We start from the raw sequence: 113172 nt of genomic DNA on the forward strand, positions 1-113172 counted from the left end.
GTCGACCGACCATCGTGCCGTCGACGGTGCGCTGGGAGCCGAACTGCTCGGCGCCTTCAAGCGCATCATCGAGAACCCGATGACCATGCTGGTCTAGAATTCCTTCTGGCGGCGGTGCCGTCTCCCTTAGGGGAGGCGGCGAAAGATGCCCATGGCGGACCTTTGGGGAATCGCGTTAGCTGGCTGAAGGCTTCTCGATATGCCGGGCATGCCGTGACCAATCCACCCGAAATCTCGCTCGTTCCCCCGCAGATCGTGGCCGACAATGCTGCGAAGGGTCTGCGTCTGCGCGAAAGGTTCGGACGCGGCGGGACAGAGATCGGGATTGGTCGTGCCCGTGAGCTGGTCGAACGCCGGGCGCTTCAGCCTTCAACCATTCGGCGCATGGTGAGCTTCTTCGCCCGCCACGAAGTGGACAAGCGCGCCAGGAACTTCGGCAATGAGGACAATCCCTCCGCCGGCTATGTTGCATGGCTGCTTTGGGGTGGCGACGAAGGCCGCGCCTGGGCCATCGAATTGAAGACGATTGTCGGCAACGCGCCGGATATCTAGCCGGTCGCTGCAAACTCTGCTGTGCCGGTTATCAGAGCCGGAAGCCGAGCCCGTTCAGCCTGCCGGAGATCTCTGCCCAGGTCGCGCAGGCAGCGTGCGCGCCTTGCGCTTTCAGCCGTTCGCCATGGCCGGCATAGGTATGGCTGCCACCGGTGTAGCCGATCGCCGTCATGCCGGCTGCAACCGCGCCCTCGACGCCGAAAGGCGAGTCCTCGATCACAACGCAGTTCGCCGGGTCGGCGCCCATCTTCTCGGCCGCATAGAGGAAGATATCCGGCGCCGGCTTGCCGCGCTTTACCATGGAAGAGGAGAAGATCGCTTCGCCGAAATGCGGCGCCAGGCCGGTGACGGCGAGGCTGTGGTGGATGCGCTCCAGCGACGAGGAGGAGGCCACGCAGCGGCCTGCCTTCAGCGTGCCGAGGAAAGGTGCGATACCTGTGGTCGGATTGAGCTTTTCGCTGAACAGGTCGCGGGTAACGGTCCACAGGTCGCCTTCCTGATCGGGCTGCAGGTGATGGCCAGTCAGCTCCTTGATCCGGATGATGATGTCGGCCTGCTTCATGCCGACGCATTGGGCGATGACGTCAGCGCCGACGCCGTTCATGCCATGCTTCTCGTAGACGCGCTCATAGGCCTCGGCGGCCAGTGGCTCGCTGTCCACCAGAACGCCGTCGCAATCGAAGATGATCAACTGTTGTGCCGTCACGCCGCGCCTCGAAGTATCCGATAATTTCGGCACATCGCTATCGGCAAAGAGACGAATGTTCAAGCGAGCGTTCAGGCTCGATGCCCAATTTTCCGCTTGTCGGTCGTTTCAAGCGCAGCTTGCATCGCCTGCCTGGATTGCGCGCTGTCGGGCACGATCCAGTTCGGCTCTGCCCCGAGGAAGCGGTCGAGGAACGCCACCGCATAGGCCGGCATCTCGGTCACGTTTTCGCGATAGGACCACCAGGTGCGCAGGTCGTCCGCGCACTGGTCGATGGTCGGCGCATGTCCGAATTCCTGTTCGTGCACGGCGGCGATCGCCGACACACAGTAGTTGGTATAGAGGAAACCTTCCGGCCAGAACTGGACGATCTCGGTCATGCCTGCATCGTCGGTGGGCGGCAGGTCCGGGCGAGGTCCGGTGCCGACCGCCTTGGCCGGGTTCTGCCGGATCAGTTCGCGCAGCACCAGGCCGGCGGCGAAGATGATGAAATCGGCGCGGTTCACCTCGGCAAAACGCTTCTGCGCGTCCATGATCTCGATCCAGTCGAGGAAGGCCCTGGTCAGCCGCGTTTCATCGATCTCGAAACGCAGGCCATAGGTCGCCTCGACGGAACGTACACTCGCGCGGAACGTCGCCCTGAACCAGCGCAGGCGCCTCAGCTGATGGCCAAGATCCGGCATCAGGGCCAGTTCGTCTTTGAATCGCAAATCCATTGCACGTCCTTTGACGGTGACTCTAGAGCGTTTCCGTTCTTACGGAAACGCGGAAACGCTCTAGTTTTTGTTTCACGCAATTCCGGACGGAAAACCGCTGCGCACTTTTCCTGGAATTGCTAGCACACGCGTCGTCCCCGCCAAATGCGGTGGATCAATCGCTTTCGGGCTTCGTGGGAAAAATCATACATATTGACATTCAAGAAAACAAATGTTCTCTAACTTTCGTCTTGGTACTGTCATGAAGCAATGGCCGACCCAAGGGCTTGGGAGGAGATAAGCTGATGGCAATCTGGCAGTGGGCACTGCTCGCGCTTGCGCTCGTCTGGGGACTGCAGTCCCTCGGCGTCTGGCTGCAGATGCGGCACTATTCCGACGTCTTCAAAGGCATCACCAACAAATATGCCGACGGCTTCGTCGGCGCCGGCAATTATCGCGGCCGCTTCGCCAAGGGCATCATCGTCCTGGTGGTCGTGACCCCTGACCTCGTCGTGCGCCGCCTGCTCGTCATGAGCGGCCGTTCGGTGTTCGCCAAGTTCAGGCGGCGTGAAGAATTCGAGGGCGTCGCCCTCGATCGTATCCGGTCCAATCCTGCGATCATGGGGGAGGGGGAACCCGGTGTGGCCGAGGCCGTGAAGCGGGCGATCGAGCAGATCGACCGGGCACGGGCGGAGCCGGGAAAGAAGCCGGGTCTCACCGGCTTGAAGACAGTCAGCGCATAAAACGAATGTCGCTGCCGTTGGGGACAGACGGCGGACGGCCCAAGGAGGAGATATGTCTGTAATTTCATTGTTGGCGCAGCACGCTGACATGGCCGTACAGCACCTGCACGCGGCAGGCGCGGTCGTCCAGGATGCTGCCCAGAACGCTGCATTGCACGGCAAGCTTGCCGTCACTCACGCCAGCGACAATCTTGTCGTTCTGGCACAGGCCGACAGCGGCCCGATCACCGTCGAACAGTTCAAGGAGAAGCTGAACGAAGTCGCCAAGGAAGAGCAGCTGGGCTGGCTGACCGCCATCGGCAAATACTTCATCGGCATCTTCCAGAAGGGTGGCGAGGTCTTCGCCGGTTTCGTCACCGGTATCATCCCGACTCTGGTGGTGCTGATGACGGCGTTCTACGCCATCACCGAACTGGTCGGTGAAGAGCGTGTGCACGGCCTTGCCCGTGGCGCCGGCCGCATCGCGCTCACCCGCTACACGGTGCTGCCGCTGCTCGCCGTCTTCTTCCTCACCAACCCGATGGCCTATACCTTCGGCTCCTTCCTGGAAGAGAAGCACAAGCCGGCCTTCTACGACGCGGCCGTGTCCTACGTGCATCCGCCGCTCGGCCTCTTCCCGCACATCAATCCGGGCGAATATTTCGTCTGGGGCGGCGTGCTGGTCGCGTTGCTCGAGCTGGAGAAGAAGGGGGCGGTGGTTGCCGGCTACCACATCAAGGTGGCTATCTGGTACGCCATCGTCGGTCTCGTCGTGATCCTGTTCAAGGGTATCCTGACCGAGCGCATCACCGCCATCATGGCACGCCGTCAGGGCGTCGAGCTGTAAGGGGCGGGAGCATCATGGCAAAGACCTACAAGGCCGTAAAAATCTCCAAGGGCTCCGGAGGCTGGGGCGGTCCGCTCGTCATCGAGCCGACCGCACAGCGCAACAAGGTCGTCTCCGTCACCGGCGGCGGTATCCATCCGATCGCCGCCCAGATCGCCGAGATGACCGGGGCTGAGGCCGTCGACGGCTTCAAGTCGCCGCCCATCGAAGGTGAGATGGCTGTCGTCGTCGTCGACTGCGGCGGTACCGCACGCTGCGGCGTCTATCCGCGCAAGCGCATCCCGACCGTCAATGTCACGCCGGTCGGCCAGTCCGGGCCTCTCGCCCAGTTCATCCTGGAAGACATCTATGTCTCGGGCGTCAAGCCGGCCAACATCGTGATGGCCGACGGCTCCGAGGCGGTAACCACTGCGGGGGATGTAGCGGCAATGAGTTCAAGCAACAGCAATTCGCCGTCGGCGGCAGCCCAGCCGCTGCCGAGCGAAGGCGGCATGATCGGGCTGATCTCTTCGATCGGCCGCGTCATGGGACGCGTCGTCGGCATCTTCTTCAATGCCGGCCGCCGCACCATCGACCAGGTGATCCGCAACGTGCTGCCCTTCATGGCCTTCGTGACCATGCTGATCGGCCTGATCCTCTACACCGGGATCGGTGACGTGCTGGCGCAGCCTATGGGTCCGCTCGCCAACAACATCGTCGGCCTGCTGATCATCTCGGCGATCTGCGGCCTGCCGTTCCTCTCGCCCATCCTCGGGCCAGGCGCGGTCATTGCCCAGGTCATCGGCGTCGCCATCATCGGCCCGCAGATCGCCAACGGCACGATTGCGCCGGCCATGGCGCTGCCGGCGCTGTTTGCCTACAACACCCAGGTCGGCTGCGACTTCGTCCCGGTCGGTCTGGCGCTTGGCGAAGCCAAGCCCAAGACGATCGAGATCGGTGTGCCGGCGGTGCTCATCAGCCGCCAGATCATGGGTCCCGTGTCCGTGCTGTTCGCATGGGTAGTCAGTCTGCTGGTCCTGTAACGACAAGAAGGAGATTCGCCGCATCATGACGGTTCTGTTGGAAACGCGGGTAACCGCAGTTGGACCCGAAGTGGCGGATCTCGCCGAGGGCGGTGTGGTCATCCTGTTCGCGGACGGCTCACCGCCGGAGCTCGCCGAGGTTTCGGTGATGCACAAGGCCGTACAGGGACCCAGCGACGGCGCGCCGCAGGTCGGCGCGTCGATCGCCATCGGCGCGGTGTCGGCGACGATCACCGCAATCGGCTCCACCGCATGGAGCAAGGTGCGCGAGATCGGTCATGTCGTCATATCGTTCAACGGTGCGACGGAAGCGGAACGCCCGGGTGAGATCTGCGCCAGCGAAGTCGACGCCGGTCAACTCGTCCAGGCTCTCAAGCAGGACGCTCTGATCACTATCGCTGCCTGAAATCCCTCGCGCCGCGATCCCGCGCGGGTCACGGCGCTTTTTCTTTTCGATCGCGCCCTTCCGGGATGGGCCGGAATATCTGATAGGATTGTCCGTATGGAACGCTCGACCATCGTCAGAGTGCATGAAGGTTTGCACGCCCGTCCCGCGACCCGCTTTGTGCGGCTTGCCAAAAGCTTCGAGTCCGAAGTCGAGATCGTGAAGGCAGGCAAGGCGGTGAGCGCCAAGAGCTCGGTCAAGCTGATGCTTCTGGGCGTGAAGGAAAACCAGGAAGTCACCGTGCGCGCCAACGGCGCCGATGCGGTCGAGGCAGTCGAGGCGCTGATCGGTTATCTGGAAAACCCGCGCGCCGGGATCGAGGAGGAGGATGCCGACGGCGAGCAGAAGGGGATCAACGGCGAGGCGGTCAAGCCTGTCACCGCAAGCCCCACGCTGCAGGAGACGCCTTCAGGCGGCCTGCGGGGCGTTGCCGCCAGCGAGGGTGTCGCCGTCGGTCCGGCCTTCGCGCATTTCCCGCCGGAAATCCGCCCTCAAGCGCGCACGCTTACGCCCGAGGAGGCTGAAGCCGAGATCGTGCGTTTCGGCCATGCCGTATCTGCCGTACAGGCGCGCATGGACAAGGTGTTGGCCAGCGAGGGCTTGGCAGCTGGCGATCGCGGCATAGTTGCTGCCCTGCGCGACCTCGCCGCGGACGACACGCTGATCGGCGACGCCGAGACGATGATCCGTGCCGGAACGGATGCCGTTGCCGCCGTCATCGCCACCGCTGCCAGGCTTGCCGCCGAATTCGGTTCGGTCGAAGACCCCTATCTCAACGCCCGTGCCGACGACGTTCAAGCGGTCGGCCGCCAGATCTGTCTTGCTTTGCTTGGGCAGGACGATGTCAGCCTGGAGGATATCCCGCAAGGCGCCATCTTGATCGCCGAGGATATCGGCGCCTGGGATCTGTCGCGCGCGCCGCTGAAGCGCATCGGCGGCATCGTCTGCGGCCATGGCGGCGCGACCTCCCACATCGCCATCATTGCCCGCTCACACGGCATACCGGCGGTGCTTGGTCTCGGTGCCCGCGTTTCGGATTTGCGCGATGCGAGAGAAATCGCCCTTGATGGCAACAGTGGCCTGGTCGTCGCTGACCCGGCTGCGGATGTGAAGGCCGGCTATCTCCAGCGCATCGAGGAAGCGGTCAAGGAGCGTCATGCGCTCGATGTGTTCAAGGACGTGACGCCGAAGCGCACCGATGGCACCGTCATCGAAGTGGCCGCCAACATCGGCTCGCTGGAGGAGATCGAGGCCGCGCAGGCAGCCGGCGCCATGGGCGTGGGCCTCTTCCGTACCGAGCTTCTTTTCATGCGCCATATGCATCTGCCGTCTGAGGATATGCAGGCCGAGACCTATGCGGCGCTGGCGCGGGCCTTCGCACCCCACCCGGTTATCGTGCGTACACTCGACATCGGTGGCGACAAGCCAGTGGCCGGCATCGAGTTCCCGGAAGAGGAAAACCCATTCCTAGGCTGGCGCGGCATCCGCATGTGTCTCGACCGACCGGATATCTTCAAGCCTCAGCTCAAGGCGCTGCTGCGTGCCGCCGTGCACGGCAACGTCAAGGTGATGTTGCCGATGGTGTCGGACCTGACCGAGGTGCGTCGGGCCAAGACACTGATCGACGAATGCGCAGGCGAACTGACGCGCGACGGCGTGTACTTCGCGCACTTCCATCTCGGCGTGATGATCGAGACGCCGGCAGCCGTGCTGATCGCGCCGGCGCTGGCGAAGGAAGTGTCCTTCTTCTCGATAGGCACCAACGACCTCACCCAATATGTCATGGCCGCCGATCGCCTGAATCCGACGGTCGGTGCATTGAACGACGTCGCCAATCCGGCGGTGATGGCGGCGATCGAGATGACGGCGAAGGCCGGCGTCGAAGCCGGTATCATGGTTGGCATGTGCGGCGAGGCCGCTGCTCGTCCGGATCTCATTCCGGAGTTCCTGCGCATGGGGCTGACCGAATTGTCGATGAGCCCGGCTTCGATCTCACGCGCCAAGAAGCGGATCGTCGAGTTGAGCAAAGAGTAGGCACTTCGTCGCGCTGCGTTGAAGCTGCCCCTCATCCGACCCTTCGGGCCACCTTCTCTCCGTAAACGAGGAGAAGGGAAAGGGCGCGAGCTTACCGCCGAAGCTTCCGTGTGCGAGTGGGAGGTATTTACGGCAGATGCGCGAGCAGCGTGGCAAACACCGTCGTCAGCTCGTCCAGCGGGTCGTTGCCGTTGCAGGCCGCCAGGATGCGGTCGAGCCTGGCGTCGGTGGCAAGCAACGCGATCTCCAGCAGGTCGGGTTCGGGTTTGGCACTGATGTCGACGCTGGCAAGTCCGACCGCCAGCGCGAGGGGCGCCAGGCAGGATATCGCGAAGCTGCGGCCCGGGCCGACGGCGGCGGTCGGTGCCTCGCCTTGCCGCAGCGGGTCGTGATTGAGGAATTCCACCAGAAGCGCCGCACTCAGCGCCGCCACCAGCGCCACGCGCCCGGCCCATTCGCCTTCTCGGACCAGCCGGGTGAGAAGTTCGACATGCTGCCGCGCGATCGCCGCGTGCACGGCGGTGAAATTTGCTTCGCGCACCCGGGTGCCGTCGGCCTTCTTTTCTGCAAGCACGGCTTTGGCCAGTGCATACATGTCGCGCCGGAAGGCGCGTTCGCCGGCAAGCGCTGCATCGCCGCTCGCAAAATAGATGCCGAACGGTTTCGGCATGAGGCCATTCATGCGGCCGCTGCGTTCGCGCGGCACCAACGTTTCGGCAATTGACATCATGTCGTCGAAGGCGCTTGCCGCATGGCCGAGCAGCCCCTCGATCTCGCGGATCGGAAAGGATGGACGAGCCGTCTCTTCGCCTTGCCGCGCCTGCTGGGCAGGATTGTCGTGCCGGTGCCTGCGGATGACGTGGCGCACGTCACGCAGCCGGTCCTTCAGGTTGACGCGGACCTCTTCGGAGATTTCACGCAGCATCGTCTGTTCTCAGCTTCATATCAGCCGGTATAGGCGGCATGGCAGTGTCAGCCAATTGTTTATATCGTGCAGGACCGGTCAAAAGGCGATAGTGGCCATATGACGAATCGGGGAACGGTTTGGTCTCAGTGCTTACGGGGAGGGATGCAGTGGCAAGAAGGCCGCAGCGGCAGGCGGGGACAGCGGAAGTCGGGGCAAGTGAGAATGGAACGGTCGCGGTCGAAAGCAAGGCCGATCGCCTGCGCATCCGCGCCGCCTGGATGTATTTCATCGAGCAGATGACCCAGAACGAGATCGCCGACGTGCTTGGCGTCGGACGTGTCACTGTCGTGCGTATGCTGGCAGAGGCGCGCGCTCGCAACGAAGTCAAGATCGCCATCGAAAGCGAATTATCCGAGATCGTGCGGCTGGAGCGCACGCTGGAAAAGACCTTTGGCCTTGAACAGGCGCTCGTCGCGCCGCTCTCCGGTGCGGATTCGGACCCGATCCCGGCCATTGCCGCCAAGACAGGCGCCTATCTTTCGGAAGCCATGCGCTCGGGCATGCGCGTCGGCGTCGGCTGGGGTCGCACGCTGCTTTCGACCCTGCCTTTCATCGGGGCCAAGTCGCTGAGCGATTTCAAGGTCATCTCTTTGCTCGGCGGCGTCGGCGTGGCGCGCCGCTACAATCCGGCCGAGTTCGCCTGGCGTTTCGCGCAGGTCTTCCAGGGCGACGGCTATCTCATCCCGGCACCCGCGGTGGTCGATAGCGTCGAGACCAAGGTCGCGCTGGTGGAACGTTGCGGGCTCGAAGAGATCTTTGAGATGGCCGATGCGCTGGATGCGGTGCTGCTGTCGATCGGCGGCATCGCTTCCGCCACCACCTTCTATCGCGGCGGCTTCCTGAAAGAGGCAGAGCGGGAGGCGCTGCTCGCGCGCGGTGCCGTCGGCGATCTTCTGTTTCATTTCTTCAATCGCAACGGCGATCTCGTCGATCATCCGGTGAACGATCGCGTGATGTCGGTGGAAGTCGACCGGCTGCGCCGAGCGCCACTACGCATCCTCACTTCGGGTGGAGAGGAAAAGATCGAGGCGTTGCTCGGCGCCATGCATCTCATCAAGCCGACTGTGCTGATCACCGACGAGGAGAGCGCACGGCGTATGCTTGAGGCGCACGCCTAGAGCGTTTCCGTTTTTCACGGAAACGCTGAAACGCTCTACCTCTTTGTTCTTACGGACGGAAAACCGCTGCGCACTTTTCTACCCTAGGCTGCTATCGCAGATGGGGCGGGCTGCCTCTCGGTCCCCTGCCGCCGTCGTCGGCTCAGATATTCGGCACCTCGATAAAGTCCTCGCCGCGGAAATGGCTCGGCGGTGCGCCGATCACCCGTTTGAAAGCGCGGCTGAAGGCGGCTTCCGATTCATAGCCCAGTCTGTTGGCGACGACCGCGATCTTCAGCCGGTCATGGGTCAGCCATTGCCTGGCCTGATGCATGCGCACCTGGGTGACGTATTTGGCGGGCGTTTCGCCGACGGTCGAGGCGAAGCGTTCGGCAAAGCCCGATCGCGAGGCACCCATGGTGCGCGCGAGGGTCTCGACGCTCCAGTCGCGGTTCGGTTCGAGATGGATCGCCGCCAGCACCTTGCCGAGCTCACGGTCGCGCACCGCCGCGATCCAGCCCTTGGAATCGCCACAGCCGCGCTCGACCCATGAGCGGATGATCGAGGCGGCCAGGACATCCGCCAGCCGCGCCACGATGCCGCCGGAGCCGACGCGCTCCATCTTCACCTCGCGCGCCATCGCTTCCAGCAGATGCGGGATGCTTGGCTCGTATTCTTCCAGGCCATGCGTGCGCATCACATCCGGCATCATGCCGAGCAGCGGGTGCAGGCTGTCGAGGTTGAAATACATGGTGCCGCAGAACAGAAGTGTGCCCGGTACGCAACCTTCCGTCTCCGTTTTCATGCAGTAGACATTCTTGCAGATTTCGGTGACTTCGTAGCCCTTGAACTGCGTGGTCGGCACGTCGGGCGAACTGGCCAGCGCGTGCGGTGCGCCGCGCGGCACCAGTACGGCGTCGCCCGCCTTCATCTCAAACCAGTCGCCATTGGGCATCCGCATCCAGCACCCCTTCTGGCCGACGAAATAGAAGCGGGCGGCGTCCTGTGCCGGGAATTCAAGCCCCCACGGCTCCTTCATTTGACAGCGGCCGTACTGCACGCCGTCGAGGCGCAGGCCACGCAGGATGTCGGTCAGCGGGTCGCCGGTCGGGGACACCGAAGGCGATGAATTTTTGGACGAACGATCAAGCATAATGGTGTTTCTAACATGGAAACTCCAGACGGTCACCTCCATTTGTTGCACTGCAACCAATTCGGAGACTGACTATGACCGACCCCGCGACAGCGGCGCTGGATGCGCCCGTTTTGTCATCCGTCGAGGAGCGTGCCGACCCGGCCTGGGGAGCCGTCGTCTCGCTGGCGCTCGGCGTCTTCGGTCTCGTGACCGCGGAATTCCTCCCGGCCAGCCTGCTCACCCCGATGGCACAAGACCTCGGTGTCAGTGAGGGCGCTGCCGGCCAGGCCGTGACTGCCACAGCGATTGTTGGCGCCATCGCGGCACCCACAATGGCGATCATCACCCGCCGTCTCGACCGCAAGATCCTGATGTGGATCCTCACCTTCCTGCTTATCATTTCCAGTCTGACCGCAGCCTTTGCTTCCTCATTGGGCATGCTGTTGGCCGCACGCGTCGTGCTCGGTGTCGCGCTTGGCGGCTTCTGGGCGATGTCGGGTGCCATGACCATGCGCCTGGTGCCTGCGCGGCTGTTGCCGCGTGCCATGTCGATCATCCTGGGTGGCGTGTCGGTGGCTACGGTCTGTGCCGCGCCCGTCGGCGCCTATGTCGGTGACATCTGGGGCTGGCGCACCGCGTTCCTGATCGCGGCCATCGTTGGCGCCGTCACGCTGCTGGCGCAGGTGGCCACGCTTCCGAGCCTGCCGCCGTCAGGCATCGCCAGCCTGCGCACGCTGGTGGACGTCGCTAAGCGTCCGGCGATCGGTGTAGGCCTGCTCTTTATCCTTTTCATCGCTTCGGGGCATTTCGCAGGCTTCACCTATGTCCGCGCTTTCTTAGAGCAAGTTCCAGTCCTGGATGTCGAGAACATCTCTCTGGTGCTGCTTGCCTTCGGTATCGGCGGGTTCATCGGCAATCTCGTCGGCGGTTTCGTGGTGGAGCGCAGCCTGAAGCTTGCCGCGGGCATGTCGCCGCTGCTGATCGCGATCTCGACGCTGGCCCTGCTTGTCTTCGGCGCCTCGCCGCTGACATCGGCCATCGCCGTCACAGCCTGGGGTTTCGCCTTCGGCGCGATCCCGGTTTCGGTGCAGACCTGGATGCTGCGTGCCGCCCCCGATCAGGCTGAAAGCGCCGGTGGCCTCATGGTCACGGCTTTCCAGGTGGCGATTGCAGCGGGTGCGGTCATTGGCGGCCTGCTGGTCGACAATGCCGGTGTGGCAAGCGCTTTCGCTTATGCCGGCATCGCCACGTTGCTGGCAGCGGTGACGGCTTTCGTGCTTGGACCGAAGACCGAAAAGGCTTGAGAGCCGGACCGCGACGTCACGGCAGATGGCATCCACAATGAAGCGGCGCGGGCTAAGTCCGCGCCGCTTCTATTTGGTGATGCTCAGCGGGTGGAGCCGACCGGAACAGTGAGGAACATCGCCGTGACGGTTGATGGGGGCGCGGGAATTGGGGATGCCCGTCGCACCATCGACACAGCTGCATCATCGAGGCTCTTGTCGCCCGAGGACCGCGCAAGCGCGACCGACAGGATCGATCCACCCGAATTGAACGTGAACCGCACCAGGGCATCGCCGCCGCCACGGCGACCGGCATTTATCGAACGCCTGTAGCGCATAAGGTGCGCGCCGACACGCGATTTCCACTGCGAAGGCGACATCGAACTCCCAGCGCTGCCGCTGCTTCCGCCGGCCATTTGGGTGGCGGCGCCGGCCCTGGCCGCTTTCCGCTGGGCAACCGAATTGGCGACCGCTTTCTTTTCGACCTTTTCCGGCTTTTCGGCCTTCGCCTCTTTGACAGGCTCGGGCTTCTTCTTCTCGACCGGTTTCTTCTCACGCACCGGCTTGACGACCGGCTTCGGCTTTTCGATTTCGGGTCGCGGTTCTGGAATGGCCATTGCCACTTCCGGTAAGGGCGCCTCGGTAAGGTCCGGCACCACTTCCTCGACGGCTTCAGGTTTTGTCGCCTCGAGCGGCTCCGGTTCCGTCACCTCTTCGACAGGCTCGGCTACCTCTTGCTCGACAGGCTTGATCTCCTCCTTGACCTCTTGCGGGGTCTCGGCGGCTTCGCTGTCGACAGGATCTGCGGTGTCGAGCGGCACGGTGTCGGCGTTTATGACCATCGGCGGCAGGTCGAGCATGACGGCCGGTGGTGCAGCCGGCGGCAGCACGGTCTCGGGCGCTTCTCGATGAAGATACCAGCCGCCGCCAGCATGGATCGACGCAACGATGAGCGCAGCGCCCGACCATAGCGCCAGCTCGCGGCGGCTCATGCCACCGAACAGGCCGCCATGCGCAGCGGCCGCTGTCACTGTGCCGCTCCCGGGGGTGACGTCGTCGTTGGGATTGTTTCCAGCCCGACGAGAGCCACTTTCAGGTAGCCCGCGCCGCGCATCAGGTTCATCACCTCCATCAACTCGCCATAGGCGACGCCCCGGTCGGCGCGCAGGAAGATGCGCTTCTGCTTGTCGCCCTGGGCGATCGTGTCCAGCTGCTGCTGGAAAACAGGGCGATCCACGGTCTGTTGGCCAATCGCCAGGCTGAGGTCGTCTTTCAGCGTGACGTAAAGCGGCTCTTCCGGTCGTGGAGCGGGCGTTGCAGTGGAAGCCGGCAGGTCGACATTGATGTCGACCGTCGCCAGCGGTGCCGCGACCATGAAGATGATGAGCAGGACCAGCATGACGTCGATGAATGGCGTCACGTTGATCTCGTGGTTCTCCTGGAGATCGTCATCGTCGAACGATTGCTTGATGCCGCCGGCCATCGCGCTTCTCCTAAACGGCTACAGCGGGTGCCTGATGGCCATTTGCGGGCCTGGCAGTTGCGGTGGCATGCGAACGCGCTGTCGCGTGGATCGGAGAGACACGATCGAGGTCGCGGCTGACCAGCCGCTGCACGCCAGCGGCGGCGTCCGCCAGGCCCTGGCGGTAGCCGGTGATGGAGCGGGCGAAGACGTTGTAGATGACCACGGCCGGGATCGCGGCGATCAGGCCGACGGCGGTTGCCAGCAGTGCTTCGGCGATACCGGGGGCAACGACGGCGAGGTTGGTGGTCTGTGCTTCCGAAATGCCGATGAAGGAATTCATGATCCCCCACACCGTGCCGAACAGACCGACGAAGGGAGCGGTCGAGCCGATTGTGGCGAGTACGCCGGTGCCGCGGCTGAGCCGCCGGCCCGCTTGCGCCTGGATGCGCATCAGGCGCGATTCCACGCGCTCCTTGACACCGGCGGGATCGTAGCTGCCGTCGTCCTGTCGCGACATTTCCAGTTCTTCGCTGGCCGCCCGCACTAGCACGCCGCCGATGCCTGCGCCCTTGCCGAGCGCCTGTGCCGCATCGTCCAGCCGGCGCGCGCCCGTGATGCCGCGCAAGGCCTTGGAAAGGCGTGCCTTGGAACCTGCGATCTCAAGCGATTTGGCCAGCCACACGGTCCAGGTCACCAGCGAGGCGAAGGCAAGGCCGATCATGACGCCCTTCACGACCCAGTCCGCGCTCATGAACATGCCCCAGGGGGACAGGTTGTGCGGCAATGTCGCCTTGGCGATGGCCGGTGCCTCGGAAGCGCCGGGAGCAGCCGGTGTCGCGGCCGGCGCCGACATCGAAGGTGCGGGCTGCGATGCAGGGGCGGGAGCAGATGTTGTGCCTTGCGCGGAATTCGTGTTTTGCGTCGGTGCCGCGTCTCCGGCACTTGGGGCCATGGCCGGAGCCGTGTTTTCAACGGGTGCTGCTTGCTGCGCCAGAGCCGGTGCGACGTTCACCGCAATGAGGGCTGCGAGCGCGGCGGTGCGGGTTACCCGACCGAATGAAGTCTTCCGGCCTGTCGGGTTCGCGACGTTGAGGCGCATATCGTCTTGCAAGGTCTCGTCTCCACTTTACGGAGCCGAGACGATCCGGCGGTTTGATATTGATCCACTCAGGTCTCGGCTCATACGAGCGAGAGCGACCTAACATTGTTGAGTACGATTATCAAGAAATTGCGACTTCACTTTGCGTATCTTTTGCCCAGCCAATTTCATGCAGCGCGGGCAGTGGCCTGGATCTATGCCTTGCCGGGCTGCTTCAATGGCACGGTGAGCCCGACCTTGACGCGGTCCATGGCGACAAAGGTGCGGAATTTCTTGACATTGTTGTTGGAGAAGAACAGCCGGCGTGTCAGCGCTTCATAGTCAGCCATGGTGGACACGATAATGATCAGGATGAAGTCCGCTTCGCCGGTCACATAGTAGCATTGCTGCACTTCGGGTGCGGCGGAGAATTCCCGCTTGGCGACGTCGAGGAGTTCGGCGGTTTCGCTGACCACCTCGACTTCCACGAAGATGGTGATGGCTTGCCCGACCCTGGCGGGATCGACGATGGCGACATTGGCCTCGATCACGCCGGCCTCTTCAAGGCGCCTGATACGCCGCTGCACGGCGGGAGCGGAGAGATTGACCGCCTCGCCGACCAGCCGTTGCGGCGTGGCGTTGTCCTTCTGCAGGATGGCGAGGATCGCCAGATCGAAACTGTCAAGTTCGATTGCCGGTTTCGTCACCATGCTGCCTCATGAAACAAACTTGCGCGGGTCGTGGCGGAATACAGCGCAATTTGCGCCCGCGATGCAATACATCTTCGCCGACCCTGCGAGAGAGAGAGGCGGATGTTTCTGCTCAACACCCATTTCGACCATAACGCCCGGTTGCTCCCGGTCGATGCCGCGTCCTTAAGCGCACATGGCGTGCGTGAAGTGGAGCGCTTCCTGGAGTTTCGCGAGGATGCCGCCGCTTCCCCGCTTATGGCCTTGCCGGCACTGGCGGATGCGCTGGGTGTCGGTGCGATCCATATGAAGGACGAGGGGCAGCGCCTCGGTCTCGGCAGCTTCAAGGCGCTCGGCGGTTCCTATGCGGTGGTCCGGCTTGTGCTTGAGGAGGCGTCACGTCACTTCGATTGCGATGTCGGTTTCGCCGATCTTGGCCGTCCGAGCGTGCGGGCGTTGGCTGCCGGGAAGACGTTCGCCTGCGCCACTGACGGCAATCACGGCCGCTCGGTTGCGCAAGGTGCGCAGCTTGTCGGCGCGAGATCCGTCATCTTCGTGCATGGCGGTGTCAGCGATGAAAGGGTCGCTGCGATTGCCAGCTTCGGTGCCGAAATGATCCGTATCGACGGGACCTACGACGAGACCGTGGCCGAGGCCGCACGTGTTGCCGAGCGCGAAGGCTGGTCGATTGTTTCGGACACTTCATGGCCAGGCTACGAACGCATTCCCGGTCTGGTCATGCAGGGTTATACGGCGATCGCACACGAGGCTTTGAGCCAGATCGACAGGCCGCCGACCCATGTCTTCGTGCAGGCCGGCGTTGGCGGCATCGCTGCGGCGATGGCAGGGCATTTTGCCGAAACGCTTGGAAAGGCCCGTCCGAGCTTCGTGGTGGTCGAACCGGCCCGCGCGGCCTGCATCCTGGCAACCGCCCATGCAGGCCGTGTAACCAGGATCGACCATGGCGAGCCAACCGTAATGGCGATGCTGGAATGCTACGAGCCCTCGCTGGTCGCTTGGCGCGTGCTGTCGCGTGCTGCCGACGCGTTCATGGCGGTCGGGGAAGAACACGCTGTTGCGGCCATGAACCGGCTGGCATGGCCGGCAGGTCATGACCCGGCGATCGTCTCCGGCGAAAGCGGTTGTGTCGGCCTTGCCGGCCTGACACGCGCGCTGGCCGAACCGGATTTGAAGGCGGCGCTGCGCCTCGACGCCACATCCCGTATCCTTCTGGTCAACACCGAAGGCGCCACCGATCCGGGTCTCTACGAACAATTGGTGGGCTCAAGCCCGGCTGCGGTGGCCGGCCGCAACAAGGAGGTGACGCCCGCATGACCGACATGGTTCTGCTCGAACGCGAAATGACGGCGTGGCGTCGCGACCTGCATGCGCATCCCGAGTTCGGCTTCGAGGAAAAGCGCACCGCCGCCTTCGTTGCCGGGAAGCTGCGTGAATTCGGTCTCGATGTCACCGAAGGCGTGGGCGGCACCGGGGTCGTCGGCACGCTGAAGCGCGGCTCGAGCAATCGCGCGATTGCGCTGCGCGCCGACATGGATGCGTTGCGCATCACCGAGCAGGGGACGGCCGACCACCGTTCGCAGAACCGGGGCGTCATGCACGCCTGTGGCCATGACGGCCACACCTCCATGCTGCTCGGCGCGGCGCGGCAGCTGGCGGAAGAGGGCGGTTTCGACGGAACGGTTCGCTTCATCTTCCAGCCGGCGGAAGAGTGGGGCAGAGGTGCGCTCGCCATGCTCGACGACGGTCTTATGGCGCGCTTTCCGTTCGAGGAAATCTACGGCCTGCACAATATGCCTGGTCTGCCGGTCGGCCGTTTTGAAACACGCGCCGGCTCGTTCATGTCGGCCGAGGACAATTTCGAGATTGCGCTGAAGGGCGTCGGCGGCCATGCCGCGCGGCCACATTGGGGCAATGAGGTGCTGGTCGCGGCCTGCGCGCTCGTCACCAACCTGCAGACCATCGTGTCGCGGCGCCTCAGCCCGACAGACATCGGCGTCGTTTCGGTGACGGAGCTCATCACCGACGGCACGCGCAACGCGTTGCCGGGCTTGGCCCGGATCCTGGGCGATGCCCGCAGCTTCCGGCCGGAGGTCAGCGCCGAGATCGAGCGGCAGATGCGCGTCATCGCAGAGGGAACGGCGCTGGCTCACAACGTCAGCACCGAGGTCACGTATACGCGTGAGTTCGTGCCGCTGTTGAATGATGCGGCGCTGGTCGAGGAGGCCTTTGCCGCTGCAGCAACGGTCTTCAGGCCGGAGGCGATCGCAATTGCAAAGGAGCCGATGACCGGTTCGGAGGACTTCGCCCGGTTCCTCGATCATGTCCCGGGCTGTTTCGTCTTTGTCGGCAATGGCGAGGATTCCGCGCCGCTACACAACCCGACTTTCGATTTCAACGATGCGGGCCTGCTCCACGGCACGGGTTTCCACGTCGCCATCACCCGGCGCCGTTTGCCGGAGCGGCAATAGTCCAGAAAAGAAGGGCCGGCGGAGCCGGCCCTTCACTGTTAGATCATTCGCCCCGCATGGTGGCCTGGAAGGTCGGCAGATGTTTTTTCTGCGCTTCCAGCATGCGCTCGCGATAGACACCGTAGATCACGTCGGTGTCGTGCAGCGTGACGCCCGCGATTGTCGGCGAGGCGAAAACCGGCAGCTCGACTCCACGCTTCGACAGCTGGTCGGCCGTGCGTGCGATCAGTTCGTGCGCCATGATCATGGCCAGCACTGTCGACGAGCCGGAGACCGGACGGCTCCAGCCTTCCACCGGTACGATTGCGTCCTCGATCGGCGAGCAGGTGTCGATCACCAGGTCCGCCGCATCGGCCAGCCGCATCCCGGACGAATGCGTGGCCGGCTTGTCGAGATTGTTCTTCGAGGTGATCGCCACCACGAAGATGCCGCGCTTCTTGGCGTAGATTGCCGTGTCGATGCCCGATGCGTTGCGGCCGCTATGGCCGAAGATGATGATCGAGTCCCCCTTGTTGAGCGGCTGGTGATCGAGGAATTTCTCGGCGTATTTTTCCGTACGCTCCAGCCACAGCAGTTCGCGCACGCCGCCGGCGCCGAGCACGTTGTTCCACATCACGCGCGGGTCGGTCAGCGGGTTGAAGCCGACATAGGAGCCGTAGCGCGGGAACACTTCCTGGCAGGGCAGCACGGAGTGGCCGGAACCGTAGAGATGGACGAGTCCTCCATTTTGCAGCGAATCCGCAAATTTGCTTGCCGCCTGCTCGAAGGCTTCGGCATTTTCCTTCGACGCCTTCTCGATGAGGGCGGCGAGGCGGGGAATGTAGAAATCGGACACTTGGATACTCCTGCTTGGTGTCAGCTTCGGGTGTTGGGAGGAACGCGGCCGGCGCGCAGCGTCGAACGGATTTCGTAGCGGTCGCCGCGCATGACCGAGATGGTGAATTCGAAGGGGCCGCGCTCGTCGATGCTCACGCGTTCGACGATGAAGGCGGGGGTGCCGACGGCCAGCCCGAGCAGATCGGCATCGGCGACGGGAACCGTGCCGACGCGGTAGCTCTCGCGCGCTTCCATCGCGACAATGCCGTAGCGACGCTCCAGTGCTTCGTAGAGCGAGCCTTGCAGCAGGCCGGAATCGAGGAAGCCTGGCACGCGCGCACCGGCAAGCTGCGCCGTCTGGATGCCGATCGGCTCGTTGTTGCCAAGCCTGAGCCGCCGGATGCGCACCACCGGATCGCCCTCGTCGATCTCGAGCGCTGCCGCTGCCGCGGCATCCGCCGTGGTCAGGCTGCAATCCAGCAGCCGTGAGCCGGCGACGACGCCCATATTGCCCATCTCCTGAGTGAAGGAGGTCAGTTCGCGCGTACCGGCCACCAGCGTGGTGGAGCGCACGAACGTGCCGCGCCCGTGTTCGCGGCGCAGCAGCCCGGTTTCCTCCAGGTTGCGCAGTGCGTGGCGCAGCGTGATGCGGCTCACTCCGAACAGCGCGCATAGCCGGTCTTCGGCCGGAATCTGGTCGCCGGTCGCCCATTCGCCGCTCTTGATGATGGCGCGGATCGCTTCCTCCACCTGGAACCATAGCGGTTCGGGGCGGCGGCGGTCGGGTTGCGGAAAGCTGGCTTCGGTCATCCTAAATGTCTCCATCCGGCTCCAGCGGCGCCCGCAAGGGCTGCGCCGGCAAGGCCGGCGCGCGACCCGAAGGCGCCAGGCCTGATGTCTATGTTGCGAAGGTGCGGCGGCAGCTGACGCCGAAGCGCCGCGAGCAAGGGCGGTCTCATCACATCGAGCGCATCTGCGATGCCACCGGAAATCAGGACTGCCTGCGGGTTGAGCAGAGCGACCGCGCCGGCCAATGCCGTGCCGAGGCTTCTCATCGGTGTTTCGAGTGCCGCCATCGCATCGCCATTGCCCGAACGCGCCTCAGCGATCAGGGCGGCACCATTTGCCAATCCCAGTCCTCGCGCGGCGGTATCCAGCGCACGACCCGAAGCTGAACGTTCCAGCCAGCCGCTGCGGTCGTCGCCGGCATCGTCGATATCTGCGCAGGCCCAGCCGAACGAACAGGCGCCGCCTTGTGCTCCCGCGACGATGCGCCCTCCAGCCAGAACGGCCGAACCGATGCCCGTGCCAATGGCGAGCAGCAGCGCATCGGTCAGCGATCGGGCGCCCCCCTCGACGGCCTCCGCCAGCATGGCGATCTGTGCGTCATTGCCGACAGCGACCGCCAAGCTGGGGAACAGTTTCTGCAAATCCTGCCCGTCGAGATAGGGCAGGTTGGGTATCCAGCGGCAGGTCGAACCTTCGACAAGGCCCGGCACCGCAAGGCCGATCGCCGTGATGTCGCCGGCCTCATCGGCGAGCGCGCCGAGACGGGTTCGAAAATCCTCAAGCGTGGCGGGTGCTGCCTCATGCGTCAGTACCTGCAGCGCCAAGACGTCGCCGCTGTAGACAGCCGCGCGCAGATTGGTGCCGCCGAGGTCGATGGCCAATACGCGCATCATGGCTTGCGATCCTTGGCGGCAGGCGGGGCGAACAGGCCGGCGCCTGCATTCCAGGAGTGCGAGGCGGCAGCGAAGCCTTGTGCGTAGCGCGTGCCGCGCAGGCAGCCGCGCAGCCGGTAGAGCGCGCTGTAATAATCGACATAGGGAAAGCTGCTCAGTCCCCGCGCCAGCTCGTATTCATGCACCGCCGCACTCCAGGCCTCGAAGCCGTCTGTGACGTCGATGAGGTGCTCGGGCCTGAAGCCGTCGTCGTCTTCCCAGTTTTCGCCGAACAGCAGCAGTTGCGGTGTGTGAGCCTCATGGCTGCGCATCAGTGTCGGCAGGGCGGCGTAGAAGAAACCGGTGCGCGTCAGCTCGGCCGCGGCACGATGGTCCTTGTGCCAACTGCCATGCCAATGCGTGATGACGACCTCCGGCTTCAGCTCCCGGATGACGTCGCAGACCTTGAGTGCCGTTTCGTCGTCATTGGGCAGGAAGGCATCCTTGAGCCCAAGGTTGCGCACGTCGGTGCCCAGCCGTTTGGCGGCCTTCGCGGCTTCCTCTTCCTTCTGCGCGCAATAATGGTCCGGGATCAGGCAGGGATGTCCCTGTTCGCCCATGGTCAGGTGCAGGAAGGTGACTGCGGCACCCCGGCTGGCCGCCACTGCTGCCAGCGGTCCGGCGATCACTTCAGCGTCGAAGGCATGTGCCCCGACGACCAGGATCGAGCGCGCGGCATAGACCTTGTCTTCGATCATTTCATGCCTCCGCCGGCGCCGACGCCCTCGCGAATCTGGCGCGCCAGCAAACAATACATGATGAGGATGGGCGCCATGGAGATGGCAAGCGAAGCAAACACCAGACCCCAGTCGGTGCGGAACTGGCCGACGAACACGCTGATTGCCAGCGGCACGGTCTTGTAGCGATCGTCGAAGATGAAGATCAGCGGGAAGAAGAAATCGTTCCACACCGCAATGGCGGTGAAGATGGCGACGATCGACACCGCCGGTTTCACCATCGGCAGGATGATCTGGAACAGGATGCGTGTCTCGCCCGCCCCATCCATGCGTGCCGCCTCGTCGAGTTCGGACGGCAGCACGCGCATGAAATTGGCGAAGATGAAGACCGCGAACGGAATGCGGATCGCCGAATAGACCAGGATCAGGCCGGTCAGGGAATCGAGCAGGTCGAGATTGCGCATCAGCGTGAACAGTTCGACCGACGCCAGCCTGATCGGCAGCATGATACCGGACAGGAAGAGACCCAGCATGATGCCGTTCCAGCCGAGCTTGTAGCGGCTGAGCGGATAGGCGGCGAGCGCGGAGACCACGATGGTGAGCACCACCGCGCCGCCGGTGACGATCAGACTGTTGATGAAGTTCTGGCCGAGATCCGCGCGTGTCCATGCATTGGCGAAATTGTCAAAGGACCAGCTCTGCGGCAGACCGAGCCGGTTCTCGTAGATCTCAGCCGTCGTCTTGAAGCACGAGACGACGAGGATGTAGAGCGGCAGCAGCACGGCCGCGGACCACAGCCCCAGCACGGTCCAGCCGGGCAGTCTGGCAAGCCGCGTCTGGATGGCAAGCGTGCTCATAGCTGCACCGTGCGGCGGTCGAAGAAACGCAGCATGAGCAGCGTGCCGATGCTGAGGATCAGGAACAGCATGGTGCCGAGTGCCAGCGCCAGGCCGATGTCGGTGATGCCGACCGCGCCTTCGGCACCGAACGCCAGGCGATAGAAATAGGTCACCAGCGTGTCGGTCGAATAGCTCGGATTGCCCTGAACGCCCTGCATCACATAGACGATGTCGAACTGGTTGAAGGTGTTGATGAAGGAAAGCGTCGTCAGCGTGCCGATGGCAGGCATCAGGAGTGGCAGCGCCACCGAAACCAGCATGCGCCCGCTGCCGGCACCGTCCAGCTTTGCAGCTTCGAAGATCTGGCCGGAGATCTGTCTCAGCCCTGCCGTGTAGATCAGCACCGGAAGGCCCATCCAGTTCCAGGCATCCACCGCGATCAGCATCACAAGCGCCGTCTGGCTGTTTCCGAGCACGGTCAGGCTGCCTTCATGCAGGCCCAGGCCGTTCAGCGCCCATTCAACGACACCGCCCGGCACCAGCAGCAGGCGCCACAGCGCACCGACGATCACCGGCGAGAGCACCGCCGGGAAAAAGAACAGCGACTGGAAGAAGGCGGCTCCGCTTCTGCCTTTGCCCTGGTCGCGCAGGAACAGCAGCCAGGCGAACAACAGGCCGACGCCGTTCTGGAACACCATGATGCCGAAGAACCAGATCACGTTGTGCCACAGTGCCCCGGTCAGCCGCGCGCTGCTCGGAAACACGAACAGGCGCGCGAAATTCGAGAGGCCGGCAAAGTCCAGCATGCGCAGCCCCTTCCAGGTGAAGAAGCTGCCCCACAGCGACATGGCCAATGGGTAGAGCACGAACAGCCCGTAGATGGCCAGCGCCGGCAACACGAACAGCACAGCCATGCGCTGCTGCGTCCGCTTCATGCTGCTCTTGTTCCGGTGCTGCGTCACGGTCAGGCCGCCTACTGCTTGGGCTGGAACCAGGTCGCGACCGCGGCCTGCATGTCAGCCGCGAGCTTCTCCGGCGCGATCTTGCCTTCGACCGTATCGATGATCTCCGCCTGCAGGATCGAGGAGGCCGTCGGCGACTGCCAGCGGAAACCGACGAGGGTGAGATAAGGCGTCGAGTTCTTGGCCATCTCCATCATCTGCGACAGCACCGGATCCTTCACAGACACGTCGGTACGCGCCGGCGGCCAGCCAAGCTCGTCGGCGAACAGCTGCGCGAATTTCTGCGACGCCATGAAGTTCAGTACCTTGGTCGCCGCTTCCTTGTTCTTGCTTTCCGAGACCAGCCCGTAGGAGCCATCGGAGAAGGCCGAGGTGTAGAGCGTGGCGCCGGCATCGTCAGCGGGGAAGGAGAAGATCGAGAACTGCAGTTTCGGGTTCTGTGCCTTGAACGAACCGTTCTCGAACGAGCCGCCCAGGAACATCGCTGCCTTGCCGTTGATGAACTGCTGCGTCGATGTGGTGTAGTCGACGCCTGCAAACCCATCTGAGAAATAAGGTTTCAGCTCGGCGTAGCGCTTCAGGGCCGCGACATAGCGCGGATCCTCGAAGGTCGCCTTGCCGCTCATCATCTCGTCATAGAAACCTGGGCCATAGACTGTCGGTCCGACCACGCCGACGCCGATCTCCAGCGCCCAGGCTGAGCCATTGGCGCCGCCCGCCGCGATCGGCGTGATGCCGGCAGCCTTCAGTTTCTCGCAGGCGGCGATGAAATCCTTGTAGGTTTTGGGGATTTCAATGCCTTGCGCTGCGAAGATCTCCTTGTTGTAGAACACGCCCATCATCGGCACGGAATATGGCACGCCATAGGTCTTGCCGTCGGTGCGTCCGCGTGCGGCGCCGAGCGCGGTATCGGGCATGTTCTTCAATTCCGCCACGTTCTCGTCCAGCGCATCGAGGTAACCCGCTTCGATGAACGGCTGCACTTCGCCATAAGCCTTCAATTGCGCGATATCGGGCCCGCGTCCGCCACGCAGGGCTGTGCTCAGCCGGTTCTGGTAGTCGGCATCGGGTGTGAACTGGATGTTGACCTTGATTCCGGGCGTCTCCTTTTCGAAGACATCGAATATCCGGCGCATCGCCGCTTCATCTTCGGTGCGCCAGCTCCAAAGCGTCACCGTCTCCTCGGCGAAGGCAGCGGCGGGCGCGGCGAAGCCCGCGCCGATTGCGGCCAGGCTGCCGATCAAGCCGAGCAGAGTGCGTCGGCGAATTGAAAGCATGTTCATTGCAAGTTCTCCCATTCTGCCGTGTTCGGCTTGCCGCTTTTCCTCCTGCGGTCAAAACTCATTATAACGACATAATCGAAATCGCAAGACAACTCGCATTACGTCTTCTTGCAGATGTGAGGTTTGTTTCGGTTCGATTCGAGATTATGTATTGATTTTATTGTTTAAAAACCGTCATTCTGGAAAGGTGATGGGTTGAAATGGCTGTTGGTAGGGTTGCCCGTAGCAAGTTATCGCTTGCGTCACGACGCATCATTGTCATAACGTCATGCCGCCTTGGCAGACAATGGGAGGGAGTGAATGTCTTTGGCCTGGACTTCGAAAATGGCATTGGCGGCGGGGCTGGCGCTTCTGCCCGGCTCGGCATGGGCCGAGGCCGTGAACATCTCCTATCTGACCCATTGGTCGCCCGAGACCGTCGCCTTGCTGGAGAATGCGGCGAAGGAATATTCCAAGAGCCATCCCGACGTGACCGTTACCGTGCGCGCGGTGCCGTTCGGCGACCTGTTGACGACGCTGCGTTCGCAGAGCGGCGGCTCGGATGGCGCGACCATCGGCGGCATCTACGATCTGTGGCTACCGGAACTGGTGCGCGACAAGCTGGTTGCGCCGGCACCGGAAGCCGTGGCCGCCGAGATCAAGGGCGCCTGGCCGGCCGGCGTCGTCAGCGCCGCGTCGGTTGGCGGTGCGCTCTATGGCATTCCGAACGAGATCGATGTCTACGCGCTGAACTACAACAAAGACCTCTTCAAGCAGGCCGGCATAGCATCGGCTCCCAAGACCTGGGACGAATTTCGCGAGACAGCGAAGAAGCTGACCAAGAAGGATGCCGGCCAGCAAGGTTTCGGCATGATCAATTCCTGGGCGGCAGGCGTGGTGCACCCCTTCGCCTCGCTGCTCGTCTCCAATGGCGGCGAACTGGTCACGGACGGCAAGCCGACGCTCGACAGCAAGCAGGCCGGCGAGGCGTTCGAACTCTACGAGGGCCTGATCAAGGACGGCTCGAGCGATCCATCCATGGCCACCGCCGACGCTAATACCACCGGCCCCTTCCTCGACAATTTCGTTTCCGGCAAGACCGGCATGATCATCATGGCCAACTGGTGGGAAAGCGCGCTGAAGACCGGCATGGGCGACAAATTCGCCAACATCGCCACCGCGCCGATTCCGGTCGGCCCGAGCGGCGACAAGCCACATTCGATTTCGTATTCCTGGATGACGGTGGTCAACGCCAAGGCCGGCGAGACCGAGCAGAAGGCGGCCTGGGATTTCCTGGCCTGGCTGAACGGTGCGAAATCGGGCCAGAACGGTGCCTCGGCCATGTCCGACATCCTGATGTCGATGGGCATCCTGCCGTCGCGCAGTTCCGACATCGAGGCGCACAAGGACAAGCTCGGCACCGAATTCCTCGCTGGCTATGTCAGTGTCCTATCCGACGCCAAGCCGTTCCCGGTCATCCCCGGCGGGCAGGAGTTTTCGGAGTCGCTGCAGCAGACGCTGGAAGCGCTGCAATATGGTCAGATTTCCGCAAAGGAGGCACAGGCGAAGGCGCAGGCCGACGCAATTTCCATTCTGGAACGCGCCGCCAAGTAGTGGCAGCCTGTTCTAGAGCGGTTCCGTTTTTCACGGAAACGCGGAAACGCTCTAACTTTTTGTTTTTACGCAATTCCGGACGCAAAACCGCTACGCACTTTTGCTGGAATTGCTCTGACGCATATCGGGTTTCGGAAGGCAATCGATGATCAATGGCTATCGCGCTTCGGCGGGCATCATGCTTGCGCCCGCCGTGACGCTGATCGGTATTTTCATCCTGCTGCCGATGCTGTTGACGGTCTGGCTGTCGTTCAACGACTGGTCGACACAGACACCGTTCGCGGAAGCCCGTTTCGTCGGACTGGCTAACTTTCAGGACATCTTCGGGTCGACATCGGTCGGCCGCGATTTCAAGGGCGCTTTGGTCAATACGGCGATCTACACCGCCCTGTCGGTCGCCATCATCCTGCCTCTGTCGGTCCTGTTCGGCCTGCTCGTCCACCAGCGCGATGTTGGTGGCGGCACGCTGCTCAGGACCGTTCTCTTTTCAACCTACATGGTGCCGATGATCGCGGTGGCGCTGGTCTGGTCGAAGCTCTATTCACCGAGCGAAGGCCCGTTCAACCAGATGCTCGGTCTTGTCGGCGTCGGCCCGCAGCCCTGGCTGTCGTCGCCGCGCTCGGCGCTGATCTCGATCGTGCTGTTGAACGTGTGGCAGCAGGTCGGCTATTTCACCGTGCTGGCCATTGCCGGCCTGACCCAGATCCCCGGCAGCCTCTACGAGGCCGCGACGCTCGATGGCGCCAACCGTACCGAGCAGTTCCGCTTCATCACGCTGCCGCTGCTGCGCCGCACGCTGCTGTTCAGCGCTGTCATCGCCATCATCAATGCGGTGCAGGTGTTCGAGCCGGTGGCCCTGATCACGCAGGGCGGTCCGGTCGGCTCCACCAATGTACTGACCTATCATATCCGCCGCGTCGGTATCGAGCGCGCCCAGGGCGGATTGGGTTCGGCGATGGCGGTGATGCTGATGCTTTCCCTCATCGTCGTGGTCTGCGCGCTGTTTGCCTTCATGAACCGGAAGGACAGCGAATGAGAGCTCCGACCGGATCGTCGAGCACCTTGCCGCGCCAACGTCCCACCGGCCGCAAGGCGCTGCTTGCCACGCTGATGCTGCTGGTGGCGGTTGCTTCCGCATTCCCACTGCTGTGGATGGTGCTGTCCAGCCTGAAGACGACGGCCGAAAGCATGCAGGTGCCGCCAGTGTGGATCCCGCGCACCCCGACCTTTGATGCCTATGAGAAGGTGGCGGGCGTGGTCAATGTCGGCCGCTCGATGTGGAACTCCCTTGTCATTGCCACCATCACCACTGCCGGCATCCTGGTGACTTCCATGATGGCCGGCTATGCCTTTGCAAAATACAGCTTCCCCGGCCGCACGCTGCTGTTCTCGGCGCTGCTCGCCACCATGTTCCTGCCGCCGATCGTCACGCTCATTCCGCTCTATCGCATGGTGGGGTCGATCGGCCTCAATGCCAGCCTTGCCGGCATCATCGTGCCCAATCTCGCCAACGCGTTCGGCATCTTCCTGATGCGCCAGTTCATCGCTGGCGTGCCGGACGATTTGATCGACGCCGCGCGCATGGACGGCGCCTCGGAACTGCTCATCCTGTTCAAGATCGTGGCGCCCACCGTCGCTCCGGCCATTGCAGCGCTGGCACTGTTCGCCTTCGTCTATCACTGGAACAGCTATCTGTGGCCGCTCACCGTGCTGCAAGGCAATGCCGACAGCTATCCGATCGTCATCAGCCTCAGCCGGCTGCTGAGCTACAATCGCGGCGCGATGAACACAGGGTTGGTCATGGCCGGCGCCACGCTCGCCGTACTGCCGCCGCTGATCCTGTTTGTCTTCCTGCAGCGCTTCTTCGTCGACTCGATCGTGAGTTCGGCGGTCAAGGGCTGACGGCCAGCCAACCGTCTGCTTGCCCGGTTTTTCGAGCATTCACGATCTTGTGTTCGCTTTTCGGCTTCGGCTGAAATCCTCGGTCACAATGCCGACACACGCCTGAAAATAGGAGTTGCGCGAAAGCTGCGTCGATGAGACGGAGCCTTCGTTCACAATCATCCATTTCCCCTTCCTGTCGGGGGTGCGTCATGCCGGTCCAGAAATACGTTCCGCTGGCCATCCGGCGCTCGGTGCTGCCGAGTGCATGGGATATCATGGCGCTTCTCCTGGTGGTTGGTGCCATCGTGCTGATTGCCTATGGCGCGGAAGTCACCACCGAGCCGCTGTCGTCGCTCGATGCGACCCCGCTTTCGCTCGATCCCGCCAACCTGCCCGTCTACGCGCTGCGCACCACGCTGCGCATGCTGCTGGCGATCGTTCTGTCCACGGTCTTCACCTTCGTCTACGCGGCTGCAGCCGCGAAAAGCCGGCGCGCCGAAATGGTGCTGGTGCCGATGCTGGACATTCTGCAATCGGTGCCGATCCTCGGCTTCCTTACCTTCACCGTCACCTTCTTCCTCAACCTGTTTCCCGGCTCTGTTCTGGGTGCCGAGCTGGCCTCGGTGTTTGCCATCTTCACCAGCCAGGCATGGAACATGACTTTTTCCATGTACCAGTCGATGCGCAATGTACCGGCTGATCTCGAGGAGGCGACCCGCAGCTTCCACCTGACCGGTTGGCAGCGCTTCTGGCGCCTCGATGTGCCCTTCGCCATGCCGGGCCTGGTCTGGAACGCCATGATGTCGATGTCGGGCGGCTGGTTCTTCGTGGTCGCCTCCGAGGCCATCACCGTCGGCAACACCACCGTGACCTTGCCGGGCGTCGGCTCCTATGTGGCGCTGGCCATCCAGCAGCAGAACATCGCCGCTATCGTCTATGCCGTCATCACCATGCTGGTGGTCATCGTCCTCTACGACCAGCTGCTGTTTCGCCCGCTGGTGGCTTGGGCCGACAAGTTCCGTTTCGAGACCACGGCCTCAGTGGAGGCGCCGCAGTCCTGGATGCTGGACTTGCTGCGCCGCGCCCGGCTGGTGCGTGTCCTCGTCACGCCGCTTGCCTGGCTGGCGCGTGCGGTATGGACCCTGCGCCTGCCCGCAATGCCGACCTTTGGGATGGCCAAGGGCGGAAACGGCGCGGTGCGCTCGCGCCTGCTCGACGGGCTGTGGGTCGGGCTGATTGCGCTGGGTGCTGCCTATGGCGCCTATGTCAGCATTGCCTATCTCAAGACCAACGTCGGTTGGCCGGATGTCGCTACCGTGCTCACCGATGCCTTGATCACCCTGGCGCGCGTCATCGTGCTGATGGCGCTGGCGACGCTGCTGTGGGTGCCGGTCGGCGTCTGGGTCGGCCTGCGTCCGAAGCTTGCCGAGAAGGTGCAGCCGCTGGTGCAGTTCCTGGCCGCCTTTCCGGCCAACATCGCCTTTCCGGTGTTCGTGGTGCTGATCGTTCATTACGACCTCAACCCGAACATCTGGCTGAGCCCACTGATGATCCTGGGCACGCAATGGTACATCCTGTTTAACGTCATCGCCGGCGCCTCGGCCTTTCCGAGCGACCTCAAGGAGGCGGCGCGCAGCTTCCACATTGCCGGCTGGCGCTGGTGGTTCAAGGTGATCTTGCCCGGCATTTTCCCGTATTACGTCACCGGCGCCATCACGGCATCGGGCGGTTCGTGGAACGCCTCGATCGTCGCCGAGGTGGCAAGCTGGGGCAATGAGCAGCTCACCGCGCGCGGCCTCGGCGCCTACATCTCCAAGGCGACGTCCGCCGGCGATTTCCCGCGTGTCGTGCTGGGCATCGTCGTCATGTGCCTGTTCGTCACCCTCTTCAACCGGCTGGTCTGGCGCCCGCTCTATGCTTTCGGCGAACGCCGGCTGCGCCTTGCCTGAGCCAACGGAGATGATTGCCATGCTGGATCAAGTCGCCAAGAAGCCGCTCATCGACATCCGTCAGGTCTCCCGCTCCTTTCCGAAGGGCAGCGGCAAGGATGTGACGGTGCTGGAAAATGTCGACCTGACCATTCGCGAGGGCGAACTGGTCGGCCTGCTCGGCCGCTCGGGTTCGGGCAAGTCGACGCTGCTGCGCATCATCGCGGGCCTTGTCGCGCCGTCGTCGGGCGTGGCCGAGTGCAGGGGCTTGGAAATCCAGGGCCCGCCTTCGGGCGTCGCCATGGTCTTCCAGTCCTTCGCGCTGTTTCCCTGGCTCACGGTTCTCCAGAACGTCGAGCTTGGCCTCGAGGCTCAGGGCATCGATCGTGTCGAGCGCCGCTCGCGGGCACTTGCCGCCATCGACCTCATCGGCCTCGACGGTTTCGAGAATGCTTTTCCAAAAGAGCTTTCGGGTGGCATGCGCCAGCGTGTCGGCTTCGCGCGTGCGCTGGTGGTGCATCCCGACCTGCTTTTGATGGACGAGCCGTTCTCGGCGCTCGATGTGCTCACTGCCGAGACGTTGCGCACCGACATGATCGATCTGTGGATGGAGGGCCGCCTGCCGATCAAATCGGTGCTGATCGTCACCCACAACATCGAGGAGGCAGTGCTGATGTGCGACCGCATCCTCGTCTTCTCTTCCAACCCCGGCCGCGTCGCGCGCGAGTTGAAGGTCGACCTGCCGCACCCGCGCAATCGCCTCGATCCGGTCTTCCGGCAACTGGTCGATTCGATCTACGCGATCATGACGCAGCGCGCCGAACCGCGGACCCTCTCCAAGGAAGGCATTCCCGGCACCGGCATCGGCTTGGTGCTGACCCATGTCTCGACCAACGTGCTGGCCGGCCTGATCGAGGCGCTGGCCGCCGCTCCCTATGAGGGGCGCGCCGACCTTCCGGTGCTGGCGGGTGCCCTGCAGATGGAGGCCGACGAGATCTTCCATCTCGGTGAAACCCTGCAACTGTTGCGCCTGGCCCAGCTCAGCGAAGGCGACATCGAACTGACGGATGCCGGAAAGCGTTTTGCCCATATGGAAACGGACGAACGCAAGCGGCTGTTTGCCGAGCACATCTCGGCCTATGTGCCGCTGATCGGCCTGATCCGCCGGGTGTTGGACGAACGCCCCTCGCATGTCGCGCCGATGGCGCGCTTCCGCAACGAGCTGGAAGATTACATGACCGAAGACTATGCCGATGAAACGCTGAAGACGGTGATCTCCTGGGCACGCTACGCTGAGTTGTTCGCCTATGACGAGCACAGCGAACTATTCAGCCTGGAGAACCCGCAATAGGCGGCGCGATCCGTCTTACGACTCAAATCCAGTCTTGCAACCATTTGAGGCCGAAAGCCCCGGGCGCGAGTATGCTGGCGGCCCACAGCATGGCTGATGTCACATTGGCAAGCTGGAAGGCGACGGGCGACATCTCGCAGATGCCCGCAACCAGTGGCATGGAGGCGCGCAGCGGCCCGGAGAAGCGACCGACGAACACGCCGAGTGTGCCCCAGCGTTCGAAGAAACGATGGCCCCGCTCGAGCAGGCCCGGATTGCGCGACAACGGCCAGTAGCGCACCGCGTCATGCTTCAGTCTCTGGCCGATCCAGAACGAGAGCCAGTCGCCGAAGAAGGCACCGATTGCCGCTGCAGCCCACAGTGGCCAGAACGAAATCCCGCTCTCTCCGACCAGGAAGCCGATGCCGAGCAGGATGACCGTCGCCGGCACCAGCAGTGAGATGAAAGCCAGGGATTCGCCAAAGGCCAGCGCCATGACGACCAGGAAGCCCCAGCCCTGATTGGCCCGGACAAAGTCGACTGCGGTTTGGGTCAGTGCGTGAAAATCCATGTCCTGCCCATAGAGCGTTTCCGTCTTTCACGGAAACGCTCTAAAGGCAGGATAGGTTGTCACACCGCCGCGGAGTGGCGTGCGGCACCAGTCGCAAGATAGCTGTCGAAATGCGCCGCGATCGAGCGCACGAAAGGCTTCGCCTGCTCGGCGACGCTGAAGTCGCCGCCATAGGCCGCGAATCCGCTCGCGGGATCGCCGGCAAGGATGTGTGCGTCGCGCAGGACAGGTTTCGCGTCCTCGCCGAACAGCGCCAGAAGCTCGGCGCGCGAGAAGGCATGGTCGCACATCAGCCGTTCGATCACCCAGCCGCGAGCCCGGTCCTGTGGTGTGAGTGCTGTGCCGCGTACCGTCGCCAATTCGCCCTTCTCTACCAGTTTCTGGTACTCGCCGGTCGCCGGCATGTTCTGGACATAGCCTTGCGGCAGCCGGCCGATCGAGGAAGCACCCAGTCCGATCAGCGCGTCGGCACCATCCACGGTATAGCCCTGGAAATTGCGCTTGAGCGATCCGTCCGCCAGAGCCCGCGCCATGCCGTCGCCCGGCCATGCGAAATGGTCCAGCCCGATCGCCACATAGCCGGCGCCCGCGATCAGATCCGCTGCCAGTTGCGATTGGGCGAGGCGCTCGGCGGCATCGGGCAGGGCGGTCTCATCGATCATCTTCTGGTGTTTCTTGAACCACGGCACATGCGCGTAGCCGAACAGGGCGATGCGGTCAGGGCGCAATGAGAGCACCTGTTCGATGGTGCTGGCGACGGTCGTGACCGTCTGGTACGGCAGGCCGTAGAGCACGTCGAGATTGACTGAAGAGACTTCCCGCGCCCTGACGCTTTCGACCACCCAGCGGGTCTGTTCGAAACTCTGCTCACGGTTGATCGCCTGCTGCACTCTTTCGTCGAAATCCTGTACCCCAAGGCTGGCCCTGGTCATGCCTATCGCCGCCAACGCGTCGAAACGCCCATCGTCCATGTCGTTGGGGTCGATCTCGACGCTGATTTCCGAATCCGGATCGAACTGGAACGCCGTGCGCAATGCCGTATCCACCAGGATCATGTCTTGCGGGCTGAGCAGCGTCGGCGATCCGCCGCCAAGATGTAGCGCGCTGACTTTGCACTGACCATCGAGCAGCGCACCAACCGTCCTGATTTCCCGTCGCAAGGCATCGACGTAGCGCCGGACCGGCCCGTAGGAGAGCGTGTGTTTCGTGTGGCAGGCGCAGAACCAGCACAGCCGGTCGCAATAGGGAACATGGGCGTAAAGAGACAGCGTGCTGCCGGCTGGCAGTGCCGTCAGCCAATCACGATAGGTTTGCGCCGTGACGCCCTGGTGGAAATGCGGTGCCGTCGGATAGCTGGTGTAGCGTGGTACCGGAGCCGAATACCGGTTGAGAAGAATGTCCTGCATGGCAGCCTTCGAAATCATCGATTTCTCTTGTTGGCCATCATGACCTGCGCGCCGGATCTGGTTCTTGATCCAGGTCAAATCGCGCCGGAGACAAACTGACGCGGGATTTCCTGGACGGGACGGGGTAAAAGGAACGGGTTAAGCAACGCGGGGGCGCGAGCGGCATGAACCTGCGACAGGATGTTCATACGGCGGGGATTCCGGTTCTCTGCCAGGCATGCGAGGCACGCCATCGCGGTGTCTGCGGCGCACTCGACTCCGATCAACTGGTGGCGCTCGCCAAGGCTTCTTCCAAGCAGACCATCGAACCGGGTGCCGAGCTTGTCGGCGACATGGAGACGGTGGATCACTATTCCAACGTGCTCGCCGGAGTGGTGAAACTCACCAAGACCTTGTCCGATGGCCGCCAGCAGATCGTCGGCCTGCAATTCGCTCCCGATTTCCTCGGTCGTCCGTTCAAGACAGAAAGCGCCGTCAATGCCGAGGCTGCGACCAATGTTTCGCTGTGCAGCTTTCCGAAGGCCGCCATCGAGCGGATGATGAAGCAGAGTCCCGAGTTGGAAAACCGCCTGCTGCGCCAGACGCTGAAGGAGCTCGACGAGGCGCGCGACTGGATGCTGACGCTTGGCCGCAAGACGGCTTCGGAGAAGGTCGCGAGTTTCCTGCTGCTGATCGCCAACCACATCGACCCGACATTGGACGAAGGCGAGGAGAAGGTGACGTTCGACCTGCCGCTGACGCGCGCCGACATCGCCGACTTCCTCGGGCTCACCATCGAGACGGTTTCGCGGCAGTTCACCAAGCTGCGCGCCGATGGCGTCATCAGCATCGAGAACAACCGCCATGTCACGGTGGCGCGGCGCGAAAGGCTGGAAGCGCGCGCCGGGCACTGAGGCGGTGTGAAAAGCCTCCGCTTCTAGCCGAGGATAGCCGGCAGTACATGCTCGCGCTCAAAAGCGATGTGGCGCCGCAGGGTTTCGAAAAGTCCCCGCAGCATGAAGCCCATGGTTTCGGCATTCGCGATCGGTTCGCCATGGCCGATGGCCAGCAGGATCTCGGTCACTTCGTCGGCAAAGCTCTCGTCCTCGACATGCTCGACACGCAGGCGATTGATGGTCAGGGCGGCGTCTGGCGCGGCCGCCGCATAGGCCGGGAAGATCACGTCATCCTCATAGGCATGCGCCTGGCGTAGCAACGGCACCAGCAGGCTGGCTATGCGCAGGCATTCGGCCCGGCACACGCCATCGGGCAGGGCGTCGGCTACAGCCTCGAGCGCTGCGCAGAGTGCGAGCTTGTTGTCATGGACACGCTGCATGACCAGCGCCGGGCGTCTGGTCTCTTCCGGTGTCGCTCCTTCCGTGCGCGGCGGCTCGCCGGCCACCATGGCTCTCAACTGTCGTTCACCGCGCACAGACCGTCCTCCGCACCCTTGTCCAGCCGTCAAGACTGACAAGGAGCGCTTCGCCCGGCTTTGACCTGGATCAAGGCGGGCACTCTCGCTTTGTCGGAAACGGAGACAGGAAAGACCGCATGGGGATGCGGTTTCGATGATGCCGAGGGATCGCTCGATGAGATATGGAGCCGAAATTGCCTGGATGAGCCTGGCGACGTTCCTGGCGCTGCTCGGCGCGGGCTTCGCCGCCGATGCTCCGTTTCGCGCGCATATGTGGGTGCTGTTCGCCGTGCTGGCCATCGGCACCATCGTGCTCTTGCGCAATGTCAGCTTCGAGCCGGAACAGCCGGTGGATCAGTCCGCCTATATGGATGGCCCCATTCGCTACGGTGCCATTGCGACCGTGTTCTGGGCGGTGGTCGGGCTGCTGGTCGGTGTCGTCATCGCGCTGCAGCTGGCCTTTCCGGACCTCAACCTGGAGCCCTGGTTCAATTTCGGCCGCATGCGGCCACTGCATACTTCGGCGGTCATCTTCGCCTTCGGCGGCAACGCGCTGATCGCGACCTCCTTCTATGTCGTGCAGCGCACCTGCCGTGCGCGCCTCTTCGGTGGCAATCTCGCCTGGTACGTCTTCTGGGGCTATCAGCTCTTCATCGTCATGGCCGCCACCGGCTATCTGCTCGGCATCACCCAGAGCCGCGAATACGCAGAGCCGGAATGGTACATCGACCTGTTCCTCACCGTCGTCTGGGTCGCCTACCTGGCAGTCTTCCTCGGCACGATCCTGAAGCGCAAGGAACCGCATATCTACGTCGCCAACTGGTTCTATCTGTCCTTCATCGTGACCATCGCGATGCTGCACGTGGTCAACAATCTGGCGGTGCCGGCCTCATTCGTCGGATCGAAAAGCTATTCGCTGTTCTCCGGCGTGCAGGATGCGCTGACGCAATGGTGGTACGGCCACAACGCCGTCGGTTTCTTCCTCACCGCCGGCTTCCTCGGCATGATGTATTATTTCATCCCCAAGCAGGTGAACCGGCCGGTCTATTCCTACCGGCTGTCGATCATCCACTTCTGGTCCCTGATCTTCATGTACATCTGGGCCGGGCCGCATCACCTGCACTACACCGCGCTGCCCGACTGGGCGCAGACCTTGGGCATGGTGTTCTCGATCATGCTGTGGATGCCGTCCTGGGGCGGCATGATCAACGGCCTGATGACGCTGTCCGGCGCCTGGGACAAGCTGCGCACCGATCCGATCGTCCGCATGATGGTGACGGCGGTGGCCTTCTACGGCATGGCCACTTTCGAGGGGCCGATGATGTCGATCAAGGCCGTCAACTCGCTGTCCCATTATACCGACTGGACCATCGGCCATGTGCATTCCGGCGCGCTCGGCTGGAACGGGCTGATCTCCTTCGGGGCGGTCTATTTCATGGTGCCGCGCCTGTGGAACCGCGAACGCCTCTATTCGGTGCGCATGGTCAACTGGCACTTCTGGCTGGCGACGCTCGGCATCGTCATCTACGCCGCGTCCATGTGGGTATCGGGCATCATGCAGGGCCTGATGTGGCGCGAATACGATGAGCAGGGCTTCCTGGTCTATTCCTTCGCCGAGTCCGTCGCCGCCATGCACCCCTACTACGTGATGCGCGCCTTCGGCGGGGCACTCTACCTCTCCGGCGTGGTGATCATGGCCTGGAACATCTTCATGACCATCCGCGGTGAACAGCGCAAGGAGGTGCCGACCACCGGCACCGCGCCCGCCCTGCAGCCGGCCGAATAGGAGTTCTCACATGGCTTTGATGGACAAACACGCGCTGATCGAGCGCAACGCGACGCTGCTGCTCGTCGGCTCGTTCCTGGTCGTCACCATCGGCGGCATCGTCGAGATCGCGCCGCTGTTCTATCTCGAGAACACCATCGAGAAGGTCGAAGGCATGCGGCCCTATTCGCCGCTGGAGCTGGCTGGCCGCAACATCTACATCCGCGAGGGCTGCTACCTCTGCCACAGCCAGATGATCCGGCCTTTCCGCGATGAGGTCGAGCGCTACGGCCACTACAGCCTGGCGGCGGAGTCCATGTACGACCATCCCTTCCAATGGGGCTCGAAGCGTACCGGGCCGGACCTTGCCCGCGTCGGCGACCGCTATTCCAACGAATGGCATGTCCAGCATCTCACCGACCCGCGCTCGGTGGTGCCGGAATCGATCATGCCGCGCTACGCCTTCCTGAAGAACGTGCCGCTGTCGCCGAAGGGCTTCTCCACGCAACTCGTCGCCAATGTCGATGTCGGCGTCCCCTATACGCAGGAGATGATCGACAACGCGGAAGTCGATCTTGTCGCCCAGGCCAACCCCAATGCCGACACCTCGGCTCTGACCAAGCGCTATCCGAAGGCCAAGATCGGCGACTTCGATGGCAATCCGCAGCAGGTGACCGAGATGGATGCGCTGGTCGCCTATCTGCAGATGCTCGGCACGCTGGTCGATTTCTCGACCTATGACGAAGCCGCTGGCTACCGCTGACGGGGGCGCGAGATGGAAACCTACACCGCCATGCGCCACTTCGCCGATAGCTGGGGTCTGCTCGGCATGACCGTCTTCTTTGTTGGCGTGGTGCTCTTCACCCTTCGCCCCGGCAGCAAGACGCACGCCGACGCCGCAGCCAGGATCCCGTTCGAGGACGACAAGCCATGACCGAAAAACACATCGATGAGGTTTCCGGCGTTTCGACCACCGGCCACGAATGGGACGGCATCCGCGAACTCGACAACCCGATGCCGCGCTGGTGGTTGTGGACGTTCTACGCAACGGTGATCTGGGCGATCGGCTACACCGTCGCCTATCCCGCCTGGCCGCTTCTGACATCGGCAACCAGGGGCGTGCTCGATTATTCGAGCCGGGGCGAGGTCAAGCAGGAGCTGGCCGCGGCCAGCGCCGCCCAGGAAAAATACGTTGCCGCGATCAAGGCAAAATCGGTGGTTGAGATCGAGGCCGACGCCAGCCTGCGCGATTTTGCCACCGCTGCCGGAGCGGCGACCTTCCGCGTCAACTGCGTGCAGTGCCATGGTTCAGGGGCGCAAGGCTCGCCCGGTTTCCCCAACCTCAATGACGACGAATGGCTGTGGGGCGGTTCGGCCGATCAGATCCACAAGACGATCGTTCACGGCATCCGCTTCGTCGACGATCCGGACACTCGCACTTCGGAGATGCCGGCCTTCGCCGAAATGCTCAACCCCGGCCAGATCGGCGATGTCAGCGCCTATGTGGCGAGCCTGTCGGGGCCGGTCAGTGATCCGGCAAAGGTGGAGCCCGGCGCCAAGGTCTTCGCCGACAACTGCGCCGCCTGTCATGGCGCCAACGCCAAGGGCAATCGCGACCTCGGCGCTCCGGACCTGACCGACGCGATCTGGCTCTACGGCTCCGGCGAACGGGCTATCGCCCAGCAGGTGCGAGCGCCGAAAAACGGCGTGATGCCTGCTTGGGGCGTACGCCTGGGCGACGTCAAGGTCAAGGAACTGGCTGTCTATGTGCATTCGCTGGGGGGAGGGGAATAGGGTCCGCCTAAAATCTGTTCCCCTTGGGGCCCAGCGACGGGACCCGCCGAAAGGCGGGTCCCGACAGCACATCGACCACTTGATCTCGGTCAAGGCAAATCCGCCCTGGCAAGCGCATGCAGGGTGAGAAGCGTGGGAATGCGTGATGCTTGATGTTGGAGAGGTCGAACGGCTGGAAGCGGAGGCGGTCAATTCCGCCAGGGTCCGCCAACCTCTCTATGCGGCGCGCAGGAAGATCTTTCCCAAGCGTGCTTCCGGCCAGTTCCGCCGCTTCAAGTGGATCGTCATGGCGATCACGCTGGGCATCTACTATTTGACGCCATGGCTGCGCTGGGATCGCGGCCCCTATGCCCCCGACCAGGCCGTGCTGGTCGATCTCGCCAACCGCCGCTTCTATTTCTTCTTCATCGAGATCTGGCCGCAGGAGTTCTTCTTCGTTGCCGGCCTGCTGGTGATGGCGGGCATCGGCCTGTTCCTGATCACCTCGACGGTGGGCCGCGCCTGGTGCGGCTATACCTGCCCGCAGACGGTCTGGGTGGATCTCTTCCTGGTGGTCGAGCGGGCCATCGAGGGCGATCGCAATGCCCGCATCAAGCTGGACGGCGCTCCCTGGTCGGTTAGCAAGATGGTCAAGCGCGCGGCAAAGCACACAGTCTGGCTGCTCATCGCAATCGCGACTGGTGGCGCCTGGATCTTCTATTTCGCCGATGCGCCGACGCTGCTCGGCGAAGTGCTGACCGGACAGGCGGCTGCCATTGCCTACTTGACCATAGCCGTGCTGACCGCCACGACCTACGTCTTCGGCGGGCTGATGCGTGAGCAGGTCTGCACCTATATGTGCCCGTGGCCGCGCATCCAGGCCGCGATGCTCGACGAGAATTCGCTCACGGTCACTTACAATGACTGGCGCGGCGAACCGCGCTCGCGTCATGCCAAGAAAGCGGCGGCGGCCGGCGAGAGCGTCGGCGATTGCGTCGACTGCAACGCCTGTGTCGCCGTCTGCCCGATGGGCATCGATATCCGCGATGGCCAGCAGCTCGAATGCATCACCTGTGCGCTCTGCATCGACGCCTGCGACAGCGTCATGGACAAGATCGGCAAGGAGCGCGGCCTGATCGCCTACGCGACGCTGAATGACTACAATGCCAACATGGCGCTCGCCACCGGCAATGGCGCGCATGCCATCGAACCGGCCCTGGTCAGGCAGCCGGGCGGTCGCCTTTCGGACAAGGTCGCCCAGTTCCATCTCGGCAAGATCTTCAGGCCGCGCACCTTCGTCTACACCGCTGTGTGGGCGCTGGTCGGCCTTGCCATGCTCTATGCCTTGCTGACGCGCGAACGGCTGCAGCTCAACGTCCTGCATGACCGCAACCCGCAATTCGTGGTGCTTGCGGATGGTGCCATTCGTAACGGCTATACCGTCAAGCTGCTCAACATGATCCCCGAACCGCGCACCATCCGGATCACGCTGGAAGGTTTGCAAGGGGGCGCCATGAATGCAGTCGGCACCGAGCCGATGGAAGGCGAAACGCTCGCCGTCGAGGTCGAGCCGGACCGGCTGAAGTCGCTCAAGATCTTTGTGCGGCAACCGCGAGACCTGATGCGGCCGGGAAGCACGCCCTTCCGTTTCGTCGCCAGGGACGCCGCGGGCATAGAGACCGCCAACTACGACGCCAACTTCATCGCTCCGGAGGCATCGAGATGATCATGCGCCGTCGCTCCACCGGCGAGTTCACTGGCCGGCATATGCTGGTGATCATACTCACCTTCTTCGGCGTCATCATCGCCGTCAACATGACGATGGCCACGCTGGCGCGGTTGAGCTGGACAGGGCTTGTCGTGCAGAACAGCTATGTCGCCAGCCAGCAGTTCAACAGGAAGGCGGAAGAGGGACGCGCACAGGCGGCGCTGCATTGGCAAGGCACGCTGACGGTCACGGACGGCGCGATCCGCTACGTACTGGTCGATGCCGTCGGCAAACCGGTTCTGCCTGTCAGCGTGAAGGTGGCCTTCCGCCATCCCGCTTACGATGCCGAGGACCGCACGATCGAACTCAAGCCGGAACGGGGCGGAGCCTTCAGCACGCGGCTAGCCGTGCGCGATGGCGCATGGATCGTCGAGGTGGATGCCGACGTCGGCCGCGCCTTGCCTTATCGACAGGTGCAGCGTGTGTTCGTTCGCAATGGGGCAGTCCAATGAGCTGCTGCGCACCGGGCGTCGAATCTTCGCTTGAGCTGGACCGCTCGGGCGCTCCATCAGCCGATGAGATCAGGCTGGCAAGCCGTTCGCTCGGTGGCGGCCTTGCACAGGTCGACTTCGCCGTCCCCGGCGTCCACTGCGGCGCCTGCATCCGTACCATCGAGACCGCCCTGCAGAAACTGCCGGGCGTGGCCGGCGCGCGCGTGAACCTCTCGACCAAGCGGGTTTCGGTGCGGCTGCGCGAAGGGGAGTTTCCACCGCTGGTCGCTACGCTGTCCGGAGTTGGCTATGAGGCGCATCTGTTCGACCGCGAAAACGACAACGGCAAGGACCCTGTACTGGCAGAGTTGATCCGGGCTGTCGCCATCGCCGGTTTTGCCGCAACCAACATCATGCTGTTGTCGGTCTCTGTCTGGTCCGGCGCGACGGATGCGACGCGCGACCTGTTCCACTGGGTCTCGGCGCTGATCGCCATCCCCGCGCTCGTCTTCGCCGGCCGCATCTACTTCCGCTCGGCTTGGAGCGCGCTGAGCCACGGCCGCATGAACATGGATGTACCGATCGCTATCGGCATCACGCTGGCCTATGGTCTCAGCCTCTATGAGACGATCAACCATGGTCCGCATGCTTATTTCGACGCGTCGGTCTCATTGCTGTTCTTCCTGCTGATCGGCCGCACGCTCGACCACGTCATGCGCGAGAAGGCACGCACCGCTGTGAGTGGCCTGAGGCGCCTGGCCGCCCGCGGCGCCACCGTTGTTGCCGGCGACGGTACGCTGAGCTACGTGCCAGTCGAGGAGATCGCCAAGGGCGACGTGATCCTCGTCGCCGCCGGGGAGCGCGTACCGGTCGACGCGTTGGTCATGAAGGGGGCTTCCGAAGTCGATCGTTCGCTGGTTAGTGGCGAAAGCGAGCCGGAAGCGGTCGACAGGGGCGCGATGCTGCAGGCCGGTACCTTGAACCTCACCGGCGCGCTGACGGTGGAAGCAACTGCCGCGGCAAAAGATTCCTTCCTCGCCGAAATGGTACGCCTGATGGAAGCCGCGGAAGGCGGGCGGGCACTCTACCGTCGCATCGCCGACAGGGCATCAGCGCTTTATGCTCCCGTCGTGCATCTGACGGCGCTACTCACCTTCTTAGGCTGGCTGCTCGTTTCGGGCGACTGGCACCGGGCGATGATCATCGCCATTGCCGTGCTCATCATCACCTGCCCCTGCGCGCTCGGCCTGGCCGTGCCGATCGTGCAGGTGGTGGCCGCCCGCCGCCTGTTCGAACAGGGCATCATGGTCAAGGACGGCTCTGCCATGGAGCGGCTCGCCGGCATCGACACGGTTGTTTTCGACAAGACCGGCACCTTGACGCTCGGCGCGCTCAGGTTGGCGAACGGCGAACGGATAAGACCCGCCGATATGGTGATTGCCGCACAGCTGGCCGCGCATTCCAGGCATCCCGTCGCGCGTGCCATCACGGAAGCCAATCCCGGCGCGTCGATGCAGCCTCACCTTCTGGATGCGGTTAGCGAAGTGCCCGGTTTCGGACTGGAGGCGTCAATGAATGGTTCCGTCTGGCGGCTCGGCCGCGCGCAATGGGCACTGAAGGATGGCGCCGAGGCGGTGGATACGGTCCTGTCGCGCGACGGCGTTCTACGCGCCAGTTTTGTCTGCGAGGATCGATTGCGTGCGGGTGCCGCCGAGACAGTGGCCGGTCTGGCGGGGCAGGGGCTGGTGGTGGAGATGCTGACCGGCGACCACAGCGCCAACGCAAAAGTAATCGCCGCACAGGCCGGCATCGATGCCTATCGTTCCGGGATGTTGCCGGGTGAAAAGGTGGCGCGTATAGCGGCGTTTGCCGGCAAGGGCCGCAAGGTTCTGATGGTTGGCGATGGATTGAACGATGCGCCTGCCCTGGCTGCCGCCCATGTCTCGATGGCGCCGGCGACTGCCGCCGACATCGGCCGCAACGCTGCCGACTTCGTCTTCCTGCGTGAAAGCCTCACGGTGATCCCCTTCGCGCTGGACATTTCCCGCAAGGCAGGCAGGCTGATCCGGCAGAACCTTGCCTTCGCCATCGCCTATAATTTCGTCGCAGTCCCGATCGCTATCTTCGGCTATGTCACCCCGCTGATTGCAGCGATTGCCATGTCGCTGTCGTCGATCATCGTCATCGCCAACGCCATGCGGCTGGCCAGCGGCCGTTCGGTTGCCGAGGAGGGATCACGTGTTGCCGTTCCGGCCAGGCTGATCGAAAGGCCGGTGCAATGAGCAATCTCGTCATCCTCATCCCGGTGGCGCTTTTGCTGGGCGGAGCCGGCCTCGTCGCCTTCCTGTGGGCATTGCGCAGTGGCCAGTATGAGGACCTCGACGGCAGTGCCGAGCGCATCCTCATCGATGATGAGCGCGCCGATCAGGCGTGATGCCGTTGGTGTTTCGGGCGTCATGCGGGTTCTGCCTCTTTAGTCTACGAATTTTGTAGGGTTAGCAAAAAATCGCGCCGATCGCGGGGCTCGGCACGCGGGATTTTTCGCGTTCCGGTGTCAAAGGGATGGTCGTTCCTTTGATTTTGCCCATGCCATTGCCACGCTTAGGGACCTGCCAAGAGGGCCTGAAAGTGAGCAAGACGACCGCCATCCAATCCATTCCGGTTCTGGATTTCTCGCTGTTTGAAACCGATCCGACCGCGTTCCTCAGCCAGTTGAAGCGCGCTTCCCGCGATGTCGGCTTCTTCTACCTCTCCGGCCACGGCATCCCGCAAAGCCTGATCGATGACGTGCTGGCGTCCTCGCGCCGCTTCTTCGCGCTGCCGGAAGCCGATAAGCTGGAGATCGAAATGGTCAACTCGCCGCATTTCCGCGGCTACAACCGCGTCGGCCAGGAGCTCACCCAGGGCCAGCGCGACTGGCGCGAACAGATAGACATCGGCTCCGAAGCGCCGGCGCTGGCGTTCGGCAAGGACCAGCCGGCATGGACCCGGCTGCAGGGGCCGAACCTGTGGCCGGGTGCGCTGCCGGAATTGAAGCCGATCCTGCTCGAATGGCAGTCCGAGCTGACCAGGCTGGCGACGCGCCTGCTCAAGGCTTTCGCTGTGGCGCTGGAGCAGGACCGCGACGTGTTCGAGGCCATCTATGCCGGCCAGCCCAATCATCTGATCAAGATCATCCGTTATCCCGGCCGCGATGCCACCGGAAGCGAACAGGGTGTCGGCGCGCACAAAGACAGCGGCTTCCTCACTTTGCTGCTCCAGGAAAGGCAGAAAGGCCTGGAGGTTGAAACGGAGGATGGCCGCTGGATCGAAGCCGAGCCGCGCCAGGGCACCTTCGTCGTCAACATAGGCGAGCTGCTGGAACTGGTCACCGACGGCTATCTGAAGGCGACCGTGCATCGCGTCGTCACGCCGCCCGCCGGCACGGATAGGCTGTCGGTCGCCTTTTTCCTCGGTGCGCCGTTCGACGCCGAAGTGCCGCTGCTCGATCTGCCTTCTCACCTCAAGGCGCAGGCCGGCGGCATCACGCGCGATCCGCACAACCCGCTGTTTCGCAACTCGGGCCAGAACACGCTGAAAAGCCGGCTGCGCTCGCATCCGGATGTCGCCGCGCGCCATCATGCCGATCTTCTCGCTGCCCAGGCACGCACTGAGGCCGCGCCCGCCGCCTGAACCGCCAACCTCACTGACCGAAACAAGGAGCAGACGACATGACGCTGGAAAATTTCTCTGCCGAAACGCTCGCGCTGCATGGCGGGGGCTGGCGCGCCGATCCCGCCACGGGTGCCGTGGCGGTGCCGATCTACCAGACCACGTCCTACCAGTTCCAGGACACCAATCATGCCGACCGGTTGTTCTCGCTGGATGAAGTCGGCCACATCTACACCCGCGTCTCCAATCCGACGCAGGATGCCTTCGAGCAGCGCATCGCCGCCCTGGAAGGCGGTGCCGCGGCGCTGCTTCTGTCGTCGGGGCAGGCAGCGTCTGCCTATTCGGTGCTGAACCTTGCCGGCGCAGGCGACAACATCGTTTCTTCCACCGGCCTCTACGGTGGTACCTGGGCGCTGTTTGCGGCCACGCTCAAGCATTTCGGCGTCGAGGTACGTTTTGTCGATGCGTCGGATCCGGAGAATTTCCGCCGCGCCACCGATGAGCGCACCCGCGCCTACTACGCGGAATCGCTGCCCAATCCGAAGTTGCAGGTCTTCCCGATCAAGGAGGTTGCGGAGATCGGTCGCTCGCTCGGCGTGCCGCTGATCGTCGACAACACGGCTGCTCCCCTGATCATCCGGCCGTTCGAACACGGCGCGGCGGTCGTCGTCTATTCGGCTACCAAATATATTGGCGGCCATGGCACTTCGATCGGTGGTATCGTCATCGACGGTGGCAATTTCCCTTGGGAAGAGCATGCGGGCCGCTTCCCGACGCTGACCCAGCCGGACGCGAGCTATCACGGCAAGATCTGGGTGGAAGCGGCCAAGCCGCTCGGACCGGTTGCCTACGTGCTGCGCATCCGCACCGTGCTGTTGCGCGATGTCGGTGCGGCGATCAGCCCGTTCAACGCCTTCCAGCTCCTGCAGGGGCTGGAGACCTTGCCGCTGCGCATCCGCCAGCACAATGAGAACGCGCTCAAGGTCGCCGAATATCTGAAGGGCCACCCCAAGGTGGACTCGGTCATCTTCCCTCGCTACCAGGAGGGCGAGGACAAGCGTCGCGCCGATGCCTATTTCCGGGCTGGAAACTATGGTGCGCTGGTAGGCTTCGAGCTGAAGGACGGACGTGAAGCCGGCCGCAGTTTCATCAACGGGTTGAAGCTCTTCTACCATGTCGCCAACATCGGCGACGCCCGTTCATTAGCCATCCACCCTTCCACGACCACGCATTCGCAGCTCTCTGCCGAGGATCAGCTCTCCTCCGGTGTGACACCGGGCTACGTGCGGCTATCGGTCGGCATCGAACATCCCGACGACATCATCCGCGATCTCGAGCAGGCACTCGACGGCGCCGTCGGCGAACAGGAACTGAAGGCCGCCTAGAGCATGTGACTGGGGTACGCGAAATGAGCGTTCAGTCGAGAAGAATGGCCAGAACTGTCTTGCCGTGGCTCGAACTCGCCAGCGTTCTTCTGGTTGCGCTCAGCGTCCTGTGGTGGGCCGTCGTCTATGCGCAGGTGATGGCAAACACGGGTTTTTCCGCTGCGCGCACGCTGCCGTGTCTCCTCTACACGTCGGACCGTTGCTCGCTGGCGATGGCGCTGTGCAAGGATTGGCATTTTCTCGGCATCAAACGGTATTCGGCTGACCTGCTGTGGCTTGGGGTGGCCGCGGCGGCGATCGCAATCTTGGCGGGTGGGTTTTTCGGCAACACGGACAGACCGGAGGAATCCCGAACATGACCAGAATCGTACCTGTGCTCGATCTGAGCCGCTTGGAGCAGGGCGCATCGGAACGGCGCACCTTCTTGGCGGACCTCAGGTCGGCGGCCCGCGATGTCGGGTTCTTCTATCTGGCCGGCCACGGTATCGCGGTCAGCGAGATCGAAGGCGTGCTCGCTTCGGCGAAGCGTTTCTTCGAACTGCCGGAGGACGAAAAGCTCAAGATCGCCATGGTCAACTCGCCGCAGTTTCGCGGTTACACGCGCACCGGCGGTGAGCTGACGCGCGGCAAGGCGGACTGGCGCGAACAGCTCGACATCGGGGTCGAGCGCGAGGCGATCGCACAGAAGCCGGGCACCGCCGCATGGACGCGCCTGCAGGGGCCGAACCAATGGCCACGGCTCTATCCGGATCTGAAGCCGGCGCTGCTGGCCTGGCAGGCGCAGGTGACCGACGTGGCGATCCGTCTGCTCAAGGCTTTCGCGCTGTCGCTCGAGCAGCCGGAGAATGCCTTCGACGCCATCTATGCCGGTGAACCCAACCACCGCATGAAGATCGTGCGCTATCCCGGCCGCGATCTCACGGGCAGCGAGCAAGGCGTCGGCGCGCACAAGGATGGCGGCTTCCTGACCCTGTTGCTGCAGGACCACAATGAGGGCCTGCAGGTCGAATATGACGAGCGCTGGGTGCCGGTCGATCCGATCGCCGGCACGCTGGTCGTCAACATCGGCGAACTGCTGGAACTGGCTTCAAACGGCTATCTGCGCGCCACGGTGCATCGTGTCGTCACGCCACCCACCGGTGTCGAACGGCTGTCGGTGCCGTTCTTCTTCAGTGCGCGGCTGGATGCTTCCATTCCGCTGCTCGACCTGCCCCCCAATCTGGCGGAGGAAGCGCGAGGACCGGCCAGCGATCCCGAGAATCCGCTGTTCCGCAATGTCGGCACCAATGTGTTGAAGAGCCGCCTGCGTTCGCATCCAGATGTCGCCAAGCGACATTATGCCGACCTGCTCGAAAGCGGCTTCGCTTCGGTAGCCGCCTGACCCGCATCCCACATCCTCTCACCTCGGCCGGGTTCTGCCCGGCCGCTTTTTTTCGCAAAGAGGAGGCGCGCCGCTTCCACCTCCAAAGCCGCCGTTTTTCGGCAAAGCGCTTCCCGGAACGCCGCAATTTTGGATTGTCGTTCCTTAGTCTACAAATTTTATGGAGTTACCGTTTGTCAGGGTCGGCGAAAGGGGGCTGAGCGCGATCGTTTCGGGTCGGCCTGTTACAGATCAGGAGTTATCGAGATGACATTTTTATCGCAACCCGGCGGCCTGTGGCGCCGTGCGGTGGCGGCGTCGCTGGTCGTGGCTGCGACCGCGTTTTCAAGCGTGGCCGATGCCGGCCCAACGCTGGATAAGATCAAGCAGCGCGGCGCAATCAAGGTCGGCGTCGGCACCACCCCAGGCTTCTTCGCGCCGGGCGACGACGGCCAGTGGAAGGGCTTCTTCGTCGACTACGGCAAGGCGCTTTCCATCACCGTGTTCGGCACGCCGGACAAGGTCGAGTTCACCAACTCCTCGCCGCAGCAGCGCCTGCCGGCACTCCAGGCCGGCGAGTTCGACATCCTGCTGTCGGGCGTGACGGTGACCATCGCCCGTGCCCTGCAACTGGGTTTCCACTTCGGCCCGACCGTATTTTATGACGGGCAGGGCATCCTGGTCCGCAAGGACCTCGGCGTGACCAAGGCAGCGGAACTCGATGGCGCCACCATTGGCGTGCAGAGCGGCACCACCGGCGAGCTGAACATCGCCGACTTCTTCCGCAAGACCGGCAAGAAGTTCACGCCGGTGACCATCGAGGAGACCGGCGAATTCATCAACGCGCTGGAATCCGGCCGCGTCGATGCGATCACGCAGGACAGCTCCGATCTTGTCGGCAAGCGTACCCAGCTGAAGAAGCCGGATGACTACGTCATCCTGCCGGAGCGCCTGTCCAAGGAGCCGCTGGCTCCGGCCATCGCCGGTGGCGACGACCGCTGGCAGGAACTGGTCAACTGGACCGTCAACGTCACCATCCAGGCCGAGGAATGGGGCATCACCTCGAAGAATGTCGATGAGTTCCTGAAGTCGGAAGATCCGGCGATCCAGCGCTTCCTCGGCGTCGATCCTTCGCTGGCGCAGGCCACCAATCTCGATCCGAAATGGGCCTACAACATCATCAAGACGGTGGGCAATTACGGCGAGATCTTCGACCGCAACCTGAAGCCGCTCGGCTGGGAACGCGGCTACAACAATCTGTGGTCGAACGGCGGCCTGCTCTATTCGCCGCCCTTCCGCTGAGCTGACCGAGCTTTCCGAACCATGGCGACGACCGAAATCGTGCCGGGCCGCGATCGGCCCGGCCTGCTGAGCCGGCTGGCCGGCTGGTGGGGGCCGCGGCCCTTCATCCAGCTTGCCGTCTTCGTCGCGGTCGTCGCTTTGTTCTGGCTGCTGGGCGCCAATGTCGCCGACACCATGAGGCGCATCGGCGTCACGCCGGGCTTCGGCTTTCTCGAACGGTCGGCCAATTTCGAGATCGGCGAGAGCGTCATCGCCTTCAAGGCGGGCGATCTCTACGTCTGGGCAATCCTTGCCGGCCTCATCAACACCGTCAAAGTGGCCGTGCTTGGCTGCGTTCTGGCAACCATTCTGGGCGTGGCACTGGGTGTAGCGGGCCTGTCCGGCAATCTGCTGCTGGCGACGCTCGTGCGCTGGTACGTCGAACTGATCCGCAACACGCCTCTGCTGTTGCAACTGTTCTTCTGGATCGCGCTCGCCAAATCCTTTCCGCCGCCAAGGCAGGCGTTGTCGGCCTTCAACGCGCTGTTCCTGTCCAATCGCGGCGTCTTCGTGCCGGGCATCATCGTAGACGGGTTTTCAAGCCGGACCGTTCTGCTGCTGGTCGCCATCGCCTTGTCCTACGGCCTCTATCTCTACACCGCGTATCGTCGCCGTCGCCTGAGGTCCGGCAACGGTTTGGCCGCGACGTTCGTTCTGCTGGCGGCCGCCGGGGCGGCATTCCCGGCGACGGGTGCGACGCTGTCTCTCGACATACCGGTGCTTGGCGGTTTCAACATCCGAGGTGGCTACAGCCTGACGCCGGAGTTCGCCGCGCTGCTTGCAGGCCTCACCGTCAAATTCTCGGCAGCGATCGCCGAGATCGTGCGCGCCGGCATCCAGTCGGTCTCGCGCGGCCAGTGGGAGGCGGCGAGGGCGCTCGGCCTGCATCCGGGTCAGATCATGCGTCTCGTCGTGCTGCCGCAGGCACTGCGTGTGATCACGCCGCTGATCACGTCGAGCTATCTCGACCTCACCAAGGATTCCAGCCTGGCGGTCGCCATCGGCTATCCGGACCTCGTATCCATCATCAACACCACCGCCAACACCACCGGCCAGTCCTTCGAGGCGCTGGCCATCCTGATCGGCATCTATCTTGTCCTGAACCTGTCGGTGTCGGCGCTGATGAATGTCTATAATCGCAGGGTCGCCCTGCGCGGAGACGTTTCGCGATGAGCCTCGTCGATATCGCTTCGCTGCCGCTGATGGGCCGCTCCTTCGATTGGAAACCGCTGTGGAACGGGTTGTTCGGCACCAGGTTGAACACGGCGCTGACGGCGCTCACGCTTGCCTTCCTCGTCTGGCTAGTGCCGCCGTTGGTGCGCTGGCTGGTGCTCGACGCCACCTGGACCGGCACGGCGCAGGATTGCGCAGCGGCATCAGGCGCCTGCTGGGCCTTCGTGACGGCCAAACTGCGCTTCATCCTGTTCGCCTTCTACCCGCAGGACCTGCAATGGCGGCCGACCGCGGCGCTCCTGCTTTTGCTCGGCCTGCTCGGCGTCACCGCCCTGCCACGCTTCTGGCGGCGCGAGCTGTTGATCGCCTGGCTGCTGGTCGTCGGTCTCTGCTGGGTGCTGCTCACCGGCACGCTGACCGGATCGCCGGTACCGTCCAACCAGTGGGGCGGGCTGCCGGTTACCCTGCTGGTCTGGTCGGTCTGTTTCGGACTCTCGATTCCGCTGGCGGTTCTGCTGGCGCTGGCACGGCGTTCGAAGATGGGCGGTCTGCGCACGCTGGCTGTTCTGTTCATCGAACTGATGCGCGGCACGCCGATGGTGGCCATCCTTTATGTCGCAATGCTGATCCTGCCGATGGCCATTCCCGGCGGGCAGTTCGTCGACAAGACGGTCAGGGCCATCATCATGATCACCTTGTTCTGGTCGGCCTATGTCGCCGAGGTGGTGCGGGGAGGGTTGCAGACCATTCCGCACGGCCAGGAAGAGGCCGCCAAGGCGCTTGGCCTCGGCTATTGGCGCACCATGCAGTTGATCGTGCTGCCGCAGGCGCTGCGCCAGGTCATTCCAGGCATGGTCAACCTGGCCATCGGCTTCCTGCTTGCCACCTCGCTGCTTGCCGTCATCGGCATCTTCGACCTGCTCAACGCGGCAAGGGCCTCGACCACCGACCCGAAATGGCTTGGCTTCTACGACGAGGCCTATCTGGTCGCGGGCGTCATCTATTTCCTGTTCTGCTTCGGTGGCTCGCGTTATAGCCGCTGGCTGGAGACGCGGCTGAGGGCACCACATCATTGATCCTAGCGCCGAGACAGATGAGGGGTGTTGGAAGATACGAGCGATTTGGGGTCAGGCACCACCGCATCACGCGAGGTCTGATAAGGGAGCACTCCGTCCAGCACCCCTCATCCGACCTCGCCTTTGGCTCGGCCACCTTCTCCCACAAGGGGAGAAGGGAAGTCCGCTTACACCGCCAAGGCCTGCGCCAGATCGGCGATCAGGTCGTCGGTGTCTTCGATGCCGGCTGACAGTCTGACCAGAGAATCCGAGATGCCGATGGCCGCCCGCTTTTCCGCGGGGATGGAACCATGCGTCATCAATGCCGGATGTTCTATCAGGCTTTCGACGCCGCCGAGGCTTTCGGCCAGTGCGAACAGGCGCGTGTGCTCGAGGAAGCGTTTGGTGCCGGCAAGGTCGCGATCGAGCTCCACGGTGACCATGCCACCGAAGGCATTCATCTGCGCCTTGGCGACATCGTGCTGCGGATGGCTCTCCAATCCCGGATAGATGACACGGCGGACATCCGGCCGTGCTTCCAGCCAGCGCGCGATCTTCAGGCCGTTGGCCGAATGCCGCTCCATGCGTAGCGCCAGCGTCTTCAGGCCGCGCAGCGCCAGGAAACTGTCGAACGGCCCGGAAATGGCGCCGACCGCATTCTGCAGGAACTTCAACTGGTCGCGCAGTTCGGTATTGTCGCCCACCACGACGACGCCCCCAACCATGTCGGAATGGCCGTTCAGATATTTGGTTACGGAATGCACGACAAGATCGATGCCGAGTTCCAATGGCCGCTGAATGTAGGGGCTGCAGAATGTGTTGTCAGCGACCGCAATCAGCCCCTTGCGACGGGCCAGTGCGGCAACGGCGGCGAGATCGACCACGCGCAGCAGCGGGTTGGTCGGCGTTTCCACCCACAGCAGCTTGGTCTCTGGCCGGATCGCTGCCTCGACGGCGGCGAGGTCGGTGAAATCGGCGAAGCTCACCTGCAACCCGGCAGAGCGCTTGCGCACGCGTTCGAGCAGGCGGAACGTGCCGCCATAGATGTCGTCGGTTGCGACGATATGGGCGCCGGCGTCGAGCAGCTCGAAGATATTGGCGATGGCCGCCAGGCCCGATGCGTAGGCAAAGGCCGCCGAGCCGCTTTCAAGATCCGCCACCGCGCGCTCGAAGGCGAAGCGGGTCGGGTTCTGGCTGCGGGCATATTCGAAGCCCTTGTGCACGCCGGGCGACTGCTGCGCATAGGTAGAGGTCGCATAGATCGGCACCATGACGGCGCCGGTGGTCGGGTCATGGCTCTGCCCGCCATGGATGGTGCGGGTCGAAAAAGCGAGCCTGTTCTTGCCCTGGATGGTCATCGGGTGCGCCTCAGATGGTTGATGAGATCGATGCGGGTGATGAGGCCGACGAATTCGTCGCCGTCGAAGACGATGGCCACTTCGTTGCGGTCGAAGACCGGCAGCAGCGCGTCCAGCGTCTGGTTGGCCTGCAGCGTGTGGAGTTCAGCGGTCATGGCCGTGTGCACGGGCTGGTCGAAGCGGTGCCAGCGGCCGTCATAAGGGCCATCGACTTTTCCGAGGATGTCGCCTTCGTCGATGATGCCGACCAGCTTGCCATCTTCCAGAACAGGCAGTTGCGAGACGTCGCCACGCCGCATGCGGCCATAGGCGGTCAGCAGCGTGTCCTCCGGCCCCACGAACACCGTGCCGCCCTCGCGATGCGAACGGGCCACGAGGTCGGAGAGGTCGCCATGCTGTTCGCGCTCGGCAAGGCCTTGTTCGGCCAGCCAGAAATCGTCGAACACCTTGGAGAGATATTTGTTGCCGCTGTCGCAGACGAAGGTGACGACGCGTTTCGGCACCTTCTGTTCGCGGCAGTAGCGCAGCGCTGCCGACAGCAGCGTGCCGGACGACGAGCCGGCGAGGATGCCTTCCTTGGAAAGCAGGTCCCGCACTGCCAGCATCGAATGCCGGTCGGAGACCGAATAGGCTTTCTTGACCAGTGACAGGTCGCAGTTCGGCGGCACGAAATCCTCGCCGATGCCCTCCACGGTCCAACTGCCGGCCTCGATCATCTCGCCGGTCTTGACCAGCGGCGCCAGCACCGAGCCGACCGGATCGGCCAGCACCATCTCGGTCTTGGGCGAGACGCCAGCGAAGAAACGGCCGAGCCCGGACAAGGTGCCGCCGGAACCGACGCCGACCACCACGGCGTCGACATCGCCGTCGAGCTGCTGCCAGATTTCCGGGCCCGTCGTGGTCTCGTGCGCCAGTGGATTGGCCGGGTTGGAGAACTGGTTGGCGTAGAAGGCGCCAGGAATTTCAGAGGCCAGTTTTTCGGCCATGTCTTGGTAGTATTCGGGATGGCCCTTGCCGACATCGGAGCGGGTCAGCCGCACCTCGGCGCCCAGAGCCCTCAGATGCTGCACCTTCTCGCGCGACATCTTGTCGGGCACGATGAGGATGATGCGGTAGCCGCGCGGAATGCCGACCTGCGCCAGTCCAAGCCCGGTGTTACCGGCCGTCGCCTCGATGATGACGCCGCCGCGTTTCAGCCGCCCGTCCCGTTCGGCCTGATCGATCATGGAGCGGGCGATACGATCCTTGATCGAGCCGCCCGGGTTCTGGCTTTCCAGCTTGATGAACAGCCGGCACTTGCCGGTATCGAACTTTTTCAACTCCACGATCGGCGTCTCGCCGATCAGGTCGAGCACCGAAGCGACCGGCTGCTGCAGCCGCTTCATTGCACCATCGAATTCTGCCTCAGCCTTCGCGCTCATCGCAACGCTCCCTGGAGCATGATCCCGAAAAGTTGCAGACTTTTCGGATCAAGATCATGCGACAAACCAAACCACGTGACCGGATCGCTGCCGGCATGCGTCCTGATCGCAGAAGCGACCGCTTCTTGTCGAAGGAAAGAATTTCCTTTGATCGGCGATCAGTAGAATGTCGTTTCAGTTCTCCGGAATTCCAGCTTTCTGGCGATGCATCCATTCTCTGCATGAGAATGGTTTTCGCCAACCATATGCGAACAATATGGCGCTGGAGGCACGATTGGCCAGTCCCTTCATGCCTGCTGGCGGAGGGAATTCGGCTTCCTTCAACCCTTGTCGACGCGCACTGCTTCGCCGTCGGCTGGGATCAGCAGCCGTTCGGCGCCGATACCGGCGGCTTCGGCTGTCTGGCGCAGCGTGGCCCGGTCGATCGTGGCATGGTCGAGCGCCTCCATATGCACGGCAATCACCTTGGCCTGGGGGGCCAAGCGCGCCACTTCCACGGTCTGCTTGTCGTCCATGACGATCAGTTCCCCATCCCAGCGCGCGCCGCAGGAATGGGTGATGATGATGTCGGGCTTCGTCGCTGCGATCGTCTCAGTCACCGGCGGATAGAGCACCGTATCGCCAGCCCAATAGAGCGTCGGCTCGCCTGCCGCCTCCAGCGAGAAACCGATCACCGCACCCATCTTCTCGACCACCGGTCCCAGCCCGTGGCTGCCGTCGCGCCGGGTCAGCTTGATCCCGTTCCAGGTGAATTCGGAGGCAAGCGTGGTGACGTCCTCGAAACCGAAGCCACGGATCTTCTCCTCATTGCCCGGCTGGCAGATCAGGGGCAGGTTCTTCGCGATCACCGTCTGCGCCACCGTGTCGAAGTGGTCGGCATGCAAATGCGAGACGATCACCAGGTCGACGCCTGCGAGGATTTCCTCGATGCTGGCCGGCAGGTCGACCATCGGGTTCGGCGAGCGGCCGGTGAAGGAGGGGCGGCTGTGCTTGTCGCCGAGATCCGGGTCGACCAGCAGCGTCTTGCCGGCGACTTCGATCTTCAGAGCGGCGTTTCGGAACAGACGGATTTTCATGATGTCCTCGGCAGGGATGCGGTGGTGCCGTTGTGTATCCCGCTCTTGGTTCGGGAGAAAGGCATGACGTCATGCATCCCCAGGGAGGACGAAAAAATCGTCCTCCTCTCGGACTTTAGGGCCGGTGCTACCAGTGCACCGAAGGGTCGGGTGTCGGAATGGCGTCGAGCAGTTCGCGCGTGTAGGCATGCTGCGGCCGTTCGAACAGATCGGCGGTTGCGGCATCCTCGACGATTTCACCCGAGCGCAGCACGATGACGCGGCTGCACAGCCTGCGGATCACCGACAGGTCGTGGCTGATGAAAGCGAGCGTCAGGCCGAGTTCCGCCACCAGTTTCTCGAGCAGCATCAGTACCTGCGCCTGCGAGGAGACGTCGAGACCGGAGACAATCTCGTCGGCAAGGATGAATTCCGGCCGCATGGCGATGGCACGGGCGATGCCGACGCGCTGGCGCTGGCCACCGGAGAGTTCGTGCGGATAGCGCCGCGCGAAATTGGCGGGCAGGCCGACATGTTCGAGCACCTCGCCGACGCGTGGATCGTTCGCCCTGGCATTCAGTGGCGCCGCCACCGTGCGCCCGACCGTCAGGCGCGGGTTGAGCGACGACAGCGGGTCCTGGAAGATCATCTGGATGCGCGGCCTGAGCGGCCGCATCGCGGCATCGGATAGATGCGCGATGTCGTGTCCGTCGAACAGCATCTGGCCGCCACTCGGTTCGGCAAGCCGGACCATCGTGCGCCCCAGCGTTGTCTTGCCCGAGCCTGAACCGCCGACGATGCCGAGCACCGCGCCGCGCGGGATGGTGAAGCTGATGCCCTTCAGGATCTCCAGCCTCGGCGCTGGCCCAAACAGCGGCTTTCGCGTCATGTCGGCGACATCGACGCGCAGATCCGAAACCTCGAAGATGTTGTCAGCCCTGTTATCAGCCACGGGCGCCTCCGTTCGGACGCCATGCGGCATCGCTGGCAGCCACCTCGGCTGCGACAGCGTCGAGGACTTCACGCGGCACCGGCTTCAGGGAAGATGACGGATCGGTATGACGCGGCGTTGCCGCCAGCAGTGCTGAGCTGTAGCCATGCTGCGGGGCGGCGAAGAAACGCTCCACCGTGGTATCTTCGACCACCTTGCCGGCATAGAGCACCGAAAGCGTATCGCAAACCTTGGAGACGACCCCGAGGTCATGGGTGACGAACAGCAGCGCGGTGCCGTGGCGGGCCTGCAGTTCGGAGATCAGCTTGAGGATCTGCTTCTGCACGGTGACGTCCAGCGCCGTCGTCGGTTCGTCGGCGACGATCAGCTTCGGTTCGGCGGCAAAGGCCGAAGCGATCAGGATGCGCTGGCGCATGCCGCCGGACAGTTCGTGTGGATAGAGCCGGATGATGCGTTCAGGCTCCGGGATGCTGACTTCCGCCAGCACTTCCAGCGCGCGCGTGGCGGCGCGCGCTTTCGTCCAGCCGAGGATGTCGACAAGGCGGTCGGTGATCTGCGGGCCTATGCGCCGCGACGGGTTGAGCGCGGTCAGCGGATCCTGCGGGATCAGTGCCGCCTTGGCGCCGATCAGCCGCCGGCGCTCGGCAGGAGATACCTTCTGCAGGTCCTGGCCGTCGAGCAGGATCTCGCCCTCGACAATCTCGACGGCCTTGGGCAGCACGCCCAGCACGGCCTTGCCGATCATGCTCTTGCCGGCGCCGCTTTCACCGACAAGACCGCGCACGGAGCCGGCCGGCAGGCTGATGTCGACTGAACGCAGCAGGCGCTGGCCCGTGCCGGCAAGCCGTGCCGAAAGCCCGCGTATCTCCAGGAAGCCGCTCATCGCAGCACCGGATCGAAACGTTCGCGCAGGCCATCGCCGAATTGCGCAAAGGAAAGAACGGTGAGGAAGAGCGCAATGAGCGGAAATACCAGGACCCACCAGGCCTGATGGATGCTGGTGCGACCTTCCGCGATCATGCCGCCCCAGGTCGGCTGGTCGGTCGAGATCGACAGGTTCACGAAGGACAGGATCGCCTCGACAATGACGGCAATGCCCATTTCCAGCGTCAGCAGCGCGATGATGGTGGGCAGCACATTGGGCAGGATTTCGGTGGCCAGCGTGCGCAGCCGGGTAAAGCCTGCCACCTTGGCGCTGTGTACATAGTCCATCTTCGACTGGTTCAGCGTTTCGGCACGCACGACGCGGCAGAAGCGTGTCCAGTCGATGATGACGATGGCAAGGATGACCGAGGTGAGGCCGGTGCCAAGCACGGCGATCAGCAGGATCGCGAACAGCACCGGCGGAAAGGCCATCCAGATGTCGACCAGCCGGCTGATCAACCGGTCGGCCCAGCCGCGATAGAAGCCGGCGACGAGGCCGAGCGCCGAACCGAGCAGGCAGGTGGCCGTGCCGGCGATCAGCGCCACGACCAGCGCGATGCGCGCGCCGTGGATGATGCGCGACAGCACATCGCGGCCGAGGCTGTCGGTGCCCAGCCAGTAGCCGGGCTCGGCGCCTGCGATCCATGCCGGCGGCAGGCGGCCGAGCATCAGGTCCTGCGCCAGCGGATCATGCGGGCTGATCAGCGGCGCAAGCAACGCCGCCAGCACGAACAGGGTCAGCCAGACGGCCGAGAGCCAAAGCCTTGCGCCGGAACGCCGGCGTATCGAACCACGTCCGTCAAGCATGACGCAGCTTCGGGTTGAGGAAGGCGTAGGTCATATCGACGGCCAGATTGACGAAGGTGAACAGGATGGCGAACAGGATGACGATGCCTTGGATCAGCGGCAGGTCGCGGTTGATGACGGCGTCGATCGCCATGTTGCCGAGCCCCTCATAGGAGAACAGCCGCTCGATGATGACGGTGCCGCCGATCAGGAAGGTGAACTGCACGCCGACCAGGGTGAGCGTCGGCAGGATCGAATTGGGCAGCGCTTCCGACAGGATCACCTTGGTTTCCGAATAGCCCTTGGTGCGGGCGAGCACCGAATAGTCGAGGTTCACCGTCTCCTTGAGCGACTGCTTGAGCAGTTGCGAGATGATCGCCGCCAGGGGCAGCGCCAGCGCCAGCGCCGGCATGAACATATGAGACAGCAGGTCGGCCGTGATGTCGAAGCGCAGCCGCGCCAGGCTTTCGAACAGATAGAACTGGCTGGTGAAGGGCAGTTCAAGCCGTGGCGAGACGCGGCCGGAAATCTGGAAGACGGGCCAGAGCACGCCGAACAGCAGGATCAGTGCAAGCCCCCACAGGAAATCCGGGATCGACAGGCCAATGCCGTTGGCGACGTCGATGCCGGCCTCTGTCTTGCGTCCCCGGAACCGCGTGCCGAGGACGGCAAGGGTTCCCCCGATCGCCACCGCCATCACCAGCGCCATGATGGACAGTTCCAGCGTTGCCGGCAGGCGGTCGAGCACCAGCGACAGCACCGGCTGGCGTGTCGAGATCGAGGTGCCGAAATCGCCATGCAGCACATTGCCGAACCAGATGACGAACTGCTCGAAGATGGATTTATCCAGCCCATAGAGCGTTTTCAGCCGTTCGATATCGGCCTCGGAAGCGCCGGGCGGCAGCATCATGGCGATGGGGTTTCCGGGCACCACGCGGATGACGACAAAAACGATCACCGCCACGCCGAACAGGGTGATCAGCGTGGTGATGAGCCGGGAGACGGTCTGGCGAAGAAACATCATGAGGAAAGGCCCCGGCCCGGCGAAGACCGGGCCGGGATTTCAGTCTATGCGCGTTTGATCAGGTGCGGCAGCAGTGCACCCGACTTGTGCGGGGTCACCCTCAGGCCTTCGCGGTGCACGATCGGCTGCGCGTATTGCAGCAGCGGGATCACCAGTCCTTCCTCGGCGATATAGCGGTCGACGTCCTTCCAGCCCTGGATACGCTTGGCCTCGTCCTTCTCGCCCCACAGCGGGATGATGCGGTCGACGAGTTCCTTGCCGTCCCAGACCGAGTGCGGGCTCGGGCCGAACATGGCGAAGCCGGTCGACGTGGTCGGATCGCCGACGGCGTTGCCCCAGTTGTAGAAGGCTGCCGGTGCGAGCTTGTCGGCGGCGCGCAGTTCGTAGTGCTGCGCGATCTCGTAGACCTCGATCTCCGCTTCGATGCCGACCTTGCGCCACATGCCGACGATCGCCTGGATCATCTCGTAGTCCTTCGGCTTGAAGCCGCGCGTCGTCTGGATCTTGAACTTCACCGGCTTCTCGGGCGAGTAGCCGGAAGCGGCCAACAGCGTCTTGGCTTCCTCCACATTCGGCTCGACCTTGATCGAGGCGTCATAGGCTGCGTATTCCGGCGTCTCCAGCGTCGACAGCGGCACGCCATAGCCGCGCAGCAGGCGGTCGATCAGCAACTGCTTGTCGATGGCCTTGATGGCACCGAGACGCACATTCTTGTCCAGCATCGGGTCGACGTCATTGATGAAGATCATCGCGATGTCGGAGACGGTTTCGCAACTGCCCTTGAGTGTGCCGCCGATCAGCCGGTCATACTCCTCATAGGGGATTTCCAGGGTCACGTCGGAATTGCCGGATTCGACTTCGGCGACGCGGCTTGCTGCGTCGGTGACGAACTTGATGGTGACGGTTTCGAAATCCGGCTTGCCGCCCCAATAGTCGGGATTGGCCTTCAACCGCACGAAGGCGTTGCGCTCGTAGCGATCGACCATATAGGGGCCGGTACCGATTGGCTTGGCCTCGAAACCTTCCGCGCCGACTTTTTCATAATAGGCCTTGGGCAGGACATAGCCGGTCAGGAACGACATCCACTTGAAGATGGTCGGCTCGAACTCGATCACGTCTGCCTCGACGCGGTTGCCGTCGACCTTGAAGTTGCCGACCTTCGACCAGACGAACTGGATCGGATTGCCGGTCTCGGCCTTGCCGGCGCGCGCCAGCGACCAGGCGACGTCCTCGGCGGTGAAAGGGCTGCCGTCATGCCATTTGACGCCTTCGCGGACGACCAGGAAGATCTTGGAGCGGTCGTCGTTCCAGCCCCATTCGGTGATCAGTCCCGGCGCGAAGGAGAGATCCGGGTTCTGGTGGATGAACATGTCGAAGACGGACTGGTAAAAACCCTGGATGGTCGGGTTCACCGCCGATGGGCCGACCGTCGGATCCCACGAAGGCAGGTTGACGTTGTAGGCGATGGTGAGTTCGTCCTTGCCCTGGGCAAAAACCTTGCCCGGCAGCGCGAGGCTGGCGGCCGCGACACCGGCACCCGCCAGTTTGAGCAGAGTGCGTCTGTTTGGATTTCCGTTCATGGTCGTGTTCCCCATTATTTGATGCCCGTTATTGATTGTCGCGCGAGGCGCCGAGCGGCCTGGTCAAAGAGCCGCCGCGGCCTCGATCTCGATGAGAAATTCCGGCATGGCCAGCGTCTGGACACCGATCAGCGTGTTGGCCGCAGGCGTGACGTCGCCGAAGAAGGCCCTGATTTCGGCTTCGATCGGACCAAGCTTGTCGGGCGTGTGGTTGACGACATAGGTCCGCAGCCGGACCACATCGGCCGGCGTGCCGCCGACTTCGGCCAGGACGGTCTTGAGGTTGGCCAATGCCTGGCGTGCCTGCGCCGCCAGGTCGCCCGGACCGACGAGTTCGCCGGCGCTGTTCCAGGCCACCTGGCCTGCCATGTGTAGGGTGCGCCCGCTGTTCTGTTCGACGGCATGGGAAAATCCGAACGGCAGCGACTTGTACATGCTGTCGGGGTTGATCGCCTTGCGCTTCATATTGGTCCTCCCACCTCTGGAGCCCGCTCGCCGCGGGCTTTGTTTTGCAGATTCTTCTCAGCCGCCTGCCAGTTGCTGCGCGAGCAGAAAGCCCGAACCTGCGCCGACGCCTGCGCCCGGCCAGGTCGCGGCACCGGCCAGATGAAAATTGCGTACCGGCGTGCTCCAGTCGGCCGAACCCGGCGCCGGCCGGAACAGGAAGTTCTGCGAAAGATGATGGCTGCCGCAGATCTGATCGCCGCCGACCAGATTGGCGTTGCCGCTTTCGAGATCGAGCGGGCTCACCACCGTGCGTTTGATGATCTTGGCGGACAGGCCCGGCGCATAACGTTCGATGATGGCGATCGCGCGGTCCGCATAGGCCTCGCGCACCGTTGCCCAGTCGCTGTCCTGAATGATGCCCGCCGCGTCCCCCTTGATCTCGGCCGGCACGACGCGTGTCTGCAGCCACAATATGTGCTTGCCGTCCGGCGCGCGGGCCGGATCGACCGCCGTCGGCTGGCCGACCACGATCACCGGTTCGGCCGGCAGCAGGCCGGCCTGCGCTTCCTGATAGGCGCGCGCCATGACGTCCAGCGACGGGGCGACATGCACATAGGCGAAGCGTTTCAGGGCAGGGTCGGCCCAGTCCGGCAATGAATCCACCGCCAGGTGGATCATCATGGTGCCGGGCGCATGGCGGAAATTCCGCATCTTCTGGTCGAAGCCGGCATTGCCGGAACCTTCAGGCAACAGTCCGCCCAAGGCTTTCGGCGAAACGGTTGCGATGACGGCACGGCTGGCTTCGAAGCGGCGCCCGTCGGCCAGAAGCACACCGGTCGCCCGGCCTCCGGCGGTGACGACGCGCTCGACGCGGGCGTTGCACTCGAGGGTGCCACCATGGCCTTCGACCATGGCCGTCAGAGCCTTGATGATGGTATCCGCGCCACCTTTGCCCAGCACCATGCCGAAGCTCTGGTTGGCCATGCCTTCAAGATAGGGGAAGACGGCGCCACCAGCGATATCAGGCGCGAAATCCAGGTGCATGCCCCAGGCGCCAAGCAGTGCTTTCACTTCACTGCTTTCAAACGTCTCGTCCAGCCAGGCGCGCGGCGAGGAGAGCAGGAAACGGCCGAGATCGAGTGTGCCGGCGAGGCCTTCCTTGCGCAGCAGCGAAAACAAGATACGTGCAAGTGCACGCTTTTTCATCGAGCTGCCGAGGATCGAGAATATCCGTTCCGCCCGCGCCGGAAAAGCCTTGACCAGTGTCTCCCAGGTCTCCCCGTCGCGTGCCGAAAAAGCGCGGATGCGGGTTGCGGTCGTCGCCAGATCGGTGGACACGCCCAGCCAGCGCCCGCCCGGGAACACCGAGGCGAAACAGTCCTGCACCGGCGCGAATTCCAGCCCCCGTTGCGCCAGTTCCGCACCATAAACCCTGTTGAATGCTGAGCCTGCGAACAGGCTGAGGTTCATGGCTGCAAGGTCGTGGCGGAAACCAGGCTCGGTCAGTTCGAGCGTCTTGACGGCACCGCCAGGACGGTCGGCGGCTTCGAACAGCCCGACCTTCCAGCCGCGTTTGGCGAGATGCGCCGCACAGGCAAGTGCGTTGTGTCCCGCGCCAATGAAAATGGCGTCGTATTTGGTCATGGAATTAGTTCACCCTTAAAATGATATTTGCATATGCATCTAAACTCGTCTAGCCTGATCTTCGGGAAAAACCGGAGCCGCCGCGATTGCCTGGTGGTCGGTCAAAAGAATGAAGAACACGCAATCAGGAGGATTGAACATGACCGCTGCAAACGCGCTCGCCAGCCTGGCCGAGCTTCTGGTGAGTGGACAGGTGGACGTCGTCGATCTGTCGGCGCCGCTCGGGCCCGATACCCCGCTTCTCAAGCTGCCGCCGGACTTCGCGGTGGACACGCCCAAGATCGAGATCCACACCATCTCGGAATACGACAAGAATGGTCCGTTCTGGGCCTGGAACTGGCTGAAGATCGGTGAGCATTCCGGCACGCATTTCGATGCGCCGCATCACTGGATCACCGGCAAGGAATATGCCGACGGCTACACGGACACGATTCCGGTTCGTAACTATGTCGCGCCGGTCAACGTGATCGACTGCTCGGCCGAGTCCGCTGCCGACAACGACTTTCTGCTCACCGCGGAAGGCGTGAAGGCCTGGGAAGCCAAGCACGGCGCCATCGGCAAGGGCGAGTGGGTGGTGATGCGCAGCGACTGGGATAAGCGCAACGGTTCCGAGGCTTCCTACCTGAACGCCGATGCCAACGGCCCGCATTCGCCGGGACCGACGGTCGACTGCATCGAATACATCATCGAGCGCGGCGCGATCGGCTGGGGCACGCAGTGCATCGGTACCGATGCGGGTGCCGCCGGCGGCATGACCCCGCCATTCCCGGCGCACAACCTGATGCACAAGGCCAACCGTTATGGTCTGGCCAGCCTGTGCAATCTCGACAAGCTGCCGGCCAAGGGCGCCATCCTGATCGCCGCGCCGCTGAAGATCGTCAAGGGCACCGGTAGCCCGGTGCGCGCGATGGCGCTGGTTCCTCGCGCCTGATCGGGAATTGATCACCGTGGCCTACGATCACATCATCATCGGCAGCGGCATCAACGGGCTTGTGGCGGCGGCGATGCTGTCCAAATCGGGCGCGCGGGTGCTGCTCCTGGAGCGCGAGCAGCGTCTCGGCGGCTGCATGTTCAGCGCCGAGGCGACGCTTCCGGGCTTCACGCACGACGTGATGGCGGCCACTTTCGTTCTTTTCCTGACCGGGCCTGCCCATGGCGCGCTCGGTCAGGATCTCGCTCGTCACGGGCTTGAATTCTGCCACACGCCGCATCCGACGGCGGCGCTGCGTCCCGACGGGTCGAGCGTCGTGCTGACCACGGATCGTGCAGCCAATGTGAAGACCTTCAACGGTCTGTCGTCGGGCGACGGCGATCGCCACGCCGCCGATGTCGGTTCGATCGAAGCCAGCGCCGAACTGTTGTTCGGCCTGCTCGGAGGTCAACTATGGAGCTTCGCCACCGCGAAATTGCTGGCGCGCGAGGCTTGGCGGCGCGGCCTGCGCGGTCTGGTCGACTATTTCGGCGGCGCCCTGGCGCCTGCACGCGGCTGGCTGGAAACAAGCTACAAGTCGCCGCAGATCCAGGCATTGCATGCGCCCTGGGCGCTGCATTGCGGGCTGTCGCCGGAAGACACCTATTCCGCCCAGATGGGCAAGGTCATCGCCTTTGCGCTGGAAGCGGCCGGCGCCCCCATCGTCAAGGGCGGTGCCGGCAAGGCGGTCGATGCTTTCCGCGCACTGATTGAAGAACAGGGCGGCACCATCAGGACAGGCGCCGATGTCGAGCGTATCCTGGTTCGTGCCGGCAAGGCCGCCGGTGTCCGGCTTGCCAGCGGGGAAGAGATCGAGGCTTCGAAATCCGTCATCGCTTCCGTTGCGCCTGGCCAGCTTTATGGGCGTCTGCTCGGGCCGGACGCTCCGTCTCAGGCAAAGGATGCGACGCGTGCCTACCGCCATGGCCGCGGCAATTTCCAACTTCACTATGCGCTCGACCGTGCGCCGCGCTGGCACGCCGAGGGCCTCGAGAAGGTGGCGCTCATCCATCTCACCGACGGCATCGACGCGGTCTCCAAGTCGCACAATGAAGCGATGCGCGGCATGCTGCCGGCAACGCCTACCATGTGCGTCGGACAACCGGCCTCGCTCGACCCGTCCCGCTGCCCCGAAGGCAAGGCGATCCTCTGGATCCAGGTTCCCGACGCGCCGCGCACGATCAAGGGCGATGCGGCGGGCGAGATCACTACGCAAGGCGCATGGGACGAAGCGACGCGCGAGGCGTTTGCCGACCGCCTCGAGGCGATCCTGGCAAACCACATCGAAGGGTTCCGCGAGACGGTGCTGGCGCGGCGCGCCTATTCGCCGGCCGATCTCGAAGCGATGAACATCAACCTGGTCGGCGGCGATCCCTATGGCGGCGCCTGTACCATCGACCAGTTCTTCGTGTGGCGGCCATTCGCAGGGTCGGTCAACCACCGCAGCGCGGTCAAATCACTTTATCATATCGGCGCCTCGACCCATCCGGGTCCGGGCCTCGGCGGCGGGTCGGGCTTCCTCGTGACCAAGGAGTTCCGGTGAACGAACGCACGATCATAGGTGATGATACCGAAGGCCCGCGGCTCGGCGAGATAGGGCTGCAGCAATTCGCGCCCTATCTGATGAACCGCATCATGGGGCGCTACAATGCCTCGCTGCGCGAAGACCTCGCCAAGCTCGGACTGACCACGCCGAAGATGCGGGCGCTGGCCGTGTTGTCGGTGATCGACAACCTCGCCATTAGCCGACTGGCCGTTTACGCCATCACCGAGCAGTCGACGCTCAGCCGGGCACTCGATGCGCTGGAAGCGGACGGGTTGGTGCGCCGCACCGCTGATCCGGAAGACAGCCGCGCCACGCGCATCTCCATCACCGAGGCTGGCCGCGCCGCTTTCGAGACGCTGTGGCCGACCATGCGCCATACCTACAATCACATGTTCGCGGGCATCGACGCGGCCGAGCACGCCGCCTTCGTGGCGACCTTGCAGAAGATCCTGCTCAACGTGCGCAAGCATGAATTCTGACCAAGCCAATCGCATGATTTGAAAGCATAAAATTCCAGCCAAGCGTCGATCCGAGGACCGAGATGAGCAAGAATTTCCTGATCGCAACCGCACTCGCCGCCGTGCTCTGGCCGGCGCATGTCATGGCCGAGCCGATGCCCGGGGTTCGCGGCATCAATCACATCGGCCTGACAGTACCGGACATCAAGGCGGCCGAAAGCTTCTTCGTCGACGTGATGGGGTGCCAGAAGGCGACGAGCTTCGGTCCGTTTCGTGACGACAAGGGCGACTTCATGAAGGATCTTGTCGACGTGGACCCGCGCGCGGTGATCAACGAGATCACGCTGCTGCGCTGCCAGTCCGGTTCGAACATCGAGCTGTTCGACTACAGCGCGCCCGACAAGAAGGATGTACGGCCACGCAATTCCGACAATGGCGGCCATCACATCGCCTTCTATGTCGACGACATTGATGCGGCGGCGAAATATCTGACCGCCAAGGGCATCCGCACGCTCAAGGGCCCGATGCCGGTCAATGAAGGTCCTGCCGCCGGCCAGTCTATCCTCTACTTCTTCGCGCCGTGGGGCCTGCAACTCGAGGCTATCTCGTTCCCGAAAGGCATGGCCTACGAGAAGAACGGCGGCACGGTGTTGTGGTCGAACACGGACCCATCGAAATAAGGAAAGCGCGCCATGGCAGAACGGTCATTCGCCAAGGAGGTGAAGAAGCTGAAACTCGGAGCCGGTGAGGAGTTCACCGGGGAAGGGATTCTGGCCATCACCAAGGCGCTGCTGCAATGCGGCGTCGGATATGTCGGCGGCTACCAGGGCGCGCCGATCAGCCACCTGATGGACGTGCTGGCGGACTCGCAGGAAATCCTGGCCGAGCTCGGCGTGCATTTCGAGGCGAGCGCCTCGGAAGCCACCGCCACCGCCATGCTGGCCGCCTCCGTGCATTACCCGATCCGCGGCGCCGCCACCTTCAAGTCGACGGTCGGCACCAACGTCGCCTCCGACGCTTTGGCCAATCTTGCTTCCGGCGGCGTCACCGGTGGGGCCCTGATCATCGTCGGCGAGGACTACGGTGAAGGTTCCTCCATCATGCAGGAGCGCAGCCACGCCTTCGCGATGAAGAGCCAGGTCTGGCTGCTCGATCCGCGTCCGAACCTGCCGTCCATTGTTGCCGCAGTCGAACATGGTTTCGAACTGTCGGAAGCTTCCAACACGCCGGTCATGCTGCAGGTGCGTATCCGCTGCTGCCACGTGCATGGTTCCTTCACCGCCAAGGACAATGTCCGCCCTGCGATGACCGTGGCGGATGCGCTGGAAAATCCGCGCCGCGACACGCAGCGCATCGTGCTGCCGCCCGCATCGTTCCTGCACGAGAAGGAAAAGATTTCCAAACGCCTGCCGGCGGCGATCGACTACATCAAGCGTCACCAGCTCAATGAGACCTTCGGCGGCTCCGGCAAGGTCGGCATCATCATGCAGGGCGGCATGTACAACGGTGTCATCCGCGCACTGCAGCGGCTCGGCCTTGCCGATGTCTATGGCGAAACGGAAGTGCCGCTGCACGTGCTCAATGTCACCTATCCGCTGGTCGAGGACGACCTTGTCGCCTTCTGCGCCGACAAGGATGCGGTGCTGATCGTGGAAGAAGGTCAGCCCGACTACATCGAGCAGGCGCTGGGTTCGATGCTCTACAAGGCCGGCGCTTCGGTGAAGCTGGAAGGCAAGGGTGTGCTGCCGATGGCCGGAGAGTATTCCGGCGACGTCATGCTGTCCGGCATCGGCGCCTTCATGCGCAAGCATGGCAGCGACCTGCTGGCGCCGGAAATCCGCGCGCCCAACGTGCCGGCACCGCCGATCTTCGACGATCTCGCCAAGACCGTGCCGATGCGCCCGCCGGGCTTCTGCATCGGTTGCCCGGAACGACCGATCTTCGCCGCGACCAAACTGGCCGAGCAGGAGCTCGGCAAACACCACATCGCATCCGATATCGGCTGCCATCTGTTCTCGATCATGCCGCCCTTCGAACTGGGCGCCACGACGATGGGTTATGGTCTTGGCCCAGCTTCGGCTTCCGCCTTCAATTCACCTGAGGCCAAGCGACGGTCCATCTCCTTCGTCGGCGATGGCGGTTTCTGGCACAACGGCCTGACCTCCTCGATCGGCAACGCCGTCTTCAACAAGAACGACGGCGTGATCGTGGTCGTGGACAACTACTATTCGGCCGCGACCGGCGGTCAGGACATCCTGTCTTCGCGCGCCTCCAACCGCACCAAGTCGACCAAACATCCGATCACCGATGCCATCAAGGGCATGGGGGTGAACTGGGTGCGTCACATCGAGCGCACCTATGATGTCGGCACGATGCGCGACACGCTGAAAGAGGCGCTGACGACGGAGGAGAAGGGACCAAAGGTCATCGTCGCTTCGTCCGAATGCATGCTCAACCGCCAGCGCCGCGAGGCGCCGCTGAAGAAGAAGGCGATTGCCGAAGGCAAGCGCATGGTGAAGACCAAGTTCGGCGTCGACGAGGATGTCTGCACCGGCGATCACGCCTGCATGCGCCTCTCCGGCTGTCCGTCGCTGACGGTCAAGCATCTCGACGATCCGCTGCGTGACGATCCGGTGGCAGCGATCGACGAGAATTGCGTCGGCTGCGGCAATTGCGGCGAGGTGGCCGATGCCGCTGTGCTGTGCCCGTCCTTCTACCAGGCCGATGTGATTTCCAACCCGACGGGCTGGGATCGTTTCTGGTTCGGCCTGCGCCAGCGCGTTATCGCCGCACTGCAGGGCTGGCGTGAACGCGGCCGGCCGGTTTTTGGAGACGTCGCGGCATGAAATTCGGTCTGCCGGAAGCGCCGGATACGACCGGCCGTATCATCAAGATCTGTATCCTGGCCGTGGGCGGGCAGGGCGGCGGCGTGCTGAGCGGTTGGGTGACCGATGTCGCGCAGCGCGCAGGCTGGCACGTTCAGTCGACTTCCGTGGCCGGCGTCGCCCAACGCACCGGCGCCACGATCTACTATGTCGAGATGCTGCCGCGTGACCCAAAGCGACCGAATGACAGTCCTGTGCTCTCGCTCAGCCCTTCACCGGGTGACGTCGACATCCTTGTCGCCGCCGAACTCGCGGAAGCCGGCCGTGCTGTGCTGCGCGGTTTCGTGACGCCCGATCGCACCACGCTGATCGCTTCAAGCCACCGCATGCTGGCGGTGTCGGAAAAGATCGTGCCGGGCGACGGCCGCGCCGATTCCGACACGGTATCACGTCGTGCCGGCGAGGCCGCCAAACGGCTGATCCACTTCGACATGGAGACAATGGCAAAGAAGGCCGGCAGCGTGGTCTCCGCAAGCCTGTTCGGCGCGCTGGCCGGCTCTGGCGAGCTCCCTTTCTCGCGCGAGCAGTTCGAAGCGACCATCAGGGCAGGCGGCAAGGGAACCGAGGCCAGCCTTGCCGCCTTCGCGCTCGCTTATGATCGGGCTGCAGGTGCCGAAGCACCTGTTGCTGCGTCCGACACGAAAGCAAAGCAGACCAGGGACACGGTTCTGCCGAAGTCGCTGCAGCGCGGATGGGAAGCCCTGTCTGCCCGCACTGCCGCACTGCCGCAGCCGGTTCGCGAGCTGGCCGAGCCCGGTCTGCGCAAGGTGGTCGACTTCCTCGATCTCGCCTATGGCGAAGACTACCTGTCGGAGCTGGAACGCCTCGTGGCGGCGGACAAGGAGGCCGAAGGCTACGCCTTCTCGCGGGAGGCCGCGAAATATGTCGCCAACGCCATGGTCTATGACGATATCATCCGGGTCGCCGACCTGAAGACCCGGCCGGGACGCTCGCAGCGCGTTCGCGACGAAGTGCATCTCGGCAAGAGCCAGACCCTTGCGACCACTGAATATTTCCACCCGCGCATGGAGGAGATGGTCGGCCTGATGCCGGCCGGTCTCGGGGCTGCCTTGGATGCACGGCCCAATATGATGAAAGCGTTCAACCGCTTCATCGATCGTGGCCGCCGCATCCGCACCGATACGATCTTCGGCTTCGGCATGTTGTGGACGATCGGCGGCCTGCGCCGCTGGCGCCGCGGCCTGCTGCGGCACAAGGTCGAGGCGGCGCATATGCGCGAATGGCTGCAGCTTGCGGAAGCCGAACGCGGCCAGGACTACGCGCTCGGGGTCGAGGTGCTGAAATGCCGGCGCCTGATCAAGGGCTATTCCGACACCCATGCGCGCGGCCATTCCAAATTCGACAAGGTGTTGGCCTGCCTGCCCATGCTGCGCGGCCGTGGCGATGCAGCGGACTGGGTGAGGCGCCTGCGCGAAGCCGCTCTTGCCGATGCTGACGGTGTCGCCTTGGACGGCGCCATCAAGACGGTACGCTCCTTCGCGGATGATCCCGGCACGTTGGCGGGTTGATTTGGCCGGGTCCGTTTCGATTGACGGACCCTGCAGTTACTTTATGCTTTGACCATCATGGATGGAGTCGAGGCCATCTGCGAGCCGTGCCGGGGGGCACGGAGTGTTTGGTGGGGCGCCCGCGAGATGCGGCAGGGGTGGGTTCATCGATGGCGGAAACAGATATCGAAGGCTGGCTCGACAGCGAGACCAAGGTAGTCGAAGCGCCGGCCGATCATGGCGACGAGACACGGCTGTGGCTGCGCCTGCTCACCTGCACAACGCTGATTGAAGCGGAAGTCCGTCGCCAGCTGCGCGAGGAATTCGACTTCACCTTGCCGCGTTTCGATCTGCTGGCTCAGCTCGAGCGGGCGGAAGACGGCATGGTGCTGGGCGAAGTTTCGCGCCGCATGATGGTGTCGGCTGGCAATCTCACCGCGCTGGTGGAGCGCCTTGTCGAGAGCGGCCATATCAGCCGTACCACGTCGCCGACGGATCGCCGCGTGCAGATCGTGGCGCTTACGGCCTTTGGGCGCAAGGAATTCCGCAAGATGGCCGACCGCCACGGCGATTGGATTGGCGCGCTGTTCCAGGGGCTTTCGTCGCGTGACCGTGAGGTGCTGATGAAGGAACTGGGCAAACTGAAGGGTTCGATCCGCGGCGCGCTTGCGGGCAACGCCTGACAGCGAATCGAACGGCGATCTAGGATCAAACCATCTTTTCCCGAATTGAAGAGGCCGTGCATCGCATGGCCTCTTTTGTTGTCACTCCCGCATCACTTCGCGGGCGGCGCCGGGTGCCCGGCCGCGCTTAAGGCTGGGCAATGCCAGCATCAGGAGCACGAACAGGCCCGTGGCCAGCTTCAGATCGGGCGGCGGCATGCCGGCGGCCAGACACAGCGAGACGAGCTGATAGTAGACGACGGCGCCGACGAAAGGCGCCGCCAGTTGGCGCAGCACCGTCTGCTTGCCGGTGATCGCCTCACCGATCATCAACGCTGCGAGGCCGTTGATGAGGATGCCGAGCCCCATATTGACGTCGGCGAAGCCCTGCGACTGCACCATCAGCGAGCCGCTGAGCGCCGAGAAAGCGCTGGCCAGGCCAACGCCACCAATCGTCGCCGTCCAGACATTGATGCCCTGCGCTTCGGCCATGTCCGGATTGGAGCCGACGGCCCGCACGCCGGTGCCGCGCTCGGTCTTGAAGTAGAGATAAAGCAGCACGAGCACGAGCAGGCCGATGGCGCCGGCGATGACGATCTTGGTGCTCGGGAAACCCGGCTGGCCGAAGGGCGACCAGTTGAACAGCGATTCCATGCCGAACACCGACAGGTTCGAACGGCCCATGATTCGCAAGTTGATCGAATAGAGCATCGTCATCATCAGGATGCCGGCCAGCAGTGTGTGGATCCGGAAGCGCAGATGGATGTAGGCGGTGCAGCAGCCGGCGGCGAAGCCGGCGATGAGCGCGGCCGCGATTGCCGTCAGCGGCGATTGGCCTGCGGCCAGCAGCACACCGGCGACACAGCCGCCCAGCGGGAAGGCACCCTCGCTGGTCAGGTCCGGGAAGGAGAGCATCCTGAACGGGATCATGATGCCCAGCACGACGAAAGCGAGGATGAGGCTCTGCGCCAGCGTGACGGGAACGAGCGCGACGAAGCTCGAGAAGATATCCTGGATCATGGCCATGGCGGTCAGCTCGCGAGCAGCATGCGGTCGGTCTTGACGGCGAAATGGCCGATCAGGTCCGCGACGGAGGTCTGTTTCTTCTCTTCGCCGCCGATCTCGAGGCGAACCTTGCCGGCGTCGAGCATGAGGATGCGGTTTCCATAGTCGACGGCATGCTGCATGTTGTGCGTCACCATCAGCGTGGTGAGTTTCAACGCCTCGACTGCCCGCACCGTCGCCTTCATGACGATGTCGGCTGTGCGCGGATCGAGTGCTGCGGTGTGTTCGTCCAGCAGAAGCAGTTCCGGTTCGCCACCCACGGCCATGATCAGCGAAAGCGATTGACGCTGGCCGCCCGAAAGCAATTCGACACGCGTATCCAGCCGGTTCTCGAGGCCAAGGCCGAGCAGCGCCAGCCGTTCCTTGTAGGCGGCAAGCCGCGTGGCGTTAAGGCCTTGGCGCAGCCGGCGCTTCTGGCTTCGCAGGTCGGCCAGCAGCATGTTTTCGGCCACCGTCATCGAGGCGGCGGTGCCTTTCATCGGATCCTGGAAGACACGGGCGAGCTTGGCGGCTCGCTTGTATACCGGCATGCCGGTCACGTCGGTGTCGTTGATCTGCACTTTGCCCGAGTCGAGGATCAACGCGCCGGAAATGGCGTTGAGCATGCTGCTCTTGCCGGCGCCGTTGGAGCCGATGACGACGCCGAAGTCACCCGTTTTGAGCGACAGGCTCAGACCGTCGAGCGCGATCTTCTCGTCGGCTTGTCCTTTGAAGAATACCTTGCGTGCCGATTTTATTTCCAGCATCCGCACCTCCTGGCGCAACAATCCGGTGGCGAGCCTCGCCTGCCATGACGTGCGCTGACCCAATTTAAGAAAAAACGGCGCCCGAGTTGCAGTTCCGGGCGCCGCCACGCAATCCTCAGTCCAGCCAGATCAGTCGGCGAAGCACTTGCAATCGTCGAGTGCTGCCGGGATCTTCAGGCCGAAGTCAGCGGCGACCTTCTTCGAGATCAGCGGGCTGTGATCGGCGTAGGCCGGACGGAACGGCGGGATTTCCTTAGGGTCCTTGCCCTTCAGGATCTCGGCAGCGATCTTGCCGGCGGCGAGGCCGACCTGGTCGTAGTTGACCGCGAAGCTGGCCGGAACCACACCCTTGCGCACGGCACCGTCGTCGGAGTTGACGATCGGGATGCCGGCCTGGCGGGCAGCGGCCGAAACCGCGGCGATAGCCGGCTGCAGCAGGTTCGAAGCCGGCGTGTAGATCACGTCTGCCTTGCCCTTGAGCGAAGCGATGCGCTGCTGGATGTCGTTGACGTTGTCGACGCCGACGGCGACGACTTCAAAACCGGCCTTCGGAGCGGCTTCCTTGATCTTGTCCAGCACGGCCACGTCATTGGCTTCGCCGGGGTTGTAGGGCACGCCGAAGCGCTTGGCTTCCGGCAGCAGCTTCTTGGTGAATTCCATCACCGCCGACACGTCCTGCAAATCGGACGAACCGGTGATGCCGGTGTCGCCGGCTTCCCACGACGGGACCAGCTTGGCGGCGACCGGATCGGTCACTGCGGTGAAGACGATGTTGATGCCGCTTCCGGCGAGCTGCTGCTTGGCGATCTGCGAGACCGGGGTCGTCACGGTGTAGATCAGCTTCGGGTTCTCGGCCTTCAGCTTCTCGATCATCTGCGGAACCAGCGTGGCGTCGAAATTGGTGTGGCTTTCGGTGAAGACCACATCCTTGCCTTCGACGAAGCCGCTCTCGGCCAGGCCCTTCTTGAAGCCGGCGATCGAGGCGTTGAGCTGCGGATGCTCGCCGAAATTGGCGATGCCGATGCGGATCGGATCTGCGGCGGCGCTGACGACGCTGGCGATCAGCGAACCTGCAAGTACTATTCCGGACAGCCATCCGGCCTTAGACGAAATCATGTTTTCCTCCCAGATTAGGCAAGCGGCCGTCTCTCCCCGGCGCCCCAGATAACATCATAGCGGGTCGGCAAACCTTGTCAAAAGGTTTATATATAAAATATCTGCTGTGGATGTTTGATATATTATTTTGCCGATAGGCCCGTCAAATATATGATCCTTGCGTGGAGGAGAAGTGTGATGCGGGACGAGGAGCCCTCGACCAAGACGGAAGCGGCCTATTTGCGGCTGCGGCGTGACATTCTGACCACGCGGCTGGAGCCGGGTACGCCGCTGAAGCTGGGTGCGCTGAACCAGATCTACGGTTTCGGCTGGACACCGCTGCGCGAGGCGCTGTCGCGCCTGGAGGCGGAGAAACTGGTCACGGCAGTGAGCAATCGTGGTTTTGCCGTGGCGCCGGTCTCACGCGCGGAACTGGAGGACCTTATCCGTGCGCGTGAAGTGGTCGAGCTGCCGTTGCTGGAAGAATCCATCCGCAAAGGCGGAGCCGAGTGGGAATCGGCGGTGGTGACCGCGCACTATCGACTGTCGCGCTGCAAGTTCTCACCGGAAGATCCATCCGAAGCCGCGGTTGAGGAGTGGGACGAGCGCCACGCCGCCTTTCACGCCGCGCTCGTCAGTGCCTCAAGTTCTGCCTGGTTGCTACGTTTCCAGGCGATGGTCTACGATCAGCTTCGCCGTCACCAGCATTTCCTGAGCCTTGCGCCGATGTTGCGCGCCGCGCGCGGACGCGGCGGCAACTTCGAGAAGGCGGTTGCGGCGCTGCATGACGCCATGGGCATCGATCACCACACTGCCTTGATGGACGCTGCCTTCGATCGCGACATAGAGCGTGCGCGCGTGCTGATGACGGAGCATATTTCCTTTACTCTGCAGGCCTTCGTCACGTTCGAAGGTGTCGATGCCGGCGAGGCGGCCTAGCAGTGGTGCGTTAGCTCTCTTCCGGAACGGTGCGGAAAATAGGCGGTTATGCAACCGGCGGCTCCTGATTGAGACGCGGCGGGCGGCGAAGCTTTGATCGTCGGCCGAAAGATCGTTGTCTCCAATCATTTTAAGCTTGAAATATCTGCCGATAGGCCCCACTATCGTTTCATGGTTCACGCATGGCCCCAACCGGCCGTGAGCAGAGCGGAGATGACCATGAAGATTGTGTGCATCGGCGGCGGACCGGCCGGGCTCTATTTTGCCTTGCTGATGAAGAAGCAGAACCCGGAACATCATGTCACCGTGGTCGAGCGCAACCGCCCCTACGACACCTTCGGCTGGGGTGTCGTGTTCTCCGACGCCACCATGCAATCGATGCGCAAATGGGATCCGGAAACGGCGGCCACCATCGAGGACGCCTTCAACCACTGGGACGACATCGAACTGGTGTTCAAGGGCCGCAAGATCCGTACCACCGGCCACGGCTTCGTCGGCATCGGCCGTAAGAAGATGCTGAACATCCTGCAGGATCGTTGCGTCGAACTCGGTGTCGAGCTGGTGTTCGAGCGGGAAGTGACGGGCGACGAGGAATTCCCCGATGCCGACCTCATCATCTCCTCGGACGGAGTCAATTCGCGCATCCGCAACAAATACGCCGACATCTTCCAGCCCGACATGGTGGTGCGTCCGAACCGTTTCATCTGGCTCGGCACCACCAAGGCTTTCGACGCTTTCACCTTCGATTTCCAGCGCACCCAGCATGGCTGGTTCCAGGCCCATATCTACCGTTTCGACGACAACACCTCGACCTTCATCGTCGAGACCACCGACGAAGTGTTCCAGGCGCATGGCCTCGACAAGATGGATCAGGACCAGTCCATCGCCTTCTGCGAAAAGCTGTTCGCCGAGACGCTGGACGGCCACAGCCTGATGACCAACGCGCGCCATATGCGCGGCTCGGCCTGGCTGAATTTCGGCCGTCTGATCTGCGGCAAGTGGAGCCATTTCAACGGCAACAGCCATGTCGTGCTGATGGGCGACAGCGCCCATACCGCGCATTTCGCCATCGGTTCAGGCACCAAGCTCGCCATCGATGACGCGATCGAGCTGACCAACCAGTTCAACATCGCCGGTCACGACGCCAGGAACATCCCGGCCGTACTGGAGGCTTACGAGGAAGTGCGCCGCGTCGATGTCGCGCGCATCCAGAACGCGGCGCGCAACGCCATGGAATGGTTCGAGGTGGTGGGCACGCGTTATGCCGACACGCTGGAACCGGAGCAGTTCATGTATTCGATGCTGACGCGCTCACAGCGCATCAGCCACGAGAATCTGCGCCTGCGCGACAAGGACTGGCTGGAGGGCTATGAGCGCTGGTTCGCCGAGCGTGCAGGTGCGCCAGCCCAGCCGAACGGCAAACCGATCCCGCCCATGTTCACACCCTATAGGGCGCGTGGCCTGACGTTGGCGAACCGCGTCATCGTCTCGCCTATGGCGATGTATTCCGCCAAGGACGGCATGCCGAACGACTTCCATCTGGTCCATCTCGGCTCCCGCGCCATGGGTGGCGCTTCGCTGGTGTTCCCGGAAATGATCTGCGTGTCGCCAGACGCGCGCATCACGCCAGGCTGCCTCGGCCTGTGGAACGAAGAACAGAAGGAAGGCTATCGCCGCCTTGTCGATTTCGTGCACAACGACACGCCGGCCAAGATCGGCATCCAGCTCGGTCATGCCGGCCGCAAGGGCGCGACCAAGGTTGCCTGGGAAGGGACCGACCAACCGGTGGAGCAGGGCGGCTGGCCGCTGATCTCAGCCTCCGCGATTCCCTATCTTCCGCATTCGGACGTGCCGCGCGCCGCCACGAAGGAGGATCTGGAAAGGATCAAGGCCGATTTCGTGCAGGCCGCGAAATGGGCCGACGAAGTCGGGTTCGATATCCTCGAACTGCACTGCGCGCACGGCTATCTGCTCTCCGCCTTCCTGTCGCCGCTGACCAATCATCGCGACGATGAATATGGTGGCGACCATGCGGCGCGCGCCAGATATCCGCTCGAGGTCTTCCATGCGATCCGTGCCGTCTGGCCTGAAGACAAGCCGATCTCGGTGCGTCTCTCGACCAACGACTGGTATGAGGGTGGCAACACGCCGGAGGATGCCGCAATCTTCGCGGCCATGTTCAAGGAAGCCGGCGCCGACCTGATCGATTGTTCGTCGGGGCAGGTGGTGAAGCAGGAAAAGCAGGTGTTTGGCCGCATGTGGCAGACGCCTTTCTCCGACAAGATCCGCAACGAGGTCCAGGTGCCGACCATCGCGGTCGGTGCGATCTCGGAGGCTGACCACGCCAATTCTGTGATCGCAGCCGGCCGGGCCGATCTCTGCGCCATTGCCCGCCCGCACCTCGCCGACCCGTCCTTCGTCATGCACGAGGCCGCGAAGGTCGGTTATTCCGGCCAGGTCTGGCCGAAGCAATATTATGCGAGCCGGCAGCAGTATGAAGCCAACCTGGCCCGCGCCGCAGCGGAAGCGGCGGGCCGCAAATGAGCGCTGTGCGCCATGCTCTCATCACCGGTGCCGGCAGCGGCATCGGCCGTGCCATCGCGCTCGCTTTGGCAAAGAGCGGCCATGTCGTCTCGCTGACTGGGCGCCGCGCCGGGCCGCTGGAAGAGGTCGCCAGGGAGATCGCGGCTGGCGGTGGCCAATCTGTCGTGATCGATGGGTTTGACGTCACGGATGCCTCGGCGGTCGCGGCGGGAAGCGCAAGGGCTATTGCCGCCTCCGGCGAGGTCTCGGTTCTGGTCAATTGTGCCGGCGAGGCGCCTTCGGCTCCGTTCGAGCGCACGGATGCAGCACTTTGGGGCCGCGTCATCAGCATCAATCTTACCGGCACCTTCCTCGTCACCCAGGCGTTGCTACCGTCGATCCGCAAGGCCGGCAAAGGCCGTATCGTCAATGTGGCCAGCACCGCGGGCCTGACCGGATACGCTTACGTTTCGGCCTATTGCGCCTCCAAGCATGGCGTCGTCGGCTTGACCCGGGCGCTGGCGCTGGAGTTGGCGCGCAGCGACATTACCGTCAACGCGGTCTGCCCCGGTTTCACCGACACGCCGCTGCTCGACGGCGCGGTCGACACCATTGTTGGCAAAACCGGCCGTACCGCCGATGAGGCACGCGCCAGCCTTGCGCGCGCCAATCCGCAGGGCCGTCTGGTGACGCCGCAGGAGGTTGCCGATGCAGTGTTGTGGCTGGTGTCCGAGGGGGCGGGCGCCATCACCGGCCAGGCGATCGCGGTCGCCGGCGGCGAAGTCATGGCCGGTTGAGAACATTAAAAAGGGAGGAACGCATGACTGAGAAAGCACTGGAAAAGGGCATCACTGAAAACGGCACCGGCTACGAAGCGACCGAGTGGAATATCCTCGGCCAGCGCTACTTTCCGAAGGCCACCTGTGCATCGAGCTTTGCCTTCGAGACCAACAGCGACGCCGGCCAATTCGTGCCGGTTCACATTCATCCGACGCAGGAGGAGTTCATCCTCGTGCAGGAGGGACAGCTGGAGCTGAAGCTCGACGGCAAGTGGTTCACCGCCAGGGCAGGCGACCTGGTACGCATGCCGCGCGGTGTCCCGCACGGCTATTTCAACAAGTCCGACAAGCCGGCGCGTGCGCTGTTCTGGGTGTCGCCGGCCGGCCGGCTCGAGGACCTGTTCAAGAAACTGCACAATCTCACCGATGTCGAGGAAGTGGTGCGGCTCTCGGCTGAGCATGACGTGGATTTCCTGCCGCCGTCGGCCAACGACTGACGAACGGCCGCATGACAAGACGACAGACCGGCACGCCGATGGCGTGCTGGGAGCAAGCAAGGATGGAATGAGCGATGACCGACGCGATGCTGGACAAGAAGCGCCCCTTCAAGGGCCACAAGGCCAAGCACTTCCTGTTCGAGACCGATGCGGACGGCCGTGTCGCCACGATCACGCTCAACCGGCCAGAGCGCAAGAACCCGCTGACCTTCGAGAGCTATGAGGAACTGGGCGACCTGTTCCGCTCGCTGCACAGGGCGAGCGACGTACGCGCCATCGTACTGACCGGCGCCGGTGACAATTTCTGCTCCGGTGGCGACGTGTTCGAGATCATCGAGCCGCTGACCAAGATGGCGATGCCGGAGCTCCTGGCCTTCACCCGCATGACCGGCGACCTGGTCCGCCAGATCCGCGCCTGCCCGCAGCCGATCATAGCTGCGGTCGACGGTATCTGCGCCGGCGCCGGAGCGATCCTGGCGATGAGCTCGGACTATCGCGTCGCCACTCCGGAAGCAAAGACCGCCTTCCTGTTCACCCGCGTCGGTCTGGCTGGTGCCGACATGGGCGCTTGCGGCATCCTTCCGCGTATCATCGGCCAGGGCCGCGCCGCCGAGCTGTTGTTCACCGGCCGCTCGATGTCGGCGGCCGAAGGACACGCCTGGGGCTTCTACAACGCGCTGCACGAGCGCCCCGCGTTGCTGGCCGAGGCGCAGCGTTTCGCCCGCAATCTCGCCGATGGACCGTGGTTTGCGCATTCGATGACCAAGAAGATGCTCGACCAGGAATGGTCGATGGGGATTGAGGAACTGATCGAATCCGAGGCCCAGGCGCAGGCCATCTGCATGGCGACGGGCGACTTCCGTCGCGCTTTCGAGGCCTTCGCCGCCAAGGCGAAGCCGGTTTTCGAAGGAAACTGACGATGGACCATCCGCAACGCTCCAGCGGCCCGACGCGGGATCATCTCGACTGGCCGTTTTTTGCCGAGAACCACAAGAAGCTTGCCGCCGACCTGGATCATTTCATTGCGAGCGGCAGTCTTGGTCATATCGACCATCACGATGCCGACGGCGCCTGCAAGGGGCTGGTTCGCAAGCTGGGCGCGGGTGGTTTCCTGCGCCACTGCGTGCCATCGGAATTCGGTGGCGCGGCTGCGGAAATCGACAGCCGTTCGCTCTGCCTGATCCGCGAAACACTCGCCTATGCCGATGGGCTGGCCGATTTCGCCTTTGCCATGCAAGGGTTGGGGACTGGCGCCATCAGCCTTTCAGGCTCGCCCGAGATCAAGCAGAGCATTTTGCCCAGGATCGCAAAGGGCGAACTGATCTCGGCCTTCGCACTGACCGAACCAGAAGCGGGCTCGGACGTCGCCGCGATGAGCACCTCGGCTGAGCGCCAGGGCGACGCGTTCGTGCTCAACGGCGAGAAGGTCTTCATCTCCAACGGCGGCATTGCCGACGTCTATACCGTCTTTGCCCGCACCGGCGAGGCTCCCGGCACGCGCGGCATCTCCGCCTTTGTCGTCCATGCCGATACGCCGGGTTTCCACATCGCAGAGCGCATCGAGACGATCGCGCCGCATCCGCTGGCTCGTATCCGCTTCGAAAACTGTCGCGTGCCGGCGGCGAACCTGCTCGGTCAGCCGGGTGAGGGCTTCAAGATCGCCATGCGCACGTTGGACATCTTCCGCCCATCCGTCGCCGCTGCTGCGCTCGGCTTTGCACGCCGCGCCCTGGACGAGGCGGTGGCACACGCCAAGTCGCGAAAAATGTTCGGCGCCACGCTTGCCGACCTGCCGACCGCGCAGAGCACGCTGGGCGAGATGGCAACGGCGATCGATGCCGCATCGCTCCTGACCGTGCGCACCGCCTGGCGGCGCGACGTGCAGAAACTGCCGATCACCCGCGAGGCGGCGATGGCCAAGATGACGGCCACGGAAAACGCGCAATGGGTGATCGACCAGGCGTTGCAGATGTTCGGTGGTCGTGGCGTGCGTGTCGGCGAGATTACCGAGACGCTGTACCGCGAGATCCGCGCACTGCGCATCTACGAGGGCGCCACCGAAGTTCAGAAGCTGATTATCGGCCGTGAGCTGATGAAGAGTGCTTAGAGAATCTTTGTTTCTACGCATCGTGCTTTCCGAAAATCGATCCCGATTTTCGGGCCGATGCGCTAAATGACTGGAGTAGACATGAACGTGACTGCCATGCCCGAACAGAAGACCGCCACGACGCCGCATCGGGTATTGCAGCCCGAGGGCTGGGCGAAACCGATCGGCTATGCCAACGGCATGGAAGCGCGCGGCCGTACCATCTTCGTGGGTGGCCAGATTGGCTGGAATGGCCAGTGCAAGTTCGAGGTTCATGATCTGCCGGGCCAGATCAGGCAGACGCTGGAGAACGTCATCGCGATCCTGCGCGAGGGCGGCGCCGGTCCAGAGCACATCACGACCATGACCTGGTATGTGCTCGACCGCAAAGCCTACTCCGCTTCGCTGAAGGAGATCGGTGCGGCGTGGAAAGCCACCATGGGCCGCAACTTCCCGGCCATGGCGGTGGTCCAGGTCTCGGGCCTGATCGAGGACGAGGCGCTGGTGGAGATCCAGGCGACGGCTGTCGTCCCGGATTAAGGGCCATTTGCCTTCTCCCTCAAGGGGAGAAGGCAAAGCCCGCGACAAGAGCGCTACAGCACCGTGCGGACGGTCCACAATTCCGGGAACAGCACCACTTCCAGCATCTTGCGCAGATAGGAAACGCCGCCGGTGCCGCCGGTACCGCGCTTCAGGCCGATGATGCGTTCCACGGTGGTGACGTGGTTGAAACGCCAGCGCCGGAAATAGTCCTCGAAATCGACGAGCTTTTCGGCGAGTTCGTAGAGATCCCAGTATTTCTGCGGCGCGGCGTAGACCGCCTTCCAGGCCTCGAGCACTTGCGGGTTCTCCTCGCGCGTCTCACGCCAGCTGGTGCGGCTGGCGTCGGCGCCGATGTCGAAGCCGTTGCGCGAGAGGAGCAGCAACGCCTCGTCGTAGAGGCTGGGTTCGGCCAGGATTTCCTCGAGTTTGGCGATCAGGTCCGGCTGGTGCGCATGTGGCCCGAGCATGGCGGTGTTGCGATTGCCAACCAGGAACTCCACTGCGCGATACTGATAGGACTGGAACCCTGACGACTGGCCGAGCGAGTTGCGGAACTCGGTGTATTCGCTGGGGGTCATGGTGCGCAGCACGTCCCAGGAATTGTTCAACTGCTCGAAGATGCGCGCCACGCGCGTCAGCATCTTGAAGGCCGGCTGCGGGCGATCGGAACGGATCTCGCGCATGGCCGAGCGGATCTCGTGGATCGCCAGCTTCATCCACAGCTCGGATGTCTGGTGCTGCACGATGAACAGCAGTTCGTCATGCGCGCTGGAAAGCGGCTCCTGCGCATCGAGCACGCGCTCGAGATGCAGATAGTCGCCATAGGACATGCGTTCCTTGAACGACATCTGCGCGCCTTCCTTGGAAGGATCGTAGGGCTTGCTCATGTCACCAGGGCTTTCTTGCGGTATTGCGGTTCGTCCCAGCGCCGGTTGTTCATGATGTCTTCCAGCACGCCGACCGCGCCGAGCACTTCCTGCTCGCCGATATAGAGCGGTGTGAAGCCGAAACGAACGGCGTCGGGCGCACGGAAGTCGCCGATGACACCGCGCGCGATCAGTGCCTGCATGATGGCATAGCCTTCGGGATGACGGAACGAGACCTGGCTGCCGCGCTGCGCGCCATTGCGCGGCGAGGCGAGCGTCAGTTCCGGGCAGCGTGCTTCGACTTCGCGGATGAAGAGGTCGGCGAGCGCGATCGACTGCTTGCGCACATCGGCCATGGAGACGCCTTCCCAGGCGTCCATCGCCGCATCGAGCGCCGCCATGGCGATGACCGCCGGCGTGCCGACACGCATGCGGTCGATGCCGGCACCCGAACGATAGTCGAGATCGAAGGCGAAGGGGCTTTCATGGCCGAGCCAGCCGGACAGGGCAGGGCGCACCTTGCCTGCATGCTTTGGCGCGACATAGATGAAGGCCGGGGCGCCTGGGCCGCCATTGAGATATTTGTAGCTGCAACCGACGGCGAAATCCGCCTTGGCGCCTTCAAGGTCGACGACGATCGCGCCGGCCGAATGCGCGAGATCCCACACGGTCAGCACGCCGGCGGCATGGGCCTTGGCTGTCAGCTTCTTCATGTCGTGCAGGCGGCCGGTGCGGTAGTCCACCTCGGTGATCATCAGCACGGCGACGCTTTTATCGATCGCGGCTTCGACCTCTTCCGGATCGACCACCTTCAACTCGTAGCCCTTGTCGAGCGAGCCCAACAAACCCTGTGCCATGTAGAGGTCGGATGGGAAGTTGCCATTGTCGGAAAGTACGACACGTCGCGATGGATTGAGGTCCAGTGCGGAAGCGAGCGCCTGGTAGACCTTGATCGACAGCGTGTCGCCAACGACGACGGTGCCTTCCGGCGCGCCGATCAGCTTGCCGATGCGATCGCCGAGCTTGCGCGGCTGCATCATCCAGCCGGAAGCATTCCAGCCGCGGATCAGCTGCTCACCCCACTGGGCCGTCATCATCTCCTGCACGCGTTGGGTGGCGCTTTTCGGCAGCGGACCCAGCGAATTGCCGTCGAGATAGAACACGCCGTCCGGCATGTGGAAGAGGCTGCGTGTCCTTGCGAAGTCGGTCATGGTCAGTGGGTATCTTTCAAGCGGAAGCGTTGAATCTTTCCGGTCTGGGTTTTCGGCAGGGCATCGATGAACTGGATCGAGCGCGGATACTTGTACGGTGCGATGGTCGCCTTGACATGGTCCTGCAGGCGCTTGCGGGTCAGGTCATCGGCCGCCACGCCCTCTATCAACACGATATGCGCCTGAACGATCTGGCCACGTTCCTCGTCGGGTGCACCGATGACGGCGCATTCCTTGACATCGGCGTGCGACAGCAGTGCGGCCTCAACCTCCGGTCCAGCGATGTTGTAGCCGGCCGAGATGATCATGTCGTCGGAGCGCGCGGCGAAATGCAGATAGCCATCCTCGTCCTGGAAGAAGGAGTCGCCGGTCAGGTTCCAGCCCTTGCTCACATATTTCAGCTGACGGTCGTCTGCCAGATACCGGCAGCCGGTCGGACCCCGCACGGCGAGCCGGCCGACTTCGCCACGCGGCAATTCATTCATGTCCTCATCGACGATCTTCGCCTCATAACCGCCGACAGGCTTGCCGGTGCAGGCCGGTTTGGAATCGCCGAAACGGTTGGAGATGAAGATGTGCAGCATCTCGGTGGCGCCGATGCCGTCGAGCATCGGCTTGCCGGTCTTTTCCATCCATTCTTCATAGACCGGCGCCGGCAGCGTCTCACCCGCGGAGACCGCAGCGCGTAGCGAAGAGAGATCGGCGCCTTTGTCCATCGCCGCCAGCATGGCGCGATAGGCGGTCGGGGCCGTGAAACAGACGGTGGCGCGATAGGTCTGGATGATCTCGACGATGTTGGGTGGTGAGGCATTTTCCAGCAAGGTCGCTGCTGCGCCGAACCGCAGCGGGAAGATCGCCAGCCCGCCAAGACCGAAGGTGAAGGCCAGCGGCGGCGAGCCGATGAAGATGTCGTCCGGCGTCACGCTCAACACCTCGCGGGCGTAGCCGTCAGCGATGATGAGAAGATCGCGATGGAAATGCATCGTCGCCTTCGGCATGCCGGTGGTGCCGGAAGTGAAACCGAGCAGGGCGACATCGTCGCGGCCCGTCTTGACCGCATCGAAGCGCACGGATTTGTCGAGTGCGACGCGGTCGAGCTCGGCATCGTGATTGGCGGTGCCGTCGAAGCCGATGACCTGCTTCAGGAACCGGCTCTGCTTGGCGCAGGCCACCATTTCTTCCATCAGCCTGGTGTCGCAGAGTGCCAGCGTGATCTCGGCCTTGTCGACGATCTGGGTGAGTTCACCGGCGCGCAGCATCGGCATGGTGTTGACCACCACAGCACCTGCCTTGGTCGCCGCCAGCCAGCAGGCCACCATGGCGGGATTGTTGGCCGATCGGATCAGTACGCGATTGCCTGGCTTGACGCCGTAGTTTTCGACGAGTGCATGGGCCAGCCGGCTGGTCCAGTCGGCCAGTTCCTTGTAGGTGCGGCGACGGCCGTTGCCGATCAGCGCGGTGTGATCGCCGAACCCCTTTTCGACCAGGCGGTCGGTCAGTTCGACGCCGGCATTGATGTGGTCGGGATAGTCGAAACCGTCGAGCAGGAAATCGGGCCAAAGGTCCGGAGGTGGGAGATTGTCTCGTGCAAACGTATCGGTATGCGCCGTCGGCCCAAGCATCTCGTTCGATCTCCCAGCTTCCGTAAGGTTTGCGCCGGCCGTCTTGATGCGACCTTGTTGTTCGGCGGTGTTGGCTTGCGGGTCGCCTGTTTATGCGCCCACCCGTTCCGCCTGAGGAAACGCTCGCATAGCACCAAAGTTATTTCAAGCATAAAGTTTATCGTTGCACTGGCCCGACGCTTGCCTATTGTGGGCATCGAGGATGAGGGACAGCGAACATGGTCGTTCACAAGATTGTCGACTGGGACAACGCCTATACCAATGGTGCCAATATCGCCGGAGGCGATCGCTGGCCCGAGGCCTGGGTCGCGCCGGCGGCAGCCTACCGCGATGAACTCGCGGCGTCGGACCGGGCGCAACTCGACATCGCTTATGGCTCCGGCACACGCAACCGGCTCGACCTGTTCCTGCCGGCCGGTACGCCGAAGGGTCTGGTCGTCTTCGTGCATGGCGGCTATTGGATGGCGCTCGACAAGAGCTTCTGGTCGCATCTGGCGCGCGGCGCCGTCGAAAGCGGCCATGCGGTGGCGATGCCGTCCTATACGCTGGCACCCGAGGCGCGCATCAGTCAGATCTCCGCTGAAATCGGCGCGGCCGTAACGAAGGCGGCCGAACTGGTCGCCGGCGACATTCGCCTGACGGGCCATTCGGCCGGTGGCCATCTCGTCACGCGCATGATTTCAGCGACATCGCCGCTGCCGGAGGCTGTGCGTCGCCGTGTCGTCAACACGGTCTCGCTGTCAGGCGTGCATGACCTGCGGCCGATCATGAACACAGGCATGAACAAGACGCTGAAGATCGATGCTGCTGAGGCCGCCATCGAGAGCCCGGTCCTGCTCTTACCCATGGATGGCGCACGGCTGGTCTGCTGGGTCGGTGGCGGCGAACGCGCGGAATTCATCCGCCAGTCGGATTTGCTCGCCAACATCTGGACTGGGCTCGGAGCTTCGACGGGCTTTTATGCCGAGCCGGACCGCCATCATTTCAGCGTCATCGACGGGCTGGCGGATGCCACGCATCCGCTGACCCGGACCCTGCTGGAAGGCTGACCTCAGATCTGGCGCGCCTCGAAGCGACAGGCCGGGGTGCCGCAGGCGGCGCATTCGGTTTCGCGCGCGACGATATCGTCACTATCCAGCACCATGCGGCCGACCGCCGTCACCATACCTGCAATGGCGTGGCAGACCGGTTGCGATGCGGATCCGTAACCAGCCGCAAAGGGGCTGTTTCGGACGATGAGTTCGATGCCGCCCGAATTCCGGGTGAAGGACCAGGCGCCCCAGCCGAGATCGGGCGCGGTGCCGGCCACGGTCGACAGCAGGGCGTCGGCATTGCCGCCGCCATGCGCCTTGTAGGCACGCGCGCTGTCGCCGCCCATTTCGATCACAGAGGCCGCGAGCGCATCCAGCGCCTTCAGCCGGGTTTCGTCATCAAGGCGGCGGAACAGGCCCATCAGCGCTTCGGGCCGCATCAGCATGTAGCGACGGCTTTCATCCAGTACCTGGCCGCTGCCGCTGTCGAAATCGAGCCGCTCGCGAAAAGGTGCTTTCATCATGCCGCCCCGGCGAAATCGCGCACCACGCCATTGAAGGCGTCACGCACCACATCGACATCGGAGGCGAGCACCACGAGATGATAACCTTCGGCGCGTCGTTCGAGCGCCTTGTCGACATTGCCGGTGAAGATGCCGCAAGGAATGCCGGCTTTGGCACAGGCTTCCTTCACGCGCAGGCAGCCCTTTTCCGTAGCGTCACTGTCTTGGCCGCGCGCCGCATAGGAAATGCCGAGATCGCCGGTGCCGATCAGCACGAAATCCAGTCCGGGAGCGGCAACGATGGCCTCCGCATGTTCGACACCAGCGGCGGTCTCGATCATCAGGCCGACGGCGACATGGCCTGCCCGTTCGAGATAGGTACCGAAACCCATGGCCAGCGGCCGCACGCCGCCGCCGGAGCGATGGCCGTGCGGCGGAAAACGGGCAGCGGATATTGCCTGCTCGGCCTGTTCACGGCTTTCGATCAGGGGCACCAGAACGCCATCGCAGCCGGCATCCAGCGCGTTGCCGATCGCCGTCGTCGAACTGTCCGCAACGCGCGCGATCACCGGAGCCGTGCCGGCGGCAATGCCGACGGTCGTTTCCAATGAGCGGCGATCCCACAGCCCGTGCTGCAGGTCGATGACGAGTGCGTCGGCGCCGGAATGCGCCGCAATTTCGGTGATCGAGGCATGGCCGAGCGTCAGCCAGACCAGGCCGAGCTGTTCATTGGCGGCAAGCCGGGTTTTCAGCCGGCCGGACAGGACAGGGGACATCGGCTGATCTCCGTTATTGACCGTTTACAGTGATAAAGCGCCCGTGGGCGTAGAAAATGGGCTCGCGCTCGACACGGTCGAGCGTCACCTTGGTCACCAGCCCGATCAGGATCAGATGCGAGGCGCGTGCGATGATCTCGCCAACCTGGCACTCGAACACCGCCCGGGCGCCGACCAGCAGGGGCGCTCCGACGTCGCCGCGAACCCAGGAACCCGCCGAGAAACGGGCTACACCCTTGGCCGTCGTCATGCCACCGAAGACACGTGCCACATTCTCCTGGTCCGCCGCCGGCAGGTTGACCGAAAAGGCCATGTCCTGCCGGGTCAGCGATGCGAAAGTGCTGTTCTTATGCACGCAGGCGAGCAGTGAAGGCGGCTCGGCGCTGAACGAACAGATGGCGGTTGCCGTCAGCCCGAAACAGCCATGCTCGGCGTCCTCGGCGGCCAGGATCGCGACGGCGCCAGCCATCGCGCGCATGCCTTGCTTGAAACCGCGCGGGTCGACCGTGCCGTGCGCGGGCAGCGCGCCGGTTGCAGCATCCATCAGTTCATCCTCAAACCGGCCTGGCGCATCAGCGGCAGCACGCGGTCGCAGAAGAATGGCAGGTCATAGGTGTAGTTGACGAAGGAGAGTGCCGCGCCCGCATAACCTTGTTCCATGATACGGATCAGGTCGTCGACGATCTTCTCCGGCGTGCCGACCAGCGGATAGGTGCCCGCGCCGCCGGCGAAGCGCTGGCGATATTCAGTGAACGCCTTGTCGTCGTGGGAATGCGCGAATTCCTTCTTTTTCTTCATATGATCGTCGACGGCGCCCTTGTCGGCGAGTTCGAGCGCGTAGCGGCGGTAGTAGTCCTCCGCCTCCTGCTGCGTTTCGCGGCAGACCACGTGGCAGACCGTGTAGACGCCGACGTCGCGGCCGACTTCTGCCGCGCGGTTGGCGATGTCCACGACATGGGCGCGGCCTTCCGAAATCTCGGAGAAGGTCGAGAACAGATAATCGCAATGACGTGCCGCATAATTGCGGCCGGGTGCGCCGAAGGCGGCGTTCATCGTCACCGGGCGCGGTGCCTGCAGGCTGGCAGGCCGGCTGACCACACCTTTCAGGTCATAGAATTCGCCGGCGAAGTCGAACGGCTCGCGCGACTTGTAGGCGCGTTCGATGATGGTGATCCATTCCTCGGCCTGGTCGTAAGTGCGCTCGCCGACCGTCTGGCCGAACATGGCAAACTCGTCCGGGTTCCAGCCGCAGACGATGTTGAGGCCGGCGCGGCCGCCGGAAATATGATCGACCGTGGCAAGCGCCTTGGCGGCCTGCAGCGGATGGACCAGCGGCACATGCACGGTCATGAACAGGGCGATGTTTTCCGTCGCGGTTGCCAGCCCTGCCGCCCAGGTGAAGGTCTCGAACGACCATTCGCGTGCGTGGGTGACGCCGCCGAAACCGCGCCAGCGTGCGATCGGCAGCAGGAATTCGAGCCCTGCACTGTCGGCGATGCGGGCGGCGTTGAGATTATCGTCCCAGTGGGCACGCCAGCGCTCGGGGGCCGTCGTCATCGCCAGGCCGCCGTCGGCGTTCATGGAGAACACGCCGAGCTTGAACTTGTTCGGGCCTTTGAGCGGATGCGGCTTGATCATTGCGATTGTCCTTGAGAGCGACGACCTTCGTCGCTGGCGGTCTCCAGCGCCTTGGTGAGCGTGACGAAGCGCTCCTCCGCATGCTGGATGAAGGTGGTCATGTGGTCGAAAGCGGCCATCGAGTCGCGGCTGGTGAAGGCGTCGTAGAGTTTACGCATGCCGGCGAGCACAATGGCCTGTGTCGGTTGGTGCGTCAGCGTGCCGAGGCGCACGACCTGCACGTGGTCGGCGAAGCGGGCGATGGCCGAAGCAAGCCGGTCGTTGTCGACGGCCTCCAGCCAGGATCGGCGGAAGCGGACATTGGCTTGGAACAGGAGTTCGGCGTCGGCGGTCGCAACGGCATCCTCGGCGTCCTTCAGTGCCGCAGCCAGGCGCTCCATGCCTGCGGCGTCGAGCGAGCGGGCGGCATGGGCAGCGGCGCGCGGCTCCAGGCAGCGCCGTACTTCGAAGATGTTGGCGACATCGGTCGGCGTCAGCGTTGGCAGCATGAAGCCGCGCGTCGTGCCGACGAGGTAGCCTTCGTGGGTGAGCTGCAGCAGGGCTTCGCGCACAGGCATGCGCGATACGCCGAGATTGCCGGCGATCTCCACGTCAACCAGCCGGTCGCTGGCCCCGAAGGCGCCGCGATGTATGCGGTCGCGGATGTCTTCATAGATCTGCGCGCGCAGGCTGCCGCCGGAGCCTTTGAATGGCCTCTCGTCAGACATCAAATCCTCCGCAAATCAGTATACAGTTGTTGTCGTTTTCTCGTCGCGCAAGGCTTTGATTTTTAACATGCGCGCTTCAAGAAAAGCTCAAAACGCCGAATTTTGCCGAAGCTAACGCGCATTTTGGGAGAAGCGCAAGCGGTTCAGTAAAAAATTTTAGGCTTGAACAGTATACTGTTTCGTGCGTTATTGAATGAGATTGACGAGGCGAAGCCTGAGCGTCGCGGCTTCGTTCTGGTGTGTTATCGCCGGCGTGTGTTTGGGAGGAACTGCCATATGACCTTGAGCAGAAGTCGCGCATCCGCCTATCCGGCGAATGTCCGGCCTTTTCCGCCGCTCGAGGGCATTCGACCGCAGATCCAGGACCTGCGCACTGAAAATATCGCGCAGTTGGCCGCCAAAGCGCAGAGCCTCGGAGATGTCATTCCTCTCTGGTATGGCGAAGGCGACATGGTTACGCCTGGCTTCATCATCGATGCTGCCAAAGCGTCTCTCGATAACGGCCAGACCTTCTATATCCCCAATATGCGTGGTCTCGGTTCCCTGACGACCGCGCTGTCCGAATATCAGAGCAGGTTGCATGGTCGCCCGATCGCCGTCGACCGCTCGACGGTAACCCCTGGCGGCATGCACGCCGTGATGCTGGCGATGGAACTGCTGGTCGATGTCGGCACCAATGTTGTCTACATCGAGCCGCAATGGCCCAACATCCACAACGCCATCCATCTGGTCGGCGGCGAACCGCGGCCAGTGGCGCTCGCCTTTGACGGTGAATGGCGGCTCGATCTCGATGCGGTGTTCGCGCGTTGCGACGCCCGCACCCGCGCCATTTTCCTGTCGACACCGAGCAACCCGCTGGGCTGGACGGCGACGCGTGAGGAATTGCAGGCGTTGCTCGACTTTTCACGACGCACCGGCATCTGGATCGTTTCCGACGAGGTCTATGGCCGGCTCTACTTCGAAGGCGAGGTCGCGCCCTCCATCCTGCAGATCGCCGAGGACGACGACCGTGTCCTGGTGGTCAATTCCTTCTCCAAGGCCTGGGCGATGACCGGCTGGCGTATCGGCTGGCTGTCGCACCCGACCGGTGTAGCCGACCAGCTTGCCGCCATGACCCAATATGCCAACAGCGGTACCGCGGCCTTCGTGCAGGCCGGTGCCGAGGCAGCCTTGCGGCAAGGGGAGCCGCTGGTGGCCGAAATCCGCGAGCGGGCAAGGCTCGGCCTGGACATCGCCTATGATGCTTTGGCCAAGCTGGACGGCATCATACTTCCATCCAAGCCGAAAGGCGGCATGTATGCCTTCTTCGCCTTCGAAGGACAGGAGGATTCGCGTGAAGCCTGCGCCCGCGTCATCGAGAAGGCGCGCGTCGGCCTCTCACCGGGCTACCTGTTCGGCAACGCGTCGCGATCTTTCCTGAGAATGTGCGTGCTGCGCGACCCGGACCAGATCCGGGAAGCCTCCGCGCGCTTGGTGTCGGCACTTTCATGACGAAGGGTCGCGTCCGGACAGACCCATCCCGCCGCAACGAACCGGCGGGCAATAGAAGGGGAACCAAAATGCTTCTCAATCGCCGCAATCTGATCGGTACCTTTGCTGCCCTGACAATGGGCCTCGGCGCCGCGTCGCTGGCGCATGCCGAAACGCTGTTGGTGGGTGCCTATCCGGCCAACCCGCCGTGGGAAAACAAGCTTGAAAGCGGCCAGTTCGAAGGTTTCGAGGTCGATCTCGTCAAGGAGATTGGCAAACGCATCGGATCGGACGTCGAAATCCAGGACCTTGGCTTCCAGGCGCTGTTTTCGGCGACCGTTTCCGGCCGCATCGATCTCGCCATCTCTTCGATCACCATCAACAATGATCGCCTGCAGAACCAGGCCTTCACGCAAGGCTATTACGACAGCGACATCGCCCTGGTGGCCAAGAAGGACACCCCGCTGAAGACGCTGGAGGACGTGAAGGGCAAGACCATCGGCGCGATCTCGGCTTCGGTCGGTGAAGCCTGGATCAAGGCCAATACCGAGAAGTACGGCATCAAGGAATATCGCGGCTACGACACGCAGCAGAACCTGATCCTGGACGTGCAGTCAGGCCGCCTCGATGGCGCCATCGGTGACATTGCCGGATTCCAGTTCGCGTTCACGAAGATGCCCGACATGGCCGTGGTGACGGCAATCCCGACAGGCGACAAGTTCGGCATCATGATGAAGAAGGGTTCGCCGCTGCTCGAAAAGGTCAATGGCGCTATCGATGCCATGAAGAAGGACGGCACCATGGCCGCGCTCCACAAGAAGTGGCTGGGTGCGGACGCTGCCGCGGAGTCCTCGACCAACAAGATCCTGCCCATTCCACAGGCTCAGTAAGCCCGGCTGGGGGCTAGGCCGATGCCGGCGGCGACACGTTGGACGCCGCCGGCATCGTGTCGTTCGGGAGGCTGCCAAAGGGCAGATCGCTGGGCTACAACCATGACCGGGAGCCGCAGGATTGCCGGAGACCCGGCATGCGACCGTAACGACGCAGACGGATCGTCACGATGGGATTGTTAGAAACCTTCTTCAACTGGGACGTTCTTGTCCGCGCCTTCCCGATGCTGCTGCGCGGGCTTGGCAATACGCTGCTGCTCGGTTGCGCTGCGATTGTCTTCGGCGGATTGCTCGGCCTGGGCGTGTGCCTGATGCGGCTCTATGCGCCGAAGCCGCTGCGCCTGCTGGCGATCGGCTTCATCGATATCTTTCGCGCGACGCCGATCCTGGTCGTGCTGATCATGATCTATTACGCGCTGCCCTTTGTCGGCATCCGGTTGTCGGCCTTCACGTCGGCCACGCTCGCCCTCTCCATGGTGCTGGGAGCGTTCACGGCAGAAGTCTGCCGCGCCGGCATCGAGAATATCCCCAAGGGCCAGTTCGAGGCCGCTGCCGCGCTCGGCCTGCCGTTCTGGACCGCCATGCGCAAGGTGATCCTGCCGCAGGCGCTTCGTATCGTCGTGCCGCCCTTGACGAGCAATGCGGTCTCCATCTTCAAGGACACCGCGCTGGCTTCGGTGGTGGCGATGCCGGATTTGCTGAAGCAGGCGACGGACGCGCAGGCGCTGATGGCCAACCCGACGCCGCTGGTTGGCGCGGCGCTGATCTATCTTTTGTTCCTGTGGCCGCTGGTGCGGCTGGTCAGCTGGCTGGAGCAGCGCTCCAAAGCCGATCCCCGCGCATGACGTTTCGTGGGGCCGGCCAGGCAAAGCTGGCCGGCTGGAGGCGTGAAGGTCAGCCCACCCGCGAGAGCACCGCGACCGGCCGGCCGCGCCTGTCCAGCAAGGTGAGCTTGCGGCGGCGCTGGTCGATGCGCCAGCTGCGCGCTTCGCCAAGCGCTGCGTGGAACTTGCTTTCCTGATTCATTATGGCCGGCGCGCAAGCCATCTGCGTGCTCATCAGGGAACCGAAGCGGATGCGGTTTCCGGTGATCTTGGCGCTGCCGCCATAGCCGTTGCAGCCGCCCTTGCCGGATACGGCGCCGTTGGCGTCGATCTTGAGCGTGGTCTGCAGATTGTCGATCACGCCGCGACCATTGATGTCTTCGGCCAGCCATTCGCCGGCTATGCCAAGCTCGGCGCTCGGCTCTCCGGCAACACGCTCGACGCGGATCTCGGTGTTGTTCGGCCCGCCGTCGAAAACCGTATGGCGCGTCGTGTTGATGAACAGCAACTGCTTGCCCTGGGTGATGCGGGCCTGCAGTGCATAAGTGCGGCCCTTGCGAATCTGGCTGGAATCGAACGCCAACTTGAAGCGGGTCGGGCTCGTTCTGGCGCGCCGGATGACCTGGCGGGCAATTGTCTTGGAAGGCGCATCGGCCAGGGAAACATCGACGAGTGAGACCTCGACCGTGGAGTTTGGCGGCAGCATCATCCGTTCACGATAGGTCACCGTTCCGGTCAGCGTCATGGTCCGCGCTTGGGCCTGCACTGCCGGCAAGGCAAAGGCGGCAGCCATCAGGCCGATCATGTGGCGGCGGTTGAGGTTCATCGTGGCAATCCTTTCCGTGGTTGGCCGGTCCTGCTTAAGGATGTGGATCGGCCGGACTGTCTCCCTGTGGTGCTCTTAAGAAGCAAGGTATGAACCCTTGCTGAACAGCTGTCGGTTGCAGCTTTGTCGGCATCGATAATTCAGGTTATCGTCTGACCGGGCCTGTGCACAGCCTTGGCGCCACAAGCTTGTTTGACTTTTGTCAGTCGTCATGAATAATGTCGAAAACGAGATTTCGACCCATGGCGATCCGGGCGGCAGATCAGATCATTCACAAGGCGGCGTGGCTCTATTACACGCACGGACTTCGCCAGGATGAGGTGGCGAAGAAGCTCGATATCTCGCGTGCTTCCGTTGCCACCTATCTGCGCAAGGCGCGCGAGACGGGTATCGTCAACATCTCTACATCCACCCAGCTTTTCACCGAGGATACGCTGGCGCGGGAGGTGGAGGATGCATTTGGGCTCACCACCGTCTGGATCGCGCCGCAGGACCGCCAGGCGCTTGATGCCAGCGCGGAAGTGCCGGCTCTTGCCGCCGGTGTCTTTCTCGATCTCGTCAATCGCGGCGACCGCATCGGCGTCGCCTGGGGCCGTACCGTCTATGCGGTTGCCGATGTGATGTCGTTTGCTGACCTGCAGGATGTCACCGTCGTGCAGCTCTGCGGCAATCTCGGGGCACCCTATTCGCAGCGCCCAGACCAGTGCACGATGGAGATCGCGCGGCGCCTCAACGCCAAGGGCCTCAATTTCTACGCGCCGCTGTCCCTGAGTTCCGAAAGACTGGCGCGCGAGCTGCGCGACGAGCCGGTCATCAAGGAACAGCTGTCGCTGGTTGCGCACTGCGATCTGGCGCTGTTTTCGGTCGGCACCATCGATGCCGAAAGCCACATCGTCAAATGCGGTGCCTTGACCCCGGCGGAGATGTACGCGCTGCGCGATCGGGGCGCGGCGGGCGTCATCGCCGGCCAGCTCATCGATACAACCGGCAATCTGCTCGACTGCGACTACAACCGCCGTGTCATCTCCGCCGACCTTGCCTCGATGCGCGCCATCCCCAAGCGCATGATGGTGGTGCAGGAGGACAACAAGCTGGAGCCGCTGCAGGCCGCATTGGCCGGGGGCCTCTGCTCGCACCTCGTGCTTCCCGCAGGCATGGCGCGGCGCCTGCTCGACGCACAACGTTCGCACCTGTCGCAAAAGCAAGATCGGCCTGACCTATAAGAACCCGACAGCCAACCCGGCAGGCCGAAACGCTTGCAGGATGACCGGCGCATGCAACCCTCTATCCCAATTGAAAATGTGGACGACCGATGAAAAATCTCTGGAACGACGCCGAAGCCGAAACCGTGGTGAAGGCCTATGCGGCCAAGGGCGTAGGACGCGATCTGGCGTTGCGGGTCTACACGACACGGCTGCTCGGCGGCGAGCCGAGGCTTGTCCTGCATGGCGGCGGCAACACGTCGGTCAAGACCAAGGTCACCGATTTCATCGGTGACGAATGGGATGTGCTCTGCGTGAAGGGCAGCGGCTGGGACATGGCTGTCATCGAACCGCAGGGCTTGCCGGCAGTGAAACTTGGCACGCTGCTCAAGGCGCGCAAGCTGGACAGTCTCTCGGATGAGGACATGGTCGCGCTGCAGCGCGCCAACCTGATCGATCCGTCCTCGCCGAACCCGTCGGTGGAAACGCTGCTGCATGCCTTCCTGCCGCACAAATTCGTCGACCATACCCACTCCACCGCGATCCTCGCGATTGTCGACCAGGGCGGCGACAGCGAAGCGCTGTCGAAGAAGGTGTTCGGCGACAAGATGGGCTTCGTGCCCTACATCAAGCCAGGCTTCGACCTCGCCAAGGTCGCGGCCGATGTGTACGACGCCGATCCGAGCGTCGAAGGCCTGATCCTCGACAAGCATGGCATCTTCACGTTCGGCGATGACGCCAGGCAGGCCTATGACCGCATGATCCATTATGTGACGGTGGCCGAGGACTATGTCGCCAGGAACGGCAGCAACCCGCTGAAGCCAGCGTCGCTGCCGGCCAAGCTGGCTAAGCCGGAAGAGGTTGCCTCTATGCTGCGTGGCGCTGTCGCCGTCGCCAAGGGCGAGGGCCGCTTCGACCGCATGGTCAGCGATTTCCGCACCTCGGATACCATCCTGGAATTCGTCAATTCGGCGGCCATTGCCGACTACGCTGCCGCCGGCGTCTCGACGCCGGACCTGTCGATCCGCATCAAGACCGGACCGATGGCGCTGCCGGCGCCGGATGCCGCGGACCTTGCCGGCTACAAGGCCGAGATCGGCAAGCGTGTTGCCGCCTACATCGCTGAATACACGCGCTATTTCGAAGAGAACGATGCGCTGGACGACGTCAAGCGCACCATGCTCGACCCGATGCCGCGCCTGTCGCTGGTGCCTGGGCTCGGCATGTTCGGTCACGGCCGCACGCTGAAGGACGCCAGGATCGCTTCCGACGTCGGCGAGATGTGGATCGAGGCGGTCAAGGGCGCGGCCAGCGTCGGCACCTTCCGTCCGCTCGCCAAGTCCGATCTGTTCCCGCTCGAATACTGGTCGCTCGAGCAGGCCAAGCTCGCTTCCAACAAGCCGAAGCCTCTCACCGGCCAGATCGTGCTGGTTACCGGTGGTGCGGGCGCAATTGGTGCAGCCACGGCCAAGGCTTTCGCCCGTGAGGGCGCGCATGTCGTGGTGGTCGACCTCGATGCCGCCAAGGCGGCGGAAGCGGCCAAGGCTGCCGGCAACAATTCGATCGGCATCGGCGCGGATATTACCAACCCGGCCGAGGTACGCGCTGCCTTCGATCAGGCCGTGAAGGCGTTCGGCGGCATCGACATCGTCGTTTCCAATGCAGGTGCAGCCTGGGAAGGCATGATCGCCGACATCGACGACGCGCTGCTGCGCAAGAGCTTCGAGCTCAACTTCTTCTCTCACCAGAGCGTTGCGCAGAATGCGGTGCGCATCATGCGCGAGCAGGGCACCGGCGGTGTGCTTCTGTTCAACGCGTCCAAACAGGCGGTGAACCCGGGCGCCAAGTTCGGTGCCTATGGCCTGCCCAAGGCCGCGACGCTGTTCCTGTCGCGCCAGTACGCGCTGGAATATGGCCCGATCGGTATCCGTTCGAACGCCGTCAACGCCGACCGCATCCGCTCTGGCCTGTTGACCGATGCCATGATCGCCAGCCGCTCCACCGCGCGCGGCCTTTCGGAGAAGGACTACATGTCCGGCAACCTGCTCGGCCAGGAGGTCACGGCAGACGATGTTGCCCAGGCTTTCCTGCATCAGGCGCTAGCCGAGCGCACCACCGCGGATGTGACGACCGTCGACGGCGGAAACATCGCAGCGGCGTTGAGATAGTCTATTCTGCTCTCTGCCTGCGCAGATGGCACGATCATCGGAAACAACAAAGGGCACCCGGCTGGGTGCCCTTTGTTGTTCTTGAATGCAGTCCGGCGGTTTTGTTTCGCTGAATCATGTTTCAGAAAAATACGACTGACACTGCCGGCGCGCGCTCATAGATCTGGACCACCGCAATCGAACGGAGCGCCTGAGGTGGCCGATACTGCTTCCGAAATCCTTGTCCTCGGCGCTACCGGTACGGTGGGCAGCCTCGTGCTTCACGAACTGCTCGCTAAGCAACATCGAGTCCGGGCCGGCTCTCGCTCTCCGCATACGTTGCTTGGCAATGCGAAGCACTATCCCGTCGACGTGAAGAGTGGCGCCGGGCTTCCTCAGGCCTTGGATGGCGTCACCAAGCTCTTCCTCGTCACACCCGACATGGACGATCAGCTGGAAGCGGAACAGAGGATCGTCGACCAGGCGATCGCAGCTGGTGTCGGGCATATCGTCAAATTGTCGGCTTTCAGGGCCGAGGACGAGATTTATCTTCTCGGCAGGACGCACAGGCAGATCGAACGGCATATCGAGGCGTCTGGCTTGACATGGACATTCCTGCGTCCGTCAGCCTTCATGCAGAACTTCGTGACCTATTACGCACCAGCGCTGCTCGGCGAGCGGAGGCTGAGGCTGCCCTGCGGCGATGCGCCGGTGAGTTTCATCGATGCCCGCGATATCGCAACGATCGCCGCAAAGGCTTTGACGGATCCTGCCTATGCCAACAGGAGCTTCGAGATGTTCGGTCCGGAGCCGCTTTCCTACGCGGATGCGGTGCGTGTCTTTTCGAGCCGGACGGGCATCGAATGCACATATGAGCCGATATCGGACGACGCATATTGCCGGCTGATCGAAGGTCCAAGTCAGACCTATGAACGCATCGTCGATCTGTTTCACTGTTACAGTTCAGGCCGCGCATCGGGCGAGGCATTCGACATGATAGCCCATGCCGGCAGGCCCCTATATACGATGAACGAATTCGCTCTTGCTCATCGCGAGCAGTTTCTCGCCGGACGCGCCAGCTAGGCGGCGCAAGCTCAACAAGATACCGGCAAAAAAACAGCCCACCGAAGTGGGCTGCTTTTATCTGGAATTTGCCGTGGAACGTTTATTTGGCGTTCGGATTCGGCATCCACTTCGGCATGGCGACATCGGCATGAGCGAACTGCGGCAGCTTGGCCGACAATTCTTCCATGTTCTTGATGTCCTTTTCGACCAGTTCCTTCTGGGTGATCAGCGTCGGCGGCACGATCACGCTCTTGCCCGGGTCTTCACCGGCCAGCAGTTGCGCCAGCGCGCGCACCGAGACCTGGCCGACGACGGCCGGGTTGGTGGCGGCGGTTGCTGCCCAGGCGCTGTCAGGTTCGCGCATCGCCGCAATGTCGGAGGTCGAGATATCGGCCGAATAGATCTTGATGTCCTTTGACAGACCGGCCTCATCCACCGCGATCTTCACACCCTTGGCGAATTCGTCATAGGGCGCGAACATCACCTTGATGTCGGGGTTCGCCGACAGCACCGAACGGGCCTGGTTGGCGACCGAGTTGGCGATCGGGTTGTCGAGAGTGCCGAACTGGGCGGCTTCGTTGATGCCCGAATACTTCTTCTTGAATTCCACCCAGGTCTCGTTGCGGCGGTCGAGCGGCGCGATGCCGGCGACATAGACGTAGCCGGATTTCCAGCTTTCGCCATTGTCCTTGATCGCCTGTTCCAGCGCGAGGCGGGCAAGGTCGCGATCCGACTGCTCGATCTGCGGGATCTTCGGGTTCTCGACGTTGACGTCGAAGGCAACCACCTTGATGCCGGCGTCGACAGCGCGCTGGGCGGCGTCCTTCATCGATTCCGTCAGGCCGTGCTGGATGATGATGCCGTTGACGCCAAGCGCGATCGCCTGGTCGACCATGTCGGCCTGCAGGGCTGCATCCTGCTTGGAATCCAGCACGCGAAGGTCAACGCCGAGTGCCTTGGCCTGCGATTCCACGCCGGCCAGATAGGCCTGGAAGAAGTCGCCCGTGGAAAGATAGCGCACCAGCGCGATCTTGACCTGGCCAGGTTTGTCGAATGGCGCGGGCTTATCCTGTGCTAGCGCGGGCGAAAAGCCCAGCGCCGTCACGCCGAGCAGGCCGAAGGTCAGCTTGGCGAATGTTCTGCGATCGAATTTCATCTAAGTCCTCCGCTTGGTTTTTTAGTCGTTGATTGCCGCAAATTACCGCTTGGCCCTGGTCGACAGGGCGAATGTGAAGACGAGCGCCACCACGAGCACGGCGCCCTTGACGAAATCCTGGGTGTAGTAGGGCGCGTTCATCATGGTCAGTCCTTGCAGGAGCACGCCGACGAACAGCGCACCGACTGCAGTACCGAAGGCATTGGGCTTTGAGGCGCCCAGCACGGCGAATCCGATCAGCGCTGCCGCCACCGCGTCGAGCAGCAGATTATTACCCGAGGCGATGTCGCCGCGTCCAAGCCGGGCAGCGAGCAAAATCCCGCCGATTGAGGCGAATATGCCGGAAATGACATAGGCCCAGATCTTGTATGCCTTGACAGGCGCGCCGGCGAGTTCGGCCGCACGTTCGTTGGAGCCGACGGCATACATCATACGCCCGAAACGCGTGTATTCGAGGAAGAACCAGATCGCCACCGCCAGCACCACCAGCACCACGACGGAGACCGGCACCAGGTTCGGCGCGAAGAAGTCGAAACGATGGCGACCGAGCGCCAGGAAAGCGCTGCTGAACTTGCCGGGGGCGACCGAACCGTCCGGCATCGTCATGCCGGCCGCGATCGAACGACCCTCGGTCGGGATGCGCTGCAGGCCGAGAAGCAGGAACATCATGCCGAGCGTCGCCAAGAGATCCGGCACGCGCATATAGACGATGAGGAAGCCGTTGATCAGGCCGATCAGCACACCGATGGCCAGGCAGACGAGCACCGCGACAAGCGCATTCTGGTCCAGCACCACCATGACATAGGCCGCCGCCATCATGGCACTGGTCGCCACCGAGCCGATGGAAAGGTCGAAGCCGCCGACCACCAGCGTCGCCGTCACGCCGAGCGCCAGGATGCCGGTGATCGCCACCGACTGGAAGATGAACACCGCGCTCTGCGGCGACACGAAGCCGTCGGCGGTGGAGGCAAAATAGGCAACCAGTGCCGCGAACAGCACGAGGAAGCCGTAACGCACGGCAATATCACGCATTTAGGCGCAGACCTCGCTGCTCATAAAGTCTCCGGATAGCTGCGCCATTCGTGCCCCCTTTATCGTTCTCATTTTCAGGCCGCGCCCCGCGCCGTCTGGCCGGCGACTTCCGCCAGCAGGCGGTCCATGTCGATGCGCTCGTTCCTGTGCTCACCGACAATCGTATGTTCGGACATGACCAGGATACGATCGGCGGTCTCAACGGCCTCGTCGATCTCGGTGACGAAAATCAGCGTTGCGCGCCCGGCGGCATTTGCCCTGAGCTTCGCGGCGATGTCGCGCCGCGCAGCGATGTCCACGCCCTGGAACGGTTCGTCCAGCATGAACAGCGAGGAGGATTGCGCCATCCAGCGTGCCACCATCACCTTCTGCTGGTTGCCGCCCGACAGCGTCGACATCTCGTCCTTTTCGGATCGGCAGACGATGCCCAGTTCGCCGATCTGACGACGGGCGATGGCGCGTTCGGCGCGGCGACGCAGCACGCCGAAGGCCGAGATCCGCTTCAGGAAAGGCAGGCTCATGTTCTCGTAGATGTTGAAGGCGCCGACAATGCCGCTTTCGCTGCGATCCTTGGCAACAAGGAAGGCGCCGGCGCCGATCGCTTCGGCCGGTGTCCGGGGGCTGTAGCTGCGCCCGTTCAGGGCCATCGAACCGCCGAGCGGTTGACGCATTCCGAACAGCGTTTCGGCGAGCGCCGTCTTGCCGACACCGACCAGGCCGGTGATCGCGACGATCTCGCCGTCACCCAGGGACAGCGAGATTGGCCTGGCGCCGTCGGCGATCACCAGATCGTCGGCGGTGAAGATCGTGTTGCCGCCCGATCTGGCGTCGAAGGCGCTCTGGTGAACCTTACGGCCCAGCATGGCATTGACCGCACCTTCATAATCGAGCGGCTTCTTATCGAACGTGCCGACGATCTGGCCGTCGCGCAGCGAGACGATGCGGTCTGCCAGGCGGCGGATGTCCGACATGCGGTGCGAGATGTAGAGGATGGCGACGCCGTGCGACTTCAGCCGGTCCACGAGCGCAAACAGCCGGTTGGCCTCGGTGCTGGAGAGCGAGGAAGTCGGCTCGTCGAGGATCAGCACTTTCGGCTCATGGGCCATGGCACGTGCAATCGCCACCATCTGGCGGTCGGCCAGCGTGAGATCCCCGATCGAAGCGGCAAGGTCGATGTCGAGCCCCATGCGTTCGGCAACGGCACGCGCTTCACGCTTTATGCGGCGTGGATTGAGGAAGACAGGTTGGCCTTTGCCGCTCAATCGGTCGAGTGTCAGGTTGGTGCCGACGTCGAGAGCGGCGACAACGCCGTCATTGATATTCTGATGCACGGTGACAACGCCGGCGCGAATGGCCTCCGCCGGGGTTTTCGGCGCGAAGTCGGCGGCACCCAAGGTCATGGCGCCGCCATCACGCGAATGGACGCCACTGATGACCTTCACCAGCGTCGACTTGCCCGCTCCATTGGCGCCCATCAGCACCGTCACCTCGCCTGGATGCAGGTCGAGGCTGACGCCGCCAAGAACTTGGATCGAGCCGAAGGACTTCTTCAGATCCGCGATGCGGAACACGGCTTCTGCGGCCATTTTCTCCTCCTTGATCCCGACGCTAGGAACAATCTCGTCATTTGTCAACACGATTGACAAATGACAGAATGGTTCCTAGCCTTTTACCTGTCATGACCGTTCGCTAACAGAAACGGGGACGCGGATCGGGAGGCCGACATGGCAAAAAATGCTTCGTTCGAGGCGCTGACGGTTCAAACTTTGCCCGCGCGGCTTGGCGCTCTGTCGGCATTGACCGATCACCTCGGCGACGATGTTGCAGCCTGGCGTGTACGCGAGGTCGGCGACGGTAATTTGAACCTCGTCTTCATCGTCGAGGGGCCGGCTGGCTCGGTTGTCGTCAAGCAGGCGTTGCCCTATGTCCGGTTGGTGGGCGAAAGCTGGCCGCTGCCACTGAAGCGCTCTTTCTTCGAATATCATGCGCTGATCAGGCAGGAAGCCCGCGCAGGCGAGGGCACGGTGCCGGCAGTGCTGTATTTCGACGAAGCGCAGGCGCTGATCGTCATGGAATATCTGACGCCGCATATCATCCTTCGCAAGGAACTGATCGCGGGCCGTGAACTGCCGCGCATCGGCGTGGACCTTGGCCTGTTCGTGGCGCGCACGCTGTTCCGCGGTTCGGACCTGCATATGGCGGCGCGCGATCGCAAGGCTGACCTCGCCCTCTTCGCCGACAATGTCGAACTGTGCGACATCACCGAGAACCTGGTTTTCACCGATCCTTATTTCGAAGCGAAGCTGAACCACTACACGCCGGCGCTCGACCCGCTTGTTGCCGAACTGCGTGCCGACCGCGACCTCAAGGTGGAAGCGCAGCGCCTGAAGCATCTGTTCGCGGCAAACGCCGAAACGCTGCTGCATGGCGATCTCCACACCGGCTCCGTCATGGTGACGGAGACGGACACAAGAGTCATCGATCCCGAATTCGCTTTCTACGGGCCGATGGCGTTCGACGTCGGCATGCTGCTGGCCAATTTCTGGATGTCTTACTTCTCGCAAAGCGGACACGAGCAGAACGGCTCGCGCGAAAGCATGCGCGCCTATCTGCTCGAGACGGTCACTTCGATCTGGGCTGTCTTCCGCACCGAGTTCTCGCGCCTTTGGCGCAGCGAGCGCACTGGCATGCTCTATGCCCGCAGCCTGTTCGAGGACCGCGGCGATCCGCTCGGCGCCGAGCAGGCGCTTGACCGCATTCTGAACGACATCTGGCAGGATCTCTTGGGGTTCGCTGGCGTCGAATGCCACCGCCGCATCCTCGGTCTCGCTCACAATGCCGATTTCGAGACCATCGAGGACGAAGCCAGTCGCGCCGTCTGCGAGGCCAAGGCGCTGCGTTTCGGCCGCCATATCGCGGTCAACCGCCGCGCCATCCACAGCATTGAAGAGGTCAACGCGTTCGCCGCGCTGATCGAAAAAGGAGCATACGCGTGAACGTCGGCGGCAAGCATTTTCGCACCATCTGGCTGAACGAGGACGGCCGCTCCGTCGACATCATCGATCAACGCTGGCTGCCGCACGAATTCCGCGTCGTCACCTTGTCGACGGTGGAGGATGTCGCCGTTGCCATCCGTGACATGTGGGTGCGTGGCGCTCCTCTGATCGGCGTTACCGCAGCCTATGGCATGGCGATCCAGATGTTGGCCGATGCATCGGACGCTTCCCTCGATGCCGCCTGGGAAAAGCTCCACGAGACCCGCCCAACGGCGATCAATCTGCGCTGGGCGCTCGACGAGATGCGCAAGCTCCTGAAACCGTTGCCGGTTTCCGATCGTGTCGCCGCCGCCTACAAGCGCGCCGCCGAGATCGCAGACGAGGATGTCGAGCTTAACCGCTCGATCGGCGGCAACGGCCTCGCCATCATCAAGGAGATCGCCGCCAGGAAAAAGCCGGGCGAGCGCGTCAACATCCTCACCCATTGCAACGCTGGCTGGCTGGCGACGGTCGACTACGGCACCGCCACCGCCCCGATCTATCTGGCGGTCGAGGCCGGCATCCCGGTCCACGTCTATGTCGACGAGACGCGCCCACGCAACCAGGGTGCCCAGCTCACCGCCTGGGAAATGGCCGGGCATGGCGTGCCCCATACCTTGATCGTCGACAATGCCGGCGGTCATCTCATGCAGCATGGCGACGTCGACATGGTCATCGTCGGCACCGACCGCACCACCGCCAATGGGGATGTCTGCAACAAGATCGGCACCTACCTGAAGGCGCTCGCCGCGAAGGACAACGACATTCCCTTCTATGTCGCCTTGCCGTCGCCGACCATCGACTGGACCGTTTCCGATGGGCTGGCCGAAATCCCGATCGAAGAGCGCTCCGGCGAAGAGGTCTCCTATGTCCAGGGTAAGACCGAAACCGGCGAGATCGCCCGCGTGCGGGTATCGCCTGAGGCGTCGCCAGCCGGCAATCCGGCCTTCGATGTGACGCCGGCGCGTCTCGTCACCGGCCTGATTACGGAACGTGGTGTCGCCAACGCTTCTCGCGATGGACTGGCTGCCTTGTTTCCGGAGCGCAAGCAAGGCTAACGCCGTACCTCGGCTGTCTCCCGCTTCCATTCAACTCTGACCTGTCGTGAGCGCGCCTTGGCTGATTGAGCCTTGGCGGGCCTCACGATTCGCGCAATATGGACGTTTCGGCGCGGTCGTCCTTTTGCTGTCACCGTCCGGGCGTATGGGAGGTGTGAGATGAATGTCGTCGACAAACACAGGGGTGGCCAAGCGACCGGCGCTGCCGCCTTCGCCAACCAGCCGCACCCATACAACCCGCCGATCCCGTTTTCACTGGACCCGATCGAGGCTGTCCGCGTCAATCTGAGCGCAGCCGAACGGCGCACGTCGTCACTCGGCGGCCGCCGCACGGTGAAGAAGGAATGGCAGGCCGCCTGGCTGGTGCGCGCGCTGCAATGCATCGACCTCACCACGCTGAACGGTGACGACACCGCCGGCCGCGTGCGCCGGCTCTGCGCCAAGGCGCGCCAGCCACTGCGCGCCGACCTGCAGGAAGCGCTCGGCCTCGGTGACCGCACCATCACCACCGGCGCTGTCTGTGTCTATCATCGTTTCGTCGCCACTGCCGTCGATGCGCTTCAGGGCTCGGGAATTCCCGTCGCCGCCGTCTCCACCGGCTTCCCGGCCGGTCTTTCGCCGCTCGACACGCGCTTGAAGGAAATCGAGGCTTCCGTCGCCGACGGCGCGGAGGAGATAGACATCGTCATCACTCGCGAACATGTGCTGACCGGCAACTGGCAGGCCCTCTATGACGAGGTGAAGGCCTGCAAGGAAGCTTGTGGGCCGGCGCATATGAAGACCATCCTGGCCACCGGCGATCTGCAGACCTTGCGCAATGTGGCCCGTGCCTCCTGGGTTTCGATGATGGCCGGGTCTGACTTCATCAAAACGTCTACCGGGAAGGAGGCGATCAACGCCACGCTGCCGGTCACGCTGGTGATGATCCGCGCCATCCGCGACTATCGCGAGATGACCGGCCACGTTGTCGGCTACAAGCCGGCCGGCGGCATCTCCACCGCCAAGGACGCGATGGCCTATCTGGCGCTGATGAAGGAAGAGCTCGGCAACGACTGGCTGCAGCCCAATTTGTTCCGTTTCGGCGCGTCGTCCTTGCTCGCCGACATCGAGCGCCAGCTCGAACATTATGTCACCGGTCGTTACGCGGCCTTCAGCCACCACGCGATGGCGTAACGGGGGTCTCCATGTCGATCGCAGAAATCCTGGACACGATGGAATACGGCCCGGCGCCCGAGAGCGACAAGGAAGCCCGCGCCTGGATCAAGGGGCTTGGCGGCGAAACCAGGCTGTTCATCGGTGGCGCCTGGAAAAAGGCCAAGTCGGGCGAAAGCTTCGAAACCACGTCGCCGTCGAATGGCGAGGTCCTGACCAGGCTGGCGCAGGCGAATGCCGCGGACGTCGATGCCGCGGTCAAGGCCGCTGCCAAGGCGCAGCCCGGCTGGGCTGCACTTCCAGGCCATGTCCGGGCCCGTTACCTCTATGCGATCGCCCGTCTCATCCAGCGCCACAGCCGCCTGTTTGCGGTGGTGGAGACGCTCGACAACGGCAAGCCGATCCGCGAAACCCGCGACATCGACATCCCGCTGGTCGCCCGCCATTTTTATCATCATGCCGGCTGGGCGCAGCTGATGGATGGCGAACTGGCCGACAAGGAGCCGCTCGGCGTCTGCGGCCAGATCATTCCCTGGAATTTCCCGCTTCTGATGCTGGCCTGGAAGATCGCGCCGGCGATCGCGCTCGGCAACACGGTGGTGCTGAAGCCGGCCGAATACACGTCACTTACAGCGCTGCTGTTCGCCGAGATCTGCCAGAAGGCCGGCCTGCCGGAAGGCGTGGTCAACGTCATCACCGGCGACGGTGCTACCGGCGAGGCCATCGTCAATCACCCGGGGGTCGCCAAGATTGCCTTCACCGGTTCGACCGAGGTCGGGCGCCGCATCCGCGAGGCGACTGCCGGTTCGGGCAAGAGCCTGACCCTGGAGCTCGGCGGCAAGTCGCCGTTTATCGTCTTCGACGATGCTGACCTCGATGCCGCGGTTGAAGGCGTTGTCGACGCCATCTGGTTCAACCAGGGCCAGGTCTGCTGCGCCGGTTCGCGCCTCCTGGTGCAGGAGAGCGTGCAGGAGCGTTTCATCGCGAAGCTGGTTGCGCGCATGGAGACGCTGCGTGTTGGCGACCCGCTCGACAAGGCGATCGACATCGGTGCCATCGTGCACCCGGTGCAGTTGGCGCGCATCCGCGAACTGGTCGATGTCGGCGTCAAGGAAGGTGCCGTTCTGCATCAACCCAAATCCGGCGTGCCGGCAAAGGGGTGTTTCTACCCACCGACGCTGCTCACCGGCGTGCATCCGGCTGCCACCGTTTCGCGCGTCGAGATCTTCGGACCGGTGCTTGTCGCCACCACCTTCCGCACCCCGACTGAGGCGGTCGAACTCGCCAACAACACCGAATACGGCCTCTCCGCCTCGATCTGGTCGGAGACGCTGTCGCTGGCGCTGGACATTGCGCCCAAGCTGAAATGCGGTGTCGTCTGGGTCAATGGCACCAATATGTTCGACGCCGGCGTCGGCTTCGGCGGTTACAAGGAATCCGGCTATGGCCGCGAGGGCGGCCGCGAGGGCCTTGCCGCCTATTGCAAGCCGAAATGGCTGGCCAAGGCCAAGCCGATTGCCGCTACGCCGGCCGTCGAGCCCAATGGCGATGTTGTCTCCACTGGCTTCATCGACCGCACTGCCAAACTCTATGTCGGCGGCAAGCAGGCCAGGCCGGACGGTGGTTATTCGCGCCCGATCGTCTCGCCTTCCGGCGCGCTTGTCGGCGAGGTCGGCGATGGCAACCGCAAGGATATCCGCAACGCCGTGGAGGCCGCGCGCAAGGCGACAGGCTGGGCGACGACCGCCGAGCACAACCGCGCGCAGATCCTCTATTACATCGCCGAAAATCTCGACGCGCGCTCGGGCGAGTTCGCCGACCGGCTCGCGGCGATGACCGGCAAGCGCAAGCAGGATGCGGCAAAAGAGGTTGCCGCCTCCGTGTCGCGGCTGTTCTCCTACGGCGCCTGGGCCGACAAGTTCGAAGGCGCGGTACACAAGCCGCCGCTGCGCGGCGTGGCGCTCGCCATGAACGAGCCGGTCGGTGTCCTGGGCATCGCCTGCCCGGAAGACCATGGCCTGCTCGGTTTCGTCTCGACCTTTGCGCCGGCGATCGCCATGGGCAACCGGGTTGTCGTTCTGCCATCATCGCGCCAGGCGCTTGCCGCCACCGATTTCTACCAGGTGCTGGAGACGTCCGATGTACCGGACGGCGTCGTCAACATCGTCACCGGCGATCGTGACGCGCTGGCGCTCGAATTGGCCAAGCACGAGGAAGTCGACGGCATCTGGTATTTCGGTGGCCGCGATGCGGCGGCCGAGATCGAAAAGGCCTCGACTGGCAACCTCAAGCACGTCTGGACCGAGACGGTTCAGCGTGACTGGTATGACGGACGCCAGGGCGAGGGCAGGGAACTGCTTTCCCGCGCCGTTCAGGTGAAAAACATCTGGGTGCCATACGGCGAGTAGCGCCCATTCCTTCCCCCCGTTCACGGGGGTCCGAAGGACGGGCGAGACGCGTGGCTCACCCCGATAAAGGTGGCCGGAGAGGGTGAGGGGCGGCACTAAGCAGGCAGAGGTCGGCTCTGTCCCTCTCTGTCCTGCCGGCCCGTAAGCGAGGCGAGAGAAGCAGCTTCGATGCGGCGCAGCCGCTGCGAATCGGCTAACCGGTATCCGACGAACCGAGGAACCCAGCCTTGACCATCACCATGTACGGCATCCCGAACTGCGACACGATCAAGAAGGCGCGCGTCTGGCTGGACGGCCACAAGGTCGGCTACGCTTTCCATGACTATCGCGCCTCGGGCATCGAGCCTGATCGCCTGCAGGGTTGGATCGAAAAGCTTGGCTGGGAAGTGCTGCTCAACAAGGCGAGCACTACGTTCAGAGAGTTGCCGGATGACAAGAAACAAGGCATCGACGCCAAGAAAGCCAAGGCGCTGATGCTGGCCAGCCCGACCATGATCAAGCGTCCCGTACTCGAAGCAGGCGACCGGCTGCTGGTCGGCTTCAAGCCGGATATCTACGAACGCGAACTCGGTTAGAGCGCTGCGCGTCCATTCGGACGCGCAGAGGACGCTCTAACATTTTTGAAGCGGCGCATCGTGCTTTCCGAAAATCGGATCCGATTTTCGGGCCGATGCGCTAAGCCTGTTCGCGAAGATAGCCCGCCAGCGCCACCGCATTGTTGTAGCGTTCTTCATGCGCGCCGTAGAGCAAGGTGATACGGCCGTGCTCCAGCAGGCTGGCCAGTTCGCGCAGCGGCTCCTGCTTGTCGGTCAGTTCTCCCTGATATCGTTTCTGGAATTCCTCCCAGCGTTCGGGCTTGTGATCGAACCATTTGCGCAAGGCATCGCTCGGCGCGATGTCCTTCAGCCACAGTGTCAGTGCCGCCTTTTCTTTGGTCAGGCCGCGCGGCCAGACCCGGTCGACCAGCACGCGCTGGCCGTCTGAAGCCGCGGCCGTCTCGTAGACGCGTTTGACCACGATGTCGAAAGCCATGGGCGACTCCATGATGTCGGGCGGGACAGCCCGCCCGACCGTGTTAGAGCGAGGTCAGGCCCACTCGCCCTGGCGCATCACCGGAACGGTGCTGCCGTCCTTGTTGACGCCGTCGATGTCGACCTTGTTCGAGCCGATCATCCAGTCGATGTGGATGAAGCTCTTATTGCCGCCCCGCGCCGCGATCTCGTCCTGCGAAAGCTTGTCGCCACCGACGAAACATTTCGAATAGCACTGGCCGAGCGCGATGTGGCACGAGGCGTTTTCATCGAACAGCGTGTTGTAGAACAGGATGCCGCTCGCCGAGATCGGCGAGGAGTGCGGCACCAGCGCCACTTCGCCAAGCCTGCGCGCGCCCTCATCAGTGTCCAGCACCTTCTGCAGCACGTCCTCGCCCTTGGCGGCCTTCGCCTCCACGATGCGGCCTTCCTCGAAACGCACCGAGATCTCGTCGATCAGCGTGCCCTGGTAGGACAGCGGCTTGGTCGAGGAAACATGGCCGGTCACGCGCCGCGCATGCGGCGTGGTGAAGACTTCCTCGGTAGGGATGTTGGGATTGCAGGTGATACCGTTCTTGGCGGTGGAAGCGCCACCCATCCACTCGTGCCCGTCGGCAAGGCCAACAGTCAGGTCGGTGCCAGGACCCTTGAAATGCAGGGCGTGGAAGTTGTGCCCATTCAGCCATTTCGTGCGTTCGGCCAGCGCGGCGTTGTGCGCCTTCCAGGCTCCGATCGGATCGTCATTGTCCACGCGGCTGGCCGCGAATATCGCGTCCGCCAGCTTGGCGACCGCCACGTCATCGGTTTCACCGGGGAACACCTGCTTCGCCCAGGCGAGTTCCGGATAGGCGACGATGTTCCAGTTGATGTCGAAGCCGGTGATCTTTTCCAGCGCCGGCTGGTAAGCAATCGAGTTCGCCTTGTTGGCACGCGAGACCTTGGCTGGATCCTGGGCGGACAACAGCGAGGGGTCGTCGCCACGCACGGCTAGCCGCGCGGCGTTGTTGGAGAAGGCCTTGGCCATGCCTTCGTAGAGCCAGCCGGCGGCGCGGTCGAAGCCGGCGTCGGCGCCATAGCGGAAGCGGGCCAGCGTGATCTCGTCGTCGTTGAAGATCGGCGTCACCAACCCGGCGCCTGCCTTGTAGGCATGCTCGACGATCTTGCGAGTCAGTGGCAGCGCGGCGATCGAGGAGGTCAGCACCAGATCCTGGCCAGGCTGCAGCTGCAAACCAACCTTGACCACCACTTCGGCCAGGCGTTCGAGCTTCACCGGATCGATGGCAGCGGAAAAATCGCGGGCGTGGGATGTCATGGTCTGGCCTCGGCTGTTGGTGATGTCATTCTACATAGACCGCCGGGGCGTCGCTTTCCACATCGCATCGACCCGAAAATCGGCCATCGATCTTCGGAAAGCACGATGCGCAGCAAAGAGACGATTGGTCCTCGGGGTCAGGCGGCTGCGGGCTCGCTCGGCGTGGCAAAGGTTGCCATGGTCACTTCGATCTCCTCGCGCAGCCATGCCTTGAAGTCGCGCACCTTGCGGCTTTCCGGTTCTTCCGGGTCCGTCACCATCCAATAGCCGAGCCCGCTTGGCGCGCGCACGCCGAAGGGGGCCACCAGGCGACCGTCGGCCAGGGCATCGGCGCATAGCAATTGCCAGCCCAGCATGACGCCATGGCCGGCAATCGTCGATTCCAGGCACAGCATCGGGTCAGTGAAGGAAGCGCCCTTGAGCAGTGTCACGGGCTCGGCGCCGGCGACCCTGAACCAGTTCTCCCAGGCGATCATCGTGCGCTCGTCGGTGATCGCATAGGCATTGGCCAGATCGGCGGGGGTCTTCAGTTTTGCTGCGATCGACGGCGCGCAAACCGGGAAGATCTCCTGCGCCAGAAGCAGTTCCGCATGCAGGCCCGGCCATTTGCCGTTGCCGAGCCGGATTCCGATATCGATTTCGGAATTGCCGGGATCGACCAGCCTGACAGAAGCGTCGATGCGCAGGAGAACATTGGGGTAACGCGTGAAATGCCGCGAAAGCCTCGGCATCAGCCATTTCGAGGCGAAAGCCGGCGCCACCGATACCACCAGCGTACAGCGCGATGCGTCGTCGGCGAGCGCTACGGCTTGCGTCAGTTCGCGAAAACCCCTGGCCAAGCGGGTCGCGAACTGGCTGCCGAAATCTGTCAGCACAAGGCCGGACGTCGTGCGCTCGAACAGCGCGAGCCCAAGCTGCCTCTCGGTACGGTTGATCTGCTGGCTGACCGCGCTCGGCGAAACGCCAAGCTCGCCGGCCGCAGCTGACAGCGAGCCCAGACGTGCGACGGCCTCTACGGCACGCAGGCCATTGAGATGGATTCGGTTCAACGGAGCCATGAAGTTTTTCTAAACCCACGCCGCGCAAATCTCAATTGAATCCACGCAGTTTGGTGGCAGAATCCCGACTGAGAAAGAGGAGCTGCCGCCATGACGCTTTTCTCCTTGCTGAACCCGTTCAGGGAATTCTTGCCGTCTCGTCCAACCGAAGGGGATATCGCCGGCTGGGTGCGCGACCCGCTTTCGCATCCGGTGCTCGATTCCATGTCGGAGCGTGAACTGGGCGACATGCCGTTCAGGCTGACCGCGCGGCGGACGGCTTTCGAGACGGCAAGATGCGGCGCATGACGCAAACGGCGCGACTGGCCTAAGCGAAACGCATTGCCTCGCAGGCGCACGCTTTTATTGTGCACTGCAATGAACGCGACCTCGGCCTCACCGCTACGCTTTGCCTTTGCCGGCATGATCGCAATGGCGGTCGCCATGGGTATCGGTCGTTTCGTCTATACGCCGATCCTGCCTGGCATGATGGAGGAACTCCATCTGTCCGCAGGCGATGCCGGCCTGATCGCCTCACTCAACTATCTCGGCTATCTGCTCGGTGCGTTCGCCGCCGCCGGCGGCTGGGCGCATGGCCGCGAGCGCCCGATCATGCTGGCTTCGCTGGCTGCGAGCGGCATCCTGGCTGGCCTGATGGGTTTCACGGATTCGACGCTGGCCTTCCTCGTGATCCGCTTCCTTGCCGGTGTCGCCAGCGCTTTCGTCATCGTATTCCTGGCGGCGATCGTCTTCAGCCATCTTGCCGTGGCCGGGCGCAACGGGCTGCAGGCACTGCATTTCAGCGGCGTCGGCCTTGGCATTGCCGTCTCTTCCCTGATGATGGCCCTGCTGGTGAGTAGCCACGCCACCTGGGTAGCCGGTTGGATGATGGCTGCGTCGCTTTCCCTCGTGGGTTTCGTCGCGACGGTTTTGATGATCGATCGTGGCCCGGCGCTGGCCGGCGGTTCGGGACGGGAGCCAGCTTTGAAGTGGAGTGCGCCGCTGGTGAAGGTCACCATCGCCTACGGCCTGTTCGGCTTCGGTTACATCATCACCGCCACCTTCCTAGTCGCCATCGTGCGTCAGGGCGGTGGCAGCCGCACCTTTGAGGCGATGGTCTGGATGGTGACTGGACTTGCCGGCATGCCTTCGATCTGGCTGTGGCAGAAGATCGCCGGCAGGACCGGGCTGTATATCGCCTATGCCTTGGCGTCCCTGGTCGAGGCAGTGGGCGTGACCGCCAGCGTGGCGATGAGCTTGCCCATCGGACCCTTGCTTGGCGGGTTCTTCCTCGGTTGCACCTTCATCGCCATCACCGCGCTAGGCCTCCAGGCGGGCAGGGTGCTGTCACCACAGTCGCCGCGCCGCGCCTTCGCGCTGATGACTGCCAGTTTCGGCATCGGTCAGTTGATCGGCCCGCTGGTTGCGGGCGTGCTGGCCGAACGTTCGGGCGGCAGTTTCTTTGTGCCTTCGATCGCCGCAGCCGTCGTTCTGGTCATCTCAGCGGCGATTGTCTGGTCAGCTGGCCGAGACGTCAAACAGCAAGCGCAAGAAGAAGCGCGCTCGCCAACGTGACGAAAATGTAATTCGCCGGCGAGCCGCCGCACCATTTCTTTGCCGCAAAAACTGTGACTTGATGCTTGCGAATCGCAACCGCGCATCATCTGGGGGTAGGCAAACCGTGTTCGTATCTTTCTTCCCGAGGCCGAAGCTGTTTTTTATCTCGGCTGCGGCGTGGTCGCTTTTCCTGATCTTGTTGTGGTTTTTCGGCGGACAGCAATTTGGCTCGATGCTTGGGCTTGGACCTGCTGATCCTGCCACGCCGCCGATCATCGGCATCAGCGTGTTTTGGTCGAAGCCGTTCCTGTGGTTCTACATCTACTATGCCCTGAGTGTCCTTGTGTTCTATGCATTCTGGGCCTGGTTTGCGCCTCACCCGTGGCAGAACTGGTCAATCCTCGTCACGTCGCTGATCCTGTTCCTGATCTATTTCACCGTCCAGGTGAGCGTGGCCGTAAACAACTGGTACGGACCGTTTTACGACTACGTCCAAGGCCTGATGTCGGGGACGAGGCAGTCAACCAATGCGGAGTACTATTGGGGGATGGCCAGTTTCGCCTGGTTGGCGCTGGTCGGCATGAATGTGCAGGTCATCAATATCTTCATCGTCCAGCACTGGATCTTCCGCTGGCGCACCGCCATGAATGATTATTTCATGACGAACTGGGACAAGCTGCGTCACATCGAGGGTGCTGCGCAGCGCGTTCAGGAAGACACCATGCGCTTTTCCCAGATCATGGAAGACCTGGGTTCTTCATTCGTGCAGTCGATCATGACACTGATCGCATTCTTGCCTGTCCTGATCCAGCTACAGCAGCACATCACGGAATTGCCGCTTGTCGGCGCCATTCCCCAACCACTTGTCTTTGCGGCCTTGGCCTGGTGTTTTTTTGGTACCATTGCCGTCATGGTGGCGGGCATCAAACTGCCAGGCCTGCAATTCCGCAACCAGCGCGTCGAAGCCGCCTATCGCAAGGAACTCGTCTATGGCGAGGATCATGCCGACAGGGCGCAGCCTGTCACGACCAGGGAATTGTTCGCCAACGTTCGCCGCAACTATTTCCGGCTCTATGGGCACTATGTCTATTTCAACATCGTCCGCTACACGTATCTCCAGGCGGACAATATCTATTCCGGTCTGATCCTGGGCCCGTCGCTGGTCGCGCATAAGATAACGTTCGGCGTGTTCAGCCAGATCTCCAATGCCTTCGGACGGGTTACCAACTCGCTGCAGTTCCTGCTCAATTCCTGGTCGACCATCGTCGAGCTTCAGTCGATCCACAAGCGCCTGCGCGCCTTCGAAGCGACGCTGGCGGGCGAGCCTCTGCCGGATATCGATCAGCACTATCTGGACCGTCAGGGCGATGGCATGCGGCCCGAAGACCAGCCGGCCTCCTGATCGGAAGCGAGAAACGATGTGGGCGGCTCAGCCGCCCACTGTTGCCGGCTTTGTCGGTTTGCCACGAGCCAGATAGTCGCGATAGCTGATGCATTCGACATCGGCTTTTACGCAGACCTCACCGGCGAAACGCTCCAGGGCGTTCCAGTAGGTGCCGTCGTTCATCAGCGTGAAGTGGAAGCCGAGCTCGAGCGGAATGCGCTTACCCTTATATTGCTTGTCGAAGGCAGCGCGGAACGCTTCGTAGGTCCGATCTTCGAATTCCTTGGCCTGGCTTGGCCGTTCGAAGCCGCCGGAATGGCGAACGAACAGATTGTAGTCCATGGCAATGACAGGGCGCCGCTTTGGCCCCTCCGGGATCAGCGGCAGCGAAAAACGGGTCACGCCACCTGACGTCGTCGGCAAAGCGGGGCCTTGCGAGACACCGCTGGCATCATAGGTGAAGCCCGCTTGCGGCAACGCCAGATAGAGGCCTTTGCCCGTCGACAGATAAGGGGCACGGAAGCCGCTCACCGCTTTGGCAAGATCGCGCCAGCCGGCAGGCTCGGCGTCGATGCCGTTGATTGTGTAGGCATTCTCCAGGATGCGCCGCGCGGCCGCAAGCTCGGCCAGCCAGTCGCTCTTGCTCCAGTCCTTGCCGTCGAAATGGCCGCAGGCATGGCTGCCGAGATCATGCCCTTCTGCGACCGCAAGATTGATCTGCTCCAGTCGCTCCGCCACTTCTTCCTTGGAGGCGGCAAAGCCGATGTTCGATTTTCCGGTTCCCTTGGGAGGCGCCACATAGTCCTTGCGGGTCTCCTTCGAGAGAAGGAACACACAGGACAGGAAATAGCTGAAATGCGCGCCGGTGCGCTGCGCCAGCGCGCGACTGCGTTTCCATTGCGCAATGTCACGCGCATTGTCGAAGGAGATGATGACGACTTGCTTTGGCGCGGCCGGGGCTCGCGATCGTGGGGGATCGGCAAGCGCCGCCGTCGCTGTGGCGGTGATCAGACTGGAATACGCAAGAACGCGGAATGGACTGGGCATCGTCGGTACAAAAACTACAATTCGTCCAGATGGATAAGCGATTGGCGCTGCCCGGGCAATGGTGGCACCTCGATCGCCTAATCTTGAAATGTGGCGCCGGTGCGTTTTTTCAAATGAGGAGGAGGCGGGCGAGAACGCCGATTTTCCGGCTCCCCCCTTCCATGCCGACAAAATTCCGCTACAAGGCGGGGCTCATCTTTTGGCTCGGCACCTGTTTGGCCGGGCGGCAATGGTTTGATTGATGTCCGACGACAGTTTTATCCGCGAAGTCAACGAAGAGATCCGCAGCGAGCGTGCCAAGGCGTTGTGGGATCGCTTTGGCCCTATCCTGATTGGCGCTGCCGTGCTGATCGTGCTTGGC

At 63.2% G+C, this 113172-nt stretch carries 109 protein-coding genes (1 of these 109 only partly in view); 62 read left to right on the forward strand and 47 right to left on the reverse strand.

Features of this window, described 5'->3' with window-relative positions; genetic code table 11:
- Both ACFWXH_RS00005 and ACFWXH_RS00010 read left to right on the forward strand, forming a co-directional pair.
- Nucleotides 1-97, forward strand: a 97-nt coding sequence (locus ACFWXH_RS00005; protein ID WP_379118877.1) for a 2-oxo acid dehydrogenase subunit E2, incomplete at its 5' end; no start/stop codon positions are given.
- A 116-nt stretch (nt 98-213) separates the two neighbouring features.
- Nucleotides 214-552, forward strand: a complete 339-nt coding sequence (locus ACFWXH_RS00010; protein WP_379116402.1) for a hypothetical protein — start codon at nt 214-216, stop codon at nt 550-552.
- A gap of 31 nt (nt 553-583) precedes the next feature.
- On the opposite strand, the gene ACFWXH_RS00015 is transcribed toward ACFWXH_RS00010, so the two are convergent.
- Both ACFWXH_RS00015 and ACFWXH_RS00020 read right to left on the reverse strand, forming a co-directional pair.
- Nucleotides 584-1258, reverse strand: a complete 675-nt coding sequence (locus ACFWXH_RS00015) for an HAD family hydrolase (protein ID WP_379118879.1) — start codon at nt 1256-1258, stop codon at nt 584-586.
- A gap of 71 nt (nt 1259-1329) precedes the next feature.
- On the reverse strand, nt 1330-1974 hold the full coding sequence (locus tag ACFWXH_RS00020) for a hypothetical protein (RefSeq protein WP_379116404.1): 645 nt from the start codon (nt 1972-1974) through the stop codon (nt 1330-1332).
- Between the two features lie 284 nt (nt 1975-2258).
- On the opposite strand from ACFWXH_RS00020, the gene ACFWXH_RS00025 reads away from it, so the two are divergent.
- The 5 genes from ACFWXH_RS00025 (at nt 2259) to ptsP (ending at nt 7023) form a co-directional block, all read left to right on the forward strand.
- The gene (locus ACFWXH_RS00025; RefSeq protein WP_379116406.1) at nt 2259-2696 is read left to right on the forward strand and encodes a transcriptional regulator GutM; all 438 of its coding nucleotides are present in this window, start codon (nt 2259-2261) and stop codon (nt 2694-2696) included.
- Nucleotides 2697-2748: 52 nt separating this feature from the next.
- Entirely contained in the window at nt 2749-3522 is a 774-nt protein-coding gene (locus ACFWXH_RS00030; protein ID WP_379116408.1) for a PTS glucitol/sorbitol transporter subunit IIC, read from the forward strand.
- Between the two features lie 14 nt (nt 3523-3536).
- Nucleotides 3537-4544, forward strand: coding sequence for a PTS glucitol/sorbitol transporter subunit IIB (locus ACFWXH_RS00035; RefSeq protein ID WP_379116410.1), 1008 nt, complete (start codon nt 3537-3539; stop codon nt 4542-4544).
- Between the two features lie 25 nt (nt 4545-4569).
- Nucleotides 4570-4950 (forward strand): PTS glucitol/sorbitol transporter subunit IIA, encoded by a 381-nt coding sequence (locus ACFWXH_RS00040; protein WP_379116412.1) that lies wholly within the window; start codon nt 4570-4572, stop codon nt 4948-4950.
- A gap of 96 nt (nt 4951-5046) precedes the next feature.
- Nucleotides 5047-7023, forward strand: a complete 1977-nt coding sequence (gene ptsP / locus ACFWXH_RS00045; RefSeq protein ID WP_379116414.1) for a phosphoenolpyruvate--protein phosphotransferase — start codon at nt 5047-5049, stop codon at nt 7021-7023.
- Nucleotides 7024-7150: 127 nt separating this feature from the next.
- Here ptsP and ACFWXH_RS00050 read toward each other — a convergent pair whose 3' ends face one another.
- The gene (locus tag ACFWXH_RS00050) at nt 7151-7948 is read right to left on the reverse strand and encodes a hypothetical protein (RefSeq protein WP_379116416.1); all 798 of its coding nucleotides are present in this window, start codon (nt 7946-7948) and stop codon (nt 7151-7153) included.
- Between the two features lie 149 nt (nt 7949-8097).
- On the opposite strand from ACFWXH_RS00050, the gene ACFWXH_RS00055 reads away from it, so the two are divergent.
- The gene (locus ACFWXH_RS00055) at nt 8098-9108 is read left to right on the forward strand and encodes a sugar-binding transcriptional regulator (RefSeq protein WP_379116418.1); all 1011 of its coding nucleotides are present in this window, start codon (nt 8098-8100) and stop codon (nt 9106-9108) included.
- A gap of 142 nt (nt 9109-9250) precedes the next feature.
- Here ACFWXH_RS00055 and ACFWXH_RS00060 read toward each other — a convergent pair whose 3' ends face one another.
- Nucleotides 9251-10240: an AraC family transcriptional regulator gene (locus ACFWXH_RS00060; RefSeq protein WP_379116420.1), complete on the reverse strand. Its 990-nt coding sequence runs from the start codon at nt 10238-10240 to the stop codon at nt 9251-9253.
- A 74-nt stretch (nt 10241-10314) separates the two neighbouring features.
- Between ACFWXH_RS00060 and ACFWXH_RS00065 the strand changes: the two genes are divergently transcribed.
- Nucleotides 10315-11526, forward strand: coding sequence for an MFS transporter (locus tag ACFWXH_RS00065; RefSeq protein ID WP_379116422.1), 1212 nt, complete (start codon nt 10315-10317; stop codon nt 11524-11526).
- An 83-nt stretch (nt 11527-11609) separates the two neighbouring features.
- Here ACFWXH_RS00065 and ACFWXH_RS00070 read toward each other — a convergent pair whose 3' ends face one another.
- The 4 genes from ACFWXH_RS00070 to ACFWXH_RS00085 all read right to left on the reverse strand — a co-directional run bounded on the left by ACFWXH_RS00070 (nt 11610) and on the right by ACFWXH_RS00085 (nt 14758).
- Nucleotides 11610-12536 carry a TonB family protein gene (locus tag ACFWXH_RS00070; protein ID WP_379116424.1) on the reverse strand — a complete coding sequence of 309 codons (927 nt, stop codon included), beginning with the start codon at nt 12534-12536 and terminating at the stop codon, nt 11610-11612.
- Nucleotides 12533-12988 (reverse strand): TonB system transport protein ExbD, encoded by a 456-nt coding sequence (gene exbD, locus ACFWXH_RS00075; RefSeq protein WP_379116426.1) that lies wholly within the window; start codon nt 12986-12988, stop codon nt 12533-12535. Before exbD ends, ACFWXH_RS00070 begins: the two co-directional genes overlap by 4 nt.
- A gap of 10 nt (nt 12989-12998) precedes the next feature.
- Entirely contained in the window at nt 12999-14069 is a 1071-nt protein-coding gene (exbB, locus tag ACFWXH_RS00080) for a tonB-system energizer ExbB (protein WP_379118881.1), read from the reverse strand.
- Nucleotides 14070-14263: 194 nt separating this feature from the next.
- The gene (locus ACFWXH_RS00085; protein ID WP_379116428.1) at nt 14264-14758 is read right to left on the reverse strand and encodes an Lrp/AsnC family transcriptional regulator; all 495 of its coding nucleotides are present in this window, start codon (nt 14756-14758) and stop codon (nt 14264-14266) included.
- 102 nt (nt 14759-14860) lie between these two features.
- Between ACFWXH_RS00085 and ACFWXH_RS00090 the strand changes: the two genes are divergently transcribed.
- A complete protein-coding gene (locus tag ACFWXH_RS00090) occupies nt 14861-16072 on the forward strand; it encodes a diaminopropionate ammonia-lyase (RefSeq protein ID WP_379116430.1) in 1212 nt (403 codons plus the stop codon).
- On the forward strand, nt 16069-17226 hold the full coding sequence (locus tag ACFWXH_RS00095) for a M20 aminoacylase family protein (protein ID WP_379116432.1): 1158 nt from the start codon (nt 16069-16071) through the stop codon (nt 17224-17226). Before ACFWXH_RS00090 ends, ACFWXH_RS00095 begins: the two co-directional genes overlap by 4 nt.
- A 43-nt stretch (nt 17227-17269) precedes the next feature.
- Here ACFWXH_RS00095 and ACFWXH_RS00100 read toward each other — a convergent pair whose 3' ends face one another.
- Genes ACFWXH_RS00100 through ACFWXH_RS00130 form a run of 7 tightly spaced genes read right to left on the reverse strand, consistent with a single transcriptional unit; the run spans nt 17270 to nt 23524 of the window.
- On the reverse strand, nt 17270-18061 hold the full coding sequence (locus ACFWXH_RS00100; RefSeq protein ID WP_379116434.1) for a sugar isomerase domain-containing protein: 792 nt from the start codon (nt 18059-18061) through the stop codon (nt 17270-17272).
- A gap of 20 nt (nt 18062-18081) precedes the next feature.
- Nucleotides 18082-18852 (reverse strand): GntR family transcriptional regulator, encoded by a 771-nt coding sequence (locus ACFWXH_RS00105; protein ID WP_379116436.1) that lies wholly within the window; start codon nt 18850-18852, stop codon nt 18082-18084.
- Nucleotides 18849-19724, reverse strand: a complete 876-nt coding sequence (locus ACFWXH_RS00110) for an ROK family protein (RefSeq protein ID WP_379116438.1) — start codon at nt 19722-19724, stop codon at nt 18849-18851. Before ACFWXH_RS00110 ends, ACFWXH_RS00105 begins: the two co-directional genes overlap by 4 nt.
- The gene (locus ACFWXH_RS00115) at nt 19721-20461 is read right to left on the reverse strand and encodes a PIG-L deacetylase family protein (RefSeq protein WP_379116440.1); all 741 of its coding nucleotides are present in this window, start codon (nt 20459-20461) and stop codon (nt 19721-19723) included. The genes ACFWXH_RS00110 and ACFWXH_RS00115 overlap by 4 nt, the downstream gene beginning before the upstream one ends.
- Entirely contained in the window at nt 20458-21297 is an 840-nt protein-coding gene (locus ACFWXH_RS00120) for a carbohydrate ABC transporter permease (RefSeq protein ID WP_379116442.1), read from the reverse strand. Before ACFWXH_RS00120 ends, ACFWXH_RS00115 begins: the two co-directional genes overlap by 4 nt.
- Entirely contained in the window at nt 21294-22214 is a 921-nt protein-coding gene (locus ACFWXH_RS00125; RefSeq protein ID WP_379116444.1) for a carbohydrate ABC transporter permease, read from the reverse strand. Before ACFWXH_RS00125 ends, ACFWXH_RS00120 begins: the two co-directional genes overlap by 4 nt.
- Before the next feature lie 38 nt (nt 22215-22252).
- On the reverse strand, nt 22253-23524 hold the full coding sequence (locus ACFWXH_RS00130) for an extracellular solute-binding protein (RefSeq protein WP_379116446.1): 1272 nt from the start codon (nt 23522-23524) through the stop codon (nt 22253-22255).
- Between the two features lie 300 nt (nt 23525-23824).
- On the opposite strand from ACFWXH_RS00130, the gene ACFWXH_RS00135 reads away from it, so the two are divergent.
- The 5 genes from ACFWXH_RS00135 to ACFWXH_RS00155 all read left to right on the forward strand — a co-directional run bounded on the left by ACFWXH_RS00135 (nt 23825) and on the right by ACFWXH_RS00155 (nt 30280).
- A complete protein-coding gene (locus ACFWXH_RS00135; RefSeq protein ID WP_379116448.1) occupies nt 23825-25117 on the forward strand; it encodes an ABC transporter substrate-binding protein in 1293 nt (430 codons plus the stop codon).
- Nucleotides 25118-25262: 145 nt separating this feature from the next.
- Nucleotides 25263-26153: a carbohydrate ABC transporter permease gene (locus ACFWXH_RS00140; protein ID WP_379116450.1), complete on the forward strand. Its 891-nt coding sequence runs from the start codon at nt 25263-25265 to the stop codon at nt 26151-26153.
- A complete protein-coding gene (locus tag ACFWXH_RS00145) occupies nt 26150-27019 on the forward strand; it encodes a carbohydrate ABC transporter permease (RefSeq protein ID WP_379116452.1) in 870 nt (289 codons plus the stop codon). Before ACFWXH_RS00140 ends, ACFWXH_RS00145 begins: the two co-directional genes overlap by 4 nt.
- 191 nt (nt 27020-27210) lie before the next feature.
- Nucleotides 27211-28950, forward strand: a complete 1740-nt coding sequence (locus ACFWXH_RS00150; protein WP_379116455.1) for an ABC transporter permease — start codon at nt 27211-27213, stop codon at nt 28948-28950.
- A 19-nt stretch (nt 28951-28969) separates the two neighbouring features.
- Nucleotides 28970-30280: an AAA-associated domain-containing protein gene (locus ACFWXH_RS00155; RefSeq protein WP_379116457.1), complete on the forward strand. Its 1311-nt coding sequence runs from the start codon at nt 28970-28972 to the stop codon at nt 30278-30280.
- Between the two features lie 22 nt (nt 30281-30302).
- On the opposite strand, the gene ACFWXH_RS00160 is transcribed toward ACFWXH_RS00155, so the two are convergent.
- Together ACFWXH_RS00160 and hemN are read right to left on the reverse strand one after the other, a co-directional pair.
- Nucleotides 30303-30830, reverse strand: a complete 528-nt coding sequence (locus ACFWXH_RS00160; protein WP_054309399.1) for a DedA family protein — start codon at nt 30828-30830, stop codon at nt 30303-30305.
- A 59-nt stretch (nt 30831-30889) separates the two neighbouring features.
- Nucleotides 30890-32236, reverse strand: a complete 1347-nt coding sequence (hemN, locus tag ACFWXH_RS00165; protein WP_379118883.1) for an oxygen-independent coproporphyrinogen III oxidase — start codon at nt 32234-32236, stop codon at nt 30890-30892.
- Between the two features lie 164 nt (nt 32237-32400).
- Between hemN and ACFWXH_RS00170 the strand changes: the two genes are divergently transcribed.
- Nucleotides 32401-33129: a Crp/Fnr family transcriptional regulator gene (locus ACFWXH_RS00170; protein ID WP_379116460.1), complete on the forward strand. Its 729-nt coding sequence runs from the start codon at nt 32401-32403 to the stop codon at nt 33127-33129.
- 23 nt (nt 33130-33152) lie between these two features.
- On the opposite strand, the gene ACFWXH_RS00175 is transcribed toward ACFWXH_RS00170, so the two are convergent.
- On the reverse strand, nt 33153-33647 hold the full coding sequence (locus ACFWXH_RS00175) for a hemerythrin domain-containing protein (RefSeq protein ID WP_379116462.1): 495 nt from the start codon (nt 33645-33647) through the stop codon (nt 33153-33155).
- Nucleotides 33648-33804: 157 nt separating this feature from the next.
- Between ACFWXH_RS00175 and ccoN the strand changes: the two genes are divergently transcribed.
- The 15 genes from ccoN to ACFWXH_RS00250 all read left to right on the forward strand — a co-directional run bounded on the left by ccoN (nt 33805) and on the right by ACFWXH_RS00250 (nt 49352).
- Nucleotides 33805-35415: a cytochrome-c oxidase, cbb3-type subunit I gene (gene ccoN / locus ACFWXH_RS00180; protein WP_379116464.1), complete on the forward strand. Its 1611-nt coding sequence runs from the start codon at nt 33805-33807 to the stop codon at nt 35413-35415.
- A gap of 10 nt (nt 35416-35425) precedes the next feature.
- Nucleotides 35426-36157, forward strand: a complete 732-nt coding sequence (ccoO, locus tag ACFWXH_RS00185) for a cytochrome-c oxidase, cbb3-type subunit II (RefSeq protein WP_379116466.1) — start codon at nt 35426-35428, stop codon at nt 36155-36157.
- Between the two features lie 12 nt (nt 36158-36169).
- Complete coding sequence (locus ACFWXH_RS00190) at nt 36170-36328, forward strand: CcoQ/FixQ family Cbb3-type cytochrome c oxidase assembly chaperone (protein ID WP_054309396.1); 159 nt, start codon at nt 36170-36172, stop codon at nt 36326-36328.
- Nucleotides 36325-37188 carry a cytochrome-c oxidase, cbb3-type subunit III gene (ccoP, locus tag ACFWXH_RS00195; protein WP_379116468.1) on the forward strand — a complete coding sequence of 288 codons (864 nt, stop codon included), beginning with the start codon at nt 36325-36327 and terminating at the stop codon, nt 37186-37188. The genes ACFWXH_RS00190 and ccoP overlap by 4 nt, the downstream gene beginning before the upstream one ends.
- A 145-nt stretch (nt 37189-37333) precedes the next feature.
- Nucleotides 37334-38893, forward strand: coding sequence for a cytochrome c oxidase accessory protein CcoG (gene ccoG / locus ACFWXH_RS00200; RefSeq protein ID WP_379116470.1), 1560 nt, complete (start codon nt 37334-37336; stop codon nt 38891-38893).
- Complete coding sequence (locus ACFWXH_RS00205; protein WP_379116472.1) at nt 38890-39387, forward strand: FixH family protein; 498 nt, start codon at nt 38890-38892, stop codon at nt 39385-39387. The genes ccoG and ACFWXH_RS00205 overlap by 4 nt, the downstream gene beginning before the upstream one ends.
- Entirely contained in the window at nt 39384-41648 is a 2265-nt protein-coding gene (locus tag ACFWXH_RS00210) for a cation-translocating P-type ATPase (protein ID WP_379116473.1), read from the forward strand. Before ACFWXH_RS00205 ends, ACFWXH_RS00210 begins: the two co-directional genes overlap by 4 nt.
- Nucleotides 41645-41800 (forward strand): cbb3-type cytochrome oxidase assembly protein CcoS, encoded by a 156-nt coding sequence (ccoS, locus tag ACFWXH_RS00215; RefSeq protein WP_379116476.1) that lies wholly within the window; start codon nt 41645-41647, stop codon nt 41798-41800. The genes ACFWXH_RS00210 and ccoS overlap by 4 nt, the downstream gene beginning before the upstream one ends.
- Nucleotides 41801-41994: 194 nt before the next feature.
- Nucleotides 41995-43038 carry an isopenicillin N synthase family dioxygenase gene (locus ACFWXH_RS00220; protein ID WP_379116478.1) on the forward strand — a complete coding sequence of 348 codons (1044 nt, stop codon included), beginning with the start codon at nt 41995-41997 and terminating at the stop codon, nt 43036-43038.
- A 38-nt stretch (nt 43039-43076) separates the two neighbouring features.
- Complete coding sequence (locus tag ACFWXH_RS00225; RefSeq protein ID WP_379116480.1) at nt 43077-44402, forward strand: O-acetylhomoserine aminocarboxypropyltransferase/cysteine synthase family protein; 1326 nt, start codon at nt 43077-43079, stop codon at nt 44400-44402.
- A gap of 44 nt (nt 44403-44446) precedes the next feature.
- On the forward strand, nt 44447-44761 hold the full coding sequence (locus ACFWXH_RS00230) for a hypothetical protein (protein WP_379116482.1): 315 nt from the start codon (nt 44447-44449) through the stop codon (nt 44759-44761).
- Complete coding sequence (locus ACFWXH_RS00235; protein WP_379116484.1) at nt 44758-45783, forward strand: isopenicillin N synthase family dioxygenase; 1026 nt, start codon at nt 44758-44760, stop codon at nt 45781-45783. Before ACFWXH_RS00230 ends, ACFWXH_RS00235 begins: the two co-directional genes overlap by 4 nt.
- 246 nt (nt 45784-46029) lie before the next feature.
- Complete coding sequence (locus ACFWXH_RS00240; protein WP_054309387.1) at nt 46030-47064, forward strand: amino acid ABC transporter substrate-binding protein; 1035 nt, start codon at nt 46030-46032, stop codon at nt 47062-47064.
- A gap of 21 nt (nt 47065-47085) precedes the next feature.
- Nucleotides 47086-48276, forward strand: a complete 1191-nt coding sequence (locus ACFWXH_RS00245) for an amino acid ABC transporter permease (protein WP_379116486.1) — start codon at nt 47086-47088, stop codon at nt 48274-48276.
- Complete coding sequence (locus ACFWXH_RS00250; protein WP_379116488.1) at nt 48273-49352, forward strand: amino acid ABC transporter permease; 1080 nt, start codon at nt 48273-48275, stop codon at nt 49350-49352. The genes ACFWXH_RS00245 and ACFWXH_RS00250 overlap by 4 nt, the downstream gene beginning before the upstream one ends.
- A 167-nt stretch (nt 49353-49519) precedes the next feature.
- Here the strand turns inward: ACFWXH_RS00250 and ACFWXH_RS00255 are convergent, their stop codons facing one another.
- From ACFWXH_RS00255 to ACFWXH_RS00300, 10 genes are all read right to left on the reverse strand, one after another.
- On the reverse strand, nt 49520-50689 hold the full coding sequence (locus tag ACFWXH_RS00255; protein WP_379116490.1) for a trans-sulfuration enzyme family protein: 1170 nt from the start codon (nt 50687-50689) through the stop codon (nt 49520-49522).
- Entirely contained in the window at nt 50686-52074 is a 1389-nt protein-coding gene (locus ACFWXH_RS00260) for a pyridoxal-phosphate dependent enzyme (protein ID WP_379118885.1), read from the reverse strand. The genes ACFWXH_RS00255 and ACFWXH_RS00260 overlap by 4 nt, the downstream gene beginning before the upstream one ends.
- 356 nt (nt 52075-52430) lie before the next feature.
- The gene (locus ACFWXH_RS00265; RefSeq protein ID WP_379116492.1) at nt 52431-53186 is read right to left on the reverse strand and encodes an MBL fold metallo-hydrolase; all 756 of its coding nucleotides are present in this window, start codon (nt 53184-53186) and stop codon (nt 52431-52433) included.
- 127 nt (nt 53187-53313) lie between these two features.
- On the reverse strand, nt 53314-54054 hold the full coding sequence (locus ACFWXH_RS00270; protein WP_379118887.1) for an ATP-binding cassette domain-containing protein: 741 nt from the start codon (nt 54052-54054) through the stop codon (nt 53314-53316).
- A 55-nt stretch (nt 54055-54109) separates the two neighbouring features.
- Nucleotides 54110-55000 (reverse strand): ABC transporter ATP-binding protein, encoded by an 891-nt coding sequence (locus ACFWXH_RS00275; protein ID WP_379116494.1) that lies wholly within the window; start codon nt 54998-55000, stop codon nt 54110-54112.
- Nucleotides 54997-55848: an ABC transporter permease gene (locus tag ACFWXH_RS00280; RefSeq protein WP_379116496.1), complete on the reverse strand. Its 852-nt coding sequence runs from the start codon at nt 55846-55848 to the stop codon at nt 54997-54999. Before ACFWXH_RS00280 ends, ACFWXH_RS00275 begins: the two co-directional genes overlap by 4 nt.
- Nucleotides 55841-56848: an ABC transporter permease gene (locus ACFWXH_RS00285; protein ID WP_379118889.1), complete on the reverse strand. Its 1008-nt coding sequence runs from the start codon at nt 56846-56848 to the stop codon at nt 55841-55843. The genes ACFWXH_RS00280 and ACFWXH_RS00285 overlap by 8 nt, the downstream gene beginning before the upstream one ends.
- A gap of 47 nt (nt 56849-56895) precedes the next feature.
- Nucleotides 56896-58431: an ABC transporter substrate-binding protein gene (locus tag ACFWXH_RS00290; protein WP_379116498.1), complete on the reverse strand. Its 1536-nt coding sequence runs from the start codon at nt 58429-58431 to the stop codon at nt 56896-56898.
- Nucleotides 58432-58494: 63 nt separating this feature from the next.
- On the reverse strand, nt 58495-58896 hold the full coding sequence (locus ACFWXH_RS00295; protein WP_379116500.1) for a RidA family protein: 402 nt from the start codon (nt 58894-58896) through the stop codon (nt 58495-58497).
- 57 nt (nt 58897-58953) lie between these two features.
- Nucleotides 58954-60522 (reverse strand): phytoene desaturase family protein, encoded by a 1569-nt coding sequence (locus tag ACFWXH_RS00300; RefSeq protein ID WP_379116502.1) that lies wholly within the window; start codon nt 60520-60522, stop codon nt 58954-58956.
- Nucleotides 60523-60661: 139 nt separating this feature from the next.
- Here ACFWXH_RS00300 and ACFWXH_RS00305 point away from each other — a divergent pair, with 139 nt between their 5' ends.
- The 7 genes from ACFWXH_RS00305 to ACFWXH_RS00335 all read left to right on the forward strand — a co-directional run bounded on the left by ACFWXH_RS00305 (nt 60662) and on the right by ACFWXH_RS00335 (nt 68572).
- Nucleotides 60662-61453: a cyclase family protein gene (locus tag ACFWXH_RS00305; protein WP_379116504.1), complete on the forward strand. Its 792-nt coding sequence runs from the start codon at nt 60662-60664 to the stop codon at nt 61451-61453.
- A 16-nt stretch (nt 61454-61469) separates the two neighbouring features.
- Nucleotides 61470-63035 carry a phytoene desaturase family protein gene (locus tag ACFWXH_RS00310; RefSeq protein WP_379116506.1) on the forward strand — a complete coding sequence of 522 codons (1566 nt, stop codon included), beginning with the start codon at nt 61470-61472 and terminating at the stop codon, nt 63033-63035.
- Nucleotides 63032-63517: a MarR family winged helix-turn-helix transcriptional regulator gene (locus ACFWXH_RS00315; RefSeq protein ID WP_244483271.1), complete on the forward strand. Its 486-nt coding sequence runs from the start codon at nt 63032-63034 to the stop codon at nt 63515-63517. The genes ACFWXH_RS00310 and ACFWXH_RS00315 overlap by 4 nt, the downstream gene beginning before the upstream one ends.
- 122 nt (nt 63518-63639) lie before the next feature.
- Nucleotides 63640-64176: a VOC family protein gene (locus ACFWXH_RS00320; protein ID WP_379118891.1), complete on the forward strand. Its 537-nt coding sequence runs from the start codon at nt 63640-63642 to the stop codon at nt 64174-64176.
- Nucleotides 64177-64188: 12 nt separating this feature from the next.
- Complete coding sequence (locus ACFWXH_RS00325; protein ID WP_379116508.1) at nt 64189-66342, forward strand: thiamine pyrophosphate-dependent enzyme; 2154 nt, start codon at nt 64189-64191, stop codon at nt 66340-66342.
- Nucleotides 66339-67910: an indolepyruvate oxidoreductase subunit beta family protein gene (locus ACFWXH_RS00330; protein WP_379116511.1), complete on the forward strand. Its 1572-nt coding sequence runs from the start codon at nt 66339-66341 to the stop codon at nt 67908-67910. Before ACFWXH_RS00325 ends, ACFWXH_RS00330 begins: the two co-directional genes overlap by 4 nt.
- A 149-nt stretch (nt 67911-68059) precedes the next feature.
- Nucleotides 68060-68572 carry a MarR family winged helix-turn-helix transcriptional regulator gene (locus tag ACFWXH_RS00335; RefSeq protein ID WP_379116513.1) on the forward strand — a complete coding sequence of 171 codons (513 nt, stop codon included), beginning with the start codon at nt 68060-68062 and terminating at the stop codon, nt 68570-68572.
- An 81-nt stretch (nt 68573-68653) separates the two neighbouring features.
- Here ACFWXH_RS00335 and ACFWXH_RS00340 read toward each other — a convergent pair whose 3' ends face one another.
- From ACFWXH_RS00340 to ACFWXH_RS00350, 3 genes are all read right to left on the reverse strand, one after another.
- Entirely contained in the window at nt 68654-69577 is a 924-nt protein-coding gene (locus ACFWXH_RS00340) for an ABC transporter permease (RefSeq protein WP_054309371.1), read from the reverse strand.
- A gap of 5 nt (nt 69578-69582) precedes the next feature.
- Nucleotides 69583-70362 (reverse strand): ABC transporter ATP-binding protein, encoded by a 780-nt coding sequence (locus ACFWXH_RS00345; protein WP_379116515.1) that lies wholly within the window; start codon nt 70360-70362, stop codon nt 69583-69585.
- A gap of 129 nt (nt 70363-70491) precedes the next feature.
- Nucleotides 70492-71478 carry an ABC transporter substrate-binding protein gene (locus ACFWXH_RS00350; RefSeq protein WP_054309369.1) on the reverse strand — a complete coding sequence of 329 codons (987 nt, stop codon included), beginning with the start codon at nt 71476-71478 and terminating at the stop codon, nt 70492-70494.
- A gap of 177 nt (nt 71479-71655) precedes the next feature.
- Between ACFWXH_RS00350 and ACFWXH_RS00355 the strand changes: the two genes are divergently transcribed.
- The 7 genes from ACFWXH_RS00355 to ACFWXH_RS00385 all read left to right on the forward strand — a co-directional run bounded on the left by ACFWXH_RS00355 (nt 71656) and on the right by ACFWXH_RS00385 (nt 78821).
- Nucleotides 71656-72396 carry a GntR family transcriptional regulator gene (locus tag ACFWXH_RS00355; RefSeq protein ID WP_054309368.1) on the forward strand — a complete coding sequence of 247 codons (741 nt, stop codon included), beginning with the start codon at nt 71656-71658 and terminating at the stop codon, nt 72394-72396.
- A 219-nt stretch (nt 72397-72615) separates the two neighbouring features.
- Nucleotides 72616-74940: a bifunctional salicylyl-CoA 5-hydroxylase/oxidoreductase gene (locus ACFWXH_RS00360; protein ID WP_379116518.1), complete on the forward strand. Its 2325-nt coding sequence runs from the start codon at nt 72616-72618 to the stop codon at nt 74938-74940.
- Entirely contained in the window at nt 74937-75716 is a 780-nt protein-coding gene (locus ACFWXH_RS00365) for an SDR family NAD(P)-dependent oxidoreductase (protein ID WP_379116520.1), read from the forward strand. Before ACFWXH_RS00360 ends, ACFWXH_RS00365 begins: the two co-directional genes overlap by 4 nt.
- A gap of 23 nt (nt 75717-75739) precedes the next feature.
- The gene (locus ACFWXH_RS00370) at nt 75740-76195 is read left to right on the forward strand and encodes a cupin domain-containing protein (protein WP_054309365.1); all 456 of its coding nucleotides are present in this window, start codon (nt 75740-75742) and stop codon (nt 76193-76195) included.
- 74 nt (nt 76196-76269) lie between these two features.
- Complete coding sequence (locus tag ACFWXH_RS00375; RefSeq protein WP_379116522.1) at nt 76270-77112, forward strand: enoyl-CoA hydratase family protein; 843 nt, start codon at nt 76270-76272, stop codon at nt 77110-77112.
- A 2-nt stretch (nt 77113-77114) separates the two neighbouring features.
- Complete coding sequence (locus tag ACFWXH_RS00380) at nt 77115-78302, forward strand: acyl-CoA dehydrogenase family protein (RefSeq protein WP_054309363.1); 1188 nt, start codon at nt 77115-77117, stop codon at nt 78300-78302.
- A gap of 81 nt (nt 78303-78383) precedes the next feature.
- The gene (locus ACFWXH_RS00385) at nt 78384-78821 is read left to right on the forward strand and encodes a RidA family protein (RefSeq protein WP_244483270.1); all 438 of its coding nucleotides are present in this window, start codon (nt 78384-78386) and stop codon (nt 78819-78821) included.
- A 53-nt stretch (nt 78822-78874) separates the two neighbouring features.
- On the opposite strand, the gene kynA is transcribed toward ACFWXH_RS00385, so the two are convergent.
- Genes kynA through ACFWXH_RS00400 form a run of 3 tightly spaced genes read right to left on the reverse strand, consistent with a single transcriptional unit; the run spans nt 78875 to nt 82523 of the window.
- Complete coding sequence (kynA, locus tag ACFWXH_RS00390) at nt 78875-79711, reverse strand: tryptophan 2,3-dioxygenase (protein ID WP_054309362.1); 837 nt, start codon at nt 79709-79711, stop codon at nt 78875-78877.
- Nucleotides 79708-80901, reverse strand: coding sequence for a kynureninase (gene kynU / locus ACFWXH_RS00395; RefSeq protein WP_379116525.1), 1194 nt, complete (start codon nt 80899-80901; stop codon nt 79708-79710). Before kynU ends, kynA begins: the two co-directional genes overlap by 4 nt.
- Nucleotides 80902-80903: 2 nt before the next feature.
- Nucleotides 80904-82523 carry an AMP-binding protein gene (locus tag ACFWXH_RS00400; RefSeq protein ID WP_379116527.1) on the reverse strand — a complete coding sequence of 540 codons (1620 nt, stop codon included), beginning with the start codon at nt 82521-82523 and terminating at the stop codon, nt 80904-80906.
- Nucleotides 82524-82741: 218 nt separating this feature from the next.
- On the opposite strand from ACFWXH_RS00400, the gene ACFWXH_RS00405 reads away from it, so the two are divergent.
- Nucleotides 82742-83572: an alpha/beta hydrolase gene (locus ACFWXH_RS00405; protein WP_379116529.1), complete on the forward strand. Its 831-nt coding sequence runs from the start codon at nt 82742-82744 to the stop codon at nt 83570-83572.
- 2 nt (nt 83573-83574) lie between these two features.
- Here ACFWXH_RS00405 and ACFWXH_RS00410 read toward each other — a convergent pair whose 3' ends face one another.
- Genes ACFWXH_RS00410 through ACFWXH_RS00430 form a run of 5 tightly spaced genes read right to left on the reverse strand, consistent with a single transcriptional unit; the run spans nt 83575 to nt 87178 of the window.
- Nucleotides 83575-84075 (reverse strand): V4R domain-containing protein, encoded by a 501-nt coding sequence (locus ACFWXH_RS00410; RefSeq protein ID WP_379116531.1) that lies wholly within the window; start codon nt 84073-84075, stop codon nt 83575-83577.
- Complete coding sequence (locus ACFWXH_RS00415) at nt 84075-84833, reverse strand: HpcH/HpaI aldolase/citrate lyase family protein (RefSeq protein WP_379116533.1); 759 nt, start codon at nt 84831-84833, stop codon at nt 84075-84077. The genes ACFWXH_RS00410 and ACFWXH_RS00415 overlap by 1 nt, the downstream gene beginning before the upstream one ends.
- 13 nt (nt 84834-84846) lie before the next feature.
- A complete protein-coding gene (locus ACFWXH_RS00420) occupies nt 84847-85377 on the reverse strand; it encodes a flavin reductase family protein (protein WP_379116535.1) in 531 nt (176 codons plus the stop codon).
- Complete coding sequence (locus ACFWXH_RS00425; RefSeq protein ID WP_379116537.1) at nt 85377-86471, reverse strand: LLM class flavin-dependent oxidoreductase; 1095 nt, start codon at nt 86469-86471, stop codon at nt 85377-85379. The genes ACFWXH_RS00420 and ACFWXH_RS00425 overlap by 1 nt, the downstream gene beginning before the upstream one ends.
- Nucleotides 86468-87178: a GntR family transcriptional regulator gene (locus ACFWXH_RS00430; RefSeq protein WP_379116539.1), complete on the reverse strand. Its 711-nt coding sequence runs from the start codon at nt 87176-87178 to the stop codon at nt 86468-86470. Before ACFWXH_RS00430 ends, ACFWXH_RS00425 begins: the two co-directional genes overlap by 4 nt.
- A 276-nt stretch (nt 87179-87454) precedes the next feature.
- Between ACFWXH_RS00430 and ACFWXH_RS00435 the strand changes: the two genes are divergently transcribed.
- The 3 genes from ACFWXH_RS00435 to ACFWXH_RS00445 all read left to right on the forward strand — a co-directional run bounded on the left by ACFWXH_RS00435 (nt 87455) and on the right by ACFWXH_RS00445 (nt 90383).
- Nucleotides 87455-88669: a pyridoxal phosphate-dependent aminotransferase gene (locus tag ACFWXH_RS00435; RefSeq protein WP_379116541.1), complete on the forward strand. Its 1215-nt coding sequence runs from the start codon at nt 87455-87457 to the stop codon at nt 88667-88669.
- Between the two features lie 68 nt (nt 88670-88737).
- Nucleotides 88738-89538 (forward strand): ABC transporter substrate-binding protein, encoded by an 801-nt coding sequence (locus ACFWXH_RS00440; protein ID WP_379116543.1) that lies wholly within the window; start codon nt 88738-88740, stop codon nt 89536-89538.
- Between the two features lie 170 nt (nt 89539-89708).
- Nucleotides 89709-90383 (forward strand): amino acid ABC transporter permease, encoded by a 675-nt coding sequence (locus ACFWXH_RS00445; RefSeq protein ID WP_054309352.1) that lies wholly within the window; start codon nt 89709-89711, stop codon nt 90381-90383.
- Between the two features lie 49 nt (nt 90384-90432).
- On the opposite strand, the gene ACFWXH_RS00450 is transcribed toward ACFWXH_RS00445, so the two are convergent.
- Nucleotides 90433-91188, reverse strand: coding sequence for a YbaY family lipoprotein (locus ACFWXH_RS00450; RefSeq protein WP_379116545.1), 756 nt, complete (start codon nt 91186-91188; stop codon nt 90433-90435).
- Nucleotides 91189-91430: 242 nt separating this feature from the next.
- Here ACFWXH_RS00450 and ACFWXH_RS00455 point away from each other — a divergent pair, with 242 nt between their 5' ends.
- From ACFWXH_RS00455 to ACFWXH_RS00465, 3 genes are all read left to right on the forward strand, one after another.
- Complete coding sequence (locus ACFWXH_RS00455) at nt 91431-92411, forward strand: sugar-binding transcriptional regulator (RefSeq protein ID WP_379116547.1); 981 nt, start codon at nt 91431-91433, stop codon at nt 92409-92411.
- 89 nt (nt 92412-92500) lie between these two features.
- Complete coding sequence (locus ACFWXH_RS00460) at nt 92501-94558, forward strand: bifunctional aldolase/short-chain dehydrogenase (protein ID WP_379116549.1); 2058 nt, start codon at nt 92501-92503, stop codon at nt 94556-94558.
- Nucleotides 94559-94753: 195 nt separating this feature from the next.
- Nucleotides 94754-95620 (forward strand): NmrA family NAD(P)-binding protein, encoded by an 867-nt coding sequence (locus ACFWXH_RS00465; protein WP_379116551.1) that lies wholly within the window; start codon nt 94754-94756, stop codon nt 95618-95620.
- Nucleotides 95621-95702: 82 nt separating this feature from the next.
- On the opposite strand, the gene ACFWXH_RS00470 is transcribed toward ACFWXH_RS00465, so the two are convergent.
- The 3 genes from ACFWXH_RS00470 to ACFWXH_RS00480 form a co-directional block, all read right to left on the reverse strand.
- On the reverse strand, nt 95703-96758 hold the full coding sequence (locus ACFWXH_RS00470) for a substrate-binding domain-containing protein (protein WP_379116553.1): 1056 nt from the start codon (nt 96756-96758) through the stop codon (nt 95703-95705).
- A 42-nt stretch (nt 96759-96800) separates the two neighbouring features.
- On the reverse strand, nt 96801-97790 hold the full coding sequence (locus tag ACFWXH_RS00475; RefSeq protein WP_379116555.1) for an ABC transporter permease: 990 nt from the start codon (nt 97788-97790) through the stop codon (nt 96801-96803).
- A gap of 74 nt (nt 97791-97864) precedes the next feature.
- Nucleotides 97865-99376, reverse strand: coding sequence for a sugar ABC transporter ATP-binding protein (locus tag ACFWXH_RS00480; protein ID WP_379116557.1), 1512 nt, complete (start codon nt 99374-99376; stop codon nt 97865-97867).
- 138 nt (nt 99377-99514) lie between these two features.
- Here ACFWXH_RS00480 and mtnK point away from each other — a divergent pair, with 138 nt between their 5' ends.
- The 5 genes from mtnK (at nt 99515) to ACFWXH_RS00505 (ending at nt 106018) form a co-directional block, all read left to right on the forward strand.
- Nucleotides 99515-100786 carry an S-methyl-5-thioribose kinase gene (gene mtnK / locus ACFWXH_RS00485; protein ID WP_379116559.1) on the forward strand — a complete coding sequence of 424 codons (1272 nt, stop codon included), beginning with the start codon at nt 99515-99517 and terminating at the stop codon, nt 100784-100786.
- Nucleotides 100783-101883 (forward strand): S-methyl-5-thioribose-1-phosphate isomerase, encoded by a 1101-nt coding sequence (mtnA, locus tag ACFWXH_RS00490; protein WP_379116561.1) that lies wholly within the window; start codon nt 100783-100785, stop codon nt 101881-101883. The genes mtnK and mtnA overlap by 4 nt, the downstream gene beginning before the upstream one ends.
- A 159-nt stretch (nt 101884-102042) precedes the next feature.
- The gene (deoC, locus tag ACFWXH_RS00495; protein WP_379116563.1) at nt 102043-103056 is read left to right on the forward strand and encodes a deoxyribose-phosphate aldolase; all 1014 of its coding nucleotides are present in this window, start codon (nt 102043-102045) and stop codon (nt 103054-103056) included.
- A gap of 11 nt (nt 103057-103067) precedes the next feature.
- Complete coding sequence (locus ACFWXH_RS00500; RefSeq protein WP_379116565.1) at nt 103068-105443, forward strand: aldehyde dehydrogenase family protein; 2376 nt, start codon at nt 103068-103070, stop codon at nt 105441-105443.
- A 227-nt stretch (nt 105444-105670) separates the two neighbouring features.
- Nucleotides 105671-106018 (forward strand): ArsC family reductase, encoded by a 348-nt coding sequence (locus ACFWXH_RS00505; protein WP_054309342.1) that lies wholly within the window; start codon nt 105671-105673, stop codon nt 106016-106018.
- 100 nt (nt 106019-106118) lie between these two features.
- Here ACFWXH_RS00505 and ACFWXH_RS00510 read toward each other — a convergent pair whose 3' ends face one another.
- From ACFWXH_RS00510 to ACFWXH_RS00520, 3 genes are all read right to left on the reverse strand, one after another.
- Nucleotides 106119-106475: a DUF488 domain-containing protein gene (locus tag ACFWXH_RS00510; RefSeq protein WP_379116567.1), complete on the reverse strand. Its 357-nt coding sequence runs from the start codon at nt 106473-106475 to the stop codon at nt 106119-106121.
- A gap of 54 nt (nt 106476-106529) precedes the next feature.
- Entirely contained in the window at nt 106530-107786 is a 1257-nt protein-coding gene (locus tag ACFWXH_RS00515) for an aminopeptidase (protein WP_379116569.1), read from the reverse strand.
- A gap of 137 nt (nt 107787-107923) precedes the next feature.
- On the reverse strand, nt 107924-108844 hold the full coding sequence (locus ACFWXH_RS00520) for a LysR substrate-binding domain-containing protein (RefSeq protein ID WP_379116571.1): 921 nt from the start codon (nt 108842-108844) through the stop codon (nt 107924-107926).
- Nucleotides 108845-108934: 90 nt separating this feature from the next.
- Between ACFWXH_RS00520 and ACFWXH_RS00525 the strand changes: the two genes are divergently transcribed.
- The 3 genes from ACFWXH_RS00525 to sbmA all read left to right on the forward strand — a co-directional run bounded on the left by ACFWXH_RS00525 (nt 108935) and on the right by sbmA (nt 111782).
- A complete protein-coding gene (locus ACFWXH_RS00525) occupies nt 108935-109132 on the forward strand; it encodes a hypothetical protein (protein ID WP_152979739.1) in 198 nt (65 codons plus the stop codon).
- A gap of 69 nt (nt 109133-109201) precedes the next feature.
- The gene (locus ACFWXH_RS00530) at nt 109202-110398 is read left to right on the forward strand and encodes a YbfB/YjiJ family MFS transporter (protein WP_379116573.1); all 1197 of its coding nucleotides are present in this window, start codon (nt 109202-109204) and stop codon (nt 110396-110398) included.
- A 106-nt stretch (nt 110399-110504) separates the two neighbouring features.
- Entirely contained in the window at nt 110505-111782 is a 1278-nt protein-coding gene (sbmA, locus tag ACFWXH_RS00535; protein ID WP_379116575.1) for a peptide antibiotic transporter SbmA, read from the forward strand.
- Nucleotides 111783-111809: 27 nt separating this feature from the next.
- Here the strand turns inward: sbmA and ACFWXH_RS00540 are convergent, their stop codons facing one another.
- A complete protein-coding gene (locus ACFWXH_RS00540; protein WP_379116578.1) occupies nt 111810-112811 on the reverse strand; it encodes a polysaccharide deacetylase in 1002 nt (333 codons plus the stop codon).
- Nucleotides 112812-113052: 241 nt separating this feature from the next.
- On the opposite strand from ACFWXH_RS00540, the gene ACFWXH_RS00545 reads away from it, so the two are divergent.
- Nucleotides 113053-113172 carry the start of a tetratricopeptide repeat protein gene (locus tag ACFWXH_RS00545; protein WP_379116581.1) on the forward strand. 546 nt of this gene lie beyond the right edge of the window, so the window shows 120 of its 666 coding nt (coding positions 1-120); the start codon lies at nt 113053-113055; its stop codon lies beyond the right edge, outside the window.

The organism is Mesorhizobium sp. NPDC059054, from assembly GCF_042739215.1.
Lineage (GTDB): Bacteria > Pseudomonadota > Alphaproteobacteria > Rhizobiales > Rhizobiaceae > Mesorhizobium.

Coding starts and splice junctions, on each gene's coding strand:
- ACFWXH_RS00020 (WP_379116404.1), bottom strand. CDS start 1,974: ATGGATTTGCGATTCAAAGACGAACTGGCCCTGATGCCGGATCTTGGC.
- ACFWXH_RS00025 (WP_379116406.1), top strand. CDS start 2,259: ATGGCAATCTGGCAGTGGGCACTGCTCGCGCTTGCGCTCGTCTGGGGA.
- ACFWXH_RS00030 (WP_379116408.1), top strand. CDS start 2,749: ATGTCTGTAATTTCATTGTTGGCGCAGCACGCTGACATGGCCGTACAG.
- ACFWXH_RS00035 (WP_379116410.1), top strand. CDS start 3,537: ATGGCAAAGACCTACAAGGCCGTAAAAATCTCCAAGGGCTCCGGAGGC.
- ACFWXH_RS00040 (WP_379116412.1), top strand. CDS start 4,570: ATGACGGTTCTGTTGGAAACGCGGGTAACCGCAGTTGGACCCGAAGTG.
- ptsP (WP_379116414.1), top strand. CDS start 5,047: ATGGAACGCTCGACCATCGTCAGAGTGCATGAAGGTTTGCACGCCCGT.
- ACFWXH_RS00050 (WP_379116416.1), bottom strand. CDS start 7,948: ATGCTGCGTGAAATCTCCGAAGAGGTCCGCGTCAACCTGAAGGACCGG.
- ACFWXH_RS00060 (WP_379116420.1), bottom strand. CDS start 10,240: ATGCTTGATCGTTCGTCCAAAAATTCATCGCCTTCGGTGTCCCCGACC.
- ACFWXH_RS00065 (WP_379116422.1), top strand. CDS start 10,315: ATGACCGACCCCGCGACAGCGGCGCTGGATGCGCCCGTTTTGTCATCC.
- exbD (WP_379116426.1), bottom strand. CDS start 12,988: ATGGCCGGCGGCATCAAGCAATCGTTCGACGATGACGATCTCCAGGAG.
- exbB (WP_379118881.1), bottom strand. CDS start 14,069: ATGCGCCTCAACGTCGCGAACCCGACAGGCCGGAAGACTTCATTCGGT.
- ACFWXH_RS00085 (WP_379116428.1), bottom strand. CDS start 14,758: ATGGTGACGAAACCGGCAATCGAACTTGACAGTTTCGATCTGGCGATC.
- ACFWXH_RS00090 (WP_379116430.1), top strand. CDS start 14,861: ATGTTTCTGCTCAACACCCATTTCGACCATAACGCCCGGTTGCTCCCG.
- ACFWXH_RS00095 (WP_379116432.1), top strand. CDS start 16,069: ATGACCGACATGGTTCTGCTCGAACGCGAAATGACGGCGTGGCGTCGC.
- ACFWXH_RS00105 (WP_379116436.1), bottom strand. CDS start 18,852: ATGACCGAAGCCAGCTTTCCGCAACCCGACCGCCGCCGCCCCGAACCG.
- ACFWXH_RS00110 (WP_379116438.1), bottom strand. CDS start 19,724: ATGATGCGCGTATTGGCCATCGACCTCGGCGGCACCAATCTGCGCGCG.
- ACFWXH_RS00115 (WP_379116440.1), bottom strand. CDS start 20,461: ATGATCGAAGACAAGGTCTATGCCGCGCGCTCGATCCTGGTCGTCGGG.
- ACFWXH_RS00120 (WP_379116442.1), bottom strand. CDS start 21,297: ATGAGCACGCTTGCCATCCAGACGCGGCTTGCCAGACTGCCCGGCTGG.
- ACFWXH_RS00125 (WP_379116444.1), bottom strand. CDS start 22,214: ATGAAGCGGACGCAGCAGCGCATGGCTGTGCTGTTCGTGTTGCCGGCG.
- ACFWXH_RS00130 (WP_379116446.1), bottom strand. CDS start 23,524: ATGAACATGCTTTCAATTCGCCGACGCACTCTGCTCGGCTTGATCGGC.
- ACFWXH_RS00135 (WP_379116448.1), top strand. CDS start 23,825: ATGTCTTTGGCCTGGACTTCGAAAATGGCATTGGCGGCGGGGCTGGCG.
- ACFWXH_RS00140 (WP_379116450.1), top strand. CDS start 25,263: ATGATCAATGGCTATCGCGCTTCGGCGGGCATCATGCTTGCGCCCGCC.
- ACFWXH_RS00145 (WP_379116452.1), top strand. CDS start 26,150: ATGAGAGCTCCGACCGGATCGTCGAGCACCTTGCCGCGCCAACGTCCC.
- ACFWXH_RS00150 (WP_379116455.1), top strand. CDS start 27,211: ATGCCGGTCCAGAAATACGTTCCGCTGGCCATCCGGCGCTCGGTGCTG.
- ACFWXH_RS00155 (WP_379116457.1), top strand. CDS start 28,970: ATGCTGGATCAAGTCGCCAAGAAGCCGCTCATCGACATCCGTCAGGTC.
- ACFWXH_RS00160 (WP_054309399.1), bottom strand. CDS start 30,830: ATGGATTTTCACGCACTGACCCAAACCGCAGTCGACTTTGTCCGGGCC.
- hemN (WP_379118883.1), bottom strand. CDS start 32,236: ATGCAGGACATTCTTCTCAACCGGTATTCGGCTCCGGTACCACGCTAC.
- ACFWXH_RS00170 (WP_379116460.1), top strand. CDS start 32,401: ATGAACCTGCGACAGGATGTTCATACGGCGGGGATTCCGGTTCTCTGC.
- ccoN (WP_379116464.1), top strand. CDS start 33,805: ATGAGATATGGAGCCGAAATTGCCTGGATGAGCCTGGCGACGTTCCTG.
- ccoO (WP_379116466.1), top strand. CDS start 35,426: ATGGCTTTGATGGACAAACACGCGCTGATCGAGCGCAACGCGACGCTG.
- ACFWXH_RS00190 (WP_054309396.1), top strand. CDS start 36,170: ATGGAAACCTACACCGCCATGCGCCACTTCGCCGATAGCTGGGGTCTG.
- ccoP (WP_379116468.1), top strand. CDS start 36,325: ATGACCGAAAAACACATCGATGAGGTTTCCGGCGTTTCGACCACCGGC.
- ccoG (WP_379116470.1), top strand. CDS start 37,334: ATGCTTGATGTTGGAGAGGTCGAACGGCTGGAAGCGGAGGCGGTCAAT.
- ACFWXH_RS00205 (WP_379116472.1), top strand. CDS start 38,890: ATGATCATGCGCCGTCGCTCCACCGGCGAGTTCACTGGCCGGCATATG.
- ACFWXH_RS00210 (WP_379116473.1), top strand. CDS start 39,384: ATGAGCTGCTGCGCACCGGGCGTCGAATCTTCGCTTGAGCTGGACCGC.
- ccoS (WP_379116476.1), top strand. CDS start 41,645: ATGAGCAATCTCGTCATCCTCATCCCGGTGGCGCTTTTGCTGGGCGGA.
- ACFWXH_RS00225 (WP_379116480.1), top strand. CDS start 43,077: ATGACGCTGGAAAATTTCTCTGCCGAAACGCTCGCGCTGCATGGCGGG.
- ACFWXH_RS00230 (WP_379116482.1), top strand. CDS start 44,447: ATGGCCAGAACTGTCTTGCCGTGGCTCGAACTCGCCAGCGTTCTTCTG.
- ACFWXH_RS00235 (WP_379116484.1), top strand. CDS start 44,758: ATGACCAGAATCGTACCTGTGCTCGATCTGAGCCGCTTGGAGCAGGGC.
- ACFWXH_RS00240 (WP_054309387.1), top strand. CDS start 46,030: ATGACATTTTTATCGCAACCCGGCGGCCTGTGGCGCCGTGCGGTGGCG.
- ACFWXH_RS00245 (WP_379116486.1), top strand. CDS start 47,086: ATGGCGACGACCGAAATCGTGCCGGGCCGCGATCGGCCCGGCCTGCTG.
- ACFWXH_RS00250 (WP_379116488.1), top strand. CDS start 48,273: ATGAGCCTCGTCGATATCGCTTCGCTGCCGCTGATGGGCCGCTCCTTC.
- ACFWXH_RS00255 (WP_379116490.1), bottom strand. CDS start 50,689: ATGACCATCCAGGGCAAGAACAGGCTCGCTTTTTCGACCCGCACCATC.
- ACFWXH_RS00260 (WP_379118885.1), bottom strand. CDS start 52,074: ATGAAGCGGCTGCAGCAGCCGGTCGCTTCGGTGCTCGACCTGATCGGC.
- ACFWXH_RS00265 (WP_379116492.1), bottom strand. CDS start 53,186: ATGAAAATCCGTCTGTTCCGAAACGCCGCTCTGAAGATCGAAGTCGCC.
- ACFWXH_RS00270 (WP_379118887.1), bottom strand. CDS start 54,054: ATGACGCGAAAGCCGCTGTTTGGGCCAGCGCCGAGGCTGGAGATCCTG.
- ACFWXH_RS00275 (WP_379116494.1), bottom strand. CDS start 55,000: ATGAGCGGCTTCCTGGAGATACGCGGGCTTTCGGCACGGCTTGCCGGC.
- ACFWXH_RS00280 (WP_379116496.1), bottom strand. CDS start 55,848: ATGCTTGACGGACGTGGTTCGATACGCCGGCGTTCCGGCGCAAGGCTT.
- ACFWXH_RS00285 (WP_379118889.1), bottom strand. CDS start 56,848: ATGTTTCTTCGCCAGACCGTCTCCCGGCTCATCACCACGCTGATCACC.
- ACFWXH_RS00290 (WP_379116498.1), bottom strand. CDS start 58,431: ATGAACGGAAATCCAAACAGACGCACTCTGCTCAAACTGGCGGGTGCC.
- ACFWXH_RS00295 (WP_379116500.1), bottom strand. CDS start 58,896: ATGAAGCGCAAGGCGATCAACCCCGACAGCATGTACAAGTCGCTGCCG.
- ACFWXH_RS00300 (WP_379116502.1), bottom strand. CDS start 60,522: ATGACCAAATACGACGCCATTTTCATTGGCGCGGGACACAACGCACTT.
- ACFWXH_RS00305 (WP_379116504.1), top strand. CDS start 60,662: ATGACCGCTGCAAACGCGCTCGCCAGCCTGGCCGAGCTTCTGGTGAGT.
- ACFWXH_RS00320 (WP_379118891.1), top strand. CDS start 63,640: ATGGCCGAGCCGATGCCCGGGGTTCGCGGCATCAATCACATCGGCCTG.
- ACFWXH_RS00325 (WP_379116508.1), top strand. CDS start 64,189: ATGGCAGAACGGTCATTCGCCAAGGAGGTGAAGAAGCTGAAACTCGGA.
- ACFWXH_RS00330 (WP_379116511.1), top strand. CDS start 66,339: ATGAAATTCGGTCTGCCGGAAGCGCCGGATACGACCGGCCGTATCATC.
- ACFWXH_RS00335 (WP_379116513.1), top strand. CDS start 68,060: ATGGCGGAAACAGATATCGAAGGCTGGCTCGACAGCGAGACCAAGGTA.
- ACFWXH_RS00340 (WP_054309371.1), bottom strand. CDS start 69,577: ATGGCCATGATCCAGGATATCTTCTCGAGCTTCGTCGCGCTCGTTCCC.
- ACFWXH_RS00345 (WP_379116515.1), bottom strand. CDS start 70,362: ATGCTGGAAATAAAATCGGCACGCAAGGTATTCTTCAAAGGACAAGCC.
- ACFWXH_RS00350 (WP_054309369.1), bottom strand. CDS start 71,478: ATGATTTCGTCTAAGGCCGGATGGCTGTCCGGAATAGTACTTGCAGGT.
- ACFWXH_RS00355 (WP_054309368.1), top strand. CDS start 71,656: ATGCGGGACGAGGAGCCCTCGACCAAGACGGAAGCGGCCTATTTGCGG.
- ACFWXH_RS00360 (WP_379116518.1), top strand. CDS start 72,616: ATGAAGATTGTGTGCATCGGCGGCGGACCGGCCGGGCTCTATTTTGCC.
- ACFWXH_RS00365 (WP_379116520.1), top strand. CDS start 74,937: ATGAGCGCTGTGCGCCATGCTCTCATCACCGGTGCCGGCAGCGGCATC.
- ACFWXH_RS00370 (WP_054309365.1), top strand. CDS start 75,740: ATGACTGAGAAAGCACTGGAAAAGGGCATCACTGAAAACGGCACCGGC.
- ACFWXH_RS00375 (WP_379116522.1), top strand. CDS start 76,270: ATGACCGACGCGATGCTGGACAAGAAGCGCCCCTTCAAGGGCCACAAG.
- ACFWXH_RS00380 (WP_054309363.1), top strand. CDS start 77,115: ATGGACCATCCGCAACGCTCCAGCGGCCCGACGCGGGATCATCTCGAC.
- ACFWXH_RS00385 (WP_244483270.1), top strand. CDS start 78,384: ATGAACGTGACTGCCATGCCCGAACAGAAGACCGCCACGACGCCGCAT.
- kynA (WP_054309362.1), bottom strand. CDS start 79,711: ATGAGCAAGCCCTACGATCCTTCCAAGGAAGGCGCGCAGATGTCGTTC.
- kynU (WP_379116525.1), bottom strand. CDS start 80,901: ATGACCGACTTCGCAAGGACACGCAGCCTCTTCCACATGCCGGACGGC.
- ACFWXH_RS00400 (WP_379116527.1), bottom strand. CDS start 82,523: ATGCTTGGGCCGACGGCGCATACCGATACGTTTGCACGAGACAATCTC.
- ACFWXH_RS00405 (WP_379116529.1), top strand. CDS start 82,742: ATGGTCGTTCACAAGATTGTCGACTGGGACAACGCCTATACCAATGGT.
- ACFWXH_RS00410 (WP_379116531.1), bottom strand. CDS start 84,075: ATGAAAGCACCTTTTCGCGAGCGGCTCGATTTCGACAGCGGCAGCGGC.
- ACFWXH_RS00415 (WP_379116533.1), bottom strand. CDS start 84,833: ATGTCCCCTGTCCTGTCCGGCCGGCTGAAAACCCGGCTTGCCGCCAAT.
- ACFWXH_RS00420 (WP_379116535.1), bottom strand. CDS start 85,377: ATGGATGCTGCAACCGGCGCGCTGCCCGCGCACGGCACGGTCGACCCG.
- ACFWXH_RS00425 (WP_379116537.1), bottom strand. CDS start 86,471: ATGATCAAGCCGCATCCGCTCAAAGGCCCGAACAAGTTCAAGCTCGGC.
- ACFWXH_RS00430 (WP_379116539.1), bottom strand. CDS start 87,178: ATGTCTGACGAGAGGCCATTCAAAGGCTCCGGCGGCAGCCTGCGCGCG.
- ACFWXH_RS00435 (WP_379116541.1), top strand. CDS start 87,455: ATGACCTTGAGCAGAAGTCGCGCATCCGCCTATCCGGCGAATGTCCGG.
- ACFWXH_RS00440 (WP_379116543.1), top strand. CDS start 88,738: ATGCTTCTCAATCGCCGCAATCTGATCGGTACCTTTGCTGCCCTGACA.
- ACFWXH_RS00445 (WP_054309352.1), top strand. CDS start 89,709: ATGGGATTGTTAGAAACCTTCTTCAACTGGGACGTTCTTGTCCGCGCC.
- ACFWXH_RS00450 (WP_379116545.1), bottom strand. CDS start 91,188: ATGAACCTCAACCGCCGCCACATGATCGGCCTGATGGCTGCCGCCTTT.
- ACFWXH_RS00455 (WP_379116547.1), top strand. CDS start 91,431: ATGGCGATCCGGGCGGCAGATCAGATCATTCACAAGGCGGCGTGGCTC.
- ACFWXH_RS00460 (WP_379116549.1), top strand. CDS start 92,501: ATGAAAAATCTCTGGAACGACGCCGAAGCCGAAACCGTGGTGAAGGCC.
- ACFWXH_RS00470 (WP_379116553.1), bottom strand. CDS start 96,758: ATGAAATTCGATCGCAGAACATTCGCCAAGCTGACCTTCGGCCTGCTC.
- ACFWXH_RS00475 (WP_379116555.1), bottom strand. CDS start 97,790: ATGCGTGATATTGCCGTGCGTTACGGCTTCCTCGTGCTGTTCGCGGCA.
- ACFWXH_RS00480 (WP_379116557.1), bottom strand. CDS start 99,376: ATGGCCGCAGAAGCCGTGTTCCGCATCGCGGATCTGAAGAAGTCCTTC.
- mtnK (WP_379116559.1), top strand. CDS start 99,515: ATGGCAAAAAATGCTTCGTTCGAGGCGCTGACGGTTCAAACTTTGCCC.
- deoC (WP_379116563.1), top strand. CDS start 102,043: ATGAATGTCGTCGACAAACACAGGGGTGGCCAAGCGACCGGCGCTGCC.
- ACFWXH_RS00500 (WP_379116565.1), top strand. CDS start 103,068: ATGTCGATCGCAGAAATCCTGGACACGATGGAATACGGCCCGGCGCCC.
- ACFWXH_RS00510 (WP_379116567.1), bottom strand. CDS start 106,475: ATGGCTTTCGACATCGTGGTCAAACGCGTCTACGAGACGGCCGCGGCT.
- ACFWXH_RS00515 (WP_379116569.1), bottom strand. CDS start 107,786: ATGACATCCCACGCCCGCGATTTTTCCGCTGCCATCGATCCGGTGAAG.
- ACFWXH_RS00520 (WP_379116571.1), bottom strand. CDS start 108,844: ATGGCTCCGTTGAACCGAATCCATCTCAATGGCCTGCGTGCCGTAGAG.
- ACFWXH_RS00525 (WP_152979739.1), top strand. CDS start 108,935: ATGACGCTTTTCTCCTTGCTGAACCCGTTCAGGGAATTCTTGCCGTCT.
- ACFWXH_RS00530 (WP_379116573.1), top strand. CDS start 109,202: ATGAACGCGACCTCGGCCTCACCGCTACGCTTTGCCTTTGCCGGCATG.
- ACFWXH_RS00540 (WP_379116578.1), bottom strand. CDS start 112,811: ATGCCCAGTCCATTCCGCGTTCTTGCGTATTCCAGTCTGATCACCGCC.